This window comes from Pseudomonas sp. MWU12-2020, from assembly GCF_023100605.1.
Taxonomy (GTDB): Bacteria; Pseudomonadota; Gammaproteobacteria; order Pseudomonadales; family Pseudomonadaceae; genus Aquipseudomonas; species Aquipseudomonas fluorescens_H.
On the sequence record NZ_JALMEX010000011.1, the window covers coordinates 112,538 to 213,220 of the forward strand.

Annotated in this window: 86 protein-coding genes (1 of these 86 running past the window's edge); 50 read left to right on the forward strand and 36 right to left on the reverse strand. The window is 60.6% G+C overall.

The genetic code is table 11. The features are described from left to right. Positions 1 to 386, reverse strand: partial view of a HAMP domain-containing sensor histidine kinase gene (locus M0814_RS22535; RefSeq protein WP_103483998.1) — the 5' portion only. The gene continues 1,147 nt to the left of window position 1, outside the view; 386 of the gene's 1,533 nt are visible here — the first part of the coding sequence; it begins with the start codon at positions 384 to 386; its stop codon lies beyond the left edge, outside the window. Positions 387 to 554: 168 nt separating this feature from the next. Here M0814_RS22535 and M0814_RS22540 point away from each other — a divergent pair, with 168 nt between their 5' ends. Beyond that, on the forward strand, positions 555 to 1,274 hold the full coding sequence (locus tag M0814_RS22540; protein WP_103483999.1) for a response regulator transcription factor: 720 nt from the start codon (positions 555 to 557) through the stop codon (positions 1,272 to 1,274). A gap of 30 nt (positions 1,275 to 1,304) precedes the next feature. Here M0814_RS22540 and M0814_RS22545 read toward each other — a convergent pair whose 3' ends face one another. The 5 genes from M0814_RS22545 to dnaA form a co-directional block, all read right to left on the reverse strand. After that, the gene (locus tag M0814_RS22545; RefSeq protein WP_103484000.1) at positions 1,305 to 3,407 is read right to left on the reverse strand and encodes a DUF6311 domain-containing protein; all 2,103 of its coding nucleotides are present in this window, start codon (positions 3,405 to 3,407) and stop codon (positions 1,305 to 1,307) included. Positions 3,408 to 3,551: 144 nt separating this feature from the next. Then, positions 3,552 to 5,969 carry a DNA topoisomerase (ATP-hydrolyzing) subunit B gene (gyrB, locus tag M0814_RS22550; RefSeq protein ID WP_103484001.1) on the reverse strand — a complete coding sequence of 806 codons (2,418 nt, stop codon included), beginning with the start codon at positions 5,967 to 5,969 and terminating at the stop codon, positions 3,552 to 3,554. A 5-nt stretch (positions 5,970 to 5,974) separates the two neighbouring features. Next, on the reverse strand, positions 5,975 to 7,078 hold the full coding sequence (recF, locus tag M0814_RS22555; protein WP_003220208.1) for a DNA replication/repair protein RecF: 1,104 nt from the start codon (positions 7,076 to 7,078) through the stop codon (positions 5,975 to 5,977). Between the two features lie 14 nt (positions 7,079 to 7,092). Next, complete coding sequence (gene dnaN, locus M0814_RS22560) at positions 7,093 to 8,196, reverse strand: DNA polymerase III subunit beta (protein WP_003220202.1); 1,104 nt, start codon at positions 8,194 to 8,196, stop codon at positions 7,093 to 7,095. A gap of 39 nt (positions 8,197 to 8,235) precedes the next feature. After that, positions 8,236 to 9,750 carry a chromosomal replication initiator protein DnaA gene (gene dnaA / locus M0814_RS22565; RefSeq protein ID WP_003220200.1) on the reverse strand — a complete coding sequence of 505 codons (1,515 nt, stop codon included), beginning with the start codon at positions 9,748 to 9,750 and terminating at the stop codon, positions 8,236 to 8,238. A gap of 566 nt (positions 9,751 to 10,316) precedes the next feature. Here dnaA and rpmH point away from each other — a divergent pair. The 24 genes from rpmH (at position 10,317) to M0814_RS22685 (ending at position 34,446) form a co-directional block, all read left to right on the forward strand. Then, positions 10,317 to 10,451 carry a 50S ribosomal protein L34 gene (gene rpmH, locus M0814_RS22570; protein ID WP_003213577.1) on the forward strand — a complete coding sequence of 45 codons (135 nt, stop codon included), beginning with the start codon at positions 10,317 to 10,319 and terminating at the stop codon, positions 10,449 to 10,451. A gap of 16 nt (positions 10,452 to 10,467) precedes the next feature. After that, positions 10,468 to 10,869: a ribonuclease P protein component gene (rnpA, locus tag M0814_RS22575; RefSeq protein WP_045122860.1), complete on the forward strand. Its 402-nt coding sequence runs from the start codon at positions 10,468 to 10,470 to the stop codon at positions 10,867 to 10,869. Then, on the forward strand, positions 10,862 to 11,107 hold the full coding sequence (yidD, locus tag M0814_RS22580; protein ID WP_010565858.1) for a membrane protein insertion efficiency factor YidD: 246 nt from the start codon (positions 10,862 to 10,864) through the stop codon (positions 11,105 to 11,107). The genes rnpA and yidD overlap by 8 nt, the downstream gene beginning before the upstream one ends. 2 nt (positions 11,108 to 11,109) lie before the next feature. Further along, entirely contained in the window at positions 11,110 to 12,792 is a 1,683-nt protein-coding gene (gene yidC, locus M0814_RS22585; RefSeq protein WP_025112252.1) for a membrane protein insertase YidC, read from the forward strand. An 81-nt stretch (positions 12,793 to 12,873) separates the two neighbouring features. Continuing rightward, on the forward strand, positions 12,874 to 14,244 hold the full coding sequence (gene mnmE / locus M0814_RS22590; protein WP_103484002.1) for a tRNA uridine-5-carboxymethylaminomethyl(34) synthesis GTPase MnmE: 1,371 nt from the start codon (positions 12,874 to 12,876) through the stop codon (positions 14,242 to 14,244). 553 nt (positions 14,245 to 14,797) lie between these two features. Then, positions 14,798 to 16,696 carry a tRNA uridine-5-carboxymethylaminomethyl(34) synthesis enzyme MnmG gene (gene mnmG, locus M0814_RS22595; protein ID WP_103484003.1) on the forward strand — a complete coding sequence of 633 codons (1,899 nt, stop codon included), beginning with the start codon at positions 14,798 to 14,800 and terminating at the stop codon, positions 16,694 to 16,696. After that, positions 16,693 to 17,337: a 16S rRNA (guanine(527)-N(7))-methyltransferase RsmG gene (gene rsmG / locus M0814_RS22600; protein ID WP_103484004.1), complete on the forward strand. Its 645-nt coding sequence runs from the start codon at positions 16,693 to 16,695 to the stop codon at positions 17,335 to 17,337. Before mnmG ends, rsmG begins: the two co-directional genes overlap by 4 nt. Before the next feature lie 18 nt (positions 17,338 to 17,355). Beyond that, positions 17,356 to 18,153 (forward strand): ParA family protein, encoded by a 798-nt coding sequence (locus M0814_RS22605; protein WP_003229787.1) that lies wholly within the window; start codon positions 17,356 to 17,358, stop codon positions 18,151 to 18,153. A 9-nt stretch (positions 18,154 to 18,162) separates the two neighbouring features. After that, the gene (locus M0814_RS22610; protein WP_003229785.1) at positions 18,163 to 19,035 is read left to right on the forward strand and encodes a ParB/RepB/Spo0J family partition protein; all 873 of its coding nucleotides are present in this window, start codon (positions 18,163 to 18,165) and stop codon (positions 19,033 to 19,035) included. A 148-nt stretch (positions 19,036 to 19,183) separates the two neighbouring features. Further along, positions 19,184 to 19,591, forward strand: a complete 408-nt coding sequence (locus M0814_RS22615; RefSeq protein ID WP_003229783.1) for a F0F1 ATP synthase subunit I — start codon at positions 19,184 to 19,186, stop codon at positions 19,589 to 19,591. 16 nt (positions 19,592 to 19,607) lie between these two features. After that, complete coding sequence (gene atpB / locus M0814_RS22620; protein WP_003229782.1) at positions 19,608 to 20,477, forward strand: F0F1 ATP synthase subunit A; 870 nt, start codon at positions 19,608 to 19,610, stop codon at positions 20,475 to 20,477. A 133-nt stretch (positions 20,478 to 20,610) separates the two neighbouring features. Further along, on the forward strand, positions 20,611 to 20,868 hold the full coding sequence (atpE, locus tag M0814_RS22625) for a F0F1 ATP synthase subunit C (protein WP_003097235.1): 258 nt from the start codon (positions 20,611 to 20,613) through the stop codon (positions 20,866 to 20,868). 59 nt (positions 20,869 to 20,927) lie between these two features. Next, the gene (locus M0814_RS22630; RefSeq protein WP_003229781.1) at positions 20,928 to 21,398 is read left to right on the forward strand and encodes a F0F1 ATP synthase subunit B; all 471 of its coding nucleotides are present in this window, start codon (positions 20,928 to 20,930) and stop codon (positions 21,396 to 21,398) included. A 12-nt stretch (positions 21,399 to 21,410) separates the two neighbouring features. After that, positions 21,411 to 21,947 (forward strand): F0F1 ATP synthase subunit delta, encoded by a 537-nt coding sequence (locus M0814_RS22635; RefSeq protein ID WP_003229779.1) that lies wholly within the window; start codon positions 21,411 to 21,413, stop codon positions 21,945 to 21,947. Positions 21,948 to 21,968: 21 nt separating this feature from the next. Beyond that, a complete protein-coding gene (gene atpA, locus M0814_RS22640; RefSeq protein ID WP_003229777.1) occupies positions 21,969 to 23,513 on the forward strand; it encodes a F0F1 ATP synthase subunit alpha in 1,545 nt (514 codons plus the stop codon). A 50-nt stretch (positions 23,514 to 23,563) separates the two neighbouring features. Beyond that, positions 23,564 to 24,424, forward strand: a complete 861-nt coding sequence (gene atpG, locus M0814_RS22645) for a F0F1 ATP synthase subunit gamma (RefSeq protein WP_003229775.1) — start codon at positions 23,564 to 23,566, stop codon at positions 24,422 to 24,424. Between the two features lie 27 nt (positions 24,425 to 24,451). After that, positions 24,452 to 25,828 carry a F0F1 ATP synthase subunit beta gene (atpD, locus tag M0814_RS22650; RefSeq protein ID WP_003229774.1) on the forward strand — a complete coding sequence of 459 codons (1,377 nt, stop codon included), beginning with the start codon at positions 24,452 to 24,454 and terminating at the stop codon, positions 25,826 to 25,828. 45 nt (positions 25,829 to 25,873) lie between these two features. After that, entirely contained in the window at positions 25,874 to 26,299 is a 426-nt protein-coding gene (locus M0814_RS22655) for a F0F1 ATP synthase subunit epsilon (protein WP_003229772.1), read from the forward strand. Between the two features lie 117 nt (positions 26,300 to 26,416). Beyond that, positions 26,417 to 27,784, forward strand: a complete 1,368-nt coding sequence (gene glmU / locus M0814_RS22660; protein ID WP_045122691.1) for a bifunctional UDP-N-acetylglucosamine diphosphorylase/glucosamine-1-phosphate N-acetyltransferase GlmU — start codon at positions 26,417 to 26,419, stop codon at positions 27,782 to 27,784. Positions 27,785 to 28,012: 228 nt separating this feature from the next. Beyond that, complete coding sequence (locus M0814_RS22665; protein ID WP_045122690.1) at positions 28,013 to 28,789, forward strand: DeoR family transcriptional regulator; 777 nt, start codon at positions 28,013 to 28,015, stop codon at positions 28,787 to 28,789. A gap of 2 nt (positions 28,790 to 28,791) precedes the next feature. Continuing rightward, positions 28,792 to 30,624: a glutamine--fructose-6-phosphate transaminase (isomerizing) gene (glmS, locus tag M0814_RS22670; protein ID WP_103484005.1), complete on the forward strand. Its 1,833-nt coding sequence runs from the start codon at positions 28,792 to 28,794 to the stop codon at positions 30,622 to 30,624. 75 nt (positions 30,625 to 30,699) lie between these two features. Next, positions 30,700 to 31,626: a LysR family transcriptional regulator gene (locus M0814_RS22675; RefSeq protein ID WP_103484006.1), complete on the forward strand. Its 927-nt coding sequence runs from the start codon at positions 30,700 to 30,702 to the stop codon at positions 31,624 to 31,626. A 102-nt stretch (positions 31,627 to 31,728) separates the two neighbouring features. Beyond that, the gene (locus M0814_RS22680) at positions 31,729 to 32,355 is read left to right on the forward strand and encodes a glutathione S-transferase (RefSeq protein ID WP_003229768.1); all 627 of its coding nucleotides are present in this window, start codon (positions 31,729 to 31,731) and stop codon (positions 32,353 to 32,355) included. Between the two features lie 60 nt (positions 32,356 to 32,415). Then, positions 32,416 to 34,446: a pyridoxamine 5'-phosphate oxidase family protein gene (locus M0814_RS22685; protein ID WP_103484007.1), complete on the forward strand. Its 2,031-nt coding sequence runs from the start codon at positions 32,416 to 32,418 to the stop codon at positions 34,444 to 34,446. A gap of 140 nt (positions 34,447 to 34,586) precedes the next feature. Here M0814_RS22685 and M0814_RS22690 read toward each other — a convergent pair whose 3' ends face one another. The 8 genes from M0814_RS22690 to M0814_RS22725 are packed head-to-tail and all read right to left on the reverse strand — an operon-like array spanning position 34,587 to position 43,572. Then, the gene (locus M0814_RS22690; protein ID WP_103484008.1) at positions 34,587 to 35,717 is read right to left on the reverse strand and encodes a glycosyltransferase family 4 protein; all 1,131 of its coding nucleotides are present in this window, start codon (positions 35,715 to 35,717) and stop codon (positions 34,587 to 34,589) included. Then, complete coding sequence (locus tag M0814_RS22695; RefSeq protein ID WP_103484009.1) at positions 35,718 to 36,848, reverse strand: glycosyltransferase family 1 protein; 1,131 nt, start codon at positions 36,846 to 36,848, stop codon at positions 35,718 to 35,720. After that, complete coding sequence (locus M0814_RS22700) at positions 36,832 to 38,199, reverse strand: glycosyltransferase family 1 protein (protein WP_103484010.1); 1,368 nt, start codon at positions 38,197 to 38,199, stop codon at positions 36,832 to 36,834. The genes M0814_RS22695 and M0814_RS22700 overlap by 17 nt, the downstream gene beginning before the upstream one ends. Further along, positions 38,196 to 39,449 (reverse strand): ABC transporter ATP-binding protein, encoded by a 1,254-nt coding sequence (locus tag M0814_RS22705; RefSeq protein WP_103484011.1) that lies wholly within the window; start codon positions 39,447 to 39,449, stop codon positions 38,196 to 38,198. The genes M0814_RS22700 and M0814_RS22705 overlap by 4 nt, the downstream gene beginning before the upstream one ends. Next, positions 39,449 to 40,246 carry an ABC transporter permease gene (locus M0814_RS22710; protein WP_003229757.1) on the reverse strand — a complete coding sequence of 266 codons (798 nt, stop codon included), beginning with the start codon at positions 40,244 to 40,246 and terminating at the stop codon, positions 39,449 to 39,451. Before M0814_RS22710 ends, M0814_RS22705 begins: the two co-directional genes overlap by 1 nt. Next, complete coding sequence (locus M0814_RS22715) at positions 40,247 to 41,689, reverse strand: mannose-1-phosphate guanylyltransferase/mannose-6-phosphate isomerase (protein ID WP_103484012.1); 1,443 nt, start codon at positions 41,687 to 41,689, stop codon at positions 40,247 to 40,249. Between the two features lie 3 nt (positions 41,690 to 41,692). After that, on the reverse strand, positions 41,693 to 42,661 hold the full coding sequence (gene gmd, locus M0814_RS22720) for a GDP-mannose 4,6-dehydratase (protein WP_003229754.1): 969 nt from the start codon (positions 42,659 to 42,661) through the stop codon (positions 41,693 to 41,695). Beyond that, positions 42,658 to 43,572, reverse strand: a complete 915-nt coding sequence (locus M0814_RS22725) for a GDP-mannose 4,6-dehydratase (RefSeq protein WP_003229752.1) — start codon at positions 43,570 to 43,572, stop codon at positions 42,658 to 42,660. Before M0814_RS22725 ends, gmd begins: the two co-directional genes overlap by 4 nt. A gap of 427 nt (positions 43,573 to 43,999) precedes the next feature. On the opposite strand from M0814_RS22725, the gene M0814_RS22730 reads away from it, so the two are divergent. From M0814_RS22730 to M0814_RS22755, 6 genes are read left to right on the forward strand one after another with little or no spacing between them, the layout of a single operon-like run. Beyond that, complete coding sequence (locus M0814_RS22730; protein ID WP_247868528.1) at positions 44,000 to 45,577, forward strand: glycosyltransferase; 1,578 nt, start codon at positions 44,000 to 44,002, stop codon at positions 45,575 to 45,577. Then, on the forward strand, positions 45,571 to 46,875 hold the full coding sequence (locus M0814_RS22735) for a glycosyltransferase (protein WP_103484014.1): 1,305 nt from the start codon (positions 45,571 to 45,573) through the stop codon (positions 46,873 to 46,875). The genes M0814_RS22730 and M0814_RS22735 overlap by 7 nt, the downstream gene beginning before the upstream one ends. Further along, positions 46,872 to 48,026, forward strand: coding sequence for an acyltransferase (locus tag M0814_RS22740; protein WP_103484015.1), 1,155 nt, complete (start codon positions 46,872 to 46,874; stop codon positions 48,024 to 48,026). The genes M0814_RS22735 and M0814_RS22740 overlap by 4 nt, the downstream gene beginning before the upstream one ends. After that, the gene (locus M0814_RS22745) at positions 48,020 to 48,838 is read left to right on the forward strand and encodes a class I SAM-dependent methyltransferase (RefSeq protein ID WP_003229744.1); all 819 of its coding nucleotides are present in this window, start codon (positions 48,020 to 48,022) and stop codon (positions 48,836 to 48,838) included. The genes M0814_RS22740 and M0814_RS22745 overlap by 7 nt, the downstream gene beginning before the upstream one ends. Before the next feature lie 47 nt (positions 48,839 to 48,885). After that, positions 48,886 to 50,079 (forward strand): DUF3142 domain-containing protein, encoded by a 1,194-nt coding sequence (locus M0814_RS22750; protein ID WP_103484016.1) that lies wholly within the window; start codon positions 48,886 to 48,888, stop codon positions 50,077 to 50,079. Then, the gene (locus tag M0814_RS22755; RefSeq protein ID WP_103484017.1) at positions 50,066 to 52,207 is read left to right on the forward strand and encodes a hypothetical protein; all 2,142 of its coding nucleotides are present in this window, start codon (positions 50,066 to 50,068) and stop codon (positions 52,205 to 52,207) included. The genes M0814_RS22750 and M0814_RS22755 overlap by 14 nt, the downstream gene beginning before the upstream one ends. On the opposite strand, the gene M0814_RS22760 is transcribed toward M0814_RS22755, so the two are convergent. Continuing rightward, entirely contained in the window at positions 52,204 to 52,833 is a 630-nt protein-coding gene (locus M0814_RS22760; protein ID WP_103484018.1) for a LysE family translocator, read from the reverse strand. The two genes, M0814_RS22755 and M0814_RS22760, sit on opposite strands and share 4 nt — an antisense overlap. A gap of 144 nt (positions 52,834 to 52,977) precedes the next feature. Here M0814_RS22760 and M0814_RS22765 point away from each other — a divergent pair, with 144 nt between their 5' ends. Next, complete coding sequence (locus tag M0814_RS22765; RefSeq protein WP_045122687.1) at positions 52,978 to 53,451, forward strand: Lrp/AsnC family transcriptional regulator; 474 nt, start codon at positions 52,978 to 52,980, stop codon at positions 53,449 to 53,451. A 96-nt stretch (positions 53,452 to 53,547) separates the two neighbouring features. Here M0814_RS22765 and lpdA read toward each other — a convergent pair whose 3' ends face one another. Next, positions 53,548 to 54,948 carry a dihydrolipoyl dehydrogenase gene (gene lpdA, locus M0814_RS22770; protein ID WP_103484019.1) on the reverse strand — a complete coding sequence of 467 codons (1,401 nt, stop codon included), beginning with the start codon at positions 54,946 to 54,948 and terminating at the stop codon, positions 53,548 to 53,550. Between the two features lie 210 nt (positions 54,949 to 55,158). On the opposite strand from lpdA, the gene M0814_RS22775 reads away from it, so the two are divergent. The 5 genes from M0814_RS22775 (at position 55,159) to cfaB (ending at position 62,520) form a co-directional block, all read left to right on the forward strand. Beyond that, a complete protein-coding gene (locus M0814_RS22775) occupies positions 55,159 to 57,120 on the forward strand; it encodes a protease modulator HflK (RefSeq protein ID WP_103484041.1) in 1,962 nt (653 codons plus the stop codon). Beyond that, on the forward strand, positions 57,117 to 58,160 hold the full coding sequence (locus M0814_RS22780) for a protease modulator HflC (RefSeq protein WP_003229732.1): 1,044 nt from the start codon (positions 57,117 to 57,119) through the stop codon (positions 58,158 to 58,160). Before M0814_RS22775 ends, M0814_RS22780 begins: the two co-directional genes overlap by 4 nt. Then, on the forward strand, positions 58,157 to 59,218 hold the full coding sequence (locus tag M0814_RS22785) for a protease modulator HflK (protein ID WP_103484020.1): 1,062 nt from the start codon (positions 58,157 to 58,159) through the stop codon (positions 59,216 to 59,218). The genes M0814_RS22780 and M0814_RS22785 overlap by 4 nt, the downstream gene beginning before the upstream one ends. After that, on the forward strand, positions 59,215 to 61,122 hold the full coding sequence (locus tag M0814_RS22790; protein ID WP_103484021.1) for a heavy metal translocating P-type ATPase: 1,908 nt from the start codon (positions 59,215 to 59,217) through the stop codon (positions 61,120 to 61,122). Before M0814_RS22785 ends, M0814_RS22790 begins: the two co-directional genes overlap by 4 nt. Positions 61,123 to 61,332: 210 nt before the next feature. Beyond that, positions 61,333 to 62,520: a C17 cyclopropane fatty acid synthase CfaB gene (cfaB, locus tag M0814_RS22795; RefSeq protein WP_003229726.1), complete on the forward strand. Its 1,188-nt coding sequence runs from the start codon at positions 61,333 to 61,335 to the stop codon at positions 62,518 to 62,520. Between the two features lie 44 nt (positions 62,521 to 62,564). On the opposite strand, the gene cls is transcribed toward cfaB, so the two are convergent. Continuing rightward, on the reverse strand, positions 62,565 to 64,004 hold the full coding sequence (gene cls / locus M0814_RS22800) for a cardiolipin synthase (RefSeq protein ID WP_103484022.1): 1,440 nt from the start codon (positions 64,002 to 64,004) through the stop codon (positions 62,565 to 62,567). 131 nt (positions 64,005 to 64,135) lie between these two features. Here cls and M0814_RS22805 point away from each other — a divergent pair, with 131 nt between their 5' ends. Next, positions 64,136 to 64,654, forward strand: coding sequence for a DUF3617 domain-containing protein (locus tag M0814_RS22805; RefSeq protein WP_003229722.1), 519 nt, complete (start codon positions 64,136 to 64,138; stop codon positions 64,652 to 64,654). A gap of 94 nt (positions 64,655 to 64,748) precedes the next feature. Here M0814_RS22805 and M0814_RS22810 read toward each other — a convergent pair whose 3' ends face one another. From M0814_RS22810 to folE2, 6 genes are read right to left on the reverse strand one after another with little or no spacing between them, the layout of a single operon-like run. Beyond that, on the reverse strand, positions 64,749 to 66,080 hold the full coding sequence (locus M0814_RS22810) for a dihydroorotase (RefSeq protein WP_103484023.1): 1,332 nt from the start codon (positions 66,078 to 66,080) through the stop codon (positions 64,749 to 64,751). Positions 66,081 to 66,083: 3 nt separating this feature from the next. Beyond that, the gene (locus M0814_RS22815; RefSeq protein ID WP_103484024.1) at positions 66,084 to 66,644 is read right to left on the reverse strand and encodes a DapH/DapD/GlmU-related protein; all 561 of its coding nucleotides are present in this window, start codon (positions 66,642 to 66,644) and stop codon (positions 66,084 to 66,086) included. Then, positions 66,641 to 67,516, reverse strand: a complete 876-nt coding sequence (locus M0814_RS22820; protein WP_103484025.1) for a metal ABC transporter substrate-binding protein — start codon at positions 67,514 to 67,516, stop codon at positions 66,641 to 66,643. Before M0814_RS22820 ends, M0814_RS22815 begins: the two co-directional genes overlap by 4 nt. A gap of 11 nt (positions 67,517 to 67,527) precedes the next feature. Next, on the reverse strand, positions 67,528 to 68,394 hold the full coding sequence (locus M0814_RS22825; protein ID WP_103484026.1) for a metal ABC transporter permease: 867 nt from the start codon (positions 68,392 to 68,394) through the stop codon (positions 67,528 to 67,530). Then, a complete protein-coding gene (locus tag M0814_RS22830) occupies positions 68,394 to 69,062 on the reverse strand; it encodes an ATP-binding cassette domain-containing protein (protein ID WP_003229712.1) in 669 nt (222 codons plus the stop codon). The genes M0814_RS22825 and M0814_RS22830 overlap by 1 nt, the downstream gene beginning before the upstream one ends. Next, on the reverse strand, positions 69,059 to 69,955 hold the full coding sequence (gene folE2 / locus M0814_RS22835; protein WP_103484027.1) for a GTP cyclohydrolase FolE2: 897 nt from the start codon (positions 69,953 to 69,955) through the stop codon (positions 69,059 to 69,061). Before folE2 ends, M0814_RS22830 begins: the two co-directional genes overlap by 4 nt. 84 nt (positions 69,956 to 70,039) lie before the next feature. Here folE2 and M0814_RS22840 point away from each other — a divergent pair, with 84 nt between their 5' ends. Next, the gene (locus tag M0814_RS22840; RefSeq protein ID WP_103484028.1) at positions 70,040 to 71,242 is read left to right on the forward strand and encodes an N-acetylmuramoyl-L-alanine amidase; all 1,203 of its coding nucleotides are present in this window, start codon (positions 70,040 to 70,042) and stop codon (positions 71,240 to 71,242) included. Here M0814_RS22840 and M0814_RS22845 read toward each other — a convergent pair. Continuing rightward, positions 71,239 to 71,616 carry a glutamine synthetase gene (locus M0814_RS22845; RefSeq protein ID WP_103484029.1) on the reverse strand — a complete coding sequence of 126 codons (378 nt, stop codon included), beginning with the start codon at positions 71,614 to 71,616 and terminating at the stop codon, positions 71,239 to 71,241. The genes M0814_RS22840 and M0814_RS22845 overlap by 4 nt on opposite strands. Positions 71,617 to 71,850: 234 nt before the next feature. Between M0814_RS22845 and zigA the strand changes: the two genes are divergently transcribed. Together zigA and M0814_RS22855 are read left to right on the forward strand one after the other, a co-directional pair. Further along, positions 71,851 to 73,056, forward strand: a complete 1,206-nt coding sequence (gene zigA, locus M0814_RS22850; RefSeq protein WP_103484030.1) for a zinc metallochaperone GTPase ZigA — start codon at positions 71,851 to 71,853, stop codon at positions 73,054 to 73,056. Further along, complete coding sequence (locus M0814_RS22855) at positions 73,056 to 73,706, forward strand: DUF1826 domain-containing protein (RefSeq protein ID WP_003229702.1); 651 nt, start codon at positions 73,056 to 73,058, stop codon at positions 73,704 to 73,706. Before zigA ends, M0814_RS22855 begins: the two co-directional genes overlap by 1 nt. Before the next feature lie 4 nt (positions 73,707 to 73,710). On the opposite strand, the gene M0814_RS22860 is transcribed toward M0814_RS22855, so the two are convergent. Further along, positions 73,711 to 74,067 (reverse strand): NADH:ubiquinone oxidoreductase, encoded by a 357-nt coding sequence (locus M0814_RS22860; protein WP_103484031.1) that lies wholly within the window; start codon positions 74,065 to 74,067, stop codon positions 73,711 to 73,713. Positions 74,068 to 74,095: 28 nt separating this feature from the next. On the opposite strand from M0814_RS22860, the gene M0814_RS22865 reads away from it, so the two are divergent. Next, entirely contained in the window at positions 74,096 to 75,067 is a 972-nt protein-coding gene (locus tag M0814_RS22865) for a CobW family GTP-binding protein (protein WP_103484032.1), read from the forward strand. A 1-nt stretch (position 75,068) separates the two neighbouring features. Here M0814_RS22865 and M0814_RS22870 read toward each other — a convergent pair whose 3' ends face one another. Beyond that, on the reverse strand, positions 75,069 to 75,482 hold the full coding sequence (locus M0814_RS22870) for a DUF3301 domain-containing protein (protein ID WP_103484033.1): 414 nt from the start codon (positions 75,480 to 75,482) through the stop codon (positions 75,069 to 75,071). 117 nt (positions 75,483 to 75,599) lie between these two features. On the opposite strand from M0814_RS22870, the gene pdxY reads away from it, so the two are divergent. Further along, positions 75,600 to 76,472 carry a pyridoxal kinase PdxY gene (gene pdxY / locus M0814_RS22875; RefSeq protein WP_003229694.1) on the forward strand — a complete coding sequence of 291 codons (873 nt, stop codon included), beginning with the start codon at positions 75,600 to 75,602 and terminating at the stop codon, positions 76,470 to 76,472. A gap of 135 nt (positions 76,473 to 76,607) precedes the next feature. Here the strand turns inward: pdxY and M0814_RS22880 are convergent, their stop codons facing one another. Beyond that, a complete protein-coding gene (locus tag M0814_RS22880) occupies positions 76,608 to 77,090 on the reverse strand; it encodes an acyl-CoA thioesterase (protein WP_003229693.1) in 483 nt (160 codons plus the stop codon). 282 nt (positions 77,091 to 77,372) lie between these two features. Here M0814_RS22880 and M0814_RS22885 point away from each other — a divergent pair, with 282 nt between their 5' ends. Beyond that, entirely contained in the window at positions 77,373 to 79,136 is a 1,764-nt protein-coding gene (locus M0814_RS22885; RefSeq protein WP_003229692.1) for a cation:proton antiporter, read from the forward strand. 21 nt (positions 79,137 to 79,157) lie between these two features. Here the strand turns inward: M0814_RS22885 and M0814_RS22890 are convergent, their stop codons facing one another. The 4 genes from M0814_RS22890 to uvrD form a co-directional block, all read right to left on the reverse strand. After that, positions 79,158 to 79,565: an SMI1/KNR4 family protein gene (locus tag M0814_RS22890; RefSeq protein WP_047596914.1), complete on the reverse strand. Its 408-nt coding sequence runs from the start codon at positions 79,563 to 79,565 to the stop codon at positions 79,158 to 79,160. A gap of 137 nt (positions 79,566 to 79,702) precedes the next feature. Then, on the reverse strand, positions 79,703 to 80,578 hold the full coding sequence (locus M0814_RS22895; RefSeq protein WP_003229688.1) for a Tim44 domain-containing protein: 876 nt from the start codon (positions 80,576 to 80,578) through the stop codon (positions 79,703 to 79,705). Positions 80,579 to 80,754: 176 nt separating this feature from the next. Continuing rightward, positions 80,755 to 81,195, reverse strand: a complete 441-nt coding sequence (locus M0814_RS22900; protein ID WP_003229686.1) for an EamA family transporter — start codon at positions 81,193 to 81,195, stop codon at positions 80,755 to 80,757. A gap of 141 nt (positions 81,196 to 81,336) precedes the next feature. Beyond that, positions 81,337 to 83,520 (reverse strand): DNA helicase II, encoded by a 2,184-nt coding sequence (gene uvrD, locus M0814_RS22905; protein ID WP_003229685.1) that lies wholly within the window; start codon positions 83,518 to 83,520, stop codon positions 81,337 to 81,339. Positions 83,521 to 83,778: 258 nt separating this feature from the next. Between uvrD and M0814_RS22910 the strand changes: the two genes are divergently transcribed. From M0814_RS22910 to M0814_RS22920, 3 genes are all read left to right on the forward strand, one after another. Next, positions 83,779 to 86,652, forward strand: coding sequence for a GGDEF domain-containing phosphodiesterase (locus M0814_RS22910; RefSeq protein WP_103484034.1), 2,874 nt, complete (start codon positions 83,779 to 83,781; stop codon positions 86,650 to 86,652). A 127-nt stretch (positions 86,653 to 86,779) separates the two neighbouring features. Further along, positions 86,780 to 87,646 carry a transcriptional regulator HexR gene (gene hexR, locus M0814_RS22915; protein ID WP_007912071.1) on the forward strand — a complete coding sequence of 289 codons (867 nt, stop codon included), beginning with the start codon at positions 86,780 to 86,782 and terminating at the stop codon, positions 87,644 to 87,646. Between the two features lie 211 nt (positions 87,647 to 87,857). Then, positions 87,858 to 88,070 carry a hypothetical protein gene (locus tag M0814_RS22920; RefSeq protein ID WP_003229681.1) on the forward strand — a complete coding sequence of 71 codons (213 nt, stop codon included), beginning with the start codon at positions 87,858 to 87,860 and terminating at the stop codon, positions 88,068 to 88,070. On the opposite strand, the gene M0814_RS22925 is transcribed toward M0814_RS22920, so the two are convergent. Then, complete coding sequence (locus tag M0814_RS22925) at positions 88,012 to 88,974, reverse strand: LysR family transcriptional regulator (RefSeq protein ID WP_103484035.1); 963 nt, start codon at positions 88,972 to 88,974, stop codon at positions 88,012 to 88,014. The two genes, M0814_RS22920 and M0814_RS22925, sit on opposite strands and share 59 nt — an antisense overlap. 190 nt (positions 88,975 to 89,164) lie before the next feature. On the opposite strand from M0814_RS22925, the gene M0814_RS22930 reads away from it, so the two are divergent. Next, positions 89,165 to 90,580 (forward strand): acetyl-CoA carboxylase biotin carboxylase subunit, encoded by a 1,416-nt coding sequence (locus M0814_RS22930; RefSeq protein WP_027610345.1) that lies wholly within the window; start codon positions 89,165 to 89,167, stop codon positions 90,578 to 90,580. A gap of 11 nt (positions 90,581 to 90,591) precedes the next feature. Beyond that, positions 90,592 to 92,400 carry a sodium-extruding oxaloacetate decarboxylase subunit alpha gene (oadA, locus tag M0814_RS22935; protein WP_103484036.1) on the forward strand — a complete coding sequence of 603 codons (1,809 nt, stop codon included), beginning with the start codon at positions 90,592 to 90,594 and terminating at the stop codon, positions 92,398 to 92,400. Between the two features lie 171 nt (positions 92,401 to 92,571). Here oadA and M0814_RS22940 read toward each other — a convergent pair whose 3' ends face one another. The 4 genes from M0814_RS22940 to M0814_RS22955 form a co-directional block, all read right to left on the reverse strand. After that, complete coding sequence (locus tag M0814_RS22940; RefSeq protein WP_112997851.1) at positions 92,572 to 94,770, reverse strand: autotransporter outer membrane beta-barrel domain-containing protein; 2,199 nt, start codon at positions 94,768 to 94,770, stop codon at positions 92,572 to 92,574. 200 nt (positions 94,771 to 94,970) lie between these two features. Beyond that, positions 94,971 to 97,928 carry an autotransporter outer membrane beta-barrel domain-containing protein gene (locus M0814_RS22945; protein ID WP_103486540.1) on the reverse strand — a complete coding sequence of 986 codons (2,958 nt, stop codon included), beginning with the start codon at positions 97,926 to 97,928 and terminating at the stop codon, positions 94,971 to 94,973. Positions 97,929 to 98,009: 81 nt separating this feature from the next. Next, the gene (locus tag M0814_RS22950) at positions 98,010 to 98,846 is read right to left on the reverse strand and encodes an amino acid ABC transporter permease (protein WP_003229672.1); all 837 of its coding nucleotides are present in this window, start codon (positions 98,844 to 98,846) and stop codon (positions 98,010 to 98,012) included. Continuing rightward, positions 98,843 to 99,664 (reverse strand): ABC transporter substrate-binding protein, encoded by an 822-nt coding sequence (locus tag M0814_RS22955; RefSeq protein ID WP_103486541.1) that lies wholly within the window; start codon positions 99,662 to 99,664, stop codon positions 98,843 to 98,845. The genes M0814_RS22950 and M0814_RS22955 overlap by 4 nt, the downstream gene beginning before the upstream one ends. A gap of 111 nt (positions 99,665 to 99,775) precedes the next feature. Between M0814_RS22955 and M0814_RS22960 the strand changes: the two genes are divergently transcribed. After that, the gene (locus M0814_RS22960) at positions 99,776 to 100,675 is read left to right on the forward strand and encodes a homocysteine S-methyltransferase family protein (RefSeq protein WP_103486542.1); all 900 of its coding nucleotides are present in this window, start codon (positions 99,776 to 99,778) and stop codon (positions 100,673 to 100,675) included. Positions 100,676 to 100,683: the final 8 nt, after the last annotated feature.

A 100,683-nucleotide genomic window follows, 5' to 3' on the forward strand; every position in this document is an offset into this window, starting at 1 on the left:
GTCAGCACCACGCTCAGGCGCCGCCAGTTCCAGATCAGGTAACCGAACAACATGCCGAGCGCCGATGGGGTCGGTGACCACCAGTGCCGGACTTCCGCCAGCCCGGCGCTGGCCAGCAACACGCACGCCACCCCGCCCAATGTTACCCAGATCGCCCAGCGCGGGCGCCACAGCAGCAAGCCGAGGACACACGCCACCAGCCCCACCGAGAGCAATGCGCTCAGGCCTGGCGACGTGTCGTGCAGATTGATCTGGGCGCGATACGACAACAACGCAGTCAGCGGCAACAACACTAGACTTATCCACAACCACTCACGGACCAGCCGCCGAAACAGGCGCTGGACCTGACTCGGCTCGCGGCTTTCACGCCGACGCGGGCTATTCATGACAAACAGGGCAGGTGACAGTGAATGGTTTCATGGGTCACAGGTCTGAGGATGTAGATCCGAAGAATCATAGCGGACGACGACCGATGGTGGATTGCTTACTTTCACCGCACAGGCCAAGCCGTTATGGTGGCCGGCCACTGCCCAAGCAACAAGGAACCCACGCGTATGCGCGTTGCGATACTGGACGATGAACCCGCCGAACTGCGTCGGGTCGAACAAACCCTGCAGCAGATGGCTGCGGTGGGAGACCAGCCCTGGTCGCTGCACAGCTTTGAGCGGGGCGAGGACCTGCTGCGCCAGTTGCGCCGGGACACCTTCGACCTGCTGATCCTCGACTGGCAACTGCCCGACCTGACGGGCCTGGCGCTGCTGCGCTGGACCCGTGAACACATGGAGTCGCCACCCGCCGCGATCATGCTGACCAGCCGCGATGGCGAAAGCGATATCGTCCAGGCGCTGAACGCCGGTGCCGACGATTACGTGAGCAAACCGTTCCGCCCCAACGAGTTGAAAGCCCGAGTCGCCGCCGTACTGCGCCGGCATAGTCAGCAACGCAGCAGCGCTGCCGAAGTCCTGACCTTCAATGACCTGACATTCGACGATGCCGAACTGAGCGTCACCCGCGAGGGCAAGGCAGTCATCATGACCGAGCGTGAATACCGCCTGGCGCGCTGCCTGTTCAGTAACCTGGGTCGACCGTTGTCGCGCGAGTACCTATACGAACGCTTCTGGCCCCATGAAGAAGTGGCGTCGTCACGGCCACTGGATACGCACATCTATCGCCTGCGCAACAAACTGGGGCTGACGGCGGATCGGGGTTGGCAGTTGCTGACCATTTATGGTTATGGCTATCGATTGGAAAGCGTAACGCCAGCTCAGGAATAAAGCCCACCGCATCGTAGCCTTCGGCAGAGATCAATGAAGCGTCAGCCCTAAAAGCCCGATTGCCAGTTCACGCTCATCATCGCCCATACCCAATTCACGAGGGCTGATGGCGAGGGGAAGATTGAACTTGAGACGCATGAAACCTTCGCGCGCTATCGACGCTCGTACTTCGGCCGGGAGCGTAATGTCGAATGTGTTGGAAGCGGTGGTCAGGCTGGCGCCAAGGACCTGGATATCATTAATACGGATCTCCATTGCCTGGCGTGGGTGGGCCTGGGTCAGGAAGGTATTGGTTTCGAGCGACACAGCGCTCACATCAGCGCTGGGTCTGAGTATCACTTCAGCCTCTTTGCCGACTGACCCGGTGCCCCATGCTTCGGAGTCCCACCAGCCTTTGGCAAGCGCGGTACTCCCCGTACTTCCTTCCGTGAACTGGATTCTCTCGCCGAGCCTGACCGCGGGGATCAGCTCGTGCAAATCGGCTTCAGGAAATTGTGGGCACTCGGAACAGCGTTTCCAACCCGGTGCGAGCACCTGAAAACCGTCGACTTTTATCAGTGAATCGGTACTTCGATCGATGGTGAATGCCGCTTGAAGCGTTGAACGCTGATCGAGAATGTAGAGGGAATCAGCCTCGAAACGTCCTGATGCAATGACCTTGGCTGCCGCGCTCTGCGCGGACTGCAGAGACGCATAATTCACTCTTCCCAGATAAACCGCGTCCGTTGCGAGATGGTATTTACCCGCGTAATCGGCAAGTTCTATCCAATGGGTCGAATAGCTTTGCGGCTTGATCCATCGCACCTTTTGATAGTGCGACGCTGCGATGCTCCAGAAAGGATCAACCAATGGGGTTTTCCATTGCGCGCTGGGGGAGGCCATCAGTTTGCTGCGAATGGTTTCCCAGCCCGCACGGGTATCGAGCACCTGCAGCACGAGTGCTGTCGCGAATAACAGGACCGCAGTACGAGACCTGTAACCACGCACAATCACAAACAACACCGCAAAGATCGTCGCGTACATGACGGGCCAGATCATCCGGCCAGCTGCGCGGAAAACACCGGCTTTCGCGATGATGAATTCCGGTAGCCAATAGTGGAGTTCGAAGGGACCAATGCCGACATTATTGGAAAACGCATAGATCATCAGCCCGAACAGGGCGAGCAATAACACCCAACGCGGACGAATAACAGAAAGGAACTGACTGCGACCCGACAACAGCAACGGCAGCGCGCAAACGGTTAGAAAAAGCACCCCCAGCCCTGGAAAAGCCAGCCCATCGATATCGCCCGGTACGCCGGGCAAATCACCCAGTACGTAGGACCATCCGGCAGAGTCGAAGAAAGTCAGCACATTGGCGCGCAACAATCCAAACCCGATTAAACCGAGTCCAGCACTGTCGACACTGAAATAGCCTGCCTGCCAGCAGCAGAAACCCGTCAGCACCAGGATGCCGGCCAGTTCGGCAAAGGCTTTCCCCGGCGTCAGCTGGCGTTTGATGGTTCTCGCCAGCAGATCCGCCAGCCAGATCAACGCGACCATCGCCAGCAGATAGGCATGCACCAGCGCCGATACAACCAACAATGCTGCCCAGGCAAAGGATTGTTTACGGGTAGAAGGGCGCAAGGCCAGATACAAAGCGGCCAGGACCAGAAAATGCCCCGCGAGGGACAAGTGCTCGCCCATCCGAAGAATCATCGCGGGAGCGAAGAGAAAGAGCGCCGAACCGAGCAAGCGCACGATCCGGTGGTCGCTGGCCAAACCCATCAGCTTCCACGCAAACCAACTCTGGAGCATGAAACACATCAGGAACCAGAGACCGAAATATTGGAACGGTTCGGGCAATAACGCTGCGAACGGCTTGAAGAGCAACGCAAAGAGCGGGTTTGAATCCGAAAATACGATGGCGTTGCTCAGTTCCAGCCCGTACGACGGATTGAGCCCGACAGGAAATGACCAGGGTGCATTCCTGAAAAACACCCACCCCAAATAATGCGTAGCCGGATCGCCACTGCTCAGCCATGCGATGTTTTGCGGATTCAGCGCTCTGGGGCCAACGACAATCAGAAAGGCCAGCACGCCCATCAATAGAGGTAAAAGATTGACCGGCAAGCGTTTGACCAGATCCTTCATTGATAAACGTCCATTTGTCATGCGCCCGTCAATGTACAGGCAGAAATCGAGCTGTATCGTACGTAAAAAAAAGCCCGCTTGCGCGGGCTTTCTCTTGCTTTGGCAGGCCGCCCTAGAGGGTGCCCGAACGGTCACTGAACTGGATCAGAAGTCCAGGTTGGAAACCGCCAGCGCATTGCTCTCGATGAAGTCACGGCGAGGTTCGACCGCATCACCCATCAGGGTGTTGAAGATCTGGTCTGCGCCAATGGCGTCTTCGATGGTGACTTTCAGCATGCGGCGCACGCTTGGGTCCATGGTGGTTTCCCACAGCTGATCCGGGTTCATTTCGCCCAGACCTTTATAGCGCTGGATGGTGTGGCGCTTGGTGCTTTCGGCCATCAGCCAGTCGAGGGCTTCCTTGAACTCGGTGACCGCTTTCTTGCGCTCGCCACGCTGGATGTACGCGCCGTCGTCGAGCAGGGTGCTCAGTTGAGCGCCGAGGGTGACGACGGTCTTGTAGTCGTTGCTGCCGAAGAAGTCGCGGTTGAAGGTGACGTAGTTCGACAGGCCATGGGAGATCAGCTCGACCTCTGGCAGCCACACGCCACGTTCACGATCTTCACGCAGGCTGGCCTTGTAGACCAGACCCGACTTCTCGACGGTGCGCAGACGTACTTCGTACTGAGCCAGCCAGTCTTGCATCTTCGCGTGGTCGCCGAGCATTTCCAGGCTCACGGCCGGCAGGTAGATGAAGTGCTCGGTCAGTTCCTGCGGGTACAGGCGCGACAGACGCTTGAGGGTCTTCATCACCATGCGGAAGTCGTTGACCAGACGCTCGAGCGCTTCACCGGAAATGCCCGGGGCCTCTTCGTTCAGGTGCAGGCTCGCATCTTCCAGGGCCGACTGCGTCATGTACTCTTCCATGGCGTCGTCGTCTTTGATGTATTGCTCTTGCTTGCCTTTCTTGACCTTGTACAGCGGCGGCTGGGCGATGTAGATGTAGCCGCGCTCGATCAGCTCCGGCAACTGACGGAAGAAGAAGGTCAGCAGCAGGGTACGGATGTGCGAACCGTCGACGTCAGCATCGGTCATGATGATGATGTTGTGATAGCGCAGCTTGTCGATGTTGTACTCTTCGCGCCCGATACCACAGCCCAGTGCGGTGATCAGCGTGCCCACTTCCTGGGACGAGATCATCTTGTCGAAGCGTGCTTTCTCGACGTTGAGGATCTTGCCCTTCAGCGGCAGGATCGCCTGGGTCTTGCGGTTACGCCCCTGCTTGGCAGAGCCGCCCGCGGAGTCACCTTCCACGAGGTACAGTTCAGACAGCGCAGGATCTTTTTCCTGGCAGTCAGCGAGCTTGCCCGGCAGACCGGCGATGTCCAGCGCGCCTTTGCGGCGGGTCATCTCACGGGCCTTGCGCGCCGCTTCACGGGCACGGGCCGCGTCGATCATCTTGCCGACGACCAGCTTGGCTTCGTTCGGGTTTTCCAGCAGGAAGTCGGAGAAGTACTTGCCCATCTCCTGCTCGACCGCGGTCTTCACTTCGGAAGACACCAGCTTGTCTTTGGTCTGCGAGCTGAACTTCGGATCCGGCACCTTCACCGAGATGATCGCGGTCAGGCCTTCACGGGCATCATCACCGGTGGTGGCGACTTTGTGCTTCTTCGCCAGACCTTCCTGCTCGATGTAGTTGTTCAGGTTACGCGTCAGTGCGGAACGGAAACCCACCAGGTGAGTACCGCCGTCGCGCTGCGGAATGTTGTTGGTGAAGCACAACAGGTTCTCGTTGAAGCTGTCGTTCCACTGCAGGGCGATTTCCACGCCGATGCCGTCTTCACGCTGGATGTTGAAGTGGAACACCTGGTTGACCGCAGTCTTGTTGGTATTCAGGTATTCAACGAACGCACGCAGGCCGCCTTCGTACTTGAACAGTTCTTCCTTGCCGCTGCGCTCGTCCTTGAGGACGATGCCGACACCGGAGTTGAGGAAGGACAGTTCACGAATGCGCTTGGCCAGGATGTCCCAGCTGAAGTGAATGTTCTTGAAGGTTTCGCTGGAAGCCTTGAAGTGGATCTGGGTACCAGTGGTTTCGCTGTCGCCAACGATCGCCATCGGCGCCTGAGGTACACCGTGGACGTAGGTCTGTTCCCAGATCTTGCCGCTGCGGCGTACGGTCAGTACCAGCTCTTCGGACAGGGCGTTCACTACCGAAACACCTACACCGTGCAGACCGCCGGATACCTTGTAGGAGTTGTCGTCGAACTTACCGCCAGCGTGGAGGACGGTCATGATGACCTCGGCGGCGGAAACGCCTTCCTCTTTGTGCACGTCTACCGGGATGCCACGGCCGTTGTCTTTGACGGTGATGGACTCATCCGGGTGGATGATGATGCTGATGTCGTCGCAGTGGCCAGCGAGGGCTTCGTCGATCGAGTTGTCGACCACCTCGAACACCATGTGGTGCAGACCGCTGCCATCGTCGGTGTCACCAATGTACATACCGGGACGTTTGCGTACGGCATCCAGGCCTTTCAGCACTTTAATGCTCGTTGAGTCGTACGTATTTTCTTCGCTCAATGCCTTCACTCCCGATGGTCGTGGGTCTGGGTGATACGGCCCTGTTCCACGTGGAACAGAGCGACTGGCGTTTCCGTCTGCCAGCCTTCCCTCAATAATTCGTGATCTACACAGGTGATGAACACCTGGCAGCGTAAGTCTTCCAGCAAGCGGCACAGCGCGCGACGGTGGCTCTCGTCCAGCTCGGACGGTAAGTCATCCACCAGATAAATACACTGGCCGCGTCGGGCCTGGCTCACCAGATGCCCCTGGGCAATTCGCAAGGCACAGACCACCAGTTTCTGCTGACCCCGGGACAAGATGTCCGCGGCATTGTGTGCGCCCAATCTAAGACGCAAATCAGCCCGTTGCGGTCCGGCCTGGGTATGACCCATTTGCTGGTCCCGTTGCACGGATCCAGCCAATACGGCACTCAATTCCCGGTCCTTGTCCCAGCCTCGGTAATAGCTGAGCGTCAAACCTTCAAGCTCAACCAGTTCGCTCAAGGTTTGTTCAAAGACTGGTTTCAAGGCTTTGATGTAAGCGCGGCGGTATTCATCGATTTCAGCGCTGGCCTGGCACAGTTCCCTGTCCCAAACCGCTTGCGAAACGGCGTCAAGTGTACCATGCCGCAGCCAGGAGTTTCTCTGGCGCAAGGCCTTCTGCAAACGCTGCCAGGTCGCCATGAAACGCGGTTCGACGTGGAACACACCCCAATCCAGAAACTGCCGGCGAATCTTCGGCGCACCTTCGAGCAGGCGAAAGCTGTCGGGGTTGATCAGCTGCAACGGCAGGATTTCTGCCAGTTGCGCGGCGCTGCGGGCGTTCTGCCCGTCGATGCGGATCTGGAACTCTCCCTGACGGTCGCGAGATATCCCCAACGCACTGTGGCCACCCTCGGCCAATTCGACCTGCCCGAACACGGTGCAGGCGAGTTGTTCGTACTGGATGACCGGCAACAGCCGCGTGCTACGAAACGAACGGGCAAGCCCCAGCAGATGAATGGCTTCCAGAACACTGGTTTTGCCGCTGCCGTTGGCGCCGTAAAGAATGTTGATGCGGGGGGAGGGGGAGAAGGTCACCGGGTGCAGATTGCGCACCGCGGTGACCGAAACACGACTTAAGGACATCCAGGGTCAGCTGATTACAGACGCATCGGCATGACAACATAAGCCGAGTCGTCATTGTCGGACTCTTGCACCAGCGCACTGCTGTTGGAGTCGGACAGGATCAGGCGAACCTGCTCGGTGGTCATCACGCCCAGCACGTCGAGCAAATAGCTCACGTTGAAGCCGATTTCCAGCGAGCCGCCGTTGTATTCAACGCCCACTTCTTCTTCCGCTTCTTCCTGCTCCGGGTTGTTGGCCTGGATCTTCAACTGACCGTTGGCCAGTTGCAGACGGATGCCGCGGTACTTCTCGTTGGACAGAATCGCGGTACGGCTGAACGCTTCACGCAGGGCCTGACGATCGCCCAGTACCAGCTTGTCGCCGCCCTTCGGCAGAACGCGCTCGTAGTCCGGGAATTTGCCGTCGACCAGCTTCGAGGTGAAGGTGAATTCGCCGGTGGTGGCGCGGATGTGGTGCTGACCCAGAACGATGCTGACGTTACCATCCGGCTCGGTGAGCAGACGCGCCAGTTCAAGAATACCCTTGCGCGGCACGATCACCTGATGGCGATCCGGCTGACCGATATCGGCCTGCATCGAGCACATCGCCAGACGGTGACCGTCGGTGGCCACGGCGCGGATCACACCGGCCGAAACTTCCAGCAGCATACCGTTGAGGTAGTAGCGCACGTCCTGCTGGGCCATGGCGAAGCTGGTGCGTTCGATCAGACGACGCAGTTTGCTCTGCTCCAGGCTGCAGGTCAGCGAACCCGGGCCTTCTTCAACCGTCGGGAAATCGTTGGCCGGCAGGGTCGACAGGGTGAAACGGCTACGGCCGGCCTTCACGACCAGCTTCTGCTCGTCGACCTTGATGTCGATCAGCGCGTCGTTGGGCAGGCTCTTGCAGATGTCCATCAGCTTGCGCGCAGGCACGGTGATGGAACCGGTTTCGGCCGGCTCTTCGAGTTGCACGCGCCCCACCAGCTCGACTTCCAGATCGGTACCGGTCAGCGACAGTTGCTGGCCATCGACGACCAACAGCACGTTGGACAGTACCGGCAAGGTCTGTCGGCGCTCGACGACGCCTGCGACCAGTTGCAGGGGTTTCAACAGGGCTTCGCGTTGAATGGTGAAATGCATGGTCTAGTCCCTTGCCTTAATAAGCTGCGCTGGTGTTCATCAAGTGGTCAGTGTACGCAGCAGGTTCTTGTAGTCCTCGCGGATGTCCGCGTCGGATTCCTTAAGTTCGTTGATCTTGCGGCAGGCGTGCAACACCGTCGTGTGGTCGCGACCACCAAACACATCGCCGATTTCCGGCAGGCTGTGGTTGGTCAGTTCCTTGGACAATGCCATGGCCACCTGACGCGGACGAGCCACCGAACGCGAACGGCGCTTGGACAGCAGGTCGGAAATCTTGATCTTGTAGTACTCGGCGACAGTGCGCTGAATGTTATCCACAGAGACCAGTTTGTCCTGCAGTGCCAACAAGTCCTTCAGGGATTCGCGAATCAACTCGATGGTGATATCGCGGCCCATGAAGTGCGAGTGGGCGATCACGCGTTTCAGCGCTCCTTCCAGCTCGCGGACGTTGGAACGAATTCGCTGGGCAATGAAGAACGCCGCGTCGTGCGGCAACTCGACTTTGGCCTGGTCGGCCTTCTTCATCAAGATCGCCACGCGGGTTTCCAGTTCCGGCGGCTCGACGGCAACCGTCAGGCCCCAGCCGAAACGCGATTTGAGGCGCTCTTCAAGGCCTTCGATTTCTTTCGGGTAGCGGTCACTGGTGAGAATGACCTGCTGGCCACCTTCGAGCAGGGCGTTGAAGGTGTGGAAAAACTCTTCCTGGGAACGCTCTTTACGGGCGAAGAACTGAATATCGTCGATCAACAACGCGTCCACCGAACGGTAGAAACGCTTGAACTCGTTGATCGCGTTCAGTTGCAGCGCCTTGACCATGTCGGCCACGAAGCGCTCGGAATGCAGGTACACGACCTTGGCATTCGGGTTCTTCTTTAATAGATGGTTACCCACCGCGTGCATCAAGTGGGTTTTACCCAAGCCGACGCCGCCATAAAGGAACAACGGGTTGTAGCCGTGCTTCGGGTTATCCGCTACTTGCCAGGCCGCCGCACGGGCGAGCTGGTTGGACTTGCCTTCGACGAAGTTCTCGAAGGTAAAGGTGCGGTTCAGGTAGCTGGTGTGTTTGAGCGCGCCTTCGACCTGCACAGTGCGCTGTTCGGCGCGAACCGGGGCCTGTTGCGACGCCGCACCGGCCATCGGATCAAAGCTGTCGCGGGACGGCTCTTCACTGACTTCCTCGGTTTTCTGCGTCGAGCGCTTGGCCGGGGCTGCGCTCGGCGCTGGCGTTGGCGGGCTGGCCGGCGCGGCATTGGCCTGAGCTTGCGCCGCAGCCAACGGTGCATTCGGCGCGGCGCGCGGTGCCGAGCTGCGTTTGCTGCCTATTAATAAGGAGAGCGCTGGAGCCATGCCGTTGCCGTGCTCATCCAGCAGTTCAAGGACGCGACCGAGGTACTTTTCGTTGACCCAGTCCAGCACAAAACGGTTCGGTGCGTAGACGCGCAACTCGTCGCCTTCGGCTTCGACCTGTAGTGGACGGATCCAGGTGTTGAATTGTTGGGCAGGCAGCTCCTCGCGCAAAAGCTCCACGCACTGCTGCCAAAGTTCCACTGACACGGATATCCCCTAAGTTGAAAGCCGGTGAGGCAAAAACAAGCGGCCATTGTAACGGCGAGCCGTCCACTTATCCACATGCAGGTTGTGTGGTGACCATGATTAATCAATGCGTTAACCGGTAAAAAGGCGACCAACGGTGTGTGAATAAGCTCTGTGGATAACCGCCTCTGAGGGCACTGGACAACTGGGGGTGGAACTCGGTGGATAACCCGCCTGTGGATAACTGACGGTTCCACACACAGGTTATCCGACAGCGCAGCACAGGCTGACCACGGTTTTCCACTGTAGTTGTCATTCTCTGTACATCAAGCCAGACAAGGGCTGAACATGGTTATCCACAGAAGACTGTCGCCCTAGCTTTTATAAGCTTTACAGAAAAGCTTTAAATAATTCCCTTCTTTATTTTTATGTTTGGCAGGCAAGGTCTTGGTTCTGGATGCTCCAGATATCTATTTATAAGGAAACGTTGGTTGGAAATTGACCTGAAGGCTTGCTTTCTCTAGAATCCCCGGTCTCTTAAAACGGGGGCCATTCCGGCCCGTTGTGGACGAACCAGGTAACACGACATGAAACGTACTTTCCAACCAAGCACTATCAAACGCGCTCGTACCCACGGTTTCCGTGCTCGCATGGCTACCAAGAACGGTCGTGCCGTCCTGTCGCGTCGCCGCGCCAAAGGTCGTGCGCGTCTGGCAGTTTGATAATCCGGCACTGGAGGTGAGTCAGGACTTCAGTCGGGAAAAGCGTCTGCTTACCCCCCGGCATTTCAAGGCAGTCTTTGACTCCCCTACCGGCAAGGTTCCGGGGAAAAATCTCCTGCTCCTTGCGCGCAACAACGATCTCGATCACCCCCGTCTCGGGCTGGTTATCGGGAAAAAGAGCGTAAAGCTCTCCGTTGAGCGCAATCGCCTCAAACGTCTGATGCGCGAATCGTTCCGTCTGCACCAGGACTCACTGGTCGGCTGGGACATCGTTATCGTCGCGCGTAAAGGTTTGGGCGATGTAGAAAACCCCGAATTGATTCAGCATTTCGGCAAACTCTGGAAGCGCCTGGCCCGTAACAAGCCAGTTCCAGCAGTCAACACCGAAACTGTAGGGGTAGACAGTCCAGATGCGTAAACTGGCCCTCGTTCCGATCCAGTTTTATCGCTATGCCATTAGTCCCCTGATGGCTGATCACTGTCGTTTCTACCCCAGTTGTTCCTGCTACGCGTTAGAAGCCATCGAAAATCATGGCCTTCTGCGCGGTGGCTGGCTGACCTTTCGTCGTTTAGGTCGCTGTCATCCGTGGAATCCCGGTGGTTATGACCCGGTTCCACCTATCCCTACCTCCCGTTCTTCTTCGATGGCCGAGTAATCATGGATATCAAACGCACGATCCTGATCGTCGCCCTGGCAATCGTGTCCTACGTTATGGTTCTTAAATGGAACCAGGACTATGGCCAGGCTGCCCTGCCGACTCAGAATGTTGCTTCCAGTACGACTGCATCCGGTTTGCCGGACACCGTTCCTGGCAATAACGCTTCCGCCAGTGACGATATTCCGCGTGCCGCAAGCGATACCAGCGCGCCTGTGGAAACTCCGGTCGCTGCCAGCAAGGATCTGATCCAGGTCAAAACCGACGTGCTCGATCTGGCGATCGATCCACAGGGCGGTGACGTTGCTCAACTGACTTTGCCACTGTATCCACGTCGTCAGGACCGTCCTGATGTGCCGTTTCAGCTGTTCGACAACGGCGGCGAGCGTACTTATCTGGCACAAAGCGGCCTGATCGGCACCAACGGTCCGGACGCAAGCCCGGCCGGTCGTCCGGTTTACTCCTCGGAGAAGAAAAGTTATCAACTGGCTGACGGTCAGGACCAACTGGTCGTCGACCTGAAGTTCAGCAAGGACGGCGTCAACTACATCAAGCGTTTCACCCTGAAACGCGGCCTGTATGACGTGACCGTGACCTACCTTGTGGATAACCAGAGCGCTCAGCCTTGGTCGGGTTCGATGTTCGCCCAGCTGAAGCGCGACGCCAGTGCCGACCCTTCGTCGACCACTGCCACCGGTACCGCGACTTACCTGGGCGCCGCCCTGTGGACAAGTTCCGAGCCGTACAAGAAAGTGTCCATGAAGGACATGGACAAAGGTCAGCTCAAGGAAACCGTCACCGGTGGCTGGGTAGCCTGGCTGCAACACTACTTCGTGACTGCATGGGTTGCGCCGAAGGGCGAAAACAACATCGTTCAGACGCGTAAAGACAGCAAGGGCAACTACATCATCGGTTACACCGGGCCTTCGCTGACCGCAGCACCGGGTGCCAAAGTTGAAACCAGCGCCATTCTGTACGCCGGTCCGAAAAGCCAGGCCGTGCTGAAAGAGTTGTCCCCAGGTCTGGAACTGACTGTCGACTACGGCATTCTGTGGTTCATCGCTCAGCCGATCTTCTGGTTGCTGCAACACATCCACGCGATCGTGGGTAACTGGGGCTGGTCGATCATCTTCCTGACCATGCTGATCAAGGGCATCTTCTTCCCGCTGTCGGCTGCCAGCTACAAATCCATGGCGCGCATGCGTGCCGTGGCGCCGAAACTGGCTGCACTGAAAGAGCAGCATGGCGATGACCGGCAGAAAATGTCGCAAGCCATGATGGAGCTGTACAAGAAAGAGAAGATCAATCCGCTGGGTGGCTGCTTGCCGATCCTCGTGCAGATGCCGGTTTTCCTTTCGCTGTACTGGGTTCTGCTGGAAAGCGTGGAAATGCGCCAGGCGCCGTTCATGCTGTGGATCACCGACCTGTCGATCAAGGATCCGTTCTTCATCCTGCCGATCATCATGGGCGCGACCATGTTCATCCAGCAGCGTCTGAACCCGACTCCGCCGGATCCGATGCAGGCGAAGGTCATGAAAATGATGCCAATCATCTTCACCTTCTTCTTCCTGTGGTTCCCTGCTGGTCTGGTGCTGTACTGGGTTGTGAACAACTGCCTGTCGATTGCCCAACAGTGGTACATCACGCGTAAGATCGAAGCGGCGACGAAAAAAGCCGAGGCGTAACTTACTCTGTGGATAACACCACTCAAAACGCCCCCTAGTGGGGCGTTTTGCTATCTGCCACTTTTGTCTGGATTCCGGTTTATGAGCGCACCTCGTGAAACCATCGCCGCCGTCGCCACCGCTCAAGGTCGTGGCGGTGTCGGCATAGTCCGTATTTCCGGGCCGTTGGCCAGTGTTGCGGCCAAAGCCATCAGCGGCCGCGAACTGAAACCGCGTTACGCGCATTACGGGCCGTTTTTCAGTGATGACCGGCAGGTGCTGGACGAAGGTCTGGCGCTGTATTTCCCGGGACCCAACTCGTTCACCGGCGAAGACGTGCTGGAGTTGCAGGGGCACGGTGGCCCGATCGTTCTCGACATGTTGCTCAAGCGTTGCCTGGAACTGGGTTGCCGTTTGGCCCGTCCGGGTGAATTCAGCGAGCGCGCGTTCCTCAACGACAAACTCGACCTGGCTCAGGCCGAGGCCATTGCCGACCTGATCGAAGCCAGTTCTGCACAGGCTGCACGCAATGCCTTGCGCTCCCTGCAGGGGGCGTTTTCCCAGCGTGTGCATAACCTCACCGAACAACTGATCGGCCTGCGCATCTACGTCGAAGCCGCCATCGACTTCCCGGAAGAGGAAATCGACTTCCTCGCCGATGGCCACGTGCTGAGCATGCTCGACAAGGTGCGTGAAGAGTTATCCACTGTGCTGCGTGAAGCCGGGCAGGGCGCGTTGTTGCGTGATGGCATGACCGTGGTGATCGCCGGTCGTCCGAATGCCGGCAAGTCCAGTCTATTGAATGCCCTGGCCGGCCGCGAAGCCGCGATCGTGACGGAGATTGCCGGCACCACCCGCGATATCCTGCGCGAACATATCCACATCGACGGCATGCCGTTGCACGTGGTGGACACCGCCGGTCTGCGCGATACCGATGATCAGGTGGAAAAGATCGGCGTCGAGCGTGCGTTGAAGGCGATCACTGAAGCGGATCGGGTGCTGCTGGTAGTCGATGCCACCGCGCCGGAAGCTGCAGATCCGTTTGCCCTGTGGCCGGAATTCCTCGAAACCCGGCCGGATCCGGCCAAGGTCACCTTGATCCGCAACAAGGCTGACCTGACGGGTGAAGCAATCGCTCTGGAAGTCAGCGACGATGGCCATGTGACCCTCAGCCTGAGCGCCAAATCCGCCGGCGAAGGTCTGGAATTGCTGCGCGAACACCTCAAGGCCTGCATGGGCTACGAGCAAACCTCGGAAAGCAGCTTCAGTGCCCGTCGACGGCATCTGGAAGCTCTGCGCCACGCCAGTGCAGCGCTGGAACATGGTCGTGCACAGCTGACCTTGGCGGGTGCCGGTGAGCTACTGGCCGAAGATTTGCGCCAGGCGCAGCACTCTCTGGGCGAAATCACCGGGGCATTCAGCTCCGATGACCTGCTTGGGCGGATCTTTTCCAGCTTCTGCATCGGCAAATAACCCTTCTGCTGTTCACAGACAGGCCCGTTCGCGGCCTGTCTGCACTCCTCATTTCTCAATTCCTTTCTCCAGTGCCGGGCAGATTCTCTCGCCCTGAGCGGATTTCCGTTGCCCGCCAATCACTCATTCAGCTGATTTCTGTGGATTAAGCCCTGTGAATAACTGCCAATGAGGTCAGTTGATAACAGGGCCTCAAAACTGGATATAACTGCCTCTGTGGATAACCATCCCATTAATCCACAGGCTTAAACCGGTTATCCAAGGGCCTCATTGGCACCTGATAACAGGGTTTTGAAACTCTGTACACATTGAATAATAAGGCCTGTAGCAATCTATCCACAGAAAGGTCGGTCAGTAAGAATAAACATAAAAACAAAGGTTTTATAAATTTCTCTCTTTTTTATTCTTTTAACTCCGAGTTCTCCACAGCTGGTTAAATTTTGTGCAAAGGGTTCTTTAGGAAGGGCGAAGTCCCTATACTTGTCGACCAGGTCCAGAAACCTGATCTCAAACTATTCCTGAATTACCTACTTAAGCAGGCACGAGGTGCGTGGTGGATTTCCCTTCCCGTTTTGAAGTGATCGTCATCGGCGGCGGTCATGCCGGTACCGAGGCAGCACTGGCCTCAGCACGTATGGGGGCAAAAACCCTGTTGTTGACGCATAACGTGGAAACCCTCGGTGCCATGAGCTGCAACCCGGCCATCGGCGGCATTGGCAAAAGCCATCTGGTCAAGGAAATCGACGCCCTCGGCGGCGCGATGGCCATGGCTACCGATCTGGGTGGCATCCAGTTTCGCGTGTTGAACAGCCGCAAAGGTCCGGCCGTACGGGCGACCCGTGCGCAAGCCGACCGGATTCTGTACAAGGCCGCTGTCCGCGAAATCCTCGAAAACCAGCCGAACCTGTGGATATTTCAACAGGCCGCTGACGACCTGATCGTCGAGCAAGAGCAGGTACGCGGTGTTGTCACACAAATGGGTCTGCGTTTCTTCGCCGATTCCGTGGTGTTGACCACCGGTACCTTCCTCGGTGGACTTATCCACATCGGTTTGCAGAATTTCTCCGGCGGTCGCGCCGGTGATCCGCCGTCGATTGCCCTCGCGCATCGTCTGCGTGAACTGCCGCTGCGTGTCGGTCGCTTGAAAACCGGTACCCCACCACGCATTGATGGCAAGTCTGTGGATTTCTCGGTCATGACCGAGCAACCGGGCGATACGCCGATCCCAGTGATGTCGTTCATGGGCAACAAGGAACAACATCCGCGCCAGGTCAGTTGCTGGATTACCCACACCAACGCTCGCACCCACGAAATCATCGCGGCGAACCTCGATCGTTCGCCGATGTATTCCGCTGCCGGCGAAATCGAGGGCATCGGTCCACGGTATTGCCCGTCGATCGAAGACAAGATCCATCGCTTTGCCGACAAGGAAAGCCATCAGGTGTTCATCGAGCCGGAAGGCCTGACCACCCATGAGCTGTACCCGAACGGGATATCCACAAGCTTGCCGTTCGATGTGCAATTGCAGATCGTGCAATCGATCCGCGGCATGGAAAACGCGCACATCGTGCGTCCGGGTTATGCGATCGAGTACGACTACTTCGATCCGCGCGACCTGAAGTACAGCCTGGAAACCAAAGTCATCGGCGGTCTGTTCTTCGCTGGCCAGATCAACGGCACCACCGGTTACGAAGAGGCCGGTGCGCAAGGTTTGCTCGCCGGGGCCAACGCCGCGTTGCGTGCCAAGGGCAAAGAAGCCTGGTGTCCGCGTCGCGATGAGGCGTACATCGGCGTGCTGGTCGACGACCTGATCACCCTCGGTACCCAAGAGCCGTACCGCATGTTCACTTCCCGTGCCGAGTACCGCCTGATCCTGCGCGAGGACAACGCCGACCTGCGTCTGACCGAAAAAGGTCGCGAGCTGGGTCTGGTCGATGACGCGCGTTGGGCGGCGTTCTGCAAGAAACGCGAAAGCATCGAACTCGAAGAGCAGCGCCTGAAAAGCACCTGGGTTCGCCCTGGCACGCAGCAGGGCGATGCCATTGCGGAAAAATTCGGTACGCCGCTGACTCACGAATACAACTTGCTCAATCTCTTGAGTCGTCCGGAAATCGACTACGCTGGTCTGGTCGAAGTGACCGGGCAGGGCGCCGAAGATCCACAGGTTGCCGAACAAGTCGAGATCAAGACCAAGTACGCCGGTTACATCGACCGTCAACAGGACGAAATCGCCCGTCTGCGCGCCAGTGAAGACACGAAACTGCCTGTGGATATCGATTACACCAACATTTCCGGTCTCTCCAAGGAGATCCAGAGCAAGCTCGGTGCGACGCGTCCGGAGACGCTCGGCCAGGCTTCGCGGATCCCGGGCGTGACCCCGGCAGCGATTTCGCTGTTGATGATTCATTTGAAAAAACGCGGCGCGGGCCGTCAGTTGGAGCAAAGCGCTTGAGTTCTAAGGTCACTTCGCAACACGCCGAAGAGTTATCCACAGGAGCCCGCGAGCTCGGTGTCAATCTCAGCGCAGCCCAGCACGAATTGCTGCTGGGTTACCTGGCCCTGTTGATCAAATGGAACCAGGCCTACAACCTGACCGCCGTTCGCGATCCCGACGAAATGGTTTCGCGGCACCTGCTCGACAGCCTGAGCGTGATGTCGTTTATCGAAAACCGTCGCTGGCTCGACGTCGGCAGCGGCGGCGGCATGCCCGGCATCCCGTTGGCGATCCTGTATCCGGACTCGCAAGTGACCTGTCTGGACAGCAACGGCAAGAAAACCCGCTTCCTGACTCAGGTCAAACTCGAACTCAAATTGGATAACCTGCAAGTTATCCACAGTCGCGTCGAAGCCTTCCAGCCTGCCCAGCCATTCAACGGGATCATTTCCCGGGCGTTCAGCAGCATGGAGAACTTCACCAACTGGACTCGCCACCTCGGCGATGCCGACACGCGCTGGCTGGCAATGAAGGGCGTCCATCCGGCCGATGAGCTGGTAGCATTGCCGGCAGACTTCAAACTCGATAGCGAACACGCCTTGGCCGTACCCGGTTGCCAAGGCCAACGCCATCTGCTGATACTGCGCCGCACGGCATGATTGGGAACACAAGCAAGAATGGCTAAGGTATTCGCGATAGCGAACCAGAAGGGTGGTGTGGGCAAGACCACCACCTGCATCAACCTCGCAGCATCCCTGGTCGCGACCAAGCGCCGAGTGCTGTTGATCGATCTCGATCCACAGGGCAACGCCACCATGGGTAGCGGTGTGGATAAACATGGCCTGGAAAACTCGGTCTACGACCTGCTGATCGGCGAATGCGATCTGGCCCAGGCCATGCACTACTCCGAGCACGGCGGTTATCAACTGCTGCCGGCCAACCGCGACCTGACCGCGGCCGAAGTGGTTCTGCTGGAAATGCAGATGAAGGAAAGCCGTCTGCGCAGTGCGCTGGCGCCGATCCGTGAAAACTACGATTACATTTTGATCGACTGCCCGCCGTCGCTGTCGATGCTCACCCTGAACGCACTGGTTGCCGCCGATGGGGTGATTATCCCCATGCAGTGCGAATACTTTGCGCTCGAGGGTTTGAGCGACCTTGTGGATAACATCAAGCGCATCGCCGAACTGCTGAACCCGAACCTGAAAGTCGAGGGTTTGCTGCGCACCATGTACGACCCGCGCCTGAGCCTGATGAACGACGTCTCGGCGCAGCTCAAGGAACACTTTGGCGAACAGCTGTACGACACGGTGATCCCGCGCAACATCCGGCTGGCCGAAGCACCGAGCTACGGTATGCCCGCACTGGCCTACGACAAGCAATCGCGCGGCGCTCTGGCCTACCTGGCCCTGGCCGGCGAGATGGTTCGCCGTCAGCGCAAAAATTCACGCATCGCCGCTGCCCAGCCAACTTAAGGAATCCCCATGGCCGTCAAGAAACGAGGTCTCGGACGTGGACTGGATGCACTGCTGAGTGGTCCGACCGTCAGCGCGCTGGAAGAACAGGCGGCGCAGGCCGATACCCGTGAACTGCAACACCTGCCGCTGGATCTGCTGCAGCGTGGCAAATACCAGCCGCGCCGCGACATGGATCCACAGGCGCTGGAAGAGCTGGCCCAGTCGATCAAGTCACAAGGCGTGATGCAGCCGATCGTGGTTCGCCCGATTGGCGGTGGCCGTTTTGAGATCATCGCCGGTGAACGCCGCTGGCGCGCCAGCCAGCAGGCCGGCCAGGAAACCATCCCGGCGATGGTCCGTGATGTGCCGGATGAAACCGCGATCGCCATTGCGCTGATCGAGAACATCCAGCGTGAAGACCTGAACCCGATCGAGGAAGCAGTCGCCTTGCAGCGCCTGCAGCAGGAATTCCAGCTCACTCAACAACAGGTTGCCGAGGCTGTGGGTAAGTCTCGCGTGACTGTGGCTAACCTGTTGCGGCTTATTGCACTGCCGGAAGTCATCAAGACCATGCTGTCCCACGGTGACCTGGAAATGGGTCATGCCCGGGCTTTGCTCGGTCTGCCGGACAATCAGCAGGTGGAAGGGGCGCGACATGTTGTCGCACGCGGCCTGACTGTGCGCCAGACTGAAGCACTGGTTCGCCAGTGGTTGAGTGGTAAACCGGAGCCTGTGGAAGCTGCAAAACCCGACCCGGATATCGCCCGGCTCGAACAGCGTCTGGCCGAGCGCCTAGGCTCTGCGGTGCAGATTCGCCACGGGAAGAAGGGAAAAGGTCAGTTGGTGATCGGTTACAACTCCCTCGATGAGCTTCAAGGTGTGCTCGCACACATCCGCTGAAACATTTCCTCATGTAGCGCGCAGTCGGAAATCACTACCTGACAGTTGAATAGGGGCAGAACCGCCCCTATACTCTGCGCGCATTTTGTCGGCACAAATTATGCCAAGTTATTGAATTTCGGCAGCCGACCATTGGAGAGCAATCGTGATGGAAACCCGCAAGCCAAACCGCCTGCCGTTCCATCGCCTGGCGGTTTTTCCGGTGTTGATGGCTCAATTTGTCATTTTGCTCATTGCCGCTTTGGCGCTCTGGCAATGGCACGGAGTCGTTGCCGGATACTCGGGACTTTGCGGAGGCCTGATAGCCTTGCTGCCCAATGTTTATTTCGCTCACAAGGCATTTCGGTTTTCCGGCGCCCGAGCAGCCCAGTCCATCGTCCGGTCATTTTATGCCGGCGAGGCAGGCAAACTGATTTTGACGGCAGTGCTGTTTGCACTGGTGTTTGCAGGTGTGAAGCCATTGGCGCCGATCGCAGTATTCGGCGCTTTCGTGCTGACTCAGTCGGTCAGCTGGTTCGCTCCCCTGCTGATGAGAACAAGACTTTCGAGACCTTAGGGCGTTTGAGGCAACCATGGCAGAAACAACCGCTTCGGGCTATATCCAGCACCACTTGCAGAACCTGACCTTCGGTCAGCTACCTAACGGCGGCTGGGGCTTTGCCCACACCGCAGCAGAAGCCAAGGAAATGGGCTTCTGGGCTTTCCACGTCGATACCCTCGGCTGGTCGGTCGCGCTGGGTCTGATCTTCGTTCTTCTTTTCCGCATGGCGGCAAAGAAAGCGACTTCGGGTCAGCCAGGTGCTTTGCAGAACTTCGTTGAAGTATTGGTCGAATTCGTCGATGGCAGCGTGAAAGACAGCTTCCATGGCCGTAGCCCGGTGATCGCACCGCTGGCACTGACCATCTTCGTCTGGGTGTTCCTGATGAACGCCGTCGACCTGGTACCGGTCGACTGGATTCCTCAGCTGGCCATCCTGATCACCGGCGACCACCACATCCCGTTCCGCGCCGTGTCGACTACCGACCCGAACGCGACCCTGGGCATGGCGTTCTCGGTTTTCGCACTGATCATTTTCTATAGCATCAAGGTCAAGGGCATCGGCGGCTTCATCGGCGAACTGACCCTGCACCCGTTCGGCAGCAAGAACATCTTCGTTCAGGCCCTGCTGATCCCGGTGAACTTCCTGCTGGAATTCGTGACCCTGATCGCCAAACCGATCTCTCTGGCTCTGCGTCTGTTCGGCAACATGTATGCCGGCGAGCTGGTGTTCATTCTGATCGCTGTGATGTTCGGCAGCGGCCTGCTCTGGCTGAGCGGCCTGGGCGTTGTTCTGCAGTGGGCGTGGGCGGTGTTCCACATCCTGATCATCACCCTGCAGGCGTTCATCTTCATGATGCTGACCATCGTCTACCTGTCGATGGCGCACGAAGAAAACCATTAAGAGCAGCCTCGGCTGATCTGATGTCCCTCCCGGTCAAACGGGAGGGGGCTCTTAAACGGGCCTCTGAAACGATTTGTTTTACCGCTTTAATCTAAAAAACCTAAACCATACGACGTAAAAGTCGGGAGGAAAGATGGAAACTGTAGTTGGTCTAACCGCTATCGCTGTTGCACTGTTGATCGGCCTGGGCGCACTGGGTACCGCAATTGGTTTCGGCCTGCTGGGCGGCAAGTTCCTGGAAGGCGCAGCGCGTCAGCCAGAAATGGTTCCAATGCTGCAAGTTAAAATGTTCATCGTTGCCGGTCTGCTCGACGCCGTAACCATGATCGGTGTTGGTATCGCTCTGTTCTTCACCTTTGCGAACCCGTTCGTTGGTCAGATCGCTGGCTAATTACCCGGATTCTTCCGAGTAATTTGGTGTGATGGACAACGTAACTGCGAGGTGTTGGCGTGAACATTAATGCGACCCTGATTGGCCAGTCCGTTGCGTTCCTGATTTTTGTACTGTTCTGCATGAAGTATGTATGGCCTCCGGTCATCGCTGCTCTGCACGAACGTCAAAAGAAGATCGCTGATGGTCTGGACGCTGCCAGCCGAGCAGCTCGCGACCTGGAGTTGGCCCAAGAGAAAGCGGGTCAGCAACTGCGCGAAGCGAAAGCTCAGGCAGCTGAAATCATCGAGCAAGCCAAGAAACGCGGTAACCAGATTGTCGAAGAGGCTGTTGAAAAAGCCCGTGTCGACGCTGACCGTGTGAAGGTTCAGGCTCAAGCCGAGATCGAACAGGAACTGAACAGTGTCAAAGACAAGCTGCGCGCCCAAGTGGGCTTGCTGGCTGTCGGCGGCGCCGAGAAGATCCTGGGTGCCACAATCGATCAAAACGCGCACGCAGAGCTGGTTAACCAACTGGCTGCTGAAATCTAAGCGAGGGCGATCATGGCAGAACTGACCACGTTGGCCCGACCTTACGCTAAGGCGGCCTTCGAGCACGCTCAGGCCCACCAGCAACTGGCCAATTGGTCAGCCATGCTCGGCCTGGCAGCAGCGGTGTCGCAAGACGACACCATGCAGCGCGTGCTCAAGGCCCCGCGACTGACGAGCGCAGAAAAGGCCGCCACGTTCATTGACGTGTGCGGCGACAAGTTCGATGCCAAGGCACAGAATTTCATCAATGTCGTTGCCGAAAACGACCGTCTCCCGCTTCTGCCGGAGATCGCCGCTCTGTTCGACCTGTACAAGGCCGAACAAGAGAAATCGGTAGACGTTGAAGTGACCAGTGCTTTTGCATTGAACCAAGAACAGCAAGACAAACTCGCCAAGGTTCTCAGTGCACGACTCAACCGGGAAGTGCGCCTGCAAGTCGAGGAAGACAAATCCCTTATTGGGGGTGTTGTCATCCGCGCCGGCGACCTGGTTATCGATGGCTCGATTCGCGGCAAAATCGCGAAACTTGCCGAAGCATTGAAATCTTGAGTTTGAAGGGGCAGCAGAGCAATGCAGCAACTCAATCCTTCCGAAATAAGTGAAATTATCAAGGGCCGCATCGAAAAACTCGATGTGACCTCCCAAGCCCGTAACGAAGGCACTGTCGTCAGCGTATCTGACGGCATCGTGCGGATCCACGGTCTGGCCGACGTCATGTACGGCGAGATGATCGAGTTTCCGGGCGGCGTCTACGGTATGGCCCTCAACCTGGAGCAAGACTCCGTAGGTGCCGTTGTACTGGGCGCATACACCAGTCTGGCTGAAGGCATGAGCGCCAAGTGCACTGGCCGCATCCTCGAAGTTCCGGTTGGTAAGGAACTGCTGGGTCGCGTAGTCGACGCACTGGGTAACCCTGTTGACGGCAAAGGTCCACTGGGCAACACCGAGACCGACGCGGTCGAGAAAGTTGCACCGGGCGTGATCTGGCGTAAGTCGGTAGACCAGCCTGTACAGACTGGCTACAAGGCTGTCGATGCCATGATCCCTGTCGGCCGTGGCCAGCGTGAGCTGATCATCGGTGACCGTCAGATCGGTAAAACCGCTCTGGCGATCGACGCGATCATCAACCAGAAAGACAGCGGCATTTTCTGCGTCTACGTGGCAATCGGTCAGAAGCAATCGACCATCGCCAACGTGGTTCGCAAGCTGGAAGAAAACGGTGCACTGGCTAACACCATCATCGTTGCAGCGAGCGCTTCGGAATCTGCAGCACTGCAATTCCTGGCTCCGTACTCCGGTTGCACCATGGGTGAATTCTTCCGCGACCGCGGTGAAGACGCGCTGATCGTTTATGACGATCTGTCCAAGCAGGCAGTGGCTTACCGCCAGATTTCCCTGCTGCTGCGCCGTCCACCAGGTCGTGAAGCTTACCCAGGCGACGTGTTCTATCTCCACTCCCGTCTGCTGGAGCGCGCATCCCGCGTTTCGGAAGAGTACGTAGAGAAGTTCACCAACGGCGCAGTGACCGGCAAAACCGGTTCCCTGACCGCACTGCCGATCATCGAAACCCAGGCTGGCGACGTTTCCGCGTTCGTTCCGACCAACGTGATTTCCATCACCGACGGTCAGATCTTCCTGGAATCGGCCATGTTCAACTCGGGCATCCGCCCTGCAGTGAACGCCGGTGTTTCGGTATCCCGTGTGGGTGGTGCCGCTCAGACCAAGATCATCAAGAAGCTGTCCGGTGGTATCCGTACCGCTCTGGCTCAGTACCGTGAACTGGCGGCATTCGCCCAGTTCGCTTCTGACCTGGACGAAGCGACCCGTAAGCAACTTGAGCATGGTCAGCGCGTTACCGAGCTGATGAAGCAGAAGCAATACGCGCCAATGTCGATCGCCGACATGTCGCTGTCGCTGTATGCCGCTGAGCGTGGGTTCCTGACTGACATTGAAATCGCCAAGATCGGCAGCTTCGAGCAAGCGCTGATTGCTTACTTCAACCGCGATCACGCCGATTTGATGGCCAAGATCAACGTTAAAGGTGACTTCAATGACGAAATCGACGCTGGCCTCAAAGCCGGTATCGAGAAGTTCAAGGCCACCCAAACCTGGTAAGCCGCAGCGGGAGCCGCAAGGCTCCCGCTTGCTAACCTGATAGGTGTTACATGGCAGGCGCAAAAGAGATTCGCAGTAAGATTGCGAGCATCAAAAGCACGCAAAAAATTACCAGCGCCATGGAAAAAGTGGCGGTCAGCAAAATGCGCAAGGCACAAATGCGCATGGCAGCTAGCCGTCCTTATGCGGAGCGTATCCGCCAGGTAATTGGGCATCTGGCCAACGCCAACCCGGAATACCGCCACCCGTTCATGATCGACCGCGAAGTAAAGCGTGCCGGTTATGTCGTAGTGAGCAGTGACCGTGGTCTGTGCGGCGGCTTGAACACCAACCTGTTCAAGGCCCTGGTCAAGGACATGGCGGTAAACCGCGAAAACGGCGTCGAGATTGATCTGTGTGTAGTGGGTAGCAAGGGTGCGGCCTTTTTCCGCAACTTCGGCGGTAACGTCGTTGCAGCTATCAGCCACCTGGGTGAAGAGCCGTCGATCAATGATCTGATCGGCAGCGTCAAGGTGATGCTGGATGCTTATCTGGACGGCCGTATTGACCGCCTGTCCGTGGTATCCAACAAGTTCATCAACACCATGACGCAACAGCCTACCGTGGAGCAGTTGATTCCACTGGTGGCGACCCCGGATCAAGAACTCAAGCACCACTGGGACTACCTCTACGAACCAGACGCCAAAGAGCTGCTTGACGGCTTGATGGTGCGCTACGTGGAGTCGCAGGTGTACCAGGCGGTGGTCGAGAACAACGCGGCCGAACAAGCTGCGCGGATGATCGCGATGAAGAACGCTACCGACAACGCCGGTGATTTGATCAGCGATTTGCAGCTGATCTACAACAAGGCGCGTCAGGCTGCGATCACCCAAGAGATCTCGGAAATCGTCGGCGGCGCTGCCGCGGTTTAACGGTTCAAATATTCAGAGGATCCAGCTATGAGTAGCGGACGTATCGTTCAAATCATCGGCGCCGTTATCGACGTGGAATTTCCACGCGACAGCGTACCGAGCATCTACGACGCCTTGAAGGTTCAAGGCGCCGAAACCACTCTGGAAGTTCAGCAGCAGCTGGGCGACGGCGTGGTACGTACCATTGCGATGGGCTCGACCGAAGGCTTGAAGCGCGGTCTGGGCGTCAACAACACTGGCGCAGCCATCTCCGTACCGGTCGGTAAAGCGACTCTGGGCCGGATCATGGACGTACTGGGCAACCCGATCGACGAAGCTGGCCCGATCGGCGAAGAAGAGCGCTGGGGTATCCACCGCGCCGCTCCTTCCTTCGCTGAACAAGCTGGTGGCAACGAGCTGCTGGAAACCGGCATCAAGGTTATCGACCTGGTTTGCCCGTTCGCCAAGGGCGGTAAAGTCGGTCTGTTCGGTGGTGCCGGTGTAGGCAAAACCGTAAACATGATGGAACTGATCCGTAACATCGCCATCGAGCACAGCGGTTATTCCGTGTTCGCCGGTGTGGGTGAGCGTACTCGTGAGGGTAACGACTTCTACCACGAGATGAAGGACTCCAACGTTCTGGACAAAGTGGCACTGGTTTACGGTCAGATGAACGAGCCGCCGGGAAACCGTCTGCGCGTAGCTCTGACCGGCCTGACCATGGCCGAGAAGTTCCGTGACGAAGGTAACGACGTTCTGTTGTTCGTCGACAACATCTACCGTTACACCCTGGCCGGTACTGAAGTATCCGCACTGCTGGGCCGTATGCCTTCGGCAGTAGGTTATCAGCCGACTCTGGCTGAAGAGATGGGCGTGCTGCAAGAGCGCATCACTTCGACCAAGCAAGGTTCGATTACTTCGATCCAGGCGGTATACGTACCTGCGGACGACTTGACTGACCCGTCGCCAGCTACCACCTTCGCCCACTTGGACGCCACCGTCGTTCTGTCCCGTGACATCGCTTCCCTGGGTATCTACCCGGCGGTAGACCCACTGGACTCGACTTCGCGTCAGCTGGATCCGAACGTGATCGGCAACGAGCACTACGAAACCGCTCGCGGTGTTCAGTACGTGCTGCAGCGCTACAAAGAGCTGAAGGACATCATTGCGATCCTGGGTATGGACGAGCTGTCGGAAGCCGACAAGCAGTTGGTAAACCGTGCTCGTAAGATCCAGCGCTTCTTGTCGCAGCCGTTCTTCGTGGCTGAAGTCTTCACCGGTGCTTCGGGTAAATACGTTTCCCTGAAAGACACCATTGCTGGCTTCAAAGGCATCCTCAACGGTGACTACGACCACCTGCCAGAACAAGCGTTCTACATGGTTGGCGGCATCGAAGAAGCGATCGAGAAAGCCAAGAAACTGTAATCCCGGCGCCCGGCAACGGGCGCTAATTTAGGTTGAGGCAATCAGATGGCTATGACAGTCCATTGCGATATCGTCAGCGCGGAAGGGGAAATCTTTTCCGGCCTGGTCGAGATGGTGATTGCGCACGGTGCACTGGGTGATCTTGGTATCGCTCTGGGTCACGCGCCGCTGATCACTAATCTGAAGCCAGGTCCGATCCGCCTGATCAAGCAAGGCGGGGAAACCGAGGTGTTCTACATCTCCGGTGGTTTCCTCGAGGTTCAGCCGAACATGGTCAAGGTTCTTGCCGACACTGTGCAACGTGCCGCCGACCTGGATGAAGCTCAGGCTCAAGCAGCCCTCAAGGCTGCCGAAGCTGCTCTGCACGAGAAGAGCGCAGATTTCGATTACGGAGCTGCGTCCGCACGTCTGGCCGAGGCTGCAGCTCAGCTGCGCACCGTCCAGCAGATCCGCAAGAAGTTTGGCGGTTAATCCGTCAGCCACTTGTTGTGTGATTGATAAAAAAGGGTAGCCTCGGCTACCCTTTTTTCTTTTCCGATTTTTACAACCCGGTCGCAGTTGCTGACCACCCAGGATTGGTAGCCAGTCATGTCTCTCGAAATCGTTATCCTCGCGGCCGGTCAAGGCACCCGTATGCGTTCGGCGTTGCCGAAAGTGCTGCACCCGGTTGCCGGCAATTCCATGCTTGGCCATGTTATCCACAGCGCGCGGCAGCTTGATCCGCAGCGCATTCACGTGGTCATCGGTCACGGTGCTGATGTGGTGCGCGAGCGCCTGGCGGCTGACGATCTGAATTTCGTGCTGCAGGACAAGCAATTGGGTACTGGTCATGCAACGGCTCAGGCTGTGCCGTTCATCAGTGCCGATACCGTGCTGATTCTCTACGGTGACGTGCCGCTGATCGAAGTCGAAACCCTGCAGCGTCTGCTCAAGCACGTCGTACCGGGCCAGATGGGCCTGTTGACGGTAGAGCTCGAAGATCCGACCGGTTACGGCCGTATCGTGCGCGATGCGAACGGCAAGGTTGCCGCCATCGTTGAGCATAAAGATGCCAGCGAAGCTCAGCGCGCAATCACCGAAGGCAACACCGGCATCCTCGCCGTTCCGGCCAATCGTCTGGCTGACTGGATGAGCCGTCTGTCGAACAACAACGCACAGGGCGAGTACTACCTGACCGACGTGATCGAAATGGCGGTCAACGATGGCCTCGTGGTCGCCACTGAACAACCGCACGACCCGATGGAAGTGCAGGGCGCCAACGATCGCAAGCAACTCTCCGAGCTGGAGCGTCATTACCAGTTGCGCGCCGGCCGCCGGCTGATGGCGCAAGGCGTGACCCTGCGTGACCCGGCGCGTTTCGATGTGCGCGGTGAAGTGACCGTTGGTCGCGATGTGCTGATTGACGTCAACGTGATTCTCGAAGGCAACGTTGTTATTGAAGACGACGTGGTGATCGGCCCGAACTGTGTAATCAAGGACAGCACCTTGCGCAAAGGTGTGGTGATCAAGGCCAACAGCCACATCGAAGGTGCGGTTCTCGGTGAAGGCAGCGATGCCGGTCCGTTCGCCCGTCTGCGCCCAGGCACCGTGCTCGAAGCACGCGCACATGTGGGTAACTTCGTCGAACTGAAAAACGCCCGCATGGGCGAGGGCGCCAAGGCCGGGCATCTGACCTACCTGGGCGATGCCGAAATTGGCGCACGCACGAATATCGGCGCGGGCACCATCACCTGCAACTACGATGGCGCCAACAAGTGGAAAACCGTGTTGGGCGAGGACGTGTTCATCGGCTCCAACAATTCGTTGGTGGCGCCTGTGGATATCTCGTCCGGTGCAACCACCGCAGCTGGCTCGACCATCACGCAAAATGTGGATAACGCGCAGCTAGCCGTGGGTCGGGCGCGGCAAAAGAATATCGATGGCTGGAAGCGGCCGGAGAAGATCAAGAAGAACTGAGTTATCCACAGCTGCACTTAATGCTTGAATCCAAATGTGGGAGCAGGCTTGCTCGCGAATGCGGTGTTTCAGTTTCACATTTCAGTGACTGACCCTCCGCATTCGCGAGCAAGCCCGCTCCCACATTCGTCTGGGTCGTTTCTAAAATTTTCGATCTGTCGCTTGACGATTTATGGCCGATAGGTTTTGATTGCTTCCGTTATCTTTCGAATCGAAACTTAAGCCGCCATGTCGAAACGCAACACGCCCCAACGCCGGCACAACATCCTCGCCTTGCTCAATGAGCAGGGCGAAGTCAGTGTGGATGAACTGGCCAAGCGCTTCGAAACATCGGAAGTTACGATCCGCAAGGATCTGGCCGCGCTGGAAAGCCATGGACTGTTGCTGCGCCGTTACGGCGGGGCGATCACCATGCCGCAGGAACTGGTGGCAGAACCCGGCCAGAGCGTTTCGAAATACAAACAGGCAATTGCCCGCGCTGCCGTCAAACGCATTCGCGAGCACGCCCGCATTATCATCGACAGCGGCAGCACCACCGCCGCGATGATTCCCGAGCTTGGCCTGCAGCCGGGCCTGGTGGTCATGACCAACTCCCTGCACGTTGCCAACGCCTTGAGCGAACTCGAACACGAGCCGGTGCTGCTGATGACCGGCGGCACCTGGGATCCGCATTCGGAATCCTTTCAGGGCCAGGTGGCCGAGCAGGTACTACGCTCTTACGACTTCGACCAATTGTTTATCGGCGCTGATGGCATCGATCTGGTGCGCGGTACCACCACGTTCAATGAACTGCTCGGTTTGAGCCGGGTGATGGCCGACGTGGCGCGGGAAGTGATCGTGATGGTCGAGGCCGACAAGATCGGCCGCAAGATTCCCAACCTGGAGCTGCCGTGGAGCAGCGTCCATACCCTCATTACCGATGATCGCCTGCCTATCGACGCACGCGATCAGATTCAGGCCCGCGGTATCACCGTGATTTGCGCGGCTGTCAGTCAGGAGAAATAAGCATGTGTGGAATTGTCGGCGCAGTTGCTGAACGTAATATCACCGCCATCCTGCTCGAAGGCCTCAAGCGCCTTGAATACCGCGGCTATGACAGCGCCGGCGTGGCGGTTTTTACCAACGATGAAAAGCTTGAGCGCATGCGTCGTCCGGGCAAGGTCAGCGAACTGGAAACAGCGCTGGCCGCACAGCCGCTGGTTGGCCGTCTCGGTATCGCCCACACCCGTTGGGCCACCCACGGTGCACCGTGCGAGCGTAACGCGCACCCGCATTTTTCCGGCGATATCGCCGTGGTGCACAACGGCATCATCGAAAACCACGAAGCCCTGCGTGAGCAACTGAAAGCGCTGGGTTACGTGTTCACTTCGGACACCGACACCGAAGTCATCGCTCACCTGCTGAACCACAAACTCAAGGAGCAGCCTGACCTGACCGTCGCGCTCAAAGCCACGGTCAAGGAACTGCACGGTGCCTACGGTCTGGCCGTGATCAATGCACAGCAACCGGATCGCCTGGTTGTCGCACGCAGTGGCAGCCCGTTGGTGATCGGCCTGGGCCTGGGCGAGAATTTCCTCGCTTCCGACCAGTTGGCCCTGCGCCAGGTCACTGACCGCTTCATGTACCTGGAAGAAGGTGATATCGCCGAAATTCGCCGCGATAGCGTGCAGATCTGGGACGTTGATGGCAAAACCGTCGAGCGCCAGACCGTGCAATACAGCGATGGCGCCGAAGCCGCCGACAAGGGCGAATTCCGTCACTACATGCTCAAGGAAATCCATGAGCAACCGTCTGTGGTACAGCGCACCCTCGAAGGTCGTCTGAGCCCGAACCAGGTGCTGGTGCAGGCTTTTGGTCCACAAGCCGCCGAGCTGTTCGCCAAAGTGCGCAACGTGCAGATCGTCGCCTGCGGTACCAGCTATCACGCCGGCATGGTTGCGCGTTACTGGCTCGAAGAACTGGCCGGTATTCCGTGCCAGGTCGAAGTCGCCAGCGAATTCCGCTACCGCAAGGTGGTGGTGCAGCCAGACACCCTGTTCGTGACCATCTCGCAGTCCGGCGAAACCGCCGACACCCTGGCCGCGCTGCGCAATGCCAAAGAGCTAGGCTTCCTCGCCAGCCTGGCAATCTGCAACGTCGGCATCAGCTCGCTGGTGCGTGAGTCCGACCTGACTCTGCTGACCCAGGCCGGTCGCGAAATCGGCGTGGCCTCGACCAAAGCGTTCACCACGCAACTGGTCGGACTGCTATTGCTGACCCTGTCCCTGGGTCAGGTGCGCGGAACCTTGGGCAAAGACGTCGAAGCCACGTTGGTGGAAGAGCTGCGTCGCTTGCCGACTCGTCTGGGCGAAGCGCTGGCGATGGACAGTACTGTGGAAAAGATCGCCGAACTGTTCGCCGAAAAGAAACACACCCTGTTCCTCGGCCGTGGCGCGCAATTCCCGGTGGCGATGGAGGGCGCCCTGAAGCTCAAGGAAATCTCCTACATCCACGCCGAAGCCTATCCTGCTGGCGAGCTGAAACACGGTCCGTTGGCGCTTGTGGATAACGACATGCCAGTGGTCACGGTGGCGCCGAACAACGAACTGCTGGAGAAGCTCAAGTCCAACCTGCAGGAAGTCCGTGCCCGTGGCGGTGAACTGATCGTGTTCGCCGACGAGAAAGCCGGGATGACCAACGGCGAAGGCACCCACGTGGTGCAGATGCCGCACATCCACGACATCCTCTCGCCGATCCTCTACACCATCCCGCTGCAGTTGTTGTCCTACTACGTCGCCGTGCTCAAGGGCACCGACGTCGACCAGCCGCGCAACCTGGCCAAGTCGGTGACGGTGGAATAAGTTATCCACAGCTGACATTGACCCGCAAAAATCGCAGCCTCGGCTGCGATTTTTGTATCTGATTCGAGGACATCCATGGACCGCTTCCAGGAAATGCAGATCTTCGCCACGGTGGCCCAGGAGCAGGGCTTCTCGGCAGCGGCGCGACGTCTGGGTTTGTCCGCCGCCAGTGTCACCCGGGCGGTGGCGGCGCTGGAGCAGCGCATCGGTACGCAGTTGCTGATTCGTACCACGCGCAATGTGCACCTCAGCGAGGCCGGTCAGCGTTATCTGGAAGACTGTCGGAGAATTCTCGTCGAGGTGCAGGAAGCCGAGGATTCGGCGGCCGGCAGTCACGCCCAGCCCCGTGGGCAATTGACGGTGACGGCGCCGGTGTTGTTCGGCGAGTTGTTCGTCACACCACTGATGGCCGGTTATCTGACGCAGTACCCGGACGTTTCGATCAATGCGCTGTTGGTCGATCGGGTGGTGAGCATGGTCGAGGAGGGCATTGATGTCGCGGTGCGCATCGGTGAGTTGCCGGACAGCAATCAGCACGCGATCCGTGTCGGCGAGGTGCGGCGGGTGATCTGTGCTTCGCCGGCCTATCTGGCCCAGCACGGTCGTCCCGAGCATCCGCAGGCGCTGGCCGGCGCGCCGGTGGTGGCGACTTCGTCCATCGGCCAGTTGCGCAGTTGGCCGTTTGTGGACCAGGGCGAAGCGATCAGCGTGCGGCCCGAGCCGAGGCTGGTGGTCACCGCCAATCAGGCGGCGATTGCCGCGGCCTGCCTGGGGTTGGGGCTGACCCGGGTGTTGTCCTATCAAGTTGCCGGCAAGGTGGCGTCAGGTGAGCTGGAAATCGTCCTCGCCGACTTCGAACTGCCGCCGCTGCCGATCCACGTGGTGTATCAGGGCGGCCGCAAGGCGCCGGCGCGGGTGCGCAGTTTTGTCGACTATGCGGTGAAGGCCCTGCGTGAGCATCCGGCGCTGCAGAACGCGGCGTTGTTTCATCCAGTGAAATAATCGATTGCGATTGCTGGTGATTCTATTGCTTTGAGGATGGGTGGAAGATGGCCTCCATCGGCGCTGCCATCCCGAACGGCGCCACCTCCAGCGGAGTCGACCATGCAAGCGATCAAACTCTACAACTTCCCGCGTTCCGGCCACGCCCATCGGGTGGAGCTGATGCTGTCCCTGCTGCAACTGCCGACTGAACTGATCCTGGTCGATCTGGCCAAGGGTGAGCACAAGCAGGCGCCGTATCTGGCGATCAACAGTTTTGGCCAGGTGCCGGCGATCGACGATGGCGGCGTGGTGCTGGCCGATTCCAACGCGATTCTGGTGTATCTGGCGCTCAAGTACGGCAATGGCCGTTGGCTGCCCACCGATCCGCTGGGCGCTGCGCGGGTCCAGCGCTGGTTGTCGGTGGCGGCGGGGCCGATTGCCTTTGGCCCGGCGGCAGCACGCCTGGTCACGGTGTTCGGCGCGCAACTGAATGCCGAGGAACTGATCACCCGCGCGCACAACCTGCTCAAGGTGATGGAGCTGGAACTGGGCAAGACCCCGTACCTCGCCGGCAGCGAGCCGACCATCGCTGATGTATCCGCCTACAGCTACATCGCCCATGCGCCGGAAGGCAACGTGTCACTGGATGACTACGCCAACGTGCGTGCCTGGCTGGCGCGTGTCGAAGCCTTGCCCGGTTTTGTCGGCATGCCGCGTACCGTCGCCGGTCTGCAGAAGACTGCCTGAGGGTTCGGCCCGATCTGATCAAGTTATCCACAGTGCGCCAGCGGCGCGGGGAGATGCGTGATGGAACGTTCACCGTGGCACGCTGGCGAGCAGCAACTGCAGGCCCATGTCGGCGTTGCCGAACGCATGGAAACCTTCGGCCGCAAGGTGATTCGCGACTGGATGCCGGATCAACACCGCGCGTTCTATGCACAATTACCGTTCATGCTGTACGGCGCGGTCGATGCCGAGGAGCGTCCATGGGCCAGCGTGCTCGAAGGCGCGCCGGGGTTTGCCGGTTCGCCCGATCCGCAGCACCTGCAATTGTCCAGCCTGCCGGCGGCCGATGATCCGGCGCAGTTGCACGACGGCGCCGCCATCGGTTTGCTCGGCATCGAGCTGCACACCCGGCGGCGCAATCGTCTCAACGGTCGCGTCGGCAACCTCGACGCCAGCGGTTTCGCGGTGACGGTGGATCAGTCGTTCGGCAACTGTCCGCAATACATTCAACTGCGCCAGTTCCAGCGCGTGCCGCTGAGTGATCCGCAGACGCGGCCAGCGCAGCATGGCAATGGTCTCGATGACGCGGCCCGGGCCATGATCGAAGGCGCCGACACCTTCTTCGTCGCCAGTTACGTCGAGGTCGACGGGCAGCGTGCGGTGGATGTTTCCCATCGTGGCGGTCAGCCGGGTTTCGTCCGGGTCGAGGGGAACCGCCTGACCATCCCGGATTTTGCCGGCAATCTGCACTTCAACACCCTCGGTAATCTGTTGCTCAACCCCCGTGCGGGACTGCTGTTCATCGACTTTTCCACAGGCGATCTGCTGCAACTGAGCGGGCGTACCGAGATCATTCTGGAAGGGCCGCAGATCGAAGCCTTTCAAGGCGCTGAACGCCTGTGGACATTCGAGGTGGAGCAACGGGTGTGGCGTCCGGCGGCGCTGGCCTTGCGCTGGCGCTTCGATGGCATGTCGCCCACCAGCCTGTTGACCGGCACCTGGGCCCAGGCCGATGCACGCTTGCAGGCCAAGGCACTGGGTGACCGCTGGCGGCCGCTGCGGGTGACCCGCATCGAAAGGGAGAGCCAGCACATCCGCTCGATTTATCTGCAACCGGACGATGGCGCGGGGATGCCGGTGTTTCAGGCCGGCCAGCATCTGCCGCTGCGCTTCAAGCTGGGTGATGAAACGCCTATCCGCACTTACAGCCTGTCGAGTGCGCCATCGGATGATTTCCTGCGTATCAGTGTGAAACGCGAGGGCCTGGTCTCAGGCCATTTGCATCAGCAGATCCGGGTCGGCGATATCCTCGAGGCGCGGGCGCCACAGGGGCACTTCACGGTGGCGCCGCTGGAGCAACGACCGCTGGTGTTGTTGGCAGCGGGGGTTGGTATCACGCCATTGCTGTCGATGCTGCGCGAGGTGATTTATCAAGGCCTGCGCACCCGCAGGATCCGGCCGACGTGGCTGCTGCAGAGTTCGCGCAGCCTGGCTGATCAACCGTTTCGTCAGGAACTCGATCGCTTGCTGGAAAATGCTGGCGATGCAGTGCGGGTGGTGCGCCTGCTCAGTCAGCCGGAGGCCGATCTGCAGGAGGGCGAAGATTTCGATCTGCGCGGGCGCATCGACGCTGCGGTGCTGCGCGATCTGCTGGACGTCGAGGATTACGACCAGATCGATTTTGCGGTCTGTGGCCCCGGCGCTTTTACCCAAAGCGTCTACGACAGCCTGCGCGACCTCGATGTTCGCGATGCGCGGATCCATGCCGAAACCTTCGGCCCTTCAACGCTCAAGCGCCAACCGGACCCGGATGCCGTGGTCATCGAGCAGCCGCCGGCCGCCATCACTTCGATACCGGTAGTGTTCGAACGCTCGGCCAAAGAGGCGCGCTGGCAGCCGGACGGCGGCAGTCTGCTGGAGCTGGCGGAAAGCCGTGGCCTGCGCCCCGAGTTCAGTTGCCGTGGAGGTTCGTGCGGCACCTGCAAGACGCGGTTGGTCAGTGGCGCGGTGAATTATCCACAGCCCCCGGCAGACATGCCGGAAGCGGGGCAGGTGCTGATTTGCTGCGCGGTGCCGGCGCTGAGTGAACAGCCGCTGGTGCTGGATCTCTGACGGCTCATTTGAAATCACGACAACCCCCCTGTGGGAGCGGGCTTGCTCGCGAAGGCGTCAGGTCAGTCGACATGATTGTTTACTGAAAGACCGCCTTCGCGAGCAAGCCCGCTCCCACAGGGGATGTGTTTCGCAACGGGTCAGGCGTAGGACAGGTCTTTCTCTTCCAGCAGCTCCTGATACAGTTCGGTCCACTTGCGGGCCATCTCGTCGGCGGTGAACAGCTGCCGGTAACGCGCCTCGGCCTTGATGCCCATGGCTGCCGCGCGCTCCGGGTTTTCCCACAAGGTGCGCATCGCCTCGCGAAACGCCAGTGGATTGCTCGGGGGAACCACCAGGCCGGTTTCATTGTGGATATTGATGTAGCTGGTGCCGGTACCGATTTCACTTGAGATCATCGGTTTGCCATACATCGCGCCCTCAAGCAGCGAAATGCCGAACGCTTCGGAGCGCAGGTGCGACGGGAACACGATGGCGTAGCTCAGTTGCAGCAGGGCGACCTTGTCTTCATCGCCCAGACGTCCGAGGAAGTGGATATTGCGCAGGCCTAGCGCAGCGGCCTGGGCATGCAGCTCCAGTTCCAGCGGCCCGGCGCCGACAATTACCACCGGATAGTCCACGTCCTTCAAGGCATCGAGCAGGATGTGCAGGCCCTTGTAATAACGCATGACCCCGACGAACAGGAAAAACTTATCCCCAAGCTGCTGGCGCCAGCGATTCATGCGTTCGCTGTCCGCCTGTGGATAACCGGCCTTGTTCAAGCCGTACGGAATCACCCGGGTCTTGTCCTGGAACTGCTGCAACACGTCGCTGGTGTGCAGGTAGTTCGGCGATGCCGCGACAATCCGGTCGGCGCTGGCGAGGAAGCGGTTCATCAGCGGTCGGTAAAGTTTGAGCAGATGCTTCTGGCGGATGATGTCCGAGTGGTAGGTCACCACGCTCGGCTTGTTCATGCCGCTGGCGAAGTGCACCAGGTCCATGAACGGCCAGGGGAAGTGGTAGTTGACCACATCGGCTTCGGCGGCCAGCTCGCGAAACTGTTTGAACACGCTCCAGGAAAAACCGGTGGAGGCGAACTGGATGTCGAGTCTGGCGCGATGCACTTCATGTTGACCGAGTTGCACCACGGGCGGGGTCGGATCGGCGCTGAGGGTCAGCACCTGACCGTCGATGCCATGATGCGCGCCGCTTTCGCACAGCTGGAAGATCACCTGTTCGATGCCGCCGACCGAGTCAGGCAAGTAGGTTTTGAAAAAGTGAAGAACTCGCATTCAGCCTCCCATGGCCTGGCGGTAGGCACCGGCGGTGGCCTGTGCGCAACGTACCCAGGAAAAAAGCCGCGTCCGGTGCAGTCCGGCTTCTCGGCAGGCCTGCCAATGCGCTTGATCGTCGATCAGGCGATTCAGCGCATCGCGCAAGCCGTGTGCATCGTCAGGTTCAATGTAGTTGCCTGCCGCGCCGGCAACTTCCGGCATGGCTGAAGATCGGGTGAGGATCACCGGGGTGCCGCTGGCCATTGCTTCCAGTACCGGCAGACCGAAACCTTCATACAGTGATGGAAACACCAGCGCCCGGGCGCCGGCCAGCAGTTGGGCGACGTGTTCATCCGGCAGATAGCCGAGCAGGCAAACGTGCCCTGAGGCCAGGGCCTGGCGCAGTTCGTCGCTGAACTGGGCCTGTTGCCAGCCGGCCATGCCGACGATCAGCAGCGGAAAGCGCTGGCGTACGGTATCCGGCAGCAAGGCGTGGGCACGCAGGGCCAGACTCAGGTTCTTGCGCGGTTCCAGGGTGCCGACACACAAAAAATATTCTCGCGCGGCAACGGCATGCGCTTTGAGCACCGCTTCGATGGCGTGTGGTTCCCGTGGGTGGAAGCGCTCGGCCACACCCAGTGGCGCCACCACGAAACGCTCGGCCGGCAGACCAAAATAAGCCTGCGCCTCGTCGGCAATCGCCTGCGAGTCGGTCACGATCCGTTGCGCCTGTTGCACGCCAGCAGCCAGGCGCCGTTCGATTTCCTTGAGACGCGCCGCCGGTTGCGAATCAGGAAAGTGCAGGTGGGTCAGGTCGTGCAGGGTGATCACGGTCGGGCCATCGAAGGCCAGCGGCCACAGGCTCGGCTCGTGATACAGGTCGATGCCTTGCGTGCGGCCCTGATCGAAGCGTTTCTGCTCCAGCCAGCGCCGCGCCTGATAGGCGCCGGGGATCTGCCGTAGCAGCGGCGTCAGGCGCGAATAGCCGGGCATCGCCGCTTCCGGCAGCGCCGAACTCCAGCCCCAGCCGTGGAACAGCGCCACTTCGACATCGGTGGTGCTGCGCAAGGCGCGAACCAGTTCGGCGACGTAATGGCCGATGCCGGTGCGCGGAGCCTGCAGAATCCGGGCGTTAAGGGCAATGCGCATACGGCCTCGCTGGCGCCGATGGCGCTTTCAGGACGTTGTGTGCGGTGCGTTCGGTCAATTGGGCGCTGGCCTCGCGCCAGCCGATCCAGCGCCAGTCAGCCACATTGCGGGCAGCGGGGAACTGACCGCTTTGCTGGAACCGGATGATCAAGTCGGCGAGGCTTTGCGGATCCTGCAAATCGAAGTAGGCCATGAACTCGCCGCCGATTTCGCGGAACACCGCGATGTCGCTGCCCATCGCCGGCAAGCCGCGCTGCATGGCTTCTACCAGTGGCAGGCCAAAACCTTCGACAAACGAGGGGAACACCAGTGCACTGGCGTGGGCGTAGGCATGTTCGAGGCTGGTGTCGCTCAACTCGTTGAACATGAACAGGCGGCGATTCAGTTCGGGATGATTGTGCACCCGGGCGAGCAGAGCGTCGCACTTCCAGCCGATGCGTCCGGCGATGCACAGCCGCGCCGTGCAGCCGGCGGCCCAGGCCCGCTCGAAGGCATCGAGCAAGTACGTGTGGTTTTTGCGCGGTTCGATGGTGCTGACCATCAGGAACACGGGCTCCGGTGTACTGAACAGTTGTTGCAGGCGCGGTTCGACCGTAGCCCTGGCGCTGTGCAGATCCAGTTCGGAACCGAGATGGAAATAATCGAACCAGAGTCTGTCGGTGCGTGCCGGGCCGACCCGTCGCTGCAGTTCGGCGCGCAGCTGATCGCGCACCGTTGCGGAAATCGCCATGTAGCCATCGGCGGTGCGGGTGATCCAGTCGAACCATGCGCTGAAGACCTGCACCAGCCGCGTGTCGTAGAACTGCGGGTGGGTCAGCGGGATCAGGTCGTAGATCACGGCGACGATACCCACCCCGTCACGCTTGAGTTGTTCGGCGTGGGGAAAAAAGTCCGAATGCCAGGATGAATCCAGCAGCACCAACTGGTCGCCAGGCTGATGTTGCAGTGGCGTGCAGCGCTGGAGCAGTTGCTTGCGGTTCATCAGTCTGATCAGGCGTAGCGGACAACCAAACAAGCCGAAGGAGGTCAGTCGGTAAGCGACGTACAGAACGCGTCGGGTGAATTTCGACGGACAGCGTGGATCAAGGCGCTGGTGCCACTGCCAGAATCGGTGGGCGAGGCGTTCCAGCCGCTCGCCAAAGGTCGCAACGGCGTTGAGCAACGGCGCGTCCAGCGGGGCCAGGCGTGTGACCCGATAGAGCTGGCCCCTGAGCGAAATCACCGGCAGGCACTCGACATCACCCACCCGCTCGGGCAGTTGCTTGATGACGTTACGCACCACTCGTTGAATACCGGAGTTGATCGCCGGGTGCTTGAAGACGTGGGTGCACTCCACCAGCAGCCGGGTCATGGTGCACGCTCGGTCAGCTCTGCCTCGCTATGGCGGGTGATCGAGGTCTTGGCGTTGAGCCAGGAACAGCCGACGAAATCTTCCTGGCGGTTGTTGATCACATGAAACACCAGGCCGTAATCGCGCCATTCGAAGTTGCGGTCCAGGTGCGAGTCCAGGCGTGACAGGCTCAGCGATACGGAATAGTTACCCTTGCCCAGGCCCATGACGAAGGCAAAGCGGTAAGTGAAGCGTTCGCCGGCATGCAGGTCAGTCAGAGCCTTGTTCAGACGATGGGTGTTGATGCCATACATCATCTGGCCCAGACGATCCTTGAGGATGAAGCCGAGCACCAGTCGTTCAATGTCGCGCCGAACCTCCACCTGAACTTCCAGTACCACTGGCTGGCCGACCTCGGCAGCGTCGATGGCGCGATCGTGTTCGTCCAGCAGGCGCACGCTCAGAATGCCTGCCTCGCCGGTGCCGGACACGGTCTGCACCTCGCCGCCGGCGAGCATTTCCTGACGCACGATCTGCCCTTCGCGTTCGGCCATCAGGGCGTTGTAATAGTCGAGCACCACTTCCGGCTTGTCGTACAGGGCCATGTGCCCATCCTTGAGCAGGATGGCCGAATCGCAGATCGACTGGATGGCCGAGCGATCATGGGAGACGATCAGCAAAGTGGTCCCGGCCTTGCGGAAGCTGCGGATGCGTTCGAAGCTCTTGTGCTGGAAGTAGGCGTCACCCACCGACAGGGCCTCGTCGACGATCAGAATGTCCGGGCGCCGCGCGGTGGCGACGCTGAACGCCAGGCGCATTTGCATGCCGCTGGAGTAGGTGCGGACCGGATGGTCGATGGCTTCGCCGATTTCCGCGAAGTGTTCGATGTCCGGCATCAGCGCTTCGATCTCGCTGACCTGCAGGCCCAGCAACTGCCCGGCCATGAACGCGTTCTGGCGACCGGTAAAGTCCGGGTGAAAGCCCATGCCCAGCTCCAGCAGTGCGGCCACGCGACCTTCGATTTCGATCTTGCCGCACGTGGGCTGAGTGGTGCCGGTGATCATCTTCAGCAACGTGCTCTTGCCCGCACCGTTGGCGCCGACGATCCCCACCGCCTCGCCGGGCGCGATCTCGAACGCGACATCCTGCAGTACCCAGTGCTGATGGTGACGAACGGGTGAAAGAGGTATCAGCCATTCCGCCAGGCGACTCCAGCGCGTCGGGTACTGTTTATAGGCCTTGCCCAGGCCTGTAACGCGAATATGCCCCATCAGAGTTCATCCACCATTTCGCCGACGCGCTGGCGAAACAGGCGCAGGCCGATCAGACACATCAGCACGGCGGCGATGAACGCCGGTAGCAGCGAACTCCAGACCGGCCATTGCCCATACAGGAACAGGTTCTGATAGCTGCCGATAAGGCTGGTCAGCGGGTTGAGCTGCAACAGACGCTGGACCCACTCTGGCAGGATCGTGATCGGGTAAACAATCGGCGTCAGCCAGAACCAGAACTGCAGGCAGATGGCGAAGAGCTGGCCGACATCACGGAAGAACACGTTCAACACGCCAAGAATCATTCCCAGCCCGGCGCAGAACATCATTTGCAGCGCGATCAGCGGAATCAGCGCCAGCAGCGCCATGCCCGGCCAGCGCCCGGTGACCAGCAGGAAACCCAGAAACAGGGCGATGATGATCGCGAAATTGATCCCGGCGTTGATCAGCACGATCACCGGCAGGCAGATACGCGGGAAGCTGATTTTCTTCAGCAGGTTGGCGTTGTCCAGAAACATGGTCTGGCTGCGCAGGGTGATTTCCGAAAACATTCCCCAGGCCAGCAACCCGGCGCAGAGATAGACGCTGTAGGCCATGCTGTCGTCCACACCCGGCAGGCGCGCGCGCATGATGTGCGAGAAGATCACGGTGTAGACGATGATCATCGACAGCGGATTGAAGATCGGCCACAGAGCGCCGAACAGTGAGTTGCGGTACCGCGCTTGAAACTCCCGCTGCACGCTGCCGAGGATGAAACCCCGGTAGCTGTGCAGCGAGCGGTAAAGGGAAAGCAGCATTCAATCCGTCCTGCCGTATTGGTCTTCGAAGCGCACGATATCGTCTTCACCCAGGTATTCGCCGCTTTGCACTTCGATGATCACCAGGTCGATCACGCCAGGGTTTTCCAGGCGATGCCGGTGTCCGGCGGCGATGAACGTCGATTCGTTCTTGGCCACCAGATGGGTGCCCGTGCCGTTGTTGGTGACCTTGGCCATACCTTCGACCACGACCCAGTGTTCGTTGCGGTGATGGTGCATTTGCAGCGACAGCTTGCCGCCGGGCTTGACCACGATTCGCTTGATCTTGAAGCGCGGACCTTCCTCGAGCACGGTGTAGGTGCCCCATGGCCGGCTGACGGTGCGGTGCAGGCGGTAGGCTTCGTGGGATTTGTCCTTGAGCTGCTTGGCGACACGCCGCACATCCTGGGCGCGGTCAGCGTGGGCCACCAGCACGGCGTCGGCGGTGTCGACGATGATCAGGTTATCCACACCGACGGCGGCCACCAGCCGGCCTTCGCTCTGCACGAAGTTGTTGTGGCTGTCGATGAAGACCGCTTCGCCACTGGCGCGATTGTTGTCGGTATCGGCCGGCACCAGTGCGGCCACGGCGCCCCAGGAACCGATGTCGCTCCAGTCGAAACCGGCGGGCACCACCACGACTTTTTCCGAGCGCTCCATCAAGGCGTAGTCGATGGAGATGTCGGTGATTTCGGCGAACAACGCCGGTGACAGTTCCTGCTGCAGGCAGCCGACGGTTTCCACCGGGGCGCTGGCGTCCATGCACGCGCGGGTCTGTTCCAGCAGCTCCGGGGCATGCCGTTGCAGCTCGTTGATCACGGTCGCGGTGGTGAAACAGAACATGCCCGAGTTCCACAGGAAGTTGCCGCTTTCCAGGTAATGCGTGGCGGTCTGCAGATCGGGTTTTTCCACGAAACGCTGCACTTTTGCCGCGCCTTTGGCGTCCAGTGGCGCGCCGGTCTCGATGTAGCCGAAGCCGGTTTCCGGGGCAGTCGGCAGCACACCGAAGGTCACCAGATAACCGTCCTTCGCCAGGTTGACCGCGTGTTCGACGGCGCTCTTGAGCGCTTCCTGATTAACGATCAAATGGTCGGCGGGCATCACCACCATGATTGCGTTGTCGCCGTGCAGCGCCTGCAGTGACAGGGCCGCTGCGGCAATCGCCGGGGCGGTGTTGCGCCCGGTCGGCTCCAGCAGAAAGTGCCCGCGATGGCGCGACACATGGGCGGCGCAATAGTGATCCTTGCTCTGGAAGTAGTACTCGCGGTTGGTCACCGTGACGATGTCGCCCCAGCCGTCGAGCAATGCTGCCGCCCGCTGGTAGGTCTTGCCGAGCAGCGACTGGCCGTCGGGCAGGGTCATGAACGGCTTGGGATGGCCCTCGCGGGACACCGGCCACAAACGAGTACCGGCACCGCCGGACAGAATCACGGGGATCAGCATGACCTACTCCTTGGCGACGCGTTTCATGTCCGCATCCATCATCATGCGGATCAAGGTGTCCAGATCGGTTTTCGGCTTCCAGCCCAGTACGCGCTGAGCCTTGGCCGGGTTGCCGAGCAGCACTTCGACTTCGGCCGGGCGGAAGAACGCCGGGTCGATCTTCACGTAGTCGCGGTAGTTCAGACCGACGTGATCGAAGGCGATGCGGCACATTTCGCGCACGGTGGTGGTGACGCCGGTGGCGACCACGAAATCGTCAGGCTTGTCCTGTTGCAGCATCAGCCACATGGCTTCGACGTAGTCACCGGCAAAACCCCAGTCGCGTTTGGCGTCGATGTTGCCCAGGGCCAGTTCCTGCTGCTTGCCCTGCTTGATGCGGGCCGCGGCGTCGGTGACCTTGCGGGTGACGAACTCGATGCCGCGCAGCGGCGACTCGTGGTTGAAGAGGATGCCGCTGCTGGCGTGCAGGTCGAAGCTTTCGCGGTAGTTGACGGTGATCCAGTGGCCATAGAGCTTGGCCACGCCGTAGGGGCTGCGCGGGTAGAACGGGGTGTTCTCGTCCTGTTGCTCGGCCTGGATCAGGCCGAACATTTCGCTGGTGGAGGCCTGATAGAAACGCGTGTGCGGGCTGAACTGGCGGATCGCTTCGAGCAGGTGGGTCACGCCCAGGCCATCGACGATGCCGGTGGTCACCGGTTGATTCCAGGACGCGGCGACAAAGCTTTGCGCGGCAAGGTTGTAGACCTCGTCCGGGGCTGACTTGATGACTGCGCGCTGCACCGAGCAGGCGTCAGCCATGTCGCCATCGAGGTACTCGATGTCGGCTTCGACGCCCATCTCGCGCAGGCGCCAGCGCGAATCGCTGCTGCGCCGAGCAACCAGGCCGTGAACCTTGTAACCCTTGTCGAGCAACAGTCTGGCCAGATAGGCGCCGTCCTGACCGGTGATCCCTGTGATCAATGCACTTTTCATTCTTGTTGTACTCGCTGCTCCCAGTCGGACAGGATCGCCCGCAGGGATTGTTGTGTTGTGATTTCAGGCGTCCATCCTGTGGTTTGGGTCAGTCGTGCGTGACTGCCGCAAACGCGACGCTGATCGGCACGACGCATGCGTGCCGGATCCTGAACCAGTTGCACCTGGACCTGCGCCAGATCGCTCAGCTGTTCGATCAGACTGCGGATGCTCTGCTCGCGGCCCGAGCAGATGTTGTAAACCTGCCCCGGCGTGCCTTTTTCCAGCAGTGCGAAATAAGCCGAGAGCACATCGCCGACATCGAGGAAGTCCCGCGTGACGTCAATGTCGCCGACCTCCAGTTGCGGGGCTTGCAGGCCCTGTTTGATGCGGTTGATCTGGCGCGCAGCGCTGGCGATGACAAAGCTGTCTTTCTGCCCGCTGCCGATGTGGTTGAACGGCCGCGCCACCAGCACCGGCCAGCTTTCGCTCAAGCCCCATTGCAGGCTGAGAAATTCTGCCGACAGTTTGCTCACCGCGTAGGGATTGCGCGGGCAGGGCGGTTGTTGTTCGGTGATCGGCAGGGCGGACTCGGCGACCTGGCCGTAGACATCGCCGGAGCTGACGTACAGGAACGTGCCGGCAAAACCGCGAGCCTTGAGGGCCTGTAACAGATTGAGGGTGCCGAGCAGATTGATCTCGAGGGTGCGGGCCGGGTCGCGGAAGGCTTCGGGAACAAACGTCTGGCCGGCCAGATGAATCACCGCGTCGGGCAATTGTGGCCACAGGTCGACGAGACTGTCCGGCACCGTGAGGTCGTAGGGCGATGCGCCAGGCAGCAGCTGCCATGTCGAATCAGGCGACGCCAGACGCGACTGGATATGTTGCCCCACGAATCCACCCAGCCCCGTGACGAACAGACGCTTTTTCAAACCGCGACCCCTTGGTCTTGAATCTTCGCCATTTCCCACAGCCTCTATGGGCGTGTCTGTCAGAACGCTGGTAAATACCGGTCGGACATCGGGCGAAGTCATTGTTGTAGTTGTTTGGTTGCCAATCTGTGCCAATTACGCAGCAATTTCAACAGGCCAAACCGTGACTGGTCAGTTCTCGTCAGAGTAGCCTGATTTATTCTCGCCGGGTGGTTCGCGAATCCCCGACGGATGTGTTTAGAATGCCCCTCGTCGCGTTCTCCCGGTGTTGTCCAGCGTTACTGCAATCCCGGCTGCAACCGACCACTAAAACAAGAACAAAGACGGGCCCGAAGACGCAGGACGAGTGCCGGCATGCCGACCACGATCCAGCGCTTGGCCGTCATGGATTGAAGCGGCCGGGATGGCGACTTCATCGTGGGATGCCATGAATTTCATTCTTTACTCGGACGTCAACGACAGCTCCATCAGCCAGAGTCTCGGGCGTCCCGAATACAGTTATTACTTCGTGCTCAAGGCCTATCGTCCGGTGCTGGAAAGCCTTGGGCGGGTGCATGTGGTGTCCTCCAGCGCCGACGTCGATCCGCTGTACCGCCAATTGCGCGCGGCCGGCGAAGACAGCCTGTTTCTCTCCTTCACCCCGCCGCAGAAAACCCCGACCGACCTTGAATGCCCGACCGTCTGCGTGGTGGCCTGGGAGTTCGACTCGATCCCCGATGAGCAATGGGACAATGACCCGCGCCAGGACTGGACGCAGATGCTCGCACGTCAGGGCCGGGTCATCACGTTGTCGAGCCATACTGCGCGGGCGATCCGCCGGGCCATGGGGGATGACTTCCCGGTGCTGGTACTGCCGACGCCACTGTGGGAAAACTTCGCTGCCATCCGCGCACGTCACGTCAGTGAGCCGGTCAATCCCGGCACAACGCTGGCGATCAAGGGCTGCGTGTTCGATAGCCGCACGCTGGGCTTGTCTGCCGACGCGCTGATTCCGATACCGCCGACTGCCGAGGAAGAGGCAGCGCTGGCCGCCGAAATCGAGGCTGCGCGTCCGCCACCGCTGACTCTCAAGCGGCGCTTTGTGATTGCCCGCCACTACCTGCGTCTGTGGGTTCTGGATTCAGGCCGCGAGCAAGTACCGGCGGTGCCACGCGTGAAGTTTCTGCATCACTGGTACTGGGAAGGTGTGCGCGATCTGCTGTCAGACAAGGCGCATGCCTGGCTCGAACAGCGTTTGCCGAACATCGCCGGCGCCCCCGCCGTGCCGGTCATCGAACCTGCGCCTCTGGATTTGCCGGACACCTCATCGGTTGTCGAAACCCGTGTCGATGGCGTGGTCTACGTCAGCGTGTTCAACCCCAGGGACGGCCGCAAGAACTGGCACCACATCGTCACCGCTTTCTGCTGGGCCTTTCGCGACAAGCCCGACGCTACGCTGGTGCTCAAGATTACCCATAACGATCTGACGTCCTACTACAGCGAATTGATGACCCTGCTTGCGCAGTTGTCGCCGTTCGCCTGCCGGGTGCTGGTGCTGCACGGTTACCTCGACGACGGGCAATATGCGCGGCTTTACGAAGCCGCCAGTTTTTACGTCAACGCCTCGCGCTGTGAAGGCCTGTGCCTGCCGTTGATGGAGTTCATGTCCAGCGGTAAGCCGGTGATCGCGCCGGATCACACTGCGATGGAAGACTATATCGACGATTCGGTGGCGTTCGTGGTCGAGTCCAGCGAGGAACTGACCATCTGGCCGCAGGACAGCCGCCTCATCTATCGCACGCTGCGCCACCGGCCGGACTGGGGTTCACTGAAAAACGCCTACGAAAGCAGTTATCGGATGGCCAAGGCTCAGCCGCAGGATTATCGGCGCATGTCCACGGCCGCGGTCGAGCGCATGCACCAATACTGCGCTTTCGCGCCCGTGCAGCAACGTATGGCGGACTTCTTCGGGCTGGTTGCACACACGCCGCAGGCTGTGTCAGTGACGGATAACGCCTCATGCTGATCATCATTTATTCGGAAACCAACCAGCACACCATCGCGCAGAACCTGGGACGCTCGGAGTACAGCTATTACTTCGTGCTCAAGGAATACCGCCCGGTACTCGAGCGGCTCGGGCGGGTGGTGGAAGTGCTCGATCCGCAGACCGAAGTCGACGCGCTCTATCGGGAGTGCGCCGCCCGGGGCGAGCCGTGCGTGTTCTTGTCGTTCTCGCCGCCGCACCGCACGCCGCTGAACCTGGCGTGCCCGACGCTGCCGGTGTTCGCCTGGGAATTCAGCACCATCCCCGACGAGCCGTTTGCCGGTGAGCCGCGCAACGATTGGCGCACCGTGCTGCGCGCCTGCGGTGCGGCGATCACTCATTCCAGCTACACGGTCAATGCCGTGCGCGAGGCGATGGGGGCTGATTACCCGATTGTCGCGGTGCCGGCGCCGGTGTGGGATCGTTTTGCCGCACGCGGTGCGCAGTTGCCACGTGAGCCGCAGGCGGGCCCGCTGCGCCTGAAGATCAAGGGCCTGGTGGCCGACAGTCGCCAGCTCGACCTGAACGCGTACGCTCCGCTGCAACTGCGCAGCGGCGTCGGCATTGATTTTGCGGCCCCGGTGACCGAGCAGGAGTTGCTGCTCGACGGCGTGGTCTACACCTCGGTGTTCAACCCCGGCGACGGGCGCAAGAACTGGCAAGACATGCTCAGCGCATTTTGCGTGACGTTCCGCGACAACGATGACGCGACGCTGGTGCTCAAGCTCACCCACCATGATGCCGAACTGGCGATGAGCGACATCCTCCATCACCTGTACAAGAACCAGTCCTATCGCTGCCGCATCGTGCTGATCTATGGCTATCTGGCGGATGCCGATTACGAACGACTGGTGCAGGCGACCCGCTACGTGGTCAACACCTCTTACGGCGAAGGCCAGTGCCTGCCGCTGATGGAGTTCATGTCCTGCGGCAAACCGGCGGTCGCCCCGCGCACCACGGCGATGATCGATTACCTGAGCGCCGACAATGCGTTCCTGATCGACTCCACCGATGAACTCACTGCCTGGCCGCACGACCCGCGCAGTGCTTTCCGCACCTTGCGCTACGTGACCAACTGGGCGTCGTTGTGCGTGGCCTATCGCGCCAGCTACGAGGTGGCCAGACACGATCCGCAACGGTATGCGCAGATGGCAGCGCAAGCGATTAACAGCCTGCAGGGTTTCTGCAGTCAGTCAGTGGCCGAGCAGCGTTTACAAATGTTTTTGACGCAGTTGTTCGACCGCCTGCCTGCCGCCCATGTAGAGATTTCCGGGGCATGAGCAGCAAACGGATCATGGACATCGAAGTGCTGCGGGCAATCGCGGTGCTTGGTGTGCTGTTTCATCATTTGCAGGGCAGCCTGTTCACCGACCCGGTGCCTCTGCTGGGAAACATTCACGCCTGGGCGCAGTCGTGGTGGGGCGTCGATCTGTTTTTCGCGATCTCCGGATTCGTTATCGCCCGCAGCCTGATCCCGGCGCTGCGAGCTTGTACGACCCGGCAGGAATACTGGGCGCAGACGCGTAACTTCTGGTTGCGACGGGTCTTTCGTCTGTTGCCGTCGGCGTGGTTGTGGCTGGCGTTGATACTGCTGGCGTGCGTGTTTCTCAACCGTTCCGGGGCGTTCGGCACCCTGTACGCCAACTTGCAGGCGACATTGGCCGGGGTGTTGCAGTACGCGAACTTCCGCTTTGCCGACAGTTTCTTTAACTACGAATACGGCAGCAGCTTCGTCTACTGGAGCCTGGCGCTGGAGGAGCAGTTCTACCTGTTGTTCCCGCTGCTGATTCTGGTGTGCCGCAAACACCTGGTCTGGGTATTGCTTGCGCTGGTGGCGGTGCAATTGTTCACCCTGCGCACGCCAATGCTGATGGTGGTGCGTACCGATGCGCTGGCCCTCGGCGTGTTGCTGGCGATGTGGAGCGTGCAGCCGGGTTATCAGCGCTGGCAGCCGACGTTCCTGCAGCGGCCATGGGCCGGCGTATCGACGCTGATTTTGCTGGCACTGTTGCTGAGCTACATGGCCACCGACCGTTTCACCTTCGCCTCTTACCGCATCGGCTCGATTGCCGTGCTCAGCGCGCTGCTGGTGTGGATCGCCTCGTACAACCGCGATTACATGCTGCCGGCCGGTGGTCTGCAACGGTTGATGGCGTGGATCGGCAGTCGGTCCTACGGCATCTACCTGATCCATATTCCGGCCTATCTGCTGGTCCGCGAGCTGATCTTCCGCTTGCAAAGCGCCGGTCTGCCGAACCCGGCCGGGCACCCTGTACTGACCATCCTGCTGGCGTTCGGCCTGATCGTGCTGCTCAGTGAACTCAATTACCGCTTTATCGAAATGCCGATGCGCAATCGCGGCGCTGCGCTGGTGCGTCGCCTCGATACTTCGCGAACCGCCGTCCCATCCTCTGGAGCCACCTCATGCTGAGCCTTTTGAAGAAACTCAGGGCAGCGTCGCCTGCGCCGGTCCCCGCGCCGTCTGCTGCGGACAAAGTCGACCCGTACATGCTCGGCCTTTACGACGCGAAGCTCAGCGGCTGGTTCAACCAGGAGACCGACGAGCTGTTCACCGGGTTCCGGGTGAGTGCGGACGACATCCTGCTTGATGTGGGGTGCGGGGACGGCGGCAACGTGTACTTTTGCGGCATGCGTGGGGCGAAGATCATCATTGCCGACATCGACGGTGCCAAGGTCGAGGCTACTCGCCAGCGCCTGAGCGATACGCCGGCGCGTGAGATCGAATGCCATGTCACCGACTGCAACCCGCTACCGATCGCCGACGCCACCGCCACTCGGGTAGTGTCCACCGAAGTGATTGAACACGTCGACGATCCGGCGCAATTTCTCGCCGAGCTGGTGCGCGTCGGCAAGCCGGGCGCGTTGTATCTGCTGAGTGTGCCGCACCCCAGTTCCGAAGACCTGCAGAAGGACATTGCCTCGCCGGAGTATTTCCAGAAGCCCAATCACATTCGCATCATCAGTGAAGAACAGTTCAAGGCAATGGTCAGCGATGCCGGGCTGGAGATTATCAGCCACAGCCAGTACGGCTTTTACTGGTCGATGTGGATGCTGCTGTTCTGGGAGGCCAAGGTCGATTTCAGTAACCCGGATCACCCGTTGCTCGAGCATTGGGCCAACACCTGGCAAACCGTGCTCGACTCGCCACGCGGCGCGCAGATCAAGCAGGCGCTGGATGCGGTGGTGGCGAAAAGTCAGGTGATCATTGCCCGCAAGCCTTGAGCGGTTTGTGTAACCTTGCAGCCTGATGTCTCAGGGATCTGCAAGGTATGCGCGTTATCGTCGGCTTGTCGGCCATGCTGGCTGTGTTGTTGCTCTGCGCCTGTGAACGACAGGATGCAGCGCCGCTCGATCAGCAGCTCTACGTCTGGCAGCGGCATTGGACGCCGGCTCATGAGCTTGCACTGAAAGACAGTCGCGGCGACTTTTCGACGCTGCGGGTGCTGGCGTTGCAGGCCTTTCCGAATGCCGGATGGAGCCGCGCGCGCATCGATCCGGCGTTGCTCAAACGGGATGCTCGGCCGTTGATTGCGGTGATCCGGCTTGACGGCCAGCTCAAGGCGCTCGACGAGCAACAAGTCACGGCACAGATCCTCCAGATGCTGGCAGACTGGCAAGGGCAGGGGCTGACCCTGAGCGGCATCGAGATCGATCACGACGCCGGGAATGCGCGTCTGCCGGCCTATACCGAATTCCTTCTCCATCTGCGCGGCGCATTGCCGGCCAGCCTGCCGCTGAGCATCACCGCGTTGCCGGCCTGGCTCGACAGTCCGCAACTGCCGGCGCTGCTGGCAACTGTCGACAGTAGTGTGCTGCAGGTGCATGCGGTCAGCGATCCGCGTCGCGGTCTGTTCGACCCCGAGCAGGCGCGGCGCTGGGCCGAGGCTTGGGGGCGGGTAACCGACAAACCGTTTTATCTGGCACTGCCGGCCTACGGGGTGGCGCTGTTGCCCGATGCTGACGGCGCCCCGGTGGTGGAAAGCGAAGTGCCACTTGAGCGCGGCGGACAACGGCGCGAATTGCTCGCCGATCCGCAGCAATTGAGTCGACTGGCCAAGGAGTTGCGTGAAGATCGCCCGGCGCATCTGGCCGGTCTGATCTGGTTTCGCCTGCCGCTGGTCAACGATCGTCGCGCCTGGAGCCTGAGCACGCTGCGTGCCGTCGCCCGTGGCGAAGCATTGAGCAGTCAACTGAGCCTGACGCTCAGCGAGAGTAATGGCCTCTATGACATCGCCCTCAACAACCGCGGTAACCTCGACAACGCCTGGCCCGCACGCATCAGCGTGAAGGCGCGCGATTGCGAAGGCGCCGACGCGCTCGCCGGTTATGCGTTGCAACAAGGCCCGGATCTGCTTACCTTCACCCGCCAGCGCGACGGTCGTCTGCCGGCGGGCGGGCAACGCGCCATCGGTTGGGCGCGCTGTGCATTTATTGATCAAGGAGGTTCGCATGTTGACCCGTAACTGGCCCCGCCATCTGCTCTGCCTGAGCCTCAGCCTGCCGCTGGGTTCGGCGCTGGCCTGCGGCCCGGACTTCCCGATGCGCCTGCTCGACAATCGCGGGCAGACCCTGGCCGAGCTGCCGGAGGGCAACTTCAACTTTGAGCTCAGCCGCCTGGGCAAAGCCATCCCCGGGCTGAAGAACGTCACCGCGGCGACCTACAACCCCAACGATTTTTACGCTGAACCGACCGAGCCTGCGAATCAGCGTGACAAGGCCGAGCAGGCCGGTCTCACAACCGAACAGCAAGCGCTGGTCAAACAGCTGCGCAGCCTGACCGACGCGCATCAGGTCGATGTGCAGGGCGCCAGCCTGCCGGCGGAGATTCGCCTGTACCTGGCCGGTGCCGTGGCGTTTGGCGCGGGCGACTATCAACTGGCGGCCGAGTATTTCCGCCAGTTGCTGGCGTTGCCGGCTGAGCAACGGCCGTTGCGCAGCACTTGGGCGGCGTACTCGCTGGGCCGTGCGTGGGTGGCCAGAAGTACCGAGGCCAACAACGCCATCGATGCACTGGAACAGGCGCGGGATGCCTTCCGCCAGGCTCGGCAGTTGAGCATCGACGGTTTCAGTGACCCGTTGGAACTGGGCGTCGCCAGCCTCGGCGAAGAGGCGCGGGTACTGCGCACCTCGGGCGATTGGGCCGGCGCCATCGAATTGTATGAAGCGCAGAACCTGCACGGTTCGGCGGTGGGCAATACCTCGCTCAAGCTGCTGATGAATGATCTGGCGCAGTTGCCCGAGGAGCAACTGGCGAAGTTGCTCGAACACCCTTCGGTGCAACAACTGGTCACCGCCTCGTTGATCAGTCGTCAGGGCTGGTCATTCGGCGATGAGCCGCCAAACCAGAAGAAACTGGTCAAGCTCCTGCAGAACAGCACCCGCGGCAGCTTCGACAACGCCGACCGGCTGGCGGCGGTCAATTATCAACAGGGCGATTACACCAACGCCAAGGCCTTTCTCGAACACGCCGGTGACGGCGGCCTTGCGTGGTGGTTGCGGGCCAAACTGGCGGTGCGTGACGGCGATAAAAATGCCGCGGCTGCCGCCTATTCCAAAGCCGCGCAGGCCTTTCCGCAGACCGAGAATTGGGGCTATCGGCGCACGCAGGACTGGGACTTTGAAACCGTTCAGCCCAAATGCCGGGTCGAAGGCGAGAGCGCGATCCTGGCGCTGCAACGCGGTGAATACCTGCAAGCCTTTGTTCAGTTGTACCGCAGCAACAACATCTATTGGTTCGACGCCGCGACAGTGGCCGAGCGGGTGCTGACGGTCGATGAACTGAAACGCTACGTCGATGACAACGTGCCGGCGCCACCGCCGCTGACCCAGCAGGAGCGCGACAACTATGTGCAGTTGCCGGTTGCCGCCAGCCTGCGCAATCTGCTGGGCCGACGTCTGTTGCGTGAGGGGCGCTATGAAGAAGCGGTCGGCTACTTCGACAATCCCGACCTGCAAAACAAAGCGAAACTCTACGGCCAGCAGCGGCTGAAAGCCGACAGCGCCTGGTGGCCGACCAAACGCGCCAGTGCGTTGTACAACGCTGCCTGGACGGCTCGCGAGTGGGGTATGGATATTCTCGGTTACGAGATGGCACCGGATTACGCCACGTTCGGCGGCAACTACAGCCTGGAAAACGCCGCGCTGAAAGTCGGGCCGCTGGTGGCTGAAGACGAAGTCAAACGTCAGCAAGCCAGCGAAGCCAAGCCGGACGAGCGTTATCACTACCGCTTCGTTGCCACCGCGCTGGCCAGTCGTGCCGCCGACAACCTGCCGCACACCAGTCAGGCGTTTGCTGCCGTGTTGTGCAACGCCGCCGGTTGGAACAGCAGCCTGCAGGAACAGAGCGATCTCTATGAACGCTATGTGAAGGAAGGTGCTTACGTGCCGTGGGCGGTGGATTTCGGTCATCAGTGCCCGTACCCGGACTTTGAAAACGCCGACAAGCGCTACGTCACCCAGGTCACCGATGCCGCGCGCTCGGCACTGCGCCCTTACAAATGGCCGGTGCAGATCGGTGGGGCGGTGCTGGTGGTCGGCGTTGCGTTGTTCCTGATCACTCGTCGGCAACGCCGGGCGGCGCGCAAAGACTAGGCCTGTTGCACGAACGTCAGGCGCAGGGCGAAGCCGATCAACAGGCTGCCGAACAGCCACTGTTGCAAGCGTTGGGCCGAGGGACTGCGTTGCAGCCAGCGGCCCAATGCGGCGCCGATCAGCGCGTAGGTCGAGTCAAACAGCAGCCCGGCAGCCACCAGCAGCATGCCGAGGATGGCGAACTGCGTCAGCACCGGGGCACCGTCGGCGACGATAAATTGCGGAAGCAGCACCGAGCAGAACAGCAGCGCCTTGGGGTTGAGCAGATTGGTCAGCAAGCCACGGCGGATCGCTTCACGCCATTGTCCGTGGACGTCGGTCACACCGGCGGCATTCAGGTCCGGCAGCAAGGTGCTGCGCAGGCATTGAATGCCGATCCACAGCAGATAGGCCGCCCCGGCCAGACGCACCACGTCAAACGTCCACGGCGCGGCTTTGAACAGCGCCGCCAGTCCCAACGCCGCCAATGCGACATGACATCCCCGAGCAATCGCCAGGCCCACCGCGGTGGCCAGCGCGGCGCCGCGGCCCTGCCGGGCACCGGTTTGCAACAGCAAGATCATGTCCGGCCCAGGCAACAGATACACCACCGCCAGCGCCAGAAAAAACATCCACATACCCGCCATGCTGCCGCCCTTTCGTTGTCGATTCGGTCGGCTCAGTCTATGGCCGAAGGGTGGGGCAGGTGCTTGCGTAGTCGGCTTCAAAATGGGCCAGTATTGGCATAACCTGCTTTCTTTTTTCGATCTGACCATCAGGATCTGCCAAACATGAAACTCGACGCCTTCGATCGCAAGATTCTCGCCGCCCTGCAACGGGACGGACGCCTGAGCAACGTCGAGCTGGCGGACGAGATCGGCCTGTCGGCGTCACCGTGCCTGCGCCGAGTGCGGATGCTGGAGGAGGCCGGGGTGATTCGCGGCTATCAGGCCAACCTCGATCGCGATGAAGTGGGACTGGGGCTGACGGTATTTGTCGGGGTCAAGGTCGAGCGCCACAACGATGAACAGGCCGAAGCCTTTTATGCGGCGGTGACGGCGTTGCCGGAGGTGATCTCGGCGTTTCTGGTGTCGGGGGAGTCGGATTTTCTGTTGCAGGTGGTGGTGCCGGACTTGCGCGCGTATGACCGCTTTCTCAGCGGCTGCCTGCTGAAGCTGCCGGGGGTGAGTGACATTCGCAGCAACTTTGCGATTCACACGGTGAAGACCCCGGGGGCGTTGCCGTTGGGGCATCTTCCGCTGTAGAGCGGGTTGCTCCTTTCGCGAGCAGGCTCGCTCCCACATTGGAATGCGATCGAATGTGGGAGCGAGCCTGCTCGCGAAAAGATTGCCGGTCGACGGTTACATCTGTGTTGCCATTCCTTCCACATTCATTGCCGCCTGACGCAGCGCCTCGGAGCGGGTCGGGTGCGGATGGCAGGTCAGCGCGATGTCTTCGGCCGAGGCACTGAATTCCATGGCCACGCAGTACTCACCGATCATTTCGCTAACGCTCGGGCCGACCAGGTGCACGCCGAGGATTTCGTCCGTGCGTTCGTCGGCAAGGACCTTGGCGAAGCCTTCGGTCTCGTGGTTGATCTTCGCCCGGCTGTTGGCGGTGAACGGGAACTTGCCGACCTTGTAGGCGCGTCCTTCGGCCTTGAGCTGCTCTTCGGTCTTGCCGACGCTGGCCAGTTCCGGGCGGGTGTAGATGACGTTGGGAATCAGGTCGTAGTTGACCTCGCCGGCCTTGCCGACAATTTGTTCCACGCAGGCCATCGCTTCGTCTTCGGCCTTGTGCGCGAGCATCGGGCCGGATGTCACGTCGCCGATCACCCACACGCCGGAGGCTTCGGTGCGGTGCTGGCGGTTGGCGAGCATGCCGCGCTTGTCGGTGCTCAGGCCGACGTTCTCCAGGCCCAGGCCTTTGGTGTACGGGCGCCGGCCGATGGCGACCAGCACGTAGTCGGCTTCCAGTAACTCGGCGCTGCCACCCGCTGCAGGTTCGACGCTGAGCTGTACGCCGCTGGCCGAAGTCGTGGCGCTGGTGACCTTCGAACTCAACTTGAAGCTGATGCCTTGCTTGCTCAGTGAACGCTGCAGGGTTTTGCCGGCCTCGCCATCGACGCCGGGGCAGATGCGGTCAAGGTATTCGACCACGGTCACCTGGGCACCGAGACGGCGCCAGACCGAGCCCAGCTCCAGGCCGATCACCCCGGCGCCAATCACCACCAGATGCTTGGGCACTTCGCTCAGCGACAGCGCGCCGGTGGAGTCGAGGATGCGCCGATTGTCGATCTCGACGCCGGGCAGGGGCGTGGGTTCGGAGCCGGTGGCGATGATGATGTTCTTGGCGCTCAGCTCGGTCTTGTTGCCTTGATCGTCGCTCACCGTGACTTTGCCCGGGCCATTGATGTGGCCCCAGCCCTTGATCCAGTCGACCTTGTTTTTGCGAAACAGAAACTCGATGCCTTTGGTCAGGCCGCTCACGCTCTCGTCTTTCTGTTTCATCATTTGCGCGAGGTTGAGCGTGGGTTTGACCTCGATCCCGAGGTTGGCGAATTCGGTACCCATGGCCGCGTCGTACAGCTCCGAAGCATGCAGCAAGGCCTTGGATGGCATGCAACCGACGTTCAGGCAAGTGCCGCCGAGGGTGGCGCGGCCTTCCACGCAGGCTGCCTTCAGGCCCAACTGGCCAGCGCGGATCGCTGCGTTATAACCACCGGGGCCGCCGCCCAGAATCACCACGTCATAGTTGCTCATGCTGTTACTCCTGGTTGGGAATGCGGATCGCTAAAAGTAGTAGTCGAATAAAATTACGTACGTAATATGTGCATTTCCGGACATTTCGGTCAAGGCTTCAGGCAAGCGACAGGTTGGACATCTTTAGATAAGTGCATTTGTGTACGAATATTTCACGCTTTTCGTTATATCGTAACGAATGGGCGAATGAACCAATGGCTTTGGGGTGATATGCAAGTCGATCTGGATGTCGATGGCACGCAAGTGACCGGGTTGCCGCGCTTTCAACAAGCGGCCACACAGGGGCGGCGATTGCGTCGTCTGGCCATCGGTCTCGGCGCCTTGGCCGGGGCAGGGTGGGTGCTGGCGCTGTTTGTCGAGCTGTTTGCCGCGCAATCGATATGGCCGGCGTTGCTGATGAATCTGGGCGCGGCGTTGCTGGTGCTGGTCGCTGGCCTGCAGTCGGCGTGGTGGGTGACGCAATGGCGCGCGCGGGTCATGCACCCGGTGGCGCAAGAACCGCTGAACGAGGTCGAGCAAACGGCCCCTGATGGCTGGTACGAACGGCTGCTGGAGCATTTGGGTCAGCGCGGCCTGCACCTGCTCGGTCAGATCGGCGCGGCCGCGTTGTGGCTGGGTGGCTGGTCAGTGCTGATAGTGCTCAGCATTGAACAGGTGTGGAATCTCGCGTTGCCGGCCGCGACCGTCGGTTTGTCGGCCACGGTGGGCGCAGCGCTGATGTTGCTGTTGGGTTTCGGCTTGCTGGTGCTGGAGCGGCAACTGGCTCAGGAAAACCCGGCGCAATGGCCGGAAGCCGGAAACCTCGCACAATTGGCGCGGGTGGCGATCATCAGTCTGGTGCTGGGCGCGTTGTGCCTGTTGTTCGCCAGCGACGCTTCGGTGTGGCCCGTGCGCCTTGCGGTATTGATTGGAATCTTGCCGGGACTGGTCGCGATCGAGTTGCTATTGCGCGCAGTCCTGTCGGTGTTCAGTCCCCGTCGCGAGCAGCTCGAACCGACCCTGCTGGCACGCAGTTTTGTCGCTGACATGCTGCGCTGGCCGCCGCAGCCGCTGCTGGCCTTGCAGCACGAATTGCACAATCGTTTCGGCATCGATCTGCGTCAGATCTGGGCGTTCAGCTACATGCGCCGCGCCTTTCTGCCGGTGCTGGCGCTGGTCGCTGCCGTCGGCTGGATGCTGACCGGGATCCACGAAATCCCGCTGCAAGGGCGCGGTATCTACGAGCGTTTCGGCAAACCGCTGCAAGGATTCGGCCCCGGATTGCACGCTGGGTTGCCGTGGCCGTTGGGCCGTGTATTGAGCGTCGAGAACGGCGTGGTGCACGAGTTGGCAACCAGCGTCGGCGATGCGCCTGCGCCGACCCAGGCCGAGCCAGCCGAAGGCCCGGCGCCGATGACCGCCAACCGTTTGTGGGATGCCAGCCACGTCAACGACAAATCCCAGGTGATCGCCAGCAGCCGTGGCGATCAGCAGAGCTTTCAGATCGTCAACATGGACGTGCGCTTCGTCTATCGCATCGGCCTGCGGGATCAGGATGCCTTGGCGGCTACCTACAACAATGCCGATGTACCGACGCTGATCCGCAGCACCGCGAGCCGGATTCTGGTTCACGATTTTGCCTCGCGCACCCTCGACGGTTTGCTCGGTGCCGACCGGGTAGGGCTGGGCGAGGAAATCGGCCGCGCGGTGCAAAACGATCTGCAGCAACTCAACAGCGGCGTAGAGATCCTCGCCACGGTGGTGGAAGCGATTCACCCGCCAGCCGGTGCTGCCAATGCTTACCACAGCGTGCAAGCGGCGCAGATCGGCGCGCAGGCGTTGATCTCCCGTGAGCGTGGCGCGGCGGCCGAAGCCAGTAATCAGGCGCAATTGCAGGCCAGTCTCGCCCGCGATCAGGCCAGTGCCAGCGCCCGTGAAATCAACGCCACAGCGCAGGCGGCGGATCTGAAGTTCAGCGCTGAACAGAAAGCCTACGCCAGCGCCGGCCAGGCATTCGTGCTGGAACAATATCTGAGTCAGCTCAGCCTCGGCCTGAGCAAGGCCAAACTGCTGGTACTCGACCACCGTTTAGGCGGCAGCAGCAATGCGCCGACCATCGACCTGCGTACGTTCACGCTGCCGGCTGATCCGACGCCCGCGCGCACCCCCGCTCAACCAGGAGTTGCCCCTTGAGCCAGTCGCACACTCACGATTCCCATGACCACAGCGGCCACGAACACGGTCATGCCGGCCACCATCATCATGGGCATCATCACCATCACCACGGTGCGCCGGAAGAGGCGGGGCCGTTCCCGTGGCGGCGGATGGGCTGGGCGCTGTTGCTGGTGGCGTTTGCCATCGCTGCGGCAAGCCTGGTGCAGGTGCGCTCGGGCGAGGCGACCGTTATCACCCGTTTCGGCAATCCGTCGCGAGTGTTGCTTGATCCCGGTTTGAGCTGGCGCTGGCCGGCACCGTTCGAGGCGGCGATCCCGGTGGACCTGCGCCTGCGTACCACCTCCAGTGGTTTGCAGGATGTCGGCACCCGCGATGGTTTGCGCATCATCATTCAGGCCTACGTGGCGTGGCAGGTGCAGGGCGACCCGGACAATGTGCAGCGTTTCATGCGCGCGGTGCAGAACCAGCCGGACGAAGCGGCACGGCAGATTCGCACCTTTGTCGGTTCGGCGCTGGAGACCACCGCCAGCAGTTTCGACCTGGCAGATCTGGTGAACACCGATGCCAGCAAAGTGCGTATTGCCGATTTCGAAGCGCAACTGCGTCAGCAAATCGACCAACAGTTGCTCGCCACTTACGGTGTGCGCGTGGTGCAGGTGGGCATCGAACGCCTGACCTTGCCTTCGGTCACGCTCACGGCCACGGTTGATCGGATGCGCGCCGAGCGTGAAACAATCGCCACCGAGCGCACCGCCATCGGCAAGCGTGAAGCCGCGCAGATTCGTTCTGCTGCCGAGCGCGATGCGCGAATTGTGCAGGCCGATGCCACGGTGAAAGCGGCAGAAATCGAAGCGCAGTCGCGAGTCGAAGCCGCGCAGATTTATGGACGCGCCTACGCTGGCTCGCCGCAGCTATACAACTTGCTGCGCTCGCTCGATACCTTGGGCACCATCGTGACGCCGGATACCAAGCTGATCCTGCGCACCGATGCCGCGCCATTCCGTGTGCTGGTGGACGGTCCGCCGAATGTTGAAAACAAATCCGGATCGCAGCCATGAGTGATGAAGTTCCACGTGGAACACATTCGCTGAGCAGTCCGTGGATTCAGGCCGGACGCCTGGCGTTTTTCGCCTTGTACGCAGTGACCGTACTGGCCGCCTTGGCGTGGGCGTTTTCCAATGTGCGGCAGATTGATCCGCAGAATCGCGCGGTGGTTCTGCACTTTGGCGCACTGCAGCGCATCCAGAATGCCGGCCTGTTGTTGGCCTGGCCGCAGCCGTTCGAGCAAGTGGTTTTGCTGCCAGCGGCGGATCGGGTGATTGAGCGCCGAGTGGAGAATCTGCTGCGCAGCAGTGAGGCGATCAAGGCTGATCGCGTTGCGACTTTCGCCACACCCTTGAGTGATGCGCTGGCCGGTTCCGGCTATTTGCTGACCGGCGACGCCGGCGTGGTGCAACTGGATGTGCGGGTGTTTTACAAAGTCACCGATCCCTATGACTTCGTGCTGCAGGGCGACCATGTGCTGCCGGCACTGGATCGGCTGGTCACGCGCAGCGCTGTGGCCCTGACCGCCGCACGGGATCTGGATACGATTCTGGTCGCTCGACCGGAATTGATCGGTGCCGACAATCAGGCCGCCGAGCGCCGCGAACGCTTGCGCGGTGATCTGGTGCAAGGCATCAACAAGCGTCTGGCTGAATTGAAGGCGAGCGGGCAGGGCATCGGCATCGAAGTGGCGCGGGTTGATGTTCAATCGAGTCTGCCCGACCCGGCCGTCAGCGCGTTCAATGCCGTTTTGACCGCCAGCCAACAAGCCGACAAAGCCGTCGCCAATGCACGCACCGAGGCGGAAAAGCTCACCCAGACCGCCAACGAGCAAGCTGACCGCACCCTGCAAGTGGCCCATGCGCAGGCCGGTGAGCGGCTGGCGAAGGCGTCGGCCGACACCGCCACGGTGCTGAGCCTGGCCAAGGCGCAGCAGCAGGGCACCGACCCGCAGATGCTGCTGCGGCTGTACCGCGAACGTATGCCGAAGATTCTCGGGCAGGCCGGTTCCGTGACCACGGTCGATCCGAAAGACGATTCCCGCCTGATCATTCAGGGAGCCAGTAAATGACCGCGACCACAGCCGCACCGAGCCTGTTGTCCTCGGCCGAACAACGCCGCGCTGCACGGCAACTGACCCTGGCGATGCTCGCCCTTGGCTTGCTCGGCCTCGGTCTGATCTGGCGTTGGCTGGTGCCGGAGCAAACCGGTGTCAGTCAGTTGCTGCTCGGTTTCGCCTCCTTATTAGTGGCGGTGCCGGTGATGCGCTCGGCGTGGTACAGCCTGCGTTATCCAAGCCTGCACGGCATCACCGATCAACTGATTGCTCTGGCGATGCTCGGTGCGTGGGCGACCGGCGATCTGCTGACGGCGGCGTTGCTGCCAATCATCATGATCTTCGGCCATGTGCTGGAAGAGCGCAGCGTGATCGGCTCGCAGGAAGCGATTCATGCTCTCGGCCAATTGACCCGCAGCCACGCGCGCAAGATTCAGGCGGATGGCTCGATCATCGAAGTCGATAACGGCACGCTCAAACCCGGCGATACGGTCGAGGTGCGTGCAGGAGATCGGGTGCCGGCGGATGGCCGAGTGCTGTTCGGTCAGGCCAGCCTCGACACGGCGTCGATCACCGGCGAATCGGTTCCGGTAGAAACGGCGGTGGGCATGACGGTGTTTGGCGGGGCGATCAACCTCGACGGCTTGCTGCGCATTGAGGTGACCCGTACCGGCGATCAATCGACGCTGGGCAAAGTCATCGCGCTGATGCAGAACGCCGAACGCTCGAAGCCACCGATCACCCGCCTGCTTGAACGTTATGCCGGCAGCTACATGGTGCTGGTGTTGCTGTTGGCGGCGGTGACCTGGTTTGTCACTAATGACGCGCAAGCGATGCTCGCGGTGCTGGTGGCGGCCTGTCCCTGTGCCTTGGTGCTGTCGGCACCGGCCACGGCGATTGCCGGAGTGGCGGTGGCGGCGCGCCACGGCATTCTGATCCGCAGTTCGGCGTTTCTCGAAGAACTGGCGGACCTCACCTCGTTGGTGGTCGACAAAACCGGCACCCTGACTTACGGCACCTTGCGTCTGCAATCGATCAACAGCCCGCGTCTGCAACAGTCCGCGGTCATGGCGTTGGCGGCCAGTCTTGGCGCGGCCAGCAGTCACCCGGTCAGCCGGGCACTGGCGGGGCTGGTCAGTCAGGAGCAGAGCCTGCCGCTGACGGACATTCACGAGCGTCAGGGCCTCGGGGTCGTGGCCATGACCGCGCAAGGCGAGGCGGCGCTGGGGCGTCCCGAACTGTTTGCGCAACTGGGCATCGTCACGACGACCGTTCCCGAGCACGATGGGCCGATCGCCGGGTTGGCGCTGAATGGCGAGTTTGTTGCCTGGTTGTTGTTGGCCGATAGCGTCAAACCGGAAGCCCGCTTTGCCCTCAATGAATTGCGTGAACTGGGTCTGGGTCGCCAACTGCTGCTGACCGGCGATCGCCAGAGTGTCGCCCAGACACTGGCCCGCGAAGTCGGCCTGCAAGAGGTGGAAGCCCAAGCGCTGCCCGAGGACAAACTCAACCGCGTGCTCAAGGAAATCGACAACGGTTTCCGGCCGATGGTGGTGGGTGACGGCATCAATGATTCGCTGGCGCTCAAGGCCGGCGTGGTCGGCGTGGCGATGGGCGCCGGCGGTGCCGACATTGCGCTGGCCTCGGCAGATATCGTGTTGATCGGCAGCGACCTGCGCCGCCTCGGCACCTGTGTACGGCTCAGTCGCCAGTGCCGGCGGACCTTGCAGGTCAATGTGATCATCGGTCTGGGCTGGACCCTGGCGATCGTGGTGTTTGCGGCATTCGGTTGGCTCGGCGCGGCGGGGGCAATGATTGCCGCGCTATTGCACAATCTCAGTACGCTACTGGTGTTGGGCAATGCCGGGCGTTTGCTGCGGTTTCAGGAGCCATTGCTCAAACTCAAGGATGATCACTGAAGCGGGTTTCATCGAACTGTGCGCCGGATAGACAGTCATCTATGGAAGAGGGCGCACACTTCTTTGCCGTTATCTGGGCTGAAACAGTGAGTGCATGACGGCATGTTGGAGCGTCTGGAACGATAGTGTCGGCTAATTAAATCGATAGCCTGCTATTTTTCAAGGATGGTCTACCCTCAGATCTGACGTCTGAAACAAGGGGGATTTTCCATGCTCGCGCAACTTCCACCAGCCTTACAGAATCTGCAGCTTCCGCTTCGCCTGCGGCTCTGGGACGGCCATGAGTTCAATCTGGGTCCGGCGCCCAGCGTTACCATCGTGGTCAAGGACCCGCAGATGGTCAGCCAGCTCACGCATCCAAGTCTCGACGCGCTGGGGGCGGCGTTTGTCGAAGGCAAGCTTGAGCTGGAAGGCTCGATCAGCGAGGTCATCCGGGTCTGCGACGAATTGAGCAGCGCCTTGCTCAATGAGGACGATGATGCACAGCCTGTGCGTTCGGTGCACGACAAGGAAACCGACGCCAAGGCCATTTCCTATCACTACGACCTGTCCAACGCGTTCTACCAGTTGTGGCTGGACAGCGACATGGCGTATTCCTGCGCGTATTTCGAAACCGGCAGTGAAACCCTCGAACAGGCACAACAAGCCAAGTTCCGGCATCTGTGTCGCAAGCTGCGTTTGCAGCCGGGTGATTACCTGCTGGACGTGGGTTGTGGCTGGGGCGGTCTGGCCCGTTACGCGGCGCGTGAATTCGGCGCCAAGGTGTTCGGCATCACCCTGAGCAAGGAACAGCTGGAACTGGCTCGCGAGCGCGTCAAGGCCGAGGGCCTGGAAGACCAGGTCGAACTGCAATTGCTCGACTATCGCGATCTGCCGCAGGACGGGCGTTTCGACAAGGTCGTCAGCGTCGGCATGTTCGAACACGTCGGCCACGCCAACCTCGCTGAATACTGCAAGGTCCTGTTCGGCGCGGTGAAGGAGGGCGGTCTGGTGATGAACCACGGCATCACCGCTAAACACACCGATGGCCGTCCGGTAGGCCGCGGCGCCGGCGACTTCATCGAGAAATACGTGTTCCCCAACGGCGAGCTGCCGCACCTGGCGATGATCTCGGCCGAGATCAGTGAAGCCGGGCTAGAGATCGTAGACGTCGAAAGCCTGCGTTTGCACTACGCGCGCACACTCGACCATTGGAGCGAGCGCCTGGAGGACAACCTCGAAGCCGCCGGGAAACTGGTGCCGGATCAGGCGTTGCGCATCTGGCGGCTGTATCTGGCCGGGTGTGCCTACGCGTTCGCGCGTGGCTGGATCAACCTGCACCAGATTCTCGCGGTGAAGGCGCATCCGGATGGCAGCCATGAACTGCCCTGGACTCGCGACGACATCTACCACCCTTGATGCCTGAACCATGCCCTCTCGCTCGGAGAGGGTGATGGGACTTGCTAGAGAATCGGTGAGATGAGCCGGGCGATCCGCATGCCGAGCTGTTGCAGGCGGTGGACTTCCCGGCTCTCTTCTTTGGCGACTTCGTAAGCCTGCTCGAAGTCATCGTTGAGCATCTGTTCTACGCTGGCAGCGAACTCGCAGTCGACGGTCAGCAGCATCACTTCGAAATTCAGCCGGAATGAGCGGTTGTCCAGATTGGCGCTGCCGATGGCGCTGATCTCGCTGTCGATCAACACCACTTTCTGATGCAGGAACCCCGGCTCGTAGCGGAACACCCGCACGCCGGCGCGCACCGCTTCGAACGCATAGAGGCTGGAAGCGGCGTAGACGATGCGGTGATCGGGGCGCGATGGCAGCAGCAGGCGCACATCGACGCCGCGCAGTACCGCCAGGCGCAACGCGGCGAAGACGGCCTCATCGGGAATGAAGTAAGGACTGGTGATCCACACCCGCTCGGTCGCGGCGTGGATTGCTTCGACGAAGAACAGCGAACAGGTTTCGTAGGCATCGGCCGGGCCGCTTGCCAGCAACTGGCAGAGCACGCCGTCCTCCGGGTAAACGTCCGGCAGGATCAGCGGCGGCAACGTGCGCGCGGCCCAGAACCAATCCTCGGCAAACGACTCCTGCATGCAGGCCACCACCGGCCCACGCACTTGCACGTGGGTGTCGCGCCATGGCGCCAGTGGCGGCTTCTCGCCCATGTATTCATCGCCGACGTTATGCCCGCCGACAAAGCCGAGTACGCCATCGACCACGACGATTTTGCGGTGGTTACGGAAGTTTACCTGGAAGCGATTGAGCCAGCCGCTGCGCGTGGCGAAGGCTTTGACCTCGATACCGCCATCGCGCAGCGCCTGCACATAACTGTGGGGCAGGGCGTGGCTGCCGATGCGGTCGTAGAGCAGATGAATCGCCACGCCCTCAGCCGCTTTCTTCAGCAACAGGTCGCGCAGGCGCTGTCCGAGGCGGTCGTCATGGATGATGAAAAACTGGATCAGTACGGCTTCGCGTGCTTGATCGATTGCCTGGAAAATCGCCTCGAAGGTGGCGTGTCCATTCACCAGCAGCTGCACTTCGTTGTTTGCCAGGCACGGCATGCGCCCCAGCTTGGGCATGGCACGTAGGGAGGCATAGGCTTTCGACGCGCGGGCGGTGAGCGCTTCTTCCACCCACGGGCGCCAGTTCAGCTCGGATATCGCCTGGCGCATCTGTTCGTTGGCCTGACGGCGCGCCTTGATGTATCCGTCGAAAGTGCTGCGGCCGAACACCAGGTAGGGGATGAGGGTCAGATAAGGAATGAAAATAAGCGACAATGCCCAGGCGATCGAGCCTTGGGCGGTGCGTACCGTCAGCACCGCGTGGATCGCGGCGATCAAGCCGAGGCTATGTATAAGAGCGATCAGATAACCGAAAATGTGCGGTCCAAAATAATCCATGGGGCAACCTTGCTCCTGAAGATTCAATGCGTAACAGACCATGTTCCGAGGCGATTGTCGCTATTTAATTGGCGCATGAACCGAAGCAATCGGCCGGCGTCTAACGGCCACTACTGATCAGGAGTTTTTCGATGAACGTTCGTCTGCTGGGTTTGGCACTGGGCCTGGGTTTGGCAATGCCAGTGATTGCGCAGGCACAAATGCTGCAGCCGGGGCTATGGGAAATGACCTCGAGCAACGTCAAGGTCGATGACCAGCCAATGGATGTGCAGTCGATCCTCGGTCAGTTGCAAGGCCAGATGACGCCGCAACAGCGCGCGGCGCTGGAAAAGAACGGAATCAACATCGGTGGCAAGGGCATCCGTGCCTGCCTGACACCGCAGCAAGTGGCGACCAACGATATTCCGCTGGCCGATCCGCAGTCGGGCTGCAAACAGCAGATCACCGAGCGCACCGGTAACCAGTGGAAATTCCGCTTCAGTTGCCCGAAAGCGCAAGGCACCGGTGTCGCGACGTTTGTCAGTGATCGTGAGTTCACCACCGTGGCCAACGGTACGTTCAACGCCATCGGGATCAACCAGAAGGGCAGCCTGGAAACCCGCGCGGTGTGGTTGGGTCAGGATTGCGGCACCGTGAAGCCAAGAGCTTAAAAGCTTCGCGAGCAGGCTCGCTCCCACAGGGCCAGTGCGATTCCTTGTGGGAGCGAGCCTGCTCGCGAAGACTTCCTGTCAGACACCTGATCATTCAGCGCATAAACCGCAGCGGCAGGCCCTGACATCCTTCGTTGATACGCTGCTCGCGCCAGGCAATCTGCCCCGACACCAACGTCGTATTCACCCGATAGCGGAAAGTCTTGTCAGCAAACGGCGTCCACCCGCACTGCGACAGGATCGGTTGCCGCGAGACTTCCAGAGCCGCTGGCTCAACCAGCACCAGATCCGCCCAATACCCCTCCCGCAAATAACCTCGATCCGGAATCGCAAACAGATCCGCCACCCGATGGCTGGTCTTCGCCACCAGCGTGGTGATCGGCAGCACGCCATCGGCCACCAGTTCCAATAGCGCCGGCAAAGCGTGTTGCACCAGCGGCAAACCGGACGGCGCCTCGGCATATGGGCGCTGTTTTTCCGCCCAGGTATGTGGCGCGTGATCGCTGCCGATCACGTCCAGTCGATTGCTCAGCAGCGCCGCGCGCAAGGCATCGCGGTCGGCTCGGGTCTTGATCGCCGGGTTGCATTTGATCAGGTTGCCGAGGGCTGGATAGTCGCTTTCATCGAACAGCAGGTGATGCAGGCAGACTTCAGCAGTGATGTGTTTTTGCGCGAGTGGTTTGTCTTCGAACAACGCCAGCTCGCGGGCGGTGGTCAGGTGTAAAACGTGCAGGCGAGTGCCGTGACGTCTGGCCAGTTCCACCGCCAGTGAAGAAGAGCGGTAGCAAGCCTCGGCATCGCGAATCAAGGCATGGATATTGGCCGGCAGGTGCTCACCCAGGCGCGCACGCAGTCGCGCTGCGTTGGCCTCGATGCTCGGCGTGTGTTCACAGTGGGCCAGCAGAATCGTCGGCACTTCGGCGAATAAACGCTCGAGAGTCCTCGGATCGTCCACCAACATGTTGCCGGTGGACGCGCCCATGAACACTTTGACCCCGGCCACTTCGCAGGGGTTGAGCGCGGCGACGGTGTCGAGGTTGTCCCGGCTCACACCGAAGTGAAAGCCGTAGTTGGCCACAGAGTTGATCGCCGCCCGACGCTTTTTATCCGCCAGTGCTTCGAGGGTGAGGGTGGCCGGTCGGGTGTTGGGCATGTCCATGAAACTGGTGATGCCGCCCGCCACCGCCGCTCGAGACTCGGTGTGAATGCAGCCCTTTTCCGGCGCCCCCGGTTCGCGAAAATGCACCTGGTCATCGATCATCCCCGGCAACAGCCATTGGCCGTTGGCGTCGATTTCCACCCGCGCAGTTTCACCGTCGATGCTGCGCGCGATCTTGACGATGCGGCCATGGCTGACCAACAGATCACCATCGAACTCGCGTCCTTCGTTGACCAGTCTGGCGTTGCGAATCAGCACGCTGCTCATGGTTCAGAACTCGTTCTGCAAGGCTTTGTAACCGCGCACCAGATCGACGTTGGTGCGCGCCACGTCTTCGGAAAACTCCGAGGCGCTGACACTCACCGGCGGGAACTGCGAGAGGTCGGTGTTGGGGCCGATGCGGGTGGTGGAGGGCACGTAGAACGCGTCCGGCAAATCGCGACCATCGACCACCGAGTTGTGCCGCACCACGCAGCCATTACCGACCGCGCAATTGAACAACACACTGTTGAAGCCGATGAACACGCGGTCGCCAACCACGCACGGACCGTGCACGATCGAGCGGTGAGCGATCGAGCTGAACTCGCCGATGGTCACTGCCGCCCCGGATTTGGAGTGGATCACCACGCCGTCCTGAATATTCGAATTGGCACCGATGGTGATCGGCTCCATCGCTCCCGAAGCATCGACTTCGTCGGCGCGGATCACCGCGTAGGGGCCGACGAAAACGTTCTCGCCGATGATCACCTTGCCGCAGATGATCGCGGTTTTGTCGACGTAGGCTGACTCGGCAATTTGCGGCAGATCGCCTGAAGGATTCTTGCGGATCATGGCTGGCTCAGTGCGTCGTAAAGGGTGTTGAGGTTATATTCGAACAGCCCGGTAAAGGTGCTGGCCGGGCCGCTGGCGGCGAGGGCATCGGAGTACAACGTACCGCCGATATGCGCGCCGCTTTCATCGGCGATCTGCTTGAGCAGGCGCGCGTCCTTGATGTTTTCCATGAACACCGCTTTGACCTTGGCCTGACGAATCTGGGTAATCAACGCGGCGACTTCGGCGGCCGATGGCTCGCGTTCGGTGGACAGACCTTGCGGCGCCATGAAGTCGATGCCGTAGGCCTGACCGAGATAACCGAAGGCATCGTGGCTGGTGACGATCTTGCGGTTGCCCGGCGGCAGTGAACCGAGCTTGGCCTTGGCTTCGGCGAGCAGGGCGTAGATCTGTTTCAGATAGGCCTGGCTGTTGCGCTGGTAGTCGGCCTTGTTCGCCGGATCGGCGGCGATCAGCGCCTTGGTGATGTTGGCGATGTACAACTCGGTGTTCGCCAGATTGTGCCAGGCGTGCGGGTCGGGAACGCTCTCGCCGTCTTCATCCAGCGAGCGTGGGATCACGCCATGACTGGCACTGATGACAGGGGCTTTGGTCTCGGTGCTGGTCACCAGGCGATCGAGCCATGGTTCGAAACCGAGGCCGTTCTTGATGATCAGCCTGGCCTTGAGCAGCGCTTTGGCGTCATCGGGCGTCGGTTCATACGTGTGGGCATCGGCGTCCGGGCCGACCATATTGGTGATCTGAATATGCTCGCCCCCCACCTGATGAACCATGTCGGCGAGGATGCTGAAGCTGGTGACCACCGGCAATTTTTCCGCCGCCGACAACGACATCGACAGCATCAGGCTGAACAACACGAGTAGAGCACGCATCGGAAAACACCTCATTGGGATGTGAGCAAAGGCGGGCGGCGCAGCAAACCGTGCACCGGTCCGAACACCACGGACAGCAAATAACCGATGCCGGCGACCAGCACGATCGCCGGACCGCTCGGCAGCGAGTAGTAGAACGAGATCAACAATCCGCACCCCACCGAGAGGCAGCCAATCAGCGCCGAGATGGCAATCAGGCTCGGCAGGCGCCGACTCCAGAATCGTGAAGCGGCGGCGGGCAGCATCATCAGACCCACCACCATCAAGGCGCCGATGGCCTGGAAACCGATCACCAGATTGAGCACCACCAAGGTCAGGAACACGCCGTGGGCGAGTGGACCGAGACGGCTGACGGTTTGCAGGAATAGCGGATCGAGGGTGTCCAGCAGCAGCGGTTTGTAGATCAGAGTCATGGCGATCACGCTCAGCCCCGACACCCACAACATGCCGTTGAGGGTCGGACCGTCGACGGCGAGTGCCGAGCCGAACAGCAAGTGCAACAGGTCGAGACGCTTGCCGGCGATGCCTAGAATCAACACGCCGCTGGCGAGCGAGATCGGATAGATCGCGGCGAGGCTGGCGTCTTCGCGCAGACCGGTGCGACGGGTGATCCAGGCGGCGAGACCGGCCATGCCCAGGCCGGCGCCGAGGCCGCCGAGTGTCAGTGCCGGCAGACTCAGACCGGCGAACCAGAAGCCCAGCGCCGCACCGGGGAGGATGCCGTGGGCGACGGCGTCACCGATCAGGCTCATGCGCCGCAGGATCAGAAACACGCCAAGCGGCGCCGTGCTGCAGGCCAGTACCAGACCGCCGAGCAGTGCGCGGCGCATGAACACGAACTCGATGAACGGTTGCCAGAGATGGCTGACGGTGAGCATCAGGCCACCTGCGTGTTGGGTGTTTGCTGGATCAGTTCGGCACTGGGGCCGAACACGCACTGACGATTTTTGATCAGCAACGTCTGCGGGATGTGTTGGCGTACCGCGGCGAGGTCGTGGCAGACCACCAGCAGTGTTCGCCCTTCGGCATGCCAGGCGTGGAGGTGTTGCCAGAGTAACTGCTGGCCCAGCTCATCGAGGGCAGCGTGGGGTTCGTCGAGGAGTAGTAACGGGGCGTCGGTCAAACTCAAACGGGCGAGCAGGGCGCGTTGCAATTCGCCGCCGGAAAGGGCCATCAGCGGACGCTTTTCCAATCCGCTCAAGTGCCAGTTTTCCAGTGCGCTGGCGAGTCGTTGCGCGCGCAGTTGCGTCGACAATCGGCGGCCCCAGAAACCCGCGGCCACCAGTTCTTCGAGGCTGATGGGGAACTGTCGGTCGAGGTGTTGCTGTTGCGGCAGGAACGCCAAGCCGCCCTGACGTGGAACACCCAGTGCGACTTTTCCGGATAAAGGCTTCTGCAATCCGGCGATGACTTTCAGCAGGCTGCTTTTACCGCAGCCGTTGGCGCCGATGATGGCGCTGAGGCTGCCGTGTTCCAGCGAGAGCGTCAGTGGCGAAGTCAGTGGTTGGCCGGGTGCGCCCCAAGTCAGGGTTTGGCAACGGATCATGCGAGTTCTCGGTGCCAGTGGCTTTCCGCGACAGCGTCGTGGGCGTGCAGGCTTTCGGCGTGGATTACCCGCAGGTGGAAACCACTGACGCCGGGGGAGCGGCGCAGGGCCAGATTGAGTCGTCGCGCGGCGTCTTCGCAGAACATCAGGTTTTGCCCATTGGCCAGAGCGAAGGCTTGTTCGTCGGCGCGTTTCACGGCGGTTTGTACGGCGGTGCCGAGTGCCGCTTCGGCATCATTGATGATGACGCTCAGGGGTAGCTCATCGATGAACTCGTCCAGATGCATATGCAGTTGCGCGGTGCTGCGTTGGCTGTGCGGGGTGGCGACAATGCCTTGGCTCGATCCAAGCCAGGCCAACACTTCGGCATGTTGCAGTGGCTTGTTGGCGAAATCATCGATGAATTGCTGCTGGATCAACTGCCGCGCCAACGCTGCTGAGCAGGGGCAAGTTGAGGAGTAAGGCACTTCGATTTTCAGTTCCACGTGGAACACTTTGCTTTTCAGGCTCGCACAAATACTCACTGGATAGCTCTTCCAACCGGCCAGAGGGCTGACTAGCGCAGGTCTTTTCAGTAGTACTTCGCAATGGATGTTCAGGTAGGCGCTATCGGATAAACCTTCGTGACTGACCAGAAAATCATCGAGTACCTCGCGCAACAAGGCTGGAGAGAGGTTGTGCCGTTCAAGTGCCGCCAGCGCCAGATACAGCCGCGACATGTGAATACCGCGCGCCTCGCCATCCTCGAGACTGACGCCTGCATCTGCTTTTGCGCTCAGACGTTGGCCTTCCAACAGAACAGGCAGAGCGATACCGCACATACCCACCCAGTCAAGCGGTAACGCCTGGCGAGCGACTTGAGTCGCAATATCCGGAAGTGTCAGCGAATTCATGTTCGGAACCATCGTGTTGATTGAATTGAATGTTACATTATAACAATTCAAATCACGATAGCTTTTTCATGAACGGGCTTTCATATGCACAGACGTCATCTGCTCAATCTGCTGCTGGCCAGCACGGCCTTGGCTTTCCCCTTCAGCGTCTCGGCCACACAAATTCGCAATGCGCGGCTCTGGCGTTCGGATGAAAAGCTACGATTGGTGTTCGACCTGAACGGTCCGGTGCGCTACAAAACCTTCTCCCTGAGCGCTCCAGAACGCCTGATCATTGACCTTTCAGGGGCGAGTTTGAGCGGTGATTTCAGCCAGTTGGTGCTTGCCGATACCGCTATTCGCTCCATTCGATCAGGTCACTTTGGTCAGGGTGATACACGGATTGTTCTCGACCTGAACCATCCAGTGCTGTTGAACAGCTTCCTTTTGGCGCCCGAAGATGGCCAAGGACACCGCTTGGTGCTTGATCTGGTGAACGCCAAACAGGCATCAAGTGCGGCAATGGTTCCACGTGAAACACCCTTGAATAAAACTCACCCCAAGCGCGACATCATCGTCGTCGTCGACCCCGGGCACGGCGGAAAAGACCCGGGCGCGGTTGGTGCCAAAGGTGAACGGGAAAAAGATGTGGTGCTGTCCATCGCGCAATTACTCGCCAAACGGCTGAAGAGGGAGAAAGGCTTCGACGTGAAACTGGTGCGCAATGATGATTTCTTCGTACCACTTCGCAAACGGGTGGATATAGCGCGCCAGCACAAGGCTGACATGTTTATCTCAGTGCATGCCGATGCGGCGCCACGTCTGACGGCGTCGGGAGCGTCTGTGTATTGCCTGTCCGAGGGTGGCGCGACGTCTGCGACTGCGCGCTTCATGGCGCAGCGTGAGAATGGCGCGGATCTGCTCGGTGCGACCAGTCTGCTCAACCTCAAGGACAAGGATCCGATGCTCGCCGGAGTGATCCTCGATATGTCGATGAACGCCACCATCGCCGCCAGTCTGCAACTCGGCAGCACCGTCCTCGGCAGTCTGGCAGGCATTACCACGCTGCATCAGAAGCGCGTGGAACAGGCAGGGTTTGCCGTGTTGAAGTCGCCGGACGTGCCGTCGATTCTGGTGGAAACCGGCTTCATTTCGAACGCCCGAGACAGCCAGCGACTGATCACGCCTCGGCATCAGCAAGCCGTGGCGGATGGTTTGTTCGAAGGGCTACAGCATTACTTTCAAAAGAATCCACCCGTCGACAGCTATATCGCCTGGCAGCAGGAACAGCAAAACGCGCAGGTTTAGCAGCCAGTGATCCGGCTGCAGGTGAACTTCGCGCTACTGCCGCCAGAGCTGGAAAAACGATTGATCGTCGTCCAGCCGACGCGACGGGTGTAGCCCACCCAGGCTTCCCCGTCAGAGGCGATCCCGGTAAAGAACGTCAGTTGGCCGAAACGGCTGTTGGTCTGCGCCCAGTAGCGGTTGCCGTCCTTTTCAAAGCCCCGCAGATAAATTGTGCTGCCCACCGTGTTCACGCTGTAGGCATTGCCTTGCGCGTCGATGCAGGCCAGCAGATTGGCGCTGTGTGTGCAGTTGGCGAGTGCGGGAATTTGCCCCCAGGCGTCGGCCCCCGACAGCAACGCGAGACTCAGCAGCGAGTATTTCAAAGCAGTTTTCATCTCGGTTCCCAATGGGCAGATCGCCTGCAGCTTCCTGCTCTTTATCGGTTTGGGCAAGCGCGGGGCTGGCTTATTCATATTGTTATACTATAACATTAATTTGTATTGAGTCTGAGTTCGCCGATTTCAAGCGTCTGTTTCTACCAGATCGCTGTTTTGAAGCCATAGAGCGCGGTGCGCTACGCCAAACCAGGCCAACGTGCACATCGGCCACCATCTGATGAGGATTATCCAATGTCATCTCCGCTTCCCGTGATCGTTCTTTCGGGCTTTCTCGGTGCCGGAAAAAGTACACTTTTAAATTACGTACTACGTAATCGAGAAGGCTTGCGTGTTGCTGTTATCGTTAACGATATGAGCGAGATCAACATTGATGGTAGCGAAGTTCAGCGCGATGTCAGCTTGAACCGTGCTGAAGAAAAACTGGTGGAGATGAGTAACGGTTGTATCTGCTGTACGTTACGCGAGGACCTGCTCGAAGAAGTCAGCAAGCTCGCCCGCGAAGGACGATTCGATTACTTGCTCATCGAATCCACCGGTATTTCCGAGCCGCTACCGGTCGCCGAAACGTTCACCTTCCGTGACGAGCAGGGCCAGAGCCTCGCCGACGTCGCACGCCTCGACACCATGGTGACGGTAGTCGACGGCGTGAATTTCCTCCTCGACTACCAGGCGGCCGAGAGTCTGGCTTCCCGAGGCGAGACCCTGGGCGATGAAGACGAACGCTCGATCACCGATCTGCTGATCGAACAAATCGAGTTCGCCGACGTACTGCTGATCAGCAAAATCGACCTCATCAGCCGCCAGGAGCGCGAAGAGCTGATGGCAATCCTCAAGCGCCTCAATGCCCAGGCGGAGATCATTGCAATGGTGATGGGCGAGGTGCCGCTGGAGAAAATCCTCAACACGGGCCGATTCGACTTCGAGAAAGCCGCTCAGGCCCCGGGCTGGTTGCAGGAATTGCGCGGTGAGCATGTGCCGGAAACCACGGAATACGGCATCGCCTCGACGGCCTACCGCGCACGCCGCCCGTTCCATCCGCAGCGTTTCTTCAACTTCATCGATCGCCCATGGCCGAACGGCAAACTGCTGCGCTCCAAAGGCTTCTTCTGGCTCGCCAGCAAACCCTCCGACGCAGGCAGTTGGTCGCAGGCCGGCGGTTTGATGCGCCATGGTTTCGCAGGCCGCTGGTGGCGTTTCGTGCCGAAAAACCAATGGCCGCAGGATCAGGAAAGTACCGCAGCGATCATGGAAAACTGGACGCCGAGCGTCGGAGATTGTCGTCAGGAGCTGGTATTCATCGGCCAGAACATCGACTTCGTACAGCTCAAGTCGGAGCTCGATGCCTGCCTGCTGACTGACGAGGAAATGGCCATTGGCGTAGACGGTTGGCGCCGGCTGCCGGATCCGTTCGGCCCTTGGTACGAAGAGGCCGCCTGATGCTCGCGCTCAAGTTGCAGCAAAACCGGGCGCGCCATCAGCATCAGGGAGCGACGCCGAAAACGCTGACGCGAATCCTCGAAGACGACGTCAATCTTGCGGTCTGGCAGCGTCAACTGCCGCTGCACATCGCCGATTTTGCAGAATTGCTGCTATCGCTCAACGAGCCTCTGGCGGAATCGCTGTGCATCGAACTGCCGGATGAAGACGCCGACCCTGATCTGAAAGGATTGGCCGCCGGATTCCGTGATCTGCAAGGCTACGAAGCCTTCATCGCTGACCTGCAATGGCTGGTGAGTGCCTTCGCCTGTCTGCTGGGGGCACGGCGTATCGGTTTGCGCCTGCGGGTGTTGGATAAAGCCATGTGCCCACGTTTCCATGTCGATCATGTGCCGGTGCGCTTGATCACAACCTTTGCGGGGATTGGCAGCCAGTGGCTCAAGGAGGGCGTGATGGATCGCGAGCAACTGGGCCAGGCCAACGCCGAGCCACAGGGCATGAGCCATATCCAGCAGCTCAAGCGGGGTGATGTGGCGCTATTGAAAGGCGAGAAGTGGCTCGGCAATGAAGGCTTTGGCCTGATTCATCGCTCCCCGCAACCGGCGCCGGGTGAGCGACGGTTGCTGCTGACCCTCGACTGGCTCGGCTGACAGCTCAAGGCTTGAGCCACTGGCCCTGGCTTTGCCCTTCGCAGTACGGCTGCAAATACGCCGCGTCGGAGGCGACACCGTAATAGTGGATATCCTGACGATAGGGCATATTGGCGACTTGCGCGTTGCTGCACACGCCGAACGCGCCGCTCGGGCATTGATCGACGTACTGCACCTCGACTTTCTGCCCGGCCAAGGTCGGTTGGCAGAAGCCGTCGCTAAACAGCTTCTCGGGAATATTGCGGTTTTGCTGGCAGACTTTAACGTCAAGTCGCTCACCCTGGCTGTGCACCACGCAGGCCTGGGCCCAGGCTTCGCTCGACAGCAGCATCAACAGCAACGACCATCCCATCCAACGCATGCCCAATCCCCTCAGAAAACTCCCAGTCATGTTGCAGAACATTCCTACCCATGTCATCGCCGGCCCTTTGGGCGCCGGCAAGACCAGCCTGATTCGCCAGCTCATGGCCCAGCGGCCGGAGGGCGAGCGCTGGGCGGTGCTGATCAATGAGTTCGGTCAGATCGGCCTCGATGCCGCGTTGCTGACCCGCGACGCCGATGGTATCGCACTGGGCGAAGTCGCCGGAGGGTGTCTGTGTTGCGTGAATGGTGCGCCGTTTCAAATCGGCCTCGGCCGTTTGCTGCGCAAGGCCCGGCCGGATCGGCTGTTCATTGAGCCGTCCGGGCTGGGCCACCCGGCGCAGTTGCTCAAGCAGTTAAGCGAAGCGCCGTGGCGTGGTGTACTGGCGGTACAGCCCTGTGTGTCAGTGCTGGATGCCCAGGCGCTGGCAGCCGGGAAAGCGCTGCCGCCCGCACAGCAGGAGGCTTTGGCCAACGCCGGTCTGCTGTTACTGAACAAGGCAGAAAGTCTGAATGAGGCTGTTCGGCAGACCATCGCCGAGCGTTTGCCGGCAGTCAAACTGATCTGGACGCAGCAGTCGCAACTACCCTTGCGCGAGTTGCCGGGTGTGGCTGCGCAAGCAATGGCAGGTGTGGATAACCTCATCGTGCCGCAGGGATTGGCGTCGATTCCGGCGATCTGGAGCGATCCGGCCGTGCCGATCTGCCTGAGTCAGGCACAGGAGGGCGGTTGGAGCATCGGCTGGCGCTGGCACCCGGGACAGAGGTTCGATACGCAACGCCTGAGCCAATGGCTGCAAAGCCTGGGCTGGCGACGGGCGAAACTGGTTATCCACAGCGCACAGGGTTGGGTTTCAGCCAATGCCCTGGATAACGCTGAACTGAATTGGCAACCCAGCGAGTGGCGCCGGGATTCACGTATCGAGCTGATCTTTGCCGATGCGCAAAATGTCGATAATTTGCAGGCAGGCCTGGCGCAATGCCGGGTTCAGGCGGGTTAGCTCAAGGCTTCCACTTGTTGTGATCCTGACGCCACTGGCTCAGCTCGATCACTTCGGCCCGTGGGCGGGTGACCTCGACCACGGGTGGCGTGTCGTCGAACGGTGCCGGGTAGGGCGCCAGTTCGATCTGTGCGCTGTGTGCGCCAAACTGGGTGATGGTGCCGTTGTGCCGGGTTTCGCCGGTCACGGTGAACTCGAAGTTGTAGACCCGGGCCAGGCGCCGCCGGCCGCTGCCATCCTTGATCAAACCGATTTTTTTCAACGCGACGTTGCCGTCCAGCAGTTCGACACCAACGTTGATGCAATGCTGCTTGACCCGCTCCAGCGCCCGCTCGCGCAAGCCGTGGTTGTGCCAAAGCCATGCGCCGGCAGCGGCGAACAGCATCAGCACAAAGATGTTTTCGAGGGTCAGCATCAGCAGGAAACTCCAAAAGATAAGCTCAGCTTAACTGCGTCGCCGGTCTGTCGTACAGGCTGTGTTTCGTCGCATACTGCGCGGCTTGAATTTCAATCGTTTTACGGAATAACCCGAATGAAACGTACGCCTCATCTGCTCGCCATTCAGTCCCATGTGGTCTTCGGCCATGCCGGCAACAGCGCCGCGGTGTTTCCGATGCAGCGGGTCGGGGTGAATGTCTGGCCGCTCAACACCGTGCAGTTTTCCAACCACACCCAGTACGGGCAGTGGGCCGGTGAAGTGCTGTCGCCGCACCAGATCCCCGAACTGGTCGAAGGCATTGCCGCCATTGGCGAGCTGGGCAACTGCGACGCCGTGCTCTCCGGTTATCTGGGCAGCGCGGCGCAGGGCCGGGCGATTCTCAGCGGTGTCGAGCGCATCAAATCGGTCAATCCGAAGGCGTTGTACCTGTGCGACCCGGTAATGGGTCATCCGGAGAAAGGCTGCAGTGTGCCGACCGAAGTCAGCGACTTCCTGCTGGAAGAAGCGGCAGCCGTGGCGGACATCATGTGCCCGAACCAGCTGGAGCTGGACAGCTTCTCCGGGCGCAAGCCGCAGTCCTTGTTCGATTGCCTGGGGATGGCCCGGGCACTGCTGGCACGCGGCCCGAAAGCGGTGCTGGTCAAACACCTGGATTATCCGGGCAAACCGGCGGACGGTTTCGAGATGTTGTTGGTGACCGCCGACGAAAGCTGGCACCTGCGCCGTCCGCTGCTGGCGTTTCCGCGTCAACCGGTGGGTGTGGGCGATCTGACGTCCGGTTTGTTCCTGGCACGGGTGCTGCTCGGTGACAGTCTGGTGGCGGCGTTTGAATTCACCGCAGCGGCGGTGCATGAAGTGCTGCTGGAAACCCAGGCGTGTGCCAGTTACGAGCTGCAACTGGTGCGGGCGCAGGACCGGATCGCGCATCCGCGGGTGAAATTCGAGGCGACCGCGATCAGTCTGTAAAACCGCGTTACACCCATTCGCGAGCAAGCCCGCTCCCACCTTCGACCGCGTTCTCATGGGAGGACTGCGATTGAAGGTGGGAGCGGGCTTGCTCGCGAAGGCTATCTATAAAGCAACATCATTCCAAAGGATCGATCAGGCGTCGCCCTTGATCTCCTGATAGCGCTTCTCCAGCTCCTGACGAATCTGCCGGCGCTGCTGGGCCTGCATGTAGCGACGCTTGTCTTCGCTGTTCTGCGGTTGCAGTGGCGGTACGGCGGCAGGTTTGCGCTGGTCATCCACCGCGACCATGGTGAAGAAGCAGCTATTGGTGTGGCGTACCGAGCGCTCGCGGATGTTCTCGGTCACTACTTTGATGCCGACCTCCATCGAGGTGTTGCCGGTGTAGTTGACCGACGCAAGGAAGGTCACCAGTTCGCCGACATGGATCGGCTCGCGGAAAATCACCTGATCCACCGACAGCGTTACCACGTAGCGGCCGGCATAGCGGCTCGCGCAGGCGTAGGCCACTTCGTCGAGGTATTTGAGCAGGGTACCGCCGTGGACATTGCCAGAGAAGTTGGCCATGTCGGGGGTCATCAATACCGTCATCGACAGTTGGGCGTTTCCGGGTTCCATAACGTTCTCACGGATCAAGGCTGGATGGCTGGACGCACCTCTGCGGGTGCCTGGTGGCTTTTTCAAAAGCACCGTTATCGGGACGCCAGACGAGTGGCTGCCGTCACGCCGCGACCGATCTGTTTCCTTATATTGCACCGCCTTCCAGCCGGAAGTCGCGGTGTTAACCTGCAAAAGGCCCTGCCCAAGGGCAATTCCCACACGAAAAGCGGATTTTTACCCAGCTCGCTGAGACCTTTCTGATGTCTGACGGCGGGTCATGTCATACAAGGAGCCCACACCATGCATGCCATCAGCTTTATTCAGGACCTGGCAGTGATCATGTTGGTCGCAGGTGTGGTCACCGTGCTGTTTCACCGCTTCAAGCAACCAGTGGTGCTCGGCTACATCGTCGCCGGTTTCATCATCGGCCCGCACACACCGCCGTTTGGCCTGATCCACGACGAAGAAACCATCAAGACCCTCGCCGAGCTGGGGGTGATTTTCCTGATGTTCTGCCTCGGGCTGGAATTCAGCCTGCGCAAGTTGTTCAAGGTTGGCGCCACGGCGTTTATCGCGGCGTTCCTCGAAATCGTCCTGATGATCTGGATCGGTTACGAGATCGGCCGCTGGTTCGACTGGAACACCATGGATTCACTGTTCCTCGGCGCGATCCTCGCCATCTCCTCGACCACCATCATCGTCAAGGCGCTCAACGACCTGAAGATGAAGAACGAGCGCTTTGCGCAGCTGATCTTCGGCGTACTGATCGTCGAGGACATCCTCGGCATCGGCATCATCGCCTTGCTGTCGAGTATCGCGGTCAGCGGCACGGTCAGCTCCGGCGAAGTGTTCTCCACGGTCGGCAAGCTGTCGCTGTTCATGATCGTTGCGCTGGTGGTGGGCATTCTGCTGGTGCCGCGTCTGTTGGCTTATGTCGCCAAATTCGAAAGCAACGAGATGCTGCTGATCACCGTGCTTGGCCTGTGTTTCGGTTTCTGCCTGCTGGTGGTCAAGCTTGAATACAGCATGGTGCTCGGCGCCTTCCTGATCGGCGCGATCATGGCCGAGTCGCGGCAACTGCTGAAGATCGAACGGCTGATCGAGCCGGTTCGCGACCTGTTCAGTGCAATCTTCTTCGTCGCCATCGGCCTGATGCTCGATCCTATGATCCTGCTGCAATACGCGTGGCCGATTGCAGTCATTACCGTGGCGGTGGTGCTCGGCAAGATGTTGTCCTGCGGCCTCGGGGCGTTTATCGCCGGCAATGACGGACGAACCTCACTGCGCGTGGGGATGGGGCTGTCACAGATTGGCGAATTTTCCTTCATCATCGCCGCGCTCGGGATGACGCTGCAGGTCACCAGCAACTTTCTGTATCCAGTGGCCGTGGCGGTGTCGGTGATCACCACGCTGCTGACGCCGTACCTGATTCGCGCGGCCGACCCGTTGTCGATCAAGCTCTCGGCGGCGGTGCCCAAGCGTTTGGGCCGGGTGTTCGGCATGTATGGCGAATGGCTGCGCAGCATTCAGCCGCAAGGCGAGGGCGCGATGCTGGCGGCGATGATCCGGCGGATCCTGTTGCAGGTCGGGGTCAATCTGGCGCTGGTGATCGCGATCTTCTTCAGCGGCGCGTTCTTTGCCGGACGGCTGTCGGTGTGGATGCAGGACTGGATCGGTGATCCGAGCTGGCAGAAGGCGTTGATCTGGGGCGGGGCGCTGCTGCTGTCACTGCCATTCCTGATCGCGGCGTATCGCAAGCTCAAGGCGTTGTCGATGCTGCTGGCAGAAATGGGCGTGAAGCCGGAGATGGCCGGGCGTCACACGCAGCGAGTGCGTCGGGTGATCTCCGAAGTGATCCCGATCCTCTCGCTGCTGGTGATCTTCCTGCTGTTGGCAGCCTTGTCGGCCAGTATCCTGCCGACCAACAAGTTGCTGGTGCTGGTCGCCGTGGTCGCGGCCGCCGTGGCGGCGCTGCTCTGGCGCTGGTTCATCCGCGTGCACACGCGGATGCAGGTGGCCCTGCTGGAAACCCTCGACAACCACAAGGAGTCGTCGGGGCACTGACCGGCCCGGGCAGCTGGCTAATCAGCTCTCCAGCCAGACGTCCCGCGCCCAGTGCCACACCGATTCCCAGGATTCTTCGGTGATCAGCTCTTCTTCGCCGGACCACAGCACTACGGTGCCGTCTTCTTCGACGCAGTAGTAGTTGTCGCCGTCCTGGCAGATCGGGATCAGGTCGCGCGGTACGCCGATGTCCCAGGCGTTGGCCGCTACGTCCGGCAGATAGGTGTGCGATTGCGGGTCGGTGACGGTCACCGGCTCGAGGCTGCCGTACACCACGTCACTGACGGTCAGCAGAAACTCTTTGAAGACGAACGGGATGTTGATGAAGAGTTCTTCTTCGATTTCTACCAACTGGTCTTCGTCGGGCAATTCCAGGGGAACCGGTACGGGTTCGTTGGCTTCGCGCAGTTGTTCGATGATTTCTTCCACGTCCGGGATCCTCTTGCTTGAATGGCGCGGTTTATATGGGCCGGTTTATACAGTAGCTCGCTATAGATGCAACCGTGAAATAGAAAACCCCGGCCGAGGCCGGGGTTTTTATTACCACATGCGTAACGTGATGGGGATCAGCCGTTCTGGCGGATACCGGCCACCAGCCAAGGCTGGTTTTCGCCCTGTGGACGTTCCATGTTCCAGCTTTCGCTGAACACTTCACCCTGGTCGAAACGCGAGGTCTTCGACACACCGCTGAAGGTCAGGGTGGCGATGGTCTTGTCGGCGCGATCATCCACGCCGTCCAGCTGAACCTGCAGGTTTTCGATGTAAGTCGACTGGAAGCCGTCGCCCAGATCCGCACGCTCACGCTTCAGGAAGTCGAGCATCTGCGGGGTCACGAACTCGGCGATCTTGTCCATTTCGTTGGCGTCCCAGTGCTGCTGCAGCGCCTGGAAGTGGCTGCGCGCGGCGGCAAGGAAGTTCTGCTCGTTGAACCAGGCCGGTGCGTTGATCACCGGACGAGCGGCAACCGGCGCGGCCGAACCACCGAAGATCGAACCCATGGCAGCAGGCTTCTGCTCGAATACTTCACGCTGCATCGGCGCGCCGGCCGGAGCCAGGTGCTCCTGCTGCTTGCGTCGACGAGCGGCGATGAAGCGGAAGATCACGAACGCGATCACGGCCATGATCAGGATGTCGAAGATCTGCATGCCCTGGAAGCCGCCGCCCATGAACATGGAAGCGAGCAGGCCACCGGCGGCGATACCGGCCAGAGGGCCGAGCCATTTCGAAGCGCCGCCAGCCTTGGCAGCGGCACCGGCAGCGCCGGCAGCACCAGCGGTCGCTGCTGCGCCGCCCATGCCTGGGGAAGAAGGAGCCATCTGGCTGGTCTGGTGCGTCGGCGCAGCGCCGGCGCTTTTGCCACCACCAAAGCGCTTGGCGTTGGCGTCGAGGCTCATCGTCAGGCCGATGCACAACGCCATGGCGATGCTAAGAAAACGTTTCATAAAGGGAATTCCCGTTTGTGGAGACACGCGCGCCATGTTGCACAGCTGAAGTGTTACTGGCTAGCGAGAGAGTGTTTCGGGCTTTTGCCTGACAGGTTATGTTCAGCTCCGTCGAAGCAATAAGGCCATGTACTTTTGTCTGTAGGAAAATAGGATAGGTTCAGCGGGAAACTTGCTTATCGACGCAACGCCAGCAGCACCACACCGGCGGTGATCAGGCCGATGCCGCCCCATTGGCGCAAGTCGAGTTTCTCGCCCAGCAGGATCACGCCGAGCACCGCCACCAGTACCACGCTGAGTTTGTCCACTGGCGCAACCAGCGAGGCCGGGCCGACTTTCAGCGCGCGGAAGTAGCACAGCCACGACGCGCCGGTCCCCAGACCGGACAACAGCAGGAACAGATAGCTCTTGGCGGAAATCGATCCCAATGACTGATATTGGCCCGTCGCGTACAAAATCAAGGCCAGACTGACCAGGACCACGATGGTGCGCAGCAGGGTGGCGAAGTCGGAATTGACGTTTTCGATGCCGATCTTGGCGAAGATCGCCGTCAGCGCGGCGAAAGTCGCCGAGAGCAGGGCCCAGAATGTCCAGGAAGAAAAGAAGCCTGAGCCCATGCAAATATCCTTGTTAGATCATCCAACGCCGACCCCTGTGGGAGCGAGCCTGCTCGCGAATGACATCACCGTGGTTGATCTGATAAACCGCAGTGTGGCTTTCGCGAGCAGGCTCGCTCCCACAGAAAAGCGAAACCGGCGTCAGATCGCTTCCAGCTTGGCGTACCCCAGCATCAGCCACTTGCTGCCTTCGCTGAAGTTCACCTGCACCCGCGCCTGCGCGCCGGCGCCTTCGAAGTTGAGGATCACGCCGTCGCCGAAGATCGAGTGACGCACCGCCTGACCCAGGCTGAAGCCGGTTTCCGGAATCTCGCTGCCGCTGAACAGGTTGCTGCCGCTCATCGACTGGTTGCCGCCGAACGGTCGGCTGACGCTGTTCGACAGGCGCACTTCCTGAATCAGACCCTTCGGCACTTCACGGACGAAACGCGAGACCTTGTTGTAGGTTTCGCTGCCGTACAGGCGTCGGGTTTCAGCATAGGTCATCACCAGGTTCTGCATGGCGCGGGTGATGCCGACATAGGCCAGGCGACGTTCTTCTTCAAGGCGACCCGGTTCCTCCAGGCTCATCTTGTGCGGGAACAGACCTTCTTCCATGCCCACCAGGAACACGTAAGGGAATTCCAGGCCCTTGGCGCTGTGCAGGGTCATCAATTGAATGCTGTCTTCGTGTTCGTCGGCCTGAGTGTCGCCGGCTTCCAGCGAAGCGTGGCCGAGGAACGCCGCCAGCGGCGTCAGCTCTTCGTCTTCTTCGGTGTTCTCGAAGTTGCGCGCGGCGCTGACCAGTTCCTCAAGGTTTTCTACCCGGGCCTGGCCTTTCTCGCCTTTTTCCGCTTCGTGATAGGCGATCAGCCCCGATTGCTCGATGACGGTCTGGGTCATCAGATGCAGCGGCATCTCCATGCACTTGGCGGCAAGGTTCTCGATCAGCTCGATAAACGCACCCAAGGCGCCGGCAGCACGACCGGTCAGGCCTTTATTGGCGACCAGTTGGCGCATCGCTTCCCACATCGACACATCGCTGTGGCGTGCATGGTCGCGGATAGCTTCGACGGTTTTCTCGCCAATACCACGGGCCGGGACGTTGATCACCCGCTCCAGTGCGGCGTCGTTGCCACGGCCTTCGAGCAGGCGCAGGTAGGCCATGGCGTTCTTGATTTCCGCGCGTTCGAAGAAGCGCTGGCCGCCATAGATGCGGTACGGAATGCGCTCGCGCAGCAAGGCTTCTTCCAAAACGCGCGATTGGGCGTTTGAGCGGTAGAGAATCGCGATGTCGCTGCGGGCCAGGCCGGTTTTCAGCGCGCTTTCGATGGTTTCGACAACGTAGCGCGCTTCGTCGTGTTCGTTGAACGCGGCGTACAGGTTGATCGCTTCGCCGTCGCCGCCGTCGGTCCACAGCTCTTTGCCGAGACGCCCGGTGTTGTTCGCGATCAAGGCGTTGGCGGCCTTGAGGATGCCGGCGGTGGAGCGGTAGTTCTGCTCCAGACGAATGGTTACCGAATCCGGGAAGTCCGACGAGTACTGATGAATGTTCTCGATTTTCGCCCCACGCCAGCCGTAGATCGACTGGTCGTCGTCGCCGACCACCATCAGGCTGTCACCGCCCTTGCCGAGCAGACGCAACCAGGCGTACTGCACGGCGTTGGTGTCCTGGAATTCGTCGACGAGGATATGGCGGAAGCGCTTCTGATAGTGCGCCAGCAGACCCGGATGGTCGCGCCACAGGTCGAGGGCGCGCAGCAGCAGCTCGGAGAAGTCGATGACGCCGGCGCGCTGGCAGGCAGCCTCGTAGGCCTCATAGATGCCGCGCATGGTCGCCAGGTACAAGTCGCCGCTGGCCTGAATGTGTTGCGGACGCAGGCCTTCGTCTTTCTGCCCGTTGATGAACCACTGGGCCTGACGGGCCGGCCAGCGCTGTTCGTCCAGCCCCAGCTCGCGGATCACCCGCTTGACCAGTCGCTGCTGGTCGTCGCTGTCGAGAATCTGAAAGGTCTGGCTCAAGCCCGCTTCCTGCCAGTGCGCGCGCAGCAAGCGGTGCGCCAGGCCGTGGAAGGTACCGACCCACATGCCGGCCGGGTTGATACCCAGCAACTGCTCGATGCGATGACGCATCTCGGCAGCGGCCTTGTTGGTGAAGGTCACCGACAGAATGGAGTGGGGCGAGGCGTTTTCGACCTGGATCAACCAGGCGATACGGTGCACCAGCACTCGGGTTTTACCGGAGCCGGCACCGGCCAGGACCAACTGACGGCCAACGGGGGCTGCTACGGCCTGGCGTTGGGCATCGTTGAGGGAGTTCAGCAGAAGGGAGAGATCATCGCGCATCGGGGCATTCTAGGGTGCGCCGCAGGCCCGGGCAAACCGAGCTTTGCATTAGCCGATGAAAGTGCCGCCAATGACGACCGGTCGGTCACTGGCTACAGGCTTCGGCCCGCCTCGCTCTGCGGGTTTTGTCGGCGCTGCGGGGGCGAAAAGTTTCGCTGAAATTATGATCTGGAGCAGTTTGGCAACTGGATCGGCTTGTGTATGCTCCGTGCACATTTCGGGCGCATGCCCGTCCTAATAAGAACAAGAACGTTGCCCATGACCCTCAGCTCCGAACTGTCGGGCCCCTCTGTGGAACCCCGGGTTATCCGCAAACACTACGCCACCGAGATGGCGGTCGAACGCACGCGTCTGCTTTATCAGGGCTCATTGCTGCCCACACTCTTCATGTTGATCAATGGTCTGGTCTGCGCCGGTTTGCTCTGGAGCCCGCAGCGCTATTTCGTGGTCAGCATCTGGCTGGTCTGGCTGCTGTCGCTGGTGGCGCTGCGGGTGATTCAGGTCGCGGCCTTCGATTCGGCGATCCCCGATCGTCAGGCCCAGCCGATCTGGTTCCGCATGTTCCTGCTCGGTTCGACCATGACCGGCCTGACGCTCGCCGGGGCCGGTATTGCGTTGGTGCCCGCCGACAATTTCATGCAGCAGGCCTGGGTCTTTGGCCTGATCGGTGCTGCGACATTGTCGGCCAGTGTTGCCTACGCGGTCAGTCTGCCGGCGTTTCTTTCCTTCACCTTGCCGTGCCTGCTGCCGGCGATCGGTTACCTGTTCTGGGGCGGCGATGAACTGGCGCGCGGTTGGGGCTGGCTCGGGCTGATCCTGCTGGGCTCGCTCAGCGTGGTGGCGTGGCAGGTCAATCGGCTGATTGATCGCGGCCTGCTGCGGCGCTTTCAGAACCAACACCTCATCGAACACTTGCAGCGGGCACAGAGCCGCAGCGAACAGCTCAATCAGGAACTGGGCAAAGAGATCGAACAGCGGCGCTGCGCCGAGGGCCAGTTGCGCGAGGCTCAGGTCGAACTGGAAGATCGCGTGGCCCTGCGCAGCCGTGAACTGGATGTGGCCAGCCAGGCACTCATCAAAAGCGAAGCCCGCCTGGCCTTGGCGTTAAAGGCCAGTGAGCTGGGGCTGTGGGACTGGAACCTGCAAACCGACGAAGTCCATCACACGCAGATCCAGGAACTGTTCGGCCTCGCGCCGGAGTACGTCACGGCGCTCCTGCGCGACCTCAAGCCCCGCCTGCACCCCGAGGACGTGCCGTCGCTCAAGCAGGCGCTGATCGAACACCTGAAAGGGCGCACCGAGGACTATCAGATCGAATACCGCGTGCGCCACGGCGACGGCCATTGGGTGTGGATCGAGGACCGCGGTCGCGCCGTGGAGCGCAGTGACAGTGGGCGGGTGATCCGCATGGTCGGTACCCGGCGCGACATCAGCGCGAGCAAAAGTCTTGAAGAACAACAGCGACTGGCGGCCACGGTGTTCGAAGCGGCCAGCGAAGGCATCGTCATTCTCGATCCGAACTACGCGCTGATCGCGATCAATCAGGCGTTCAGTCGTGTCACCGGCTATGACATCGACGACATGCTCGGGCGCAATGTCGTCGAGCTGCCGTGCAGTCGTGATGCGCGGCGGCATTACGTCTCGATCCGTCACGCACTGGAGCAGCACGGCAGCTGGCAGGGCGAACTGGTGGAAACCCGCAAGAACGGCGAGCTGTATCCGCAGTGGCTGCAACTCAACGCGGTGCGCGACAGTCGGGGAAATGTCAGTCATATCGTCGGCTTCTTCGCCGATCTTTCGGCGCGGCGCGAATCCGAGGAGCGCATGCGCTTCCTGACGCACTACGATGAACTGACCGGGCTGGCCAACCGCTCGCTGTTCCGCGAACGCCTGCACGAAGCCCATCAGCGCGTGCGGCAGGGCGGGCGCCGCAGTCTGGCGCTGCTGCACATCAATCTGGATCGTTTCAAGCTGCTCAACGACAGCCTCGGTCACGAGGTGGCGGATCAGCTATTGCAGAAAATGGCCCGGCGTCTGGTCAATGCGTTGCCGGAGGCCGACACCATCGCCCGGCTCTCCGGCGACGAATTTGCCGTGCTGTTCGATGCCTACGGCAACCTGTCGAGCCTGGCGCGGGTCGCCACGCGTCTGTCGAGCAAGCTGCGTCTGCCGTTGACGATCGAAGGGCATGAGCTGGTGGTCAGTGCCTCGATGGGCATCAGCATGCTGCCGGACAACGCCCGGGAGATTTCCGCGCTGGTCAGTCAATCGAACATGGCGATGCAACACGCCAAGCATCTGGGTGGCAACAATTTCCAGTTCTACACCGACAGCCTGCAGGCCAGCACTCTTGAGCGCTTGCAGCTGGAAAACCAGTTGCGCAAAGCCATCGAGGATAAGCAGCTCAAGGTGTTCTACCAGCCGAAGCTGTGCCTGCAGACCGGGCGCCTGAATGCGGCGGAAGCGCTGGTGCGCTGGGATCACCCAAGCATGGGCCGGGTGCCGCCGGGGGACTTCATCGGTCTGGCCGAGGAAACCGGACTGATCGGCCCGATCGGCGAATTCGTGCTGCGCCAGGCCTGCTGGCAGGCGTGCGAATGGCAGCGCCAGGGGCTGGAGCCGATTCGGGTATCGGTGAACCTGTCGGTGCATCAACTGCGTCAGGGCAAACTGGTCAGTCTGGTGCGCCAGGTGCTGGAAGAAACCGGGCTGGCGCCGCACTACCTCGAACTGGAACTCACCGAGAGCCAGTTGCTCGACAGCGTCGAACACATCATCGCGACCTTCCAGCAGTTGCGCGATCTGGGGGTGAAGCTGGCGATCGATGACTTCGGCACCGGCTATTCGTCGCTGAGTTATCTCAAACGGATTCCGGTGGATTACGTGAAGATCGATCAGGCATTCATTCGCGGATTGGGGCAGGGCAGCGAGGATGCGGCGATCACTCGGGCGATCATCGCCATGGCCCATGGGCTGTCGTTGAAAGTGGTCGCCGAAGGTGTCGAGCGGCAGGAGCAGCTGGAGTTTTTACGTGCTGAACGCTGCGACGAGGTGCAGGGGTATCTGATCAGTCGTCCAGTGGAGGCCGAGCGTCTGGCCGGGCTTTTGCGCGAACAGGGAAATTCGTTTTAAGGGCTACATGCAGTCCATCGCGCCTGATACGGGGACATGGAGTTACGCATTGAGCAGGCAAAAAGCCAATTCATGTAGTATAACTACAAGCGTGCTACATCCTTGCCCATAAGAAGAGTCCAGCCCCTTGAATCTGCTGCAACACATCGCCCAGTCACGTCACCTGTTACGCAAGTCGGAGCTCAAGGTCGCCGACCACGTGCTGCTTGACCCTGCGGCCGTGATGCACAGTTCCATGGCCGACCTGGCTCACAGCGTCGGCATCAGCGAGCCGACCATCGTGCGTTTCTGCCGGGCCATCGGCTGCTCCGGGTTTCAGGATCTCAAGCTCAAACTGGCGCAAAGCCTGGCCGCCGGTGCCAGTTTCGGTCAGTTCGCGATCCATGAAGACGACTCGGTCGCCGACTACAGTCTGAAAATTTTCGACACCACGTTGCACACCCTGATGGAGGTTCGCGAGAAACTCGATCCGGTGGAATTGCAACGCGCGGTGACGCTGATGTCCCAAGCACAGCGTGTCGAGTTCTACGGCTTTGGTGCGTCGGGCGCGGTGGCGGCGGATGCGCAGCACAAGTTCTTCCGTTTGCTGCTGACGGCGGCGGCGTATTCCGACCCGCACATGCAGGCGATGTCGGCGGTGACCTTGAAGCCGACCGATGTGGCGATCTGCATTTCCCAGTCCGGGCGCTCCAAGGATCTGCTGATCACCGCCAACCTGGTTCGCGAGAGCGGCGCATCGTTGATCACCCTGTGCCCGAGCCAGACGCCGCTGGCTGAGCTGTCGACCGTCAACCTGGCGATCGATGTGCATGAAGACACCGAAATCTATACGCCGCTGACCTCGCGCATCGCCCATCTGGTGGTGATCGACGTGCTGGCGATGGGCGTGGCCATGGCGCGCGGGCCGAGCCTGGTCAATCACCTGAAGAGCGTGAAGCGCAGTCTGCGCAGCTTGCGGCTGTCCCCGAAAGCTGCAAAAGCGCTGGATGACTGAAGCCGGCTTTTGTGGCGAGGGAGCTTGCTCCCGATGGGGCGCGCAGCGGCCCTGAAAGGCCGGGCCTGCTTCGCAGTCCAGCGGGAGCAAGCTCCCTCGCCACAATGAAACGCAATCGGCAAAGTTTCATCGCACTGTCATCCCCGCGCAGCCAAACCGTCATCCCCTACGCCTATCGTGAAACTCCCGTACTCGCCTTGGGAGACTCGAAATGGCTCAGCCCTACGAAGAACGCAACAGCGCCGCGAAAACCCGTCGTCAACAGGAAGACCAGCGCCGCATGGAATTCCGTCGCGCCATCGAAGATCGCTTCGAACTCCGTCAGCTTCAGAGCGAAATCAACGATTTTCCCGAGGACATCGAACTCAATTACTGGCAGGCAGCACCGGCAGCTTCCCGTCGAAGCGCTCAACCAGCGCGCTGATCTGCACGCGTTCGCTCCGGATAAACGCCAGGAAGGCGTGCGCCACCGGTGACAGCCGTTTGGCCTTGGCTTGCACCAGGCACCAACTGCGAAACAGCGGCAACTCTTCGACCGGCAGCTCGACCAGGCCGCCGGTTGCCAGCTCCAGGTTCAGGGCGTGGCGCGTCAACAGCGCCAGGCCCAGACCCGCCACCACGCATTCGCGCTGAGCTTCGGCCGAGGCCACTTCCTGAGTCTGGGTGAAGTGCACGCGTTTCTCTTTGAAGTATTCCTCGCAGGCCAGTCGCGTCCCGGAGCCGGGCTCACGGATCAGCAACGTGTAAGGCTCGAGATCCTGCAAACGCAGCGGCCCCATGTGCGCCAGCGGATGGTCCGGGCGCGCCACGGCGACGATCGGGTTGTTGAGAAACGGCAGAAATTCCAGGCCCATGTCCTGCGGCACCATCGACATGATCACCAGGTCGTCGCGGTTGTCCGAAAGACGACGAATCACCTGGCCGCGGTTGACCACGGTCAGTTGCAGGTTCACTTCCGGGTGCTGGCGCTTGAAGGCGGCGAACAAGTGCGGCACGAAGTATTTGGCGCTGGATTCCACTGCCAGTTTCAGCTGGCCCTGCAGCGAGCCCTGCATGTCCGAGAGCTGCATATCGAGGTTTTCCAGGCGCCCGAAGATGTCCCTGCTGGCACGCTGCAGGGCCTCGGCAGCCTCGGTCATGTAGAGTTTTTTGCCGACATAATCGAATAATGGCTGGCCGATCAGCTCTTCAAGCTGACGAATCTGTAGGCTGACGGCCGGTTGTGTGAGAGACATTTCATCGGCGGCGCGGCTGTAGGAACGTAAATCACACACTTCGTTGAAGATTTGCAATTGGCGTAATGTCATACGCATCAAGGACTTACGCATTTTTTATGGGCTCTGACGGGAGGCTGGTGGTTTAACTATAAGTCTTTGCTTATGCCTGACCCAATTTTTATTCATTTTTGTTAATCCCTTGCGAGGGCTAGTGTGGGGTCGCGACCAGATTGAAACATTTGGTCACGCGTCGACCTGGGTCTAGCAGGTCGTGGTGCCACCGGCTCAAGGGAATTTCCAAGTGATAAAAAAGATCCTGATCGCCAACCGTGGTGAGATTGCCGTACGAATCGTGCGGGCCTGCGCCGAGATGGGCATTCGCTCGGTAGCGATTTTTTCCGACGCCGACCGCCATGCCTTGCATGTGAAGCGTGCGGACGAAGCCCACAGCATCGGTGCCGAGCCACTGGCCGGTTACCTCAACCCGCGCAAGCTGGTGAATCTGGCGGTGGAAACCGGTTGCGATGCCTTGCACCCCGGTTACGGCTTTCTCTCGGAAAATGCCGAGTTGGCAGACATCTGCGCCGAACGCGGAATCAAATTCATCGGCCCGTCGGCAGAAGTCATTCGCCGCATGGGCGACAAGACCGAAGCCCGCCGCAGCATGATCAAGGCCGGCGTGCCGGTCACCCCGGGCACTGAAGGCAACGTGTCGGGTATCGAAGAAGCGCTGACCGAGGGTGACCGCATCGGTTATCCGGTGATGCTCAAGGCAACCTCCGGTGGTGGCGGGCGCGGCATTCGTCGCTGCAACAGCCGCGAAGAACTCGAACAGAACTTCCCTCGGGTGATTTCCGAAGCGACCAAGGCGTTCGGTTCGGCGGAAGTGTTCCTGGAAAAATGTATCGTCAATCCCAAGCACATCGAAGCGCAAATCCTCGGCGACAGCTTCGGCAACGTGGTGCACCTGTTCGAGCGTGACTGCTCTATCCAGCGCCGCAACCAGAAGCTGATCGAGATCGCCCCGAGCCCGCAACTGACCCCGGAACAGCGCGCCTACATCGGCGACCTGTCGGTGCGTGCGGCCAAGGCCGTGGGTTACGAGAACGCCGGCACCGTGGAGTTCCTGCTCGCCGAGGGCGAGGTGTACTTCATGGAGATGAACACCCGAGTCCAGGTGGAGCACACCATCACCGAAGAAATCACCGGGATCGACATTGTTCGTGAGCAGATCCGCATCGCCTCTGGCCTGCCGCTGTCGGTTAAGCAGGAAGACATCCAGCACCGTGGTTTCGCGTTGCAGTTCCGCATCAACGCTGAGGATCCGAAAAACAACTTCCTGCCGAGCTTCGGCAAGATCACCCGCTACTACGCCCCCGGCGGCCCCGGCGTGCGTACCGACACAGCGATTTACACCGGGTACACCATTCCGCCGTTCTACGATTCGATGTGCCTGAAACTGGTGGTCTGGGCGTTGACTTGGGAAGAGGCGATGGACCGGGGCCTGCGCGCCCTCGACGACATGCGTCTGCAAGGCGTGAAAACCACCGCCGCGTACTACCAGGAAATCCTGCGCAATCCGGAATTCCGTAGCGGCCAGTTCAATACCAGCTTCGTTGAAAGCCACCCGGAACTGACCAACTACTCGATCAAGCGCAAACCCGAAGAGCTGGCCCTGGCCATCGCCGCCGCCATCGCCGCCCACGCAGGCCTGTGAGGAATACAACAATGACCAAGAAAATTTTCGTAACCGACACCATCCTGCGTGACGCCCACCAATCGCTGCTCGCCACCCGCATGCGCACTGAAGACATGCTGCCGATCTGCGACAAGCTCGATAAGGTCGGCTACTGGTCGCTGGAATGCTGGGGCGGCGCGACGTTCGATGCCTGCGTACGTTTCCTCAAAGAAGATCCGTGGGAACGCCTGCGCCAACTGCGCGCCGCGCTGCCTAACACTCGTCTGCAAATGCTCCTGCGCGGGCAGAACCTGCTGGGCTACCGCCACTACAGCGATGACGTGGTCAAAGCCTTTGTTGCCAAGGCCGCGGTCAACGGCATCGATGTGTTCCGCATCTTCGACGCGATGAACGACGTGCGTAACCTGCGTGTAGCCATCGAAGCGGTGAAGGCTGCGGGCAAACACGCCCAGGGCACCATCGCCTACACCACCAGCCCGGTGCACACCATCGACGCGTTTGTGGCGCAAGCCAAGCAGATGGAAGCCATGGGCTGCGACTCGGTGGCGATCAAGGACATGGCCGGTCTGCTGACCCCATACGCCACCGGTGAACTGGTCCGTGCGTTGAAAGCCGAGCAGTCGCTGCCGGTATTCATCCACTCGCACGACACGGCGGGTCTGGCGGCGATGTGCCAATTGAAAGCCATTGAAAACGGCGCTGACCACATCGACACCGCGATCTCCAGCTTCGCCTCGGGCACCAGCCATCCGGGCACCGAGTCGATGGTCGCAGCGCTTAAAGGCACCGAATACGACACCGGTCTGAACCTGGAACTGCTGCAGGAGATCGGTCTGTACTTCTACGCCGTGCGCAAGAAGTACCACCAGTTCGAAAGCGAGTTCACCGCCGTCGATACCCGCGTGCAAGTCAACCAGGTGCCGGGCGGGATGATCTCCAACCTCGCCAACCAGTTGAAAGAGCAGGGCGCGCTGAACCGCATGGGCGAAGTCCTGGCGGAAATCCCGCGGGTGCGTGAAGACCTTGGTTTCCCGCCACTGGTGACGCCGACTTCGCAGATCGTCGGCACCCAGGCGTTCTTCAACGTGCTGGCCGGCGAGCGCTACAAGACCATCACCAACGAAGTGAAGCTGTACCTGCAAGGCGGCTACGGCAAGGCGCCGGGCGTGGTCAACGAGAAGTTGCGTCGTCAGGCCATCGGCAGCGAAGAGGTGATCGACGTACGTCCGGCCGATCTGCTCAAGCCGGAAATGACCAAGCTGCGGGCTGATATCGGCGCACTGGCCAAGTCCGAAGAAGACGTGCTGACTTTCGCCATGTTCCCGGACATCGGGCGCAAGTTCCTCGAAGAGCGTGCCGCCGGCACCCTGACCCCGGAAGTGCTGTTGCCGATTCCTGAAGCCGGCAAGGTCGCCTCTGCGGGTGGCGAAGGCGTACCGACCGAGTTCGTCATCGACGTCCACGGCGAAACCTACCGTGTCGACATCACCGGGGTTGGCGTGAAGGCCGAAGGCAAGCGTCACTTCTACCTGTCCATCGACGGCATGCCGGAAGAAGTGGTGTTCGAACCGCTCAACGAGTTCGTCAGCGGTGGCAGCAGCAAGCGTAAACAGGCGTCTGCGCCGGGCCACGTCAGCACCACCATGCCGGGCAACATCGTCGATGTGCTGGTCAAGGAGGGCGACACCGTCAAGGCTGGTCAGGCGGTGCTGATCACCGAAGCGATGAAGATGGAAACCGAAGTCCAGGCGGCGATTGCCGGCAAGGTCACGGCCATTCACGTTGCCAAGGGTGACCGAGTGAATCCTGGCGAAATCCTGATCGAAATCGAAGGCTGAGATAACTGCCGCGATCCAACGCTTTAAACCTCGGGGGGGCATGTGCTCCCCTTTTTTTTTCCTGCAATTTACCGTCCTCTGTAGGAGCTGCCGCAGGCTGCGATCTTTTGATCTTCAAGAGCAAAGTCAAAAGATCGCAGCCTGCGGCAGCTCCTACACAAGCGCGTTGTGTCAGAACGCCATTCGCCACTGGCCTGTCACGCCGTAACTGCGGCTGTCGTTGCCGGCCTCGCCAGTGAGGCCAATGCCCAAGGTGTTGCGGGCGGACAGAGTCAGATCCACAACCGCATCCAGCGTAAAGCTGTTGCGATCCATCTCGGCTCCGGTGACTTCAAAGCTTTTGCCACCCCTGACCAGTTGCTGGCGCGTTTCGTTGTCGAGCTCACCGTAGGTGTGTTTTACGCTCGCGCTCAGGCGCGGCGTCAGCTGCATGCCATTGGACAGGTGGCTGGTGTTCGCCATGCGCAGGCCGAGGGTGCTGCTCGGATTCGCCCGCGTTTGCCCGTGAACCTTGAGTGCCGCATCGCCACCTTTCTCGGTGTAGCCGTCACGCTGGTAGCGTTGATAACCCACGCTGGCGAACGGTTCGATGCTGACGTTGCCACGACCGAGGTTGTAGCCGACTTCGGCAAAGACCTGCTGGGTGCTGGCGTCATAGCTGCTCTTGAGCCGATCACTGAAACCATTGAAGTCGACGCGACGTTTGCCGTTGCCGTCATGATGGCCGTACGAGGCCCCCAGGCGCAGGGCGAACGGGCCTTCCTGCCGCAGCGCGTAGGCACCGAGGTGCCAACTGTCGAGATCGCCGTCGAAGTGTCGGGCGTCGAAGTGGGTCTGCGCTTTTGCGCCCATCAGGCCGACATGCCATTGCTCGTCGAGTCGCCAGTCGGCGCCCATTATCAGACCTTGGGTGGAATGCTTCAGGACACTGTCGGCGTCACGATCGACCTTGCCGCCGTGCCCCAGCGCTTGCAGCCAGACCCGCCCGTTGCCTTCGCTGCCAGCCGCCAGACGCGGCGCATTCCCCGATCCCTGCGCAGCATTACGGTTGTCCAGTTGATGCATCGCCGAGAGCATGCTGGCGCTGACCGGATTGACGCTGCTCAATGTGGCTTTGGCGAGATTGGCGTTGCTGCCGGCGGCGAGTTGGTCGAGGGCCACGCTGGCCTTCGGCTTGCTAGCGCCAAGCAGAGCAGTGACGGCGGCATTTTGAGGTGGGGCATCGCCCATGGCTTTGCTTGGTTGACGAAGTGCCTCAGGCTTTTGAGGTTGCTGAGGTTGCTGAGGTTGCTGAGGTTGCTGAGGTTGCTGAGGTTGCTGAGGTTGCTGAGGTTGTGGCGGTGTCGACGTTTTTTCTTCGATGCTTTCGCCAAGCGCCTGTGCATTTTCGTTGGTCGCCAGATTTTCCAGCGGCGTGCCATTGCGGGTGTAGGTCAAACCCACGCTTTGCTGCTCGTACTGCAGCGTTGGTGTCATATAGGCCAAATTGTTCTCGACCGTACCAAACTCCCCCACGACTTTTGCGGCATTTAAAATCGTGTGCTGACTGCTTTGTGGGAAGTCGCCGGCACCGAGCAGCTTGAGGGTCGCACCGCCCAGATTAGCCGTTCCCTTGACCTCTATGGTCGGACTCGCAGCGGCGGCATCGACGGCGTACAACAGCTCTGCGGTAGGGGACAGGTTCAGGTCTTTTTCGATTATAGGTACGCCATACACCTGATCCACGCTAAAGCGCCCTTGCACGTCCAACCCGCCCACGGTTCCGCTACCGGCGAAATGGCCTTTTTCATGGACGCTGACGTTGCCGCCAATGAATCCTCGGTTGGTCAGGTCGCCACCCGCGAGAACAATGGCATCACCCTTGATTTGGCCTTTGTTGATGAGAATGCCCTGGGTCGACGCGTGCCCCGCAATGCTCCCTTCGTTGGTCAATTGGGCTTTGGCTCGAACCGCTACGCCGAGGTTGAAATCTTCAGCGCCGGTACGTAGCCATTTACCTCTCGTTACCTCCAGGCCAGCAAAATTTCTGGTTTCGCCCAAGGTTCCCTTGGTGGCGTCCAGTTGCAGGACGTTGCTGCCGCCCCCGGCATCCACCTGCCCGGCAAAGCTGCCCCGGGTCTGCAGGGTGATGAGGTCATTGCGCTCATCTAAGTGCAGAGACACACCGTTTGTTGCGGGGACTTTTTCTTTGTGGGGAGGATGTTTGACCGTGGTCTCAGCGTTAATGAACTGCTCAATGGTCTCGACCAGCGTTTCGGCTGACGGTGTCAGATCAGGCGGTTGCTGTGCCTGAGCGAGTTGGGCGCAGCCGAGCGTCAGCGCAATCGCCAGCGCCAGTTTTTGGGGTCGGTATTGGTGTTGAACGGGCATCAAGTGCGGCCTCTTTTGACAGGAGACCGAACTCTAGGATGGCGGCCCGTGGGGCCGATGTCAGCTACTTCCCACGGTGTTGCCGGGCGAAGTCAGTACGTTTTGCGGAAAAACGGCGGCGCCAGGAAATCGGAAGAATTAGCACCGATTGAGCGACGCCTTTTCCTATGCAAATTGTCGACGCTACCCGCTGGCAATAATCAGAAACTCATCTGCCACTGCCCGATCAACCCATGGTTGCGACTGTTGTTGCCAATCTCGCCGCTGTAGCCGATACCCAGCGAGTGCCGGGCGGAAATCCCCAGATCCAGTCCGGCTTCGAGCACCAGACTGTCGCGATCCAGCGAACTGCCATCGACGTTGAATGCGCTGCCGCCGACCACGAATGCCTGACGCGTCGAGCTGCTGACATCGCCGTAGGTGTGCTTCCAGCCAGCGGCCATGCGCGGGGTCAGGCTCATGCCGTTGTCGAGGCTGTTCAGGTGCGCCAGGCGCAGGCCGAAGGTGCTGCTGAAGTTGTCCTGGGTCTGGCTGTCGACGTCCAGTGCGGCGGCGCCACCCTTTTCCTGGTAACGGTCGCGGTGGTAGCGCTGGTAGCCGAGGCTGGCGAACGGCTCGGCGCTGAGGCGGCCGCTGCCCATGGTGTAGCCGAGTTCGGCGAAGGCTTGCTGGCTGTCGGCGTCGTAATCGCCTTTGGGCCGATCACTGAAACCATTGAACGCCACCGTGCGTTTGCTTTCGCCCTGATGGCCACTGTAGGCGGCGCCGAGGCGCAGGGAGTACGGGCCGCTCTGACGCAGTGCGTAGACGCCGGCGTGCCAGCTCTCGACGTTGCCATCGACGCCGGTCGCGTCCAGATCGGTCTTCGAATAACCGCCGAGTACGCCGAGGCGCCACTGCGGATTCAGTGCCCAGTCGGCACCCAGTACGCTGCCCTTGGTGCGTTGCTCCAGGCCGCTGTTGCCGTGCTCGCCGTCGAGCTTGCCGTAGCCGCCGATGGCTTGCAGCCACAGGCGTCCGCGCGCGTTCGGGTCATTCAGATTGCGCGCTTCCGAGGGTACGCCGTTGGCCGCCAGCACCGGGGTGTCGCGTTGATCAAGGCCAACCATCAACCCCGGGCTGCCGCCCATTTGCTGCATCGCCGACAGCATGCTGTTGCCCACCTGGCTGCTGGCGCCGAGCGTGGCGCTGGTCAGATTGGCGTTGCTGGCGCCGGCCAGTTGTTCGATCGCCGCGCCGGCCGTGCTTTGGGTGGTGTTGAGCAAGGCGTTGTACAGCGCGTTGTTCTTGCCCATCGTGGCCAGGCTGTTGGCCGCGTTGCTGCCGTTGCCGGTCGCCGCGAACTGATTGAAGGCCACGTCATTGCGGGTGTAGGTCAGGTCGACTTGTGTCGGCGTATAGGCCAGCGTCGGCGTGAGGAACGCGTAGTGGCTGGTGACGTTGCCGAAGGTGCCGTTGACGTTGGCGGCTTGCAGCACGGTGTAATGGCTCTGCCACGGATAAGTGCCGCTGCCGGGGTTCACCGCCAGGGTCGCACCATTGAGGCTGGCGGTGCCGCCGACCTGAACCGGGGCGCTGCTGCCATCGGCGTTGACGCCGTAGACGAGGGTCGAGCCGCTGCCCATGTTCAAGTCATGGACGATGGTTGCGCGACCCAGGCCGGTGTCGGTACGCAGCGTGCCGTTGACGTTGAGATTGCCCACCGAGCCGCCACCGGCATACACACCGCCGGCGTCTACGGTCAGGCTGCCGGCAATGCCGCCCTGGTTGATCAGGGTCGCGCCATTGCGCACCGCGCCGCCATCGCTGAAATCGCCGCTGCCGGTGAGTGTCCACGCACCTTGCCTGACCTCCAGCCATTCGAAATTGCGGCTGGCGCCGAAGCTGCCGCCCGCCGCATCGTCCATCACCACCCGGTCGTAACCGCTGCCGCCATCGACCACGCCGACGAAGCGACTGCCGTTACGCAGGGTCAGGCTGTCGTTGCCGCCACCGAGGTCGAGTGCCAGGCCGTTGCTGCCGCTGATGGTGCCGCCGTTGATCACGTTGTCGGCGAATTCGCCGACGAACTTCACGCCGAAGCCGTCGAGGCCTTGAATGGTGCCGTAGTTCTCTAGAGTAGTGGCTGCCAGCCCCGAACCACCGCTGCCGTCGTCCACCAGAATCGCGCTGTTGGCGCCGCTGATCAGTGCGTTGCTCGCGTTGAGAATGTAGCCGCCGCCGAGGGCGATGCCTTCACTGCCGTTGGTGAATCCGCCCTTGTCCACGCCTCCCGCACCGACGCCCTGAATGGTGCCGTAGTTTTCGATGTGGGCGATCTTGTCGATGTCCACGCCATCACCGTCACCGTTCGCCTGCAAGCCTGAGTAAGCACCGGTGATGGTGCCGTGGTTGATCACCGTACCATCGCCGTCGGAACCGAATCCGGAACCATTGCGGCCGGTGATCTGCCCATAGTTGACCAGCGTCGCACCGAGGTCGGTGGTGATGCCATGGCGGCCGCCGGAAATCACCCCGTAGTTGGTCACGCTGACACCGCTGGCCGAGTCGATGTCGATGCCGTCGAATTTCTCATCGGCGTTGTGCGAGTCGCCGGTGGAGATCTCGCCGTAGTTGGTAATCGTCGCGTTGGCGCCGGTCTTCATGCCGTCGCTGGCATCGCCACGAATCAGTCCGCCAGCGCGGTTGATGAGGGTGGTTTTGACCCCGTCGCTGCGCAGCGCATCGAGGTCCAGGCCTTGACCGCTGGTCGAGCGAATCACGCCGCTGTTGTCGATCAACAGGCTGCCGCTGACGAAGTTGCTGTCGATACGCAAAGCGTCATTGGCACCGAGAATCTGCCCGCCGCTGCGGTTGTAGATCTGGTAATTGCGCGCTTGGGTCACGTCACCACTGCTGTCGATGGCCCGGCCACCGCTGGAAACGATTTTCCCGGCGTTATCGATCACCACACCGGCGCCGCTGGTGCCGTCCTTCAGGCTCACCGCCTTGCCGCTGTTGGTGATGCTGCCCGGTGCCGAGATCGTCAGCGTGTCACTGCCGCCAAGGGTTTGCGCGGCAGTAGTGGCGGTGTCGATCTGCACGGTCTTGCCGTGGGCGGTGCCGGCGGTGATCAGCAGAACGGCAGCAAGGGACAAGCGCTGAGGCGGGAAGGTCATGGACGGACGGCCTTTTGTTATAAGCGGGCCGTCCTGTATAGCGATGGGTTTTTACAAAATGATGTCTGTTGTCGGATCAGCTCAGCTACGCCGCACATAAGCCTTGCCGTAATGCCGCTCCATTCGCGCCTGAATCAACTCCAGCCCAATCGACATCAGCCAGTAAATGATCGCCGCCGTGGTCAGCATCTCGATGTAGCGGTAGCTTGAGCGGCCGTAGGACTGCGCCAGAAACATCACTTCCCAGACGCCCATCACCGAGATCAGTGACGAGTCCTTGAGCATCGAGATGAACTGGTTGGTGGTCGGCGGGATGATCGTGCGCATCGCCTGGGGCAGGGTGATGCGCCAGAAGATCACGCTCTCGCGCATGCCCAGCGCCAGCGAAGCTTCGCGTTGGCCGTAGGGCACGCCGAGGATGCCGGCGCGGAAAATCTCGCTGAGGTAGGCGCCATAGTTGAGTGACAGGGCAATGATCCCGGCCACCACCGCGCCGGGTACGACACCCAGTTGCGGCAGGCCGAGGTAGATCAGCAGGATCTGGATCAGCAGCGGCGTGCCGCGAAAGAACGAGGTGTAGAAACTGGCGATACCGAACGCCACGGCGCTTTTCGACAGGCGCGCGAGGGCGGTGACGAAGCCCAGCAAGGACGAGGCGACGATGGCGCACGCGCAGAGAAACAGGGTCAGTGCCGCACCCTGCAGAAAGCCGTTGGGCGCCAGGTGCACGCCGAGCAGATTCGGCAGCTTGTCGAGGATGATCGAGAGCTTCAAATCGAAGCTCAGGAAAAACCCGGCGAACAGGCTGAACATCGCCGCCCATGTCAGGTACAGGCGCGTGCGGAAACCGAACAGCCGTTGCAGGCGCGATTCAGCCACCGGTTGTGGCGGCTGTGGAGGTGTCGGGAAGGCAGTCATTGGCTGATGTCGGCGCCGATCCATTTCTGCGACAGCTTGCTCAGCGTGCCGTCCTGCTTGAGTTGCGCAAACACCTCGCGCACTTTGGCGTCCCACTGGGCGTCACCCTTTTCGATGGCCACCGAGTTCGGCTCCGAGTACAGCGGCGCACCAGCCAGTTTGAAGCGCTGGTCCTGATTCAGGCGCGGCTGCGCGGTCACCAGGTTGGTGAGGATGGCGTCCAGGCGCACACCGGCGCCCAGGCCCAGGTCCTGGAAGGCAACGTTGTCGGTATCGTACGGAGCGATCTGCACATCCTCGAACGGGTACTCCAGGCGCGTGTCTTCGGCGCCTTCGATGACCAGATTCTTGTTCAGATAACTTTCGTAGCTGCTGGCGCTGGTCAGGCCGACTTTCTTGCCGCTCAGGTCCTTGGCGCCGTGGATGCGATCGTCCTTGGCGTTGACCACGATCACGGCAGGCGAGGCGTAGTACTCGACCGGGAAATCGAACACTTCGGCGCGGGCCTTGCTCGGGGTCATGGAGCAGATGCAGATGTCATAGCGCCCGCTCCAGCGGCCGGCCGCAATGACGTCCCAGGACGGCGTTTCGAGGCGCAGCTTGACCCCCAGCTTGTCCGCGACGGCTTTGGCGACGTCGACGTCGAAGCCGTCGAGCTGGTTTTGCTCATTGAGGAACGAGAAGGGTGGGTAGCTTTCCATCAGCACGCCGACCAGTTCTTTTTTCTGTTCGACGCGATCGAGTGTGGCGCCGCCGAAGGCTTGAGTGGACGCGGCCAGAATCGTCAGGCCCAGGGCCAGTAGCGGTTGAAATTTCACAGTCGACACCTGAAAAAAAGGGGTTGTTATTAACCGGATGGTGCGTATTAAATAGTTATAAGAACTACTCTGGTAGTGAGTAATTTTCATAAGCATATGAGTGAAAAGCATATGGGCACAGCAAGCACGGTAATTCTCGATGGCGGCATGGGCCGTGAGTTGCAACGCGCCGGGGCGCCGTTTCGGCAGCCCGAGTGGTCGGCGCTGGCCCTGATCGAAGCACCGCAAGCGGTCGAAGCGGTGCACGCCGCCTACATCGCCAGCGGCGCCAATGTGATCACCAGCAACAGTTATGCGGTGGTGCCATTTCATATTGGCGAGGCGCGGTTTGCCGCTGAAGGTCAGGCACTGGCGGCGTTGGCCGGAGAGCTGGCGCAGCGTGCGGTGCAGGCCTCGGGCAAAGCGGTGCGAGTGGCCGGTTCGTTGCCGCCGCTGTTCGGCTCCTATCGCCCGGATCTGTTCGAAGCGGCGCGGGTGAACGAATTGCTGACGCCACTGGTGACCGGCCTGGCGCCGCATGTCGACCTGTGGCTGGCGGAGACCCAGAGCTCGATTATCGAGGCGCGTTCCATCCGCGCCGGTCTGCCGCAGGACGGCAAGCCGTTCTGGCTGTCGTTTACTTTGAAGGATGAAGACACCGATGAGGTCCCGCGCCTGCGTTCCGGTGAATCAGTGGCAGAAGCGGCAGCCGCGGCGGCCGAGTTGGGCGTCGAGACGCTGCTGTTCAACTGCAGCCAGCCGGAAGTGATCGGCGCGGCGATTGATGCGGCGCGCGATACCTTCGAACGCCTGGGCGTGCAGATTCACATCGGCGCGTATGCCAATGCGTTCCCACCGCAACCCAAAGAGGCGACCGCCAACGACGGCCTCGACCCGTTGCGCGACGATCTGGATCCGCCGGGGTATCTGCACTGGGCGCAGGATTGGCAGCAGCGCGGTGCCAGCCATTTGGGCGGCTGCTGCGGGATCGGCCCGGAACACATCGCGGTGCTGGCGCAGAAACTGGGGTAAACAACAGC

Bases quoted from the DNA above. Each gene is read 5' to 3' on its own strand.
- M0814_RS22540 (WP_103483999.1), top strand. From the start codon at position 555: ATGCGCGTTGCGATACTGGACGATGAACCCGCCGAACTGCGTCGGGTC.
- M0814_RS22545 (WP_103484000.1), bottom strand. From the start codon at position 3,407: ATGAAGGATCTGGTCAAACGCTTGCCGGTCAATCTTTTACCTCTATTG.
- recF (WP_003220208.1), bottom strand. From the start codon at position 7,078: ATGTCCTTAAGTCGTGTTTCGGTCACCGCGGTGCGCAATCTGCACCCG.
- dnaN (WP_003220202.1), bottom strand. From the start codon at position 8,196: ATGCATTTCACCATTCAACGCGAAGCCCTGTTGAAACCCCTGCAACTG.
- rpmH (WP_003213577.1), top strand. From the start codon at position 10,317: ATGAAACGTACTTTCCAACCAAGCACTATCAAACGCGCTCGTACCCAC.
- yidD (WP_010565858.1), top strand. From the start codon at position 10,862: ATGCGTAAACTGGCCCTCGTTCCGATCCAGTTTTATCGCTATGCCATT.
- yidC (WP_025112252.1), top strand. From the start codon at position 11,110: ATGGATATCAAACGCACGATCCTGATCGTCGCCCTGGCAATCGTGTCC.
- mnmE (WP_103484002.1), top strand. From the start codon at position 12,874: ATGAGCGCACCTCGTGAAACCATCGCCGCCGTCGCCACCGCTCAAGGT.
- M0814_RS22605 (WP_003229787.1), top strand. From the start codon at position 17,356: ATGGCTAAGGTATTCGCGATAGCGAACCAGAAGGGTGGTGTGGGCAAG.
- M0814_RS22610 (WP_003229785.1), top strand. From the start codon at position 18,163: ATGGCCGTCAAGAAACGAGGTCTCGGACGTGGACTGGATGCACTGCTG.
- M0814_RS22615 (WP_003229783.1), top strand. From the start codon at position 19,184: ATGGAAACCCGCAAGCCAAACCGCCTGCCGTTCCATCGCCTGGCGGTT.
- atpB (WP_003229782.1), top strand. From the start codon at position 19,608: ATGGCAGAAACAACCGCTTCGGGCTATATCCAGCACCACTTGCAGAAC.
- atpE (WP_003097235.1), top strand. From the start codon at position 20,611: ATGGAAACTGTAGTTGGTCTAACCGCTATCGCTGTTGCACTGTTGATC.
- M0814_RS22635 (WP_003229779.1), top strand. From the start codon at position 21,411: ATGGCAGAACTGACCACGTTGGCCCGACCTTACGCTAAGGCGGCCTTC.
- atpA (WP_003229777.1), top strand. From the start codon at position 21,969: ATGCAGCAACTCAATCCTTCCGAAATAAGTGAAATTATCAAGGGCCGC.
- atpG (WP_003229775.1), top strand. From the start codon at position 23,564: ATGGCAGGCGCAAAAGAGATTCGCAGTAAGATTGCGAGCATCAAAAGC.
- atpD (WP_003229774.1), top strand. From the start codon at position 24,452: ATGAGTAGCGGACGTATCGTTCAAATCATCGGCGCCGTTATCGACGTG.
- M0814_RS22655 (WP_003229772.1), top strand. From the start codon at position 25,874: ATGGCTATGACAGTCCATTGCGATATCGTCAGCGCGGAAGGGGAAATC.
- glmU (WP_045122691.1), top strand. From the start codon at position 26,417: ATGTCTCTCGAAATCGTTATCCTCGCGGCCGGTCAAGGCACCCGTATG.
- M0814_RS22665 (WP_045122690.1), top strand. From the start codon at position 28,013: ATGTCGAAACGCAACACGCCCCAACGCCGGCACAACATCCTCGCCTTG.
- glmS (WP_103484005.1), top strand. From the start codon at position 28,792: ATGTGTGGAATTGTCGGCGCAGTTGCTGAACGTAATATCACCGCCATC.
- M0814_RS22675 (WP_103484006.1), top strand. From the start codon at position 30,700: ATGGACCGCTTCCAGGAAATGCAGATCTTCGCCACGGTGGCCCAGGAG.
- M0814_RS22680 (WP_003229768.1), top strand. From the start codon at position 31,729: ATGCAAGCGATCAAACTCTACAACTTCCCGCGTTCCGGCCACGCCCAT.
- M0814_RS22685 (WP_103484007.1), top strand. From the start codon at position 32,416: ATGGAACGTTCACCGTGGCACGCTGGCGAGCAGCAACTGCAGGCCCAT.
- M0814_RS22690 (WP_103484008.1), bottom strand. From the start codon at position 35,717: ATGCGAGTTCTTCACTTTTTCAAAACCTACTTGCCTGACTCGGTCGGC.
- M0814_RS22695 (WP_103484009.1), bottom strand. From the start codon at position 36,848: ATGCGCATTGCCCTTAACGCCCGGATTCTGCAGGCTCCGCGCACCGGC.
- M0814_RS22700 (WP_103484010.1), bottom strand. From the start codon at position 38,199: ATGACCCGGCTGCTGGTGGAGTGCACCCACGTCTTCAAGCACCCGGCG.
- M0814_RS22705 (WP_103484011.1), bottom strand. From the start codon at position 39,449: ATGGGGCATATTCGCGTTACAGGCCTGGGCAAGGCCTATAAACAGTAC.
- M0814_RS22710 (WP_003229757.1), bottom strand. From the start codon at position 40,246: ATGCTGCTTTCCCTTTACCGCTCGCTGCACAGCTACCGGGGTTTCATC.
- M0814_RS22715 (WP_103484012.1), bottom strand. From the start codon at position 41,689: ATGCTGATCCCCGTGATTCTGTCCGGCGGTGCCGGTACTCGTTTGTGG.
- gmd (WP_003229754.1), bottom strand. From the start codon at position 42,661: ATGAAAAGTGCATTGATCACAGGGATCACCGGTCAGGACGGCGCCTAT.
- M0814_RS22730 (WP_247868528.1), top strand. From the start codon at position 44,000: ATGAATTTCATTCTTTACTCGGACGTCAACGACAGCTCCATCAGCCAG.
- M0814_RS22735 (WP_103484014.1), top strand. From the start codon at position 45,571: ATGCTGATCATCATTTATTCGGAAACCAACCAGCACACCATCGCGCAG.
- M0814_RS22740 (WP_103484015.1), top strand. From the start codon at position 46,872: ATGAGCAGCAAACGGATCATGGACATCGAAGTGCTGCGGGCAATCGCG.
- M0814_RS22745 (WP_003229744.1), top strand. From the start codon at position 48,020: ATGCTGAGCCTTTTGAAGAAACTCAGGGCAGCGTCGCCTGCGCCGGTC.
- M0814_RS22750 (WP_103484016.1), top strand. From the start codon at position 48,886: ATGCGCGTTATCGTCGGCTTGTCGGCCATGCTGGCTGTGTTGTTGCTC.
- M0814_RS22755 (WP_103484017.1), top strand. From the start codon at position 50,066: ATGTTGACCCGTAACTGGCCCCGCCATCTGCTCTGCCTGAGCCTCAGC.
- M0814_RS22760 (WP_103484018.1), bottom strand. From the start codon at position 52,833: ATGGCGGGTATGTGGATGTTTTTTCTGGCGCTGGCGGTGGTGTATCTG.
- M0814_RS22765 (WP_045122687.1), top strand. From the start codon at position 52,978: ATGAAACTCGACGCCTTCGATCGCAAGATTCTCGCCGCCCTGCAACGG.
- lpdA (WP_103484019.1), bottom strand. From the start codon at position 54,948: ATGAGCAACTATGACGTGGTGATTCTGGGCGGCGGCCCCGGTGGTTAT.
- M0814_RS22775 (WP_103484041.1), top strand. From the start codon at position 55,159: ATGCAAGTCGATCTGGATGTCGATGGCACGCAAGTGACCGGGTTGCCG.
- M0814_RS22785 (WP_103484020.1), top strand. From the start codon at position 58,157: ATGAGTGATGAAGTTCCACGTGGAACACATTCGCTGAGCAGTCCGTGG.
- M0814_RS22790 (WP_103484021.1), top strand. From the start codon at position 59,215: ATGACCGCGACCACAGCCGCACCGAGCCTGTTGTCCTCGGCCGAACAA.
- cfaB (WP_003229726.1), top strand. From the start codon at position 61,333: ATGCTCGCGCAACTTCCACCAGCCTTACAGAATCTGCAGCTTCCGCTT.
- cls (WP_103484022.1), bottom strand. From the start codon at position 64,004: ATGGATTATTTTGGACCGCACATTTTCGGTTATCTGATCGCTCTTATA.
- M0814_RS22805 (WP_003229722.1), top strand. From the start codon at position 64,136: ATGAACGTTCGTCTGCTGGGTTTGGCACTGGGCCTGGGTTTGGCAATG.
- M0814_RS22810 (WP_103484023.1), bottom strand. From the start codon at position 66,080: ATGAGCAGCGTGCTGATTCGCAACGCCAGACTGGTCAACGAAGGACGC.
- M0814_RS22815 (WP_103484024.1), bottom strand. From the start codon at position 66,644: ATGATCCGCAAGAATCCTTCAGGCGATCTGCCGCAAATTGCCGAGTCA.
- M0814_RS22820 (WP_103484025.1), bottom strand. From the start codon at position 67,516: ATGCGTGCTCTACTCGTGTTGTTCAGCCTGATGCTGTCGATGTCGTTG.
- M0814_RS22825 (WP_103484026.1), bottom strand. From the start codon at position 68,394: ATGCTCACCGTCAGCCATCTCTGGCAACCGTTCATCGAGTTCGTGTTC.
- M0814_RS22830 (WP_003229712.1), bottom strand. From the start codon at position 69,062: ATGATCCGTTGCCAAACCCTGACTTGGGGCGCACCCGGCCAACCACTG.
- folE2 (WP_103484027.1), bottom strand. From the start codon at position 69,955: ATGAATTCGCTGACACTTCCGGATATTGCGACTCAAGTCGCTCGCCAG.
- M0814_RS22840 (WP_103484028.1), top strand. From the start codon at position 70,040: ATGCACAGACGTCATCTGCTCAATCTGCTGCTGGCCAGCACGGCCTTG.
- M0814_RS22845 (WP_103484029.1), bottom strand. From the start codon at position 71,616: ATGAAAACTGCTTTGAAATACTCGCTGCTGAGTCTCGCGTTGCTGTCG.
- zigA (WP_103484030.1), top strand. From the start codon at position 71,851: ATGTCATCTCCGCTTCCCGTGATCGTTCTTTCGGGCTTTCTCGGTGCC.
- M0814_RS22855 (WP_003229702.1), top strand. From the start codon at position 73,056: ATGCTCGCGCTCAAGTTGCAGCAAAACCGGGCGCGCCATCAGCATCAG.
- M0814_RS22860 (WP_103484031.1), bottom strand. From the start codon at position 74,067: ATGCGTTGGATGGGATGGTCGTTGCTGTTGATGCTGCTGTCGAGCGAA.
- M0814_RS22865 (WP_103484032.1), top strand. From the start codon at position 74,096: ATGTTGCAGAACATTCCTACCCATGTCATCGCCGGCCCTTTGGGCGCC.
- M0814_RS22870 (WP_103484033.1), bottom strand. From the start codon at position 75,482: ATGCTGACCCTCGAAAACATCTTTGTGCTGATGCTGTTCGCCGCTGCC.
- pdxY (WP_003229694.1), top strand. From the start codon at position 75,600: ATGAAACGTACGCCTCATCTGCTCGCCATTCAGTCCCATGTGGTCTTC.
- M0814_RS22880 (WP_003229693.1), bottom strand. From the start codon at position 77,090: ATGGAACCCGGAAACGCCCAACTGTCGATGACGGTATTGATGACCCCC.
- M0814_RS22885 (WP_003229692.1), top strand. From the start codon at position 77,373: ATGCATGCCATCAGCTTTATTCAGGACCTGGCAGTGATCATGTTGGTC.
- M0814_RS22895 (WP_003229688.1), bottom strand. From the start codon at position 80,578: ATGAAACGTTTTCTTAGCATCGCCATGGCGTTGTGCATCGGCCTGACG.
- M0814_RS22900 (WP_003229686.1), bottom strand. From the start codon at position 81,195: ATGGGCTCAGGCTTCTTTTCTTCCTGGACATTCTGGGCCCTGCTCTCG.
- uvrD (WP_003229685.1), bottom strand. From the start codon at position 83,520: ATGCGCGATGATCTCTCCCTTCTGCTGAACTCCCTCAACGATGCCCAA.
- M0814_RS22910 (WP_103484034.1), top strand. From the start codon at position 83,779: ATGACCCTCAGCTCCGAACTGTCGGGCCCCTCTGTGGAACCCCGGGTT.
- M0814_RS22920 (WP_003229681.1), top strand. From the start codon at position 87,858: ATGGCTCAGCCCTACGAAGAACGCAACAGCGCCGCGAAAACCCGTCGT.
- M0814_RS22925 (WP_103484035.1), bottom strand. From the start codon at position 88,974: ATGCGTAAGTCCTTGATGCGTATGACATTACGCCAATTGCAAATCTTC.
- oadA (WP_103484036.1), top strand. From the start codon at position 90,592: ATGACCAAGAAAATTTTCGTAACCGACACCATCCTGCGTGACGCCCAC.
- M0814_RS22940 (WP_112997851.1), bottom strand. From the start codon at position 94,770: ATGCCCGTTCAACACCAATACCGACCCCAAAAACTGGCGCTGGCGATT.
- M0814_RS22945 (WP_103486540.1), bottom strand. From the start codon at position 97,928: ATGACCTTCCCGCCTCAGCGCTTGTCCCTTGCTGCCGTTCTGCTGATC.
- M0814_RS22950 (WP_003229672.1), bottom strand. From the start codon at position 98,846: ATGACTGCCTTCCCGACACCTCCACAGCCGCCACAACCGGTGGCTGAA.
- M0814_RS22960 (WP_103486542.1), top strand. From the start codon at position 99,776: ATGGGCACAGCAAGCACGGTAATTCTCGATGGCGGCATGGGCCGTGAG.